This is a genomic window from Candidatus Omnitrophota bacterium (assembly GCA_028693815.1).
Taxonomy (GTDB): Bacteria; Omnitrophota; Gorgyraeia; order Zapsychrales; family Aceulaceae; genus Aceula.
Map to the genome: position 1 here is coordinate 1 of JAQUUP010000002.1, position 115343 is coordinate 115343.

At 37.2% G+C, this 115343-nt stretch carries 101 protein-coding genes and 4 tRNA genes (1 of these 105 running past the window's edge); 99 read left to right on the forward strand and 6 right to left on the reverse strand.

Features of this window, described 5'->3' with window-relative positions; translation table 11 throughout:
* The 24 genes from PHY73_00680 to PHY73_00795 form a co-directional block, all read left to right on the forward strand.
* Positions 1–3468 (forward strand): hypothetical protein (locus PHY73_00680; GenBank protein ID MDD3374224.1); only part of this gene is annotated, 3468 nt, incomplete at its 5' end.
* A gap of 257 nt (positions 3469–3725) precedes the next feature.
* Complete coding sequence (locus PHY73_00685) at positions 3726–3926, forward strand: hypothetical protein (protein MDD3374225.1); 201 nt, start codon at positions 3726–3728, stop codon at positions 3924–3926.
* 65 nt (positions 3927–3991) lie between these two features.
* Positions 3992–4540 (forward strand): bifunctional pyr operon transcriptional regulator/uracil phosphoribosyltransferase PyrR, encoded by a 549-nt coding sequence (pyrR, locus tag PHY73_00690; GenBank protein MDD3374226.1) that lies wholly within the window; start codon positions 3992–3994, stop codon positions 4538–4540.
* Positions 4537–5466 carry an aspartate carbamoyltransferase catalytic subunit gene (locus tag PHY73_00695; protein MDD3374227.1) on the forward strand — a complete coding sequence of 310 codons (930 nt, stop codon included), beginning with the start codon at positions 4537–4539 and terminating at the stop codon, positions 5464–5466. Before pyrR ends, PHY73_00695 begins: the two co-directional genes overlap by 4 nt.
* Before the next feature lie 16 nt (positions 5467–5482).
* Entirely contained in the window at positions 5483–6760 is a 1278-nt protein-coding gene (locus PHY73_00700) for a dihydroorotase (protein MDD3374228.1), read from the forward strand.
* 44 nt (positions 6761–6804) lie between these two features.
* Complete coding sequence (locus PHY73_00705; protein MDD3374229.1) at positions 6805–7275, forward strand: TIGR00725 family protein; 471 nt, start codon at positions 6805–6807, stop codon at positions 7273–7275.
* Positions 7276–7280: 5 nt separating this feature from the next.
* Positions 7281–7967, forward strand: coding sequence for an isoprenylcysteine carboxylmethyltransferase family protein (locus tag PHY73_00710; protein ID MDD3374230.1), 687 nt, complete (start codon positions 7281–7283; stop codon positions 7965–7967).
* A 55-nt stretch (positions 7968–8022) separates the two neighbouring features.
* Positions 8023–8793 (forward strand): dihydroorotate dehydrogenase electron transfer subunit, encoded by a 771-nt coding sequence (locus tag PHY73_00715; protein MDD3374231.1) that lies wholly within the window; start codon positions 8023–8025, stop codon positions 8791–8793.
* A 10-nt stretch (positions 8794–8803) separates the two neighbouring features.
* Positions 8804–9163 (forward strand): sulfite exporter TauE/SafE family protein, encoded by a 360-nt coding sequence (locus PHY73_00720; protein ID MDD3374232.1) that lies wholly within the window; start codon positions 8804–8806, stop codon positions 9161–9163.
* Positions 9163–10074, forward strand: coding sequence for a dihydroorotate dehydrogenase (locus PHY73_00725; GenBank protein ID MDD3374233.1), 912 nt, complete (start codon positions 9163–9165; stop codon positions 10072–10074). The genes PHY73_00720 and PHY73_00725 overlap by 1 nt, the downstream gene beginning before the upstream one ends.
* 1 nt (position 10075) lies before the next feature.
* Positions 10076–10816 (forward strand): orotidine-5'-phosphate decarboxylase, encoded by a 741-nt coding sequence (gene pyrF / locus PHY73_00730; protein ID MDD3374234.1) that lies wholly within the window; start codon positions 10076–10078, stop codon positions 10814–10816.
* Between the two features lie 166 nt (positions 10817–10982).
* Positions 10983–11594, forward strand: coding sequence for a hypothetical protein (locus PHY73_00735; protein ID MDD3374235.1), 612 nt, complete (start codon positions 10983–10985; stop codon positions 11592–11594).
* A 6-nt stretch (positions 11595–11600) separates the two neighbouring features.
* On the forward strand, positions 11601–12149 hold the full coding sequence (locus tag PHY73_00740; protein MDD3374236.1) for a DUF2764 family protein: 549 nt from the start codon (positions 11601–11603) through the stop codon (positions 12147–12149).
* Positions 12150–12256: 107 nt separating this feature from the next.
* Positions 12257–14002: a V-type ATP synthase subunit A gene (locus PHY73_00745; protein MDD3374237.1), complete on the forward strand. Its 1746-nt coding sequence runs from the start codon at positions 12257–12259 to the stop codon at positions 14000–14002.
* Positions 13995–15290: a V-type ATP synthase subunit B gene (locus PHY73_00750; protein MDD3374238.1), complete on the forward strand. Its 1296-nt coding sequence runs from the start codon at positions 13995–13997 to the stop codon at positions 15288–15290. Before PHY73_00745 ends, PHY73_00750 begins: the two co-directional genes overlap by 8 nt.
* Before the next feature lie 90 nt (positions 15291–15380).
* Positions 15381–15998, forward strand: coding sequence for a V-type ATP synthase subunit D (locus tag PHY73_00755; protein ID MDD3374239.1), 618 nt, complete (start codon positions 15381–15383; stop codon positions 15996–15998).
* Positions 15995–17761 (forward strand): hypothetical protein, encoded by a 1767-nt coding sequence (locus PHY73_00760; GenBank protein MDD3374240.1) that lies wholly within the window; start codon positions 15995–15997, stop codon positions 17759–17761. The genes PHY73_00755 and PHY73_00760 overlap by 4 nt, the downstream gene beginning before the upstream one ends.
* An 18-nt stretch (positions 17762–17779) precedes the next feature.
* Complete coding sequence (locus PHY73_00765) at positions 17780–18235, forward strand: V-type ATP synthase subunit K (GenBank protein MDD3374241.1); 456 nt, start codon at positions 17780–17782, stop codon at positions 18233–18235.
* Positions 18236–18313: 78 nt separating this feature from the next.
* A tRNA-Val gene (locus tag PHY73_00770) sits at positions 18314–18390 on the forward strand.
* A gap of 25 nt (positions 18391–18415) precedes the next feature.
* A tRNA-Asp gene (locus PHY73_00775) sits at positions 18416–18493 on the forward strand.
* Positions 18494–19112: 619 nt separating this feature from the next.
* Positions 19113–19928: a metallophosphoesterase gene (locus tag PHY73_00780; GenBank protein ID MDD3374242.1), complete on the forward strand. Its 816-nt coding sequence runs from the start codon at positions 19113–19115 to the stop codon at positions 19926–19928.
* Between the two features lie 118 nt (positions 19929–20046).
* A complete protein-coding gene (locus PHY73_00785) occupies positions 20047–20733 on the forward strand; it encodes a hypothetical protein (GenBank protein ID MDD3374243.1) in 687 nt (228 codons plus the stop codon).
* Positions 20734–20830: 97 nt separating this feature from the next.
* A complete protein-coding gene (gene gloA, locus PHY73_00790) occupies positions 20831–21211 on the forward strand; it encodes a lactoylglutathione lyase (GenBank protein MDD3374244.1) in 381 nt (126 codons plus the stop codon).
* Positions 21212–21261: 50 nt separating this feature from the next.
* The gene (locus PHY73_00795; GenBank protein MDD3374245.1) at positions 21262–21474 is read left to right on the forward strand and encodes a hypothetical protein; all 213 of its coding nucleotides are present in this window, start codon (positions 21262–21264) and stop codon (positions 21472–21474) included.
* Between the two features lie 64 nt (positions 21475–21538).
* Here the strand turns inward: PHY73_00795 and PHY73_00800 are convergent, their stop codons facing one another.
* Entirely contained in the window at positions 21539–23167 is a 1629-nt protein-coding gene (locus PHY73_00800) for a hypothetical protein (GenBank protein ID MDD3374246.1), read from the reverse strand.
* A 218-nt stretch (positions 23168–23385) separates the two neighbouring features.
* Between PHY73_00800 and PHY73_00805 the strand changes: the two genes are divergently transcribed.
* From PHY73_00805 to mnmE, 28 genes are all read left to right on the forward strand, one after another.
* The gene (locus PHY73_00805) at positions 23386–23706 is read left to right on the forward strand and encodes a hypothetical protein (GenBank protein MDD3374247.1); all 321 of its coding nucleotides are present in this window, start codon (positions 23386–23388) and stop codon (positions 23704–23706) included.
* Between the two features lie 10 nt (positions 23707–23716).
* Positions 23717–24190 carry a YkgJ family cysteine cluster protein gene (locus tag PHY73_00810; GenBank protein ID MDD3374248.1) on the forward strand — a complete coding sequence of 158 codons (474 nt, stop codon included), beginning with the start codon at positions 23717–23719 and terminating at the stop codon, positions 24188–24190.
* Positions 24187–25083: a phosphatidylglycerol lysyltransferase domain-containing protein gene (locus PHY73_00815; GenBank protein ID MDD3374249.1), complete on the forward strand. Its 897-nt coding sequence runs from the start codon at positions 24187–24189 to the stop codon at positions 25081–25083. The genes PHY73_00810 and PHY73_00815 overlap by 4 nt, the downstream gene beginning before the upstream one ends.
* 3 nt (positions 25084–25086) lie before the next feature.
* Complete coding sequence (locus tag PHY73_00820) at positions 25087–25641, forward strand: 3'-5' exonuclease (GenBank protein MDD3374250.1); 555 nt, start codon at positions 25087–25089, stop codon at positions 25639–25641.
* A gap of 104 nt (positions 25642–25745) precedes the next feature.
* Positions 25746–27158, forward strand: a complete 1413-nt coding sequence (locus PHY73_00825) for an anthranilate synthase component I family protein (protein ID MDD3374251.1) — start codon at positions 25746–25748, stop codon at positions 27156–27158.
* A gap of 3 nt (positions 27159–27161) precedes the next feature.
* Positions 27162–28004: an aminotransferase class IV gene (locus PHY73_00830; protein MDD3374252.1), complete on the forward strand. Its 843-nt coding sequence runs from the start codon at positions 27162–27164 to the stop codon at positions 28002–28004.
* A gap of 80 nt (positions 28005–28084) precedes the next feature.
* Entirely contained in the window at positions 28085–29395 is a 1311-nt protein-coding gene (locus tag PHY73_00835; GenBank protein ID MDD3374253.1) for a hypothetical protein, read from the forward strand.
* 194 nt (positions 29396–29589) lie between these two features.
* Positions 29590–30075, forward strand: a complete 486-nt coding sequence (locus PHY73_00840) for an Lrp/AsnC family transcriptional regulator (GenBank protein MDD3374254.1) — start codon at positions 29590–29592, stop codon at positions 30073–30075.
* Positions 30076–30092: 17 nt separating this feature from the next.
* Positions 30093–31241 (forward strand): aminotransferase class I/II-fold pyridoxal phosphate-dependent enzyme, encoded by a 1149-nt coding sequence (locus tag PHY73_00845; GenBank protein ID MDD3374255.1) that lies wholly within the window; start codon positions 30093–30095, stop codon positions 31239–31241.
* 43 nt (positions 31242–31284) lie between these two features.
* Positions 31285–33672: a DUF3857 domain-containing protein gene (locus PHY73_00850; GenBank protein MDD3374256.1), complete on the forward strand. Its 2388-nt coding sequence runs from the start codon at positions 31285–31287 to the stop codon at positions 33670–33672.
* A gap of 1 nt (position 33673) precedes the next feature.
* Entirely contained in the window at positions 33674–34069 is a 396-nt protein-coding gene (locus tag PHY73_00855; protein MDD3374257.1) for a hypothetical protein, read from the forward strand.
* Between the two features lie 45 nt (positions 34070–34114).
* Positions 34115–34531 carry a secondary thiamine-phosphate synthase enzyme YjbQ gene (locus PHY73_00860; GenBank protein ID MDD3374258.1) on the forward strand — a complete coding sequence of 139 codons (417 nt, stop codon included), beginning with the start codon at positions 34115–34117 and terminating at the stop codon, positions 34529–34531.
* A 184-nt stretch (positions 34532–34715) separates the two neighbouring features.
* Positions 34716–35621: a PfkB family carbohydrate kinase gene (locus tag PHY73_00865; protein MDD3374259.1), complete on the forward strand. Its 906-nt coding sequence runs from the start codon at positions 34716–34718 to the stop codon at positions 35619–35621.
* 4 nt (positions 35622–35625) lie between these two features.
* Positions 35626–36594 carry a DHH family phosphoesterase gene (locus PHY73_00870; GenBank protein MDD3374260.1) on the forward strand — a complete coding sequence of 323 codons (969 nt, stop codon included), beginning with the start codon at positions 35626–35628 and terminating at the stop codon, positions 36592–36594.
* Positions 36595–36603: 9 nt separating this feature from the next.
* Entirely contained in the window at positions 36604–36876 is a 273-nt protein-coding gene (locus PHY73_00875) for a hypothetical protein (protein MDD3374261.1), read from the forward strand.
* Entirely contained in the window at positions 36873–37796 is a 924-nt protein-coding gene (era, locus tag PHY73_00880; protein MDD3374262.1) for a GTPase Era, read from the forward strand. The genes PHY73_00875 and era overlap by 4 nt, the downstream gene beginning before the upstream one ends.
* Positions 37797–37863: 67 nt before the next feature.
* The gene (locus tag PHY73_00885) at positions 37864–38553 is read left to right on the forward strand and encodes an NAD(P)H-hydrate epimerase (GenBank protein ID MDD3374263.1); all 690 of its coding nucleotides are present in this window, start codon (positions 37864–37866) and stop codon (positions 38551–38553) included.
* Positions 38534–39202 carry an endonuclease III gene (locus tag PHY73_00890; protein MDD3374264.1) on the forward strand — a complete coding sequence of 223 codons (669 nt, stop codon included), beginning with the start codon at positions 38534–38536 and terminating at the stop codon, positions 39200–39202. Before PHY73_00885 ends, PHY73_00890 begins: the two co-directional genes overlap by 20 nt.
* A 217-nt stretch (positions 39203–39419) precedes the next feature.
* Entirely contained in the window at positions 39420–40706 is a 1287-nt protein-coding gene (locus tag PHY73_00895) for a CBS domain-containing protein (GenBank protein ID MDD3374265.1), read from the forward strand.
* Complete coding sequence (locus tag PHY73_00900; protein MDD3374266.1) at positions 40706–41974, forward strand: Nramp family divalent metal transporter; 1269 nt, start codon at positions 40706–40708, stop codon at positions 41972–41974. Before PHY73_00895 ends, PHY73_00900 begins: the two co-directional genes overlap by 1 nt.
* Positions 41975–42117: 143 nt before the next feature.
* Positions 42118–42243, forward strand: a complete 126-nt coding sequence (locus tag PHY73_00905) for a hypothetical protein (GenBank protein ID MDD3374267.1) — start codon at positions 42118–42120, stop codon at positions 42241–42243.
* Positions 42244–42336: 93 nt separating this feature from the next.
* Positions 42337–43344, forward strand: a complete 1008-nt coding sequence (locus PHY73_00910) for an ATP-grasp domain-containing protein (GenBank protein MDD3374268.1) — start codon at positions 42337–42339, stop codon at positions 43342–43344.
* Entirely contained in the window at positions 43341–44522 is a 1182-nt protein-coding gene (locus tag PHY73_00915) for a KamA family radical SAM protein (GenBank protein MDD3374269.1), read from the forward strand. The genes PHY73_00910 and PHY73_00915 overlap by 4 nt, the downstream gene beginning before the upstream one ends.
* Before the next feature lie 212 nt (positions 44523–44734).
* Complete coding sequence (locus PHY73_00920; GenBank protein MDD3374270.1) at positions 44735–49297, forward strand: hypothetical protein; 4563 nt, start codon at positions 44735–44737, stop codon at positions 49295–49297.
* Positions 49298–49557: 260 nt separating this feature from the next.
* Positions 49558–49758 (forward strand): 30S ribosomal protein S21, encoded by a 201-nt coding sequence (gene rpsU / locus PHY73_00925; protein ID MDD3374271.1) that lies wholly within the window; start codon positions 49558–49560, stop codon positions 49756–49758.
* A 69-nt stretch (positions 49759–49827) separates the two neighbouring features.
* The gene (gene purH / locus PHY73_00930; GenBank protein ID MDD3374272.1) at positions 49828–51384 is read left to right on the forward strand and encodes a bifunctional phosphoribosylaminoimidazolecarboxamide formyltransferase/IMP cyclohydrolase; all 1557 of its coding nucleotides are present in this window, start codon (positions 49828–49830) and stop codon (positions 51382–51384) included.
* A gap of 6 nt (positions 51385–51390) precedes the next feature.
* Complete coding sequence (locus PHY73_00935; protein MDD3374273.1) at positions 51391–52851, forward strand: bifunctional folylpolyglutamate synthase/dihydrofolate synthase; 1461 nt, start codon at positions 51391–51393, stop codon at positions 52849–52851.
* Positions 52852–52943: 92 nt separating this feature from the next.
* Positions 52944–54341 (forward strand): tRNA uridine-5-carboxymethylaminomethyl(34) synthesis GTPase MnmE, encoded by a 1398-nt coding sequence (gene mnmE / locus PHY73_00940; protein MDD3374274.1) that lies wholly within the window; start codon positions 52944–52946, stop codon positions 54339–54341.
* A 6-nt stretch (positions 54342–54347) separates the two neighbouring features.
* Here mnmE and PHY73_00945 read toward each other — a convergent pair whose 3' ends face one another.
* Positions 54348–55103: a hypothetical protein gene (locus PHY73_00945; protein ID MDD3374275.1), complete on the reverse strand. Its 756-nt coding sequence runs from the start codon at positions 55101–55103 to the stop codon at positions 54348–54350.
* Positions 55104–55187: 84 nt separating this feature from the next.
* On the opposite strand from PHY73_00945, the gene PHY73_00950 reads away from it, so the two are divergent.
* Positions 55188–55565 (forward strand): hypothetical protein, encoded by a 378-nt coding sequence (locus tag PHY73_00950; GenBank protein MDD3374276.1) that lies wholly within the window; start codon positions 55188–55190, stop codon positions 55563–55565.
* 5 nt (positions 55566–55570) lie between these two features.
* On the opposite strand, the gene PHY73_00955 is transcribed toward PHY73_00950, so the two are convergent.
* Positions 55571–55810: a hypothetical protein gene (locus PHY73_00955; protein ID MDD3374277.1), complete on the reverse strand. Its 240-nt coding sequence runs from the start codon at positions 55808–55810 to the stop codon at positions 55571–55573.
* Positions 55811–56014: 204 nt separating this feature from the next.
* Between PHY73_00955 and PHY73_00960 the strand changes: the two genes are divergently transcribed.
* The 3 genes from PHY73_00960 to PHY73_00970 all read left to right on the forward strand — a co-directional run bounded on the left by PHY73_00960 (position 56015) and on the right by PHY73_00970 (position 59256).
* The gene (locus PHY73_00960) at positions 56015–56329 is read left to right on the forward strand and encodes a PilZ domain-containing protein (GenBank protein ID MDD3374278.1); all 315 of its coding nucleotides are present in this window, start codon (positions 56015–56017) and stop codon (positions 56327–56329) included.
* Positions 56330–56376: 47 nt separating this feature from the next.
* Positions 56377–56706, forward strand: a complete 330-nt coding sequence (locus PHY73_00965) for a PilZ domain-containing protein (protein ID MDD3374279.1) — start codon at positions 56377–56379, stop codon at positions 56704–56706.
* Between the two features lie 129 nt (positions 56707–56835).
* A complete protein-coding gene (locus PHY73_00970; GenBank protein MDD3374280.1) occupies positions 56836–59256 on the forward strand; it encodes a hypothetical protein in 2421 nt (806 codons plus the stop codon).
* Between the two features lie 32 nt (positions 59257–59288).
* On the opposite strand, the gene PHY73_00975 is transcribed toward PHY73_00970, so the two are convergent.
* On the reverse strand, positions 59289–62321 hold the full coding sequence (locus PHY73_00975) for a hypothetical protein (GenBank protein ID MDD3374281.1): 3033 nt from the start codon (positions 62319–62321) through the stop codon (positions 59289–59291).
* Positions 62322–62577: 256 nt separating this feature from the next.
* Here PHY73_00975 and PHY73_00980 point away from each other — a divergent pair, with 256 nt between their 5' ends.
* The 22 genes from PHY73_00980 (at position 62578) to PHY73_01085 (ending at position 92523) form a co-directional block, all read left to right on the forward strand.
* On the forward strand, positions 62578–63873 hold the full coding sequence (locus PHY73_00980) for an extracellular solute-binding protein (GenBank protein ID MDD3374282.1): 1296 nt from the start codon (positions 62578–62580) through the stop codon (positions 63871–63873).
* Positions 63870–64793 (forward strand): sugar ABC transporter permease, encoded by a 924-nt coding sequence (locus PHY73_00985; GenBank protein MDD3374283.1) that lies wholly within the window; start codon positions 63870–63872, stop codon positions 64791–64793. Before PHY73_00980 ends, PHY73_00985 begins: the two co-directional genes overlap by 4 nt.
* Positions 64794–64811: 18 nt before the next feature.
* Positions 64812–65657, forward strand: coding sequence for a carbohydrate ABC transporter permease (locus tag PHY73_00990; GenBank protein ID MDD3374284.1), 846 nt, complete (start codon positions 64812–64814; stop codon positions 65655–65657).
* The gene (locus tag PHY73_00995) at positions 65654–67984 is read left to right on the forward strand and encodes a glycoside hydrolase family 2 TIM barrel-domain containing protein (protein MDD3374285.1); all 2331 of its coding nucleotides are present in this window, start codon (positions 65654–65656) and stop codon (positions 67982–67984) included. Before PHY73_00990 ends, PHY73_00995 begins: the two co-directional genes overlap by 4 nt.
* A 98-nt stretch (positions 67985–68082) precedes the next feature.
* Positions 68083–68937: a tetratricopeptide repeat protein gene (locus PHY73_01000; GenBank protein MDD3374286.1), complete on the forward strand. Its 855-nt coding sequence runs from the start codon at positions 68083–68085 to the stop codon at positions 68935–68937.
* A gap of 68 nt (positions 68938–69005) precedes the next feature.
* The gene (locus tag PHY73_01005; protein MDD3374287.1) at positions 69006–69641 is read left to right on the forward strand and encodes a hypothetical protein; all 636 of its coding nucleotides are present in this window, start codon (positions 69006–69008) and stop codon (positions 69639–69641) included.
* A 309-nt stretch (positions 69642–69950) separates the two neighbouring features.
* Positions 69951–71222 carry a hypothetical protein gene (locus PHY73_01010; protein ID MDD3374288.1) on the forward strand — a complete coding sequence of 424 codons (1272 nt, stop codon included), beginning with the start codon at positions 69951–69953 and terminating at the stop codon, positions 71220–71222.
* Positions 71223–71234: 12 nt separating this feature from the next.
* A complete protein-coding gene (locus PHY73_01015) occupies positions 71235–72239 on the forward strand; it encodes a LacI family DNA-binding transcriptional regulator (protein MDD3374289.1) in 1005 nt (334 codons plus the stop codon).
* Between the two features lie 104 nt (positions 72240–72343).
* Entirely contained in the window at positions 72344–72511 is a 168-nt protein-coding gene (locus PHY73_01020; protein MDD3374290.1) for a hypothetical protein, read from the forward strand.
* 11 nt (positions 72512–72522) lie between these two features.
* Positions 72523–74409 carry a tRNA uridine-5-carboxymethylaminomethyl(34) synthesis enzyme MnmG gene (mnmG, locus tag PHY73_01025; protein ID MDD3374291.1) on the forward strand — a complete coding sequence of 629 codons (1887 nt, stop codon included), beginning with the start codon at positions 72523–72525 and terminating at the stop codon, positions 74407–74409.
* Between the two features lie 70 nt (positions 74410–74479).
* A complete protein-coding gene (locus tag PHY73_01030; GenBank protein MDD3374292.1) occupies positions 74480–74683 on the forward strand; it encodes a zinc-ribbon domain-containing protein in 204 nt (67 codons plus the stop codon).
* A 323-nt stretch (positions 74684–75006) separates the two neighbouring features.
* On the forward strand, positions 75007–81201 hold the full coding sequence (locus PHY73_01035; protein MDD3374293.1) for an MAP7 domain-containing protein: 6195 nt from the start codon (positions 75007–75009) through the stop codon (positions 81199–81201).
* Positions 81202–81236: 35 nt separating this feature from the next.
* The gene (locus PHY73_01040; protein MDD3374294.1) at positions 81237–82715 is read left to right on the forward strand and encodes a methyltransferase domain-containing protein; all 1479 of its coding nucleotides are present in this window, start codon (positions 81237–81239) and stop codon (positions 82713–82715) included.
* Positions 82716–82836: 121 nt separating this feature from the next.
* The gene (locus PHY73_01045) at positions 82837–83307 is read left to right on the forward strand and encodes an S-adenosylmethionine decarboxylase (protein MDD3374295.1); all 471 of its coding nucleotides are present in this window, start codon (positions 82837–82839) and stop codon (positions 83305–83307) included.
* 179 nt (positions 83308–83486) lie between these two features.
* Entirely contained in the window at positions 83487–84551 is a 1065-nt protein-coding gene (corA, locus tag PHY73_01050; GenBank protein MDD3374296.1) for a magnesium/cobalt transporter CorA, read from the forward strand.
* A gap of 66 nt (positions 84552–84617) precedes the next feature.
* A complete protein-coding gene (leuS, locus tag PHY73_01055) occupies positions 84618–87095 on the forward strand; it encodes a leucine--tRNA ligase (GenBank protein ID MDD3374297.1) in 2478 nt (825 codons plus the stop codon).
* Positions 87096–87130: 35 nt separating this feature from the next.
* Positions 87131–88420, forward strand: coding sequence for an endonuclease Q family protein (locus PHY73_01060; protein MDD3374298.1), 1290 nt, complete (start codon positions 87131–87133; stop codon positions 88418–88420).
* 41 nt (positions 88421–88461) lie between these two features.
* On the forward strand, positions 88462–88800 hold the full coding sequence (locus tag PHY73_01065) for a helix-hairpin-helix domain-containing protein (GenBank protein MDD3374299.1): 339 nt from the start codon (positions 88462–88464) through the stop codon (positions 88798–88800).
* A 2-nt stretch (positions 88801–88802) separates the two neighbouring features.
* Positions 88803–90362 carry a ComEC/Rec2 family competence protein gene (locus PHY73_01070; GenBank protein MDD3374300.1) on the forward strand — a complete coding sequence of 520 codons (1560 nt, stop codon included), beginning with the start codon at positions 88803–88805 and terminating at the stop codon, positions 90360–90362.
* Between the two features lie 13 nt (positions 90363–90375).
* Positions 90376–91323: an outer membrane protein assembly factor BamD gene (gene bamD, locus PHY73_01075; GenBank protein MDD3374301.1), complete on the forward strand. Its 948-nt coding sequence runs from the start codon at positions 90376–90378 to the stop codon at positions 91321–91323.
* A gap of 2 nt (positions 91324–91325) precedes the next feature.
* Positions 91326–91865, forward strand: coding sequence for an LptE family protein (locus tag PHY73_01080; protein ID MDD3374302.1), 540 nt, complete (start codon positions 91326–91328; stop codon positions 91863–91865).
* 19 nt (positions 91866–91884) lie between these two features.
* The gene (locus PHY73_01085; GenBank protein ID MDD3374303.1) at positions 91885–92523 is read left to right on the forward strand and encodes a hypothetical protein; all 639 of its coding nucleotides are present in this window, start codon (positions 91885–91887) and stop codon (positions 92521–92523) included.
* On the opposite strand, the gene rpsT is transcribed toward PHY73_01085, so the two are convergent.
* The gene (gene rpsT, locus PHY73_01090; protein MDD3374304.1) at positions 92507–92770 is read right to left on the reverse strand and encodes a 30S ribosomal protein S20; all 264 of its coding nucleotides are present in this window, start codon (positions 92768–92770) and stop codon (positions 92507–92509) included. The genes PHY73_01085 and rpsT overlap by 17 nt on opposite strands.
* Positions 92771–92819: 49 nt before the next feature.
* Between rpsT and murJ the strand changes: the two genes are divergently transcribed.
* From murJ to secA, 6 genes are all read left to right on the forward strand, one after another.
* Positions 92820–94391: a murein biosynthesis integral membrane protein MurJ gene (gene murJ / locus PHY73_01095; protein MDD3374305.1), complete on the forward strand. Its 1572-nt coding sequence runs from the start codon at positions 92820–92822 to the stop codon at positions 94389–94391.
* Entirely contained in the window at positions 94370–95617 is a 1248-nt protein-coding gene (locus tag PHY73_01100; GenBank protein MDD3374306.1) for an excinuclease ABC subunit UvrC, read from the forward strand. The genes murJ and PHY73_01100 overlap by 22 nt, the downstream gene beginning before the upstream one ends.
* 76 nt (positions 95618–95693) lie before the next feature.
* Entirely contained in the window at positions 95694–95915 is a 222-nt protein-coding gene (locus PHY73_01105; protein ID MDD3374307.1) for an MGMT family protein, read from the forward strand.
* Positions 95916–96006: 91 nt separating this feature from the next.
* Complete coding sequence (locus PHY73_01110; GenBank protein MDD3374308.1) at positions 96007–97080, forward strand: PilT/PilU family type 4a pilus ATPase; 1074 nt, start codon at positions 96007–96009, stop codon at positions 97078–97080.
* A gap of 109 nt (positions 97081–97189) precedes the next feature.
* Entirely contained in the window at positions 97190–98278 is a 1089-nt protein-coding gene (gene prfB / locus PHY73_01115; GenBank protein ID MDD3374309.1) for a peptide chain release factor 2, read from the forward strand.
* A gap of 204 nt (positions 98279–98482) precedes the next feature.
* Positions 98483–101440, forward strand: coding sequence for a preprotein translocase subunit SecA (gene secA, locus PHY73_01120; GenBank protein MDD3374310.1), 2958 nt, complete (start codon positions 98483–98485; stop codon positions 101438–101440).
* Here secA and PHY73_01125 read toward each other — a convergent pair.
* On the reverse strand, positions 101437–101667 hold the full coding sequence (locus tag PHY73_01125) for a hypothetical protein (protein MDD3374311.1): 231 nt from the start codon (positions 101665–101667) through the stop codon (positions 101437–101439). The genes secA and PHY73_01125 overlap by 4 nt on opposite strands.
* On the opposite strand from PHY73_01125, the gene lnt reads away from it, so the two are divergent.
* The 15 genes from lnt to purN all read left to right on the forward strand — a co-directional run.
* On the forward strand, positions 101555–102988 hold the full coding sequence (gene lnt, locus PHY73_01130; GenBank protein ID MDD3374312.1) for an apolipoprotein N-acyltransferase: 1434 nt from the start codon (positions 101555–101557) through the stop codon (positions 102986–102988). The two genes, PHY73_01125 and lnt, sit on opposite strands and share 113 nt — an antisense overlap.
* A gap of 253 nt (positions 102989–103241) precedes the next feature.
* Positions 103242–103619 (forward strand): response regulator, encoded by a 378-nt coding sequence (locus PHY73_01135; GenBank protein MDD3374313.1) that lies wholly within the window; start codon positions 103242–103244, stop codon positions 103617–103619.
* A gap of 24 nt (positions 103620–103643) precedes the next feature.
* Entirely contained in the window at positions 103644–104126 is a 483-nt protein-coding gene (locus PHY73_01140) for an adenosine-specific kinase (protein MDD3374314.1), read from the forward strand.
* A 13-nt stretch (positions 104127–104139) separates the two neighbouring features.
* Entirely contained in the window at positions 104140–105042 is a 903-nt protein-coding gene (locus tag PHY73_01145; protein ID MDD3374315.1) for a lysophospholipid acyltransferase family protein, read from the forward strand.
* Between the two features lie 121 nt (positions 105043–105163).
* The gene (locus PHY73_01150; protein MDD3374316.1) at positions 105164–105325 is read left to right on the forward strand and encodes a hypothetical protein; all 162 of its coding nucleotides are present in this window, start codon (positions 105164–105166) and stop codon (positions 105323–105325) included.
* 1 nt (position 105326) lies between these two features.
* Complete coding sequence (locus PHY73_01155; GenBank protein MDD3374317.1) at positions 105327–106328, forward strand: hypothetical protein; 1002 nt, start codon at positions 105327–105329, stop codon at positions 106326–106328.
* Positions 106329–106365: 37 nt separating this feature from the next.
* Positions 106366–106971: a DUF502 domain-containing protein gene (locus PHY73_01160; GenBank protein ID MDD3374318.1), complete on the forward strand. Its 606-nt coding sequence runs from the start codon at positions 106366–106368 to the stop codon at positions 106969–106971.
* A gap of 118 nt (positions 106972–107089) precedes the next feature.
* Positions 107090–109189, forward strand: a complete 2100-nt coding sequence (locus tag PHY73_01165; GenBank protein ID MDD3374319.1) for a sodium-translocating pyrophosphatase — start codon at positions 107090–107092, stop codon at positions 109187–109189.
* Positions 109190–109267: 78 nt separating this feature from the next.
* Positions 109268–110803 carry a sodium-dependent transporter gene (locus PHY73_01170; GenBank protein MDD3374320.1) on the forward strand — a complete coding sequence of 512 codons (1536 nt, stop codon included), beginning with the start codon at positions 109268–109270 and terminating at the stop codon, positions 110801–110803.
* Positions 110804–110830: 27 nt separating this feature from the next.
* Complete coding sequence (locus tag PHY73_01175) at positions 110831–111229, forward strand: hypothetical protein (protein ID MDD3374321.1); 399 nt, start codon at positions 110831–110833, stop codon at positions 111227–111229.
* A 101-nt stretch (positions 111230–111330) separates the two neighbouring features.
* Positions 111331–111403, forward strand: a tRNA-Phe gene (locus tag PHY73_01180).
* A gap of 267 nt (positions 111404–111670) precedes the next feature.
* Positions 111671–111743 (forward strand) — tRNA-Thr (locus PHY73_01185).
* 324 nt (positions 111744–112067) lie between these two features.
* Complete coding sequence (locus PHY73_01190; GenBank protein MDD3374322.1) at positions 112068–113708, forward strand: tetratricopeptide repeat protein; 1641 nt, start codon at positions 112068–112070, stop codon at positions 113706–113708.
* Positions 113709–113806: 98 nt separating this feature from the next.
* Positions 113807–115069: an MFS transporter gene (locus tag PHY73_01195; GenBank protein ID MDD3374323.1), complete on the forward strand. Its 1263-nt coding sequence runs from the start codon at positions 113807–113809 to the stop codon at positions 115067–115069.
* Positions 115070–115086: 17 nt separating this feature from the next.
* Positions 115087–115343, forward strand: the beginning of a protein-coding gene (gene purN, locus PHY73_01200; protein MDD3374324.1) for a phosphoribosylglycinamide formyltransferase. 343 nt of this gene lie beyond the right edge of the window; only the first 257 of its 600 coding nucleotides appear in the window; its start codon is at positions 115087–115089; its stop codon lies off the right edge, out of view.

Below are 115343 nucleotides of genomic sequence, written 5' to 3' on the forward strand. Positions count from 1 at the left end.
GATGTTCAACTCATCTATAATCAATATGTTGAATCTTTCAAGAAAGGTGTGTGTGATTTTATCAAGGTTGAATACGACGAGTATGCTCATAAGAATGTCCCACGAAAGTATTTTTCGGGAGGTCTATTCCTAGGCTTTGGCCAAGGAGCAGCAAGCGCGATTACTATGACCAAAAGCCAAAAGGCTGGAAGTTCCATTGGAAAGATCTTAAAGAATGCCGCTTTAGTTCTTCTGATTTCAATAGGATTGACTGCTCTTGCATTGGGCAGCCCTGATCTTAATATGGTCGAAATACTAAATATTACTAATCCTGATTCGTTGAATTTTTCTGATCTTTCGAACAAGTATGGATTACCTGAAAAAAGCCTTGAAGCAACAAAAAAACTTTCTGACATGGGATTCCCTATTTTTAGAGGTATTAATGCGTATGTAAATAATATTCCGACTTGGCAAATAATAGCTCTTTCAAAAGAACCAGGAGTTGTAGATGCAATATTACAAAAAGACTTTAAAGTATTTTACCAAAGTGTTAATGACACTTTATTTGAGGGAAAGGGTCCTTCGAGTGCAGCGGACTTATTTGGAGTCTGCGTTTTGTACAATCATTTAAATAAGAATTCTGAAGATAAAAAACTCTTGTATTCTCCTCAGTTTCAAGAAACTCTTGATTTTTTGCGGACAGAATTTCCTGATAATATAAAATTTTCTTCTGAATTTGCTATTCATGTTCTTAATTTTGCAAGAAATTTCGATAGGAATGAAATTGAAGAAATTATTGATAAGTTTGAAGGTTCACAAGTCGGACAAAAGATTTTTATAAACGATTTGATTATTTTGAATTATTGCAGAACAAATCCTCGTTTTTACCGTCTTCTTTTTAATCGAGAAGAGCTTGAGAATGAAGTTTTATCGACAATTTATAATGATTCTGCCGTAGAGCGAGATCCCGATAAGCGATCGTACGAAAAAGAAAGGCTTTTTCCTGAGGAAGTTAGCAAGTATCCAACCTTATTTCTTTTGCGTTCGCTTTTAGTCTATGAAGCGTTAAAAAATGATGCGGAGTTTCGTGATCAAATTGCTAAAATTTATTACGAGGATGAGCGCGACAAAACCACGGAATATGGCGGTTACTTATTAATTAAAGAAGGAAAGGTTTCTTTTAGTCTAGAAGCCGGCTATTCAAATAGTGATAGCTCTTTTCGTCAGAGAAGTTTGTGGATACCAGTTCTTGCAGATTTTCATTTTCACCCAATTAACGAAGGCTATGCAGGGCCGAGCTCACCTGATTTCAGGATGACTGCTTATAATGCTAATCGAGTAACTCAAGGTTTTGTTTTCTCCGCTGTGCCTGGCAGGGAGAGTAGAATTGCGATAAATGTCGATACCTACGTCCGTGATTTTTCTTTTAATTCCTTGCCTGCTGATTTTCTTTATAATCTTAATCTTGATCTTGGTGTTGCTATAATTCCTGCAAATAAAGATTCTTTGCCAAGCATACCAATATATAAATCTGAGGAACTTGAAGAAACCAGAGAAATTCTAAGAAAATTTATTAAGGAAGAGATAGAAAGAAAAAGGAATCCGCCCTCGTTGTCAGAAGGTGAAAAAAATATCAAAAATGAGGAGCTTTTGGATCTTGAGTCCTATAATTCTTATATTTTAGCCAAGAATATAGAAGAAAATCCTGATAAATATTTAGAAGAAATTATTGTATATGGCGATGAGGTTATTCGTTTTTTTAAAGACATAAATAGATTTCGGGAAATCCTAAAGATCGCTATAGAGCAATTTCCTGATTTAGCACTAAAAAATTGGGCGTGCAGTTTTTTTGACTCTGACCAGAGATCAGAAATACTGCTAACCATTATTGAAAAATCTCCAGAATTCGGATTTCAAAACTTTGGGAAAGAGTTTTCTTCTCTTAGAGAACGAAAATTTAAACAGGAATTTGTTAAAGGATTATTCCCTCTTTTTGAGAATAATCCCGAGATTGTTCTTAAACACGCTGATAATATTGTAAAAAGAAATTTAGATTTCTTTTTAGATAAAGAATCTAAGTTTAGCAAAAAAACTAAAAAGATGACAAAATCTAAACAGATAGCCGTTCTAACATTTGCCCTACAAAGACTCGCAGGCACAAAAGCACCTTTTGATCAAAAACATATCGATGAAGCGATTAATCTTGCTTTAGATTTAAACATCGGATCCAAAAATGATGACGCCAACAGCTCATCAGAAGGTGGGATGGAAACAGGATCCATAATAAAGCCAATGCAATTTGGAAAATTAAATATGAAAATTCTAAAACAAGGAAACATTCTTGGAGCTAGACAGGGAGATACTTTTCTTCCTTCTGCTTTTTATGATATGCAGTCGATGGTAATTGGCTCTGTGCTTAGAAATGAGGATTTGTCAGTCCTTGTTGAAGGAAAGGGCGATCAGCTCTTAGTTGAGCATGTTAATCAAGACAAAACATCTTCTTCGAATATTTTACAAAAATCTATTGCTGACTTAGAAAACCATCCGAATTGGAAAAAAGAATACAAAGAAAACTTGAAGCAGTTTATAGATTTAATTGAGAAAAAATATATCATTAAAGCTTATGAAAAAACTCCTGATAAATATCTTTATGCCGTAATTCGGATTCTTGATGATTGGCCTGCATACAGTAAGATAATTAAGAATCTGCAGGCAACTTTCGATAATTCTACTGTTGGTATTAGTTTTTCAAATAATACTGCAGGGTTTCTATCTGCTACAAGAGGCATGTCTAGAGTCCTTCAGCGAGGTCAAAAAATTTACGAAAATAGGTATTTAAATACAATTCAAGACTTAAAAAATAGCTTTCCTGAGAGAAATCTGACTTTTAAAAAGAGTTTTGAAAATAATCCGGGAGCATTTATTAAGGGCATCGAAGCACTATCGCAAAGAGATGTAACTAAAAAAAGCTGGCAGACCCACAAGGAAATTATTAGAGATTTATTGGATAAAGTTTTTGCGGGCGATTCTGCTGAACAAGCGTTGATAAATTATTTTTATTTCTTTTCTTTATTAGTTCGACGAATTTCTAAAAATAATCAAGAATTTTGGCAAATTGTCAGCAATGAAGGAACTAAAAAAGTCGTTAACGATTTCCTTTTTTCCCCAAGCGATTTTCTAAAGAATTTGAAATTAAACATAAAAGCTGGTTTGCAAGATAGCGCAAAAACTACCGGCGGTATCGACCCCGCCGAAACTGCATCGTTGGATATGAAGGGTGGAATTGATTTCAACGCTGAAAATATGAACGTGACCACCAAAGGCGATGAGATTGATTTTAATATTCCTTTGGATATGCAAAATATCACCTCTAGCAGTATCGAAGGTTTTGTGCCGATTATCATTAATATTACACCTGTGACAGATTTTATGGGATTGCTGGGACTAAAAAAAGATGATTTAAAAGAGAAAAAAGAAGTTAGAAGCTAGAGGTTAGGGGAACCGTTTCGCACCCCAGTGGTGTGAAACGGTTATTAATCAGGTACGTGTTTTCGGAACTTCGGAACTCTTTCTAACATCTATTTTCTATCTTCTGATTAGAATAATTTTTTATTTACTCGGTTTTCCCTGCTTGACAACTGTGTTTTTCAGTGCTATATTTTGTTTAATGTTAACCTTGAACCAGGACAAGTTCGATTCAGGGTAAACCTTTAAGCTGATTCTGTGAGATCGGCAAGGAGTTAAAAATGAATATAAGAAGACTATATCCACTTTCTGATTTCTGGGGAAAGTGGTTTTATTTTAATGAGCGCATGTTTTACGGAAGCAAGGCTGACGTAAAATATAAGCGCGAATTAACCCCGTGTCCGAAGGGCATCGGGGCTAATGAGAATTTAGTGTTAATGACCCCGAACACAAAATGTGTCGGGGTATTTTTTTTGTATTAAGGAAGTCCCGACTTGGCTGTTTTGTAGTCTCGCGGGGTAAACTGGGCGTATATAGGAGTTCATTTATGTCTGCTAATTCAAAAATTATGGATCAAGAAACAATCCGAAGAGCATTGATGAGGATTGCTCATGAGATTTTAGAGAAGAATAAGGGCAACCAAGATCTTTGCCTTGTGGGTATTCGCACTCGAGGAGCAATTCTGGCTGAGCGTATACAAAAATATATCAAGCAAATTGAAGATTGCGATATTCCTCTAGGGATTTTAGATATTACGCTTTATCGAGACGATCTAACGCTTGTGGATACGCAGCCGATTTTAAGAGAAACATTGATTGATTTTGATTTGGCAGGTAAGAAAATCATTTTAGTTGATGATGTTCTTTTTACGGGGCGCACGATTCGCGCCGCCTTAGATGCTTTGATTGATTTTGGTCGGCCTTCGAATATTCAGCTGGCTGTTTTAATTGATCGAGGTCACAGGGAGTTTCCTATTCGCGCTGATTATGCTGGAAAGAATATTCCGACTTCCATTGATGAAGACGTTCAGGTTGTTTTAAAAGAAATTGATGACAAGGAAGATCAGGTCGTTGTTAAGAAGAGGGGGAAGAAATGAGCGGGTGGAAAACAGGCGATCTTTTGGATTTAAGAGATTTGACGCGCGAAGATATTTATTCGATTCTAGAAACTGCAAAATCGTTTAAGGAAGTTTCGACTCGTGATGTCAAAAAAGTTCCGGCCCTTCGAGGAAAAACTGTTGTGATGCTTTTTTCTGAACCGTCGACACGGACACGTGTTTCTTTTGAGCTGGCGGCCAAAAGACTTTCTGCCGACACTTTGAATGTCAATGTTAGCGCAAGCTCGTTGTCTAAGGGTGAATCGATATTGGACATGGCTAAGAACATCGAAGCGATGAATGTGGACATGATTGTGGTTCGTCATAAAAGCTCGGGTGTTCCAAAAGTTTTAGCAGACGCCCTAACGCCGGGCATTATTAATGCTGGCGATGGTTGTCGGGCACATCCAACGCAGGCCCTTTTAGATATGTTTACGATTAAAGAAAAGCTGGGGAAGATTGAAGGGTTAAAGATTGCCATTGTTGGCGACATTTTACACTCACGAGTTGCAAGATCAAATATTTGTGGTTTAATTAAGCTTGGAGCAAAAGTGACTTTGTGTGGTCCCTCGACATTGATTCCAGTTGGCATTGAGGATCAGGGCGTTAAGGTGACGTATTGTTTAGAAGATGTTTTAGGCGATTCTGATGTGTTAATGTTTTTGCGTTTGCAGAGAGAAAGACAAGACGAAAAATATCTTCCATCCGTTCGAGAATATGTTCAGAAATTTGGCCTTAATAAAGAAAAATTGAAAATGGCCAAGAAAAATGTTGTGATTATGCATCCAGGCCCAGTGAACAGAGGCATTGAACTATCTGCTGATGTTTCTGACGGAGAGAATTCTGTTATTTTAGAGCAGGTGACCAATGGTGTTGCAGTACGTATGGCTGTTTTATATTTATTGTTAGGAAAAAAGGAAAAGTAGAGAAAGGCAAAAGAATATGGCGTTGCTTATAAAAAATGCAAATATCGTAAGCGCAAAAGGAATTGCAAAAGAGTGCCAAGATATTTTGATTGAAAAAGGGATCATTGAAAAGATTGCATCCAAGATTCCTGCAGGTGATCATAAAGTCATTGATGCGACCGGCAAGCTTGTTTTGCCAGGATTGATTGATCTTCATTGTCATTTGAGAGAGCCAGGTCAAGAGCACAAGGAAACCATTGAGACAGGTTCAAAATCCGCAGCCAAAGGTGGATTTACAACTATTTTTTGTATGCCGAACACAAGGCCACCTATTGATAACGCAAAAATTATAGAAGGAATTTTAAAGGAAGTTAGGCGGGTTGGACTTGTGAATATTATCCCTGTTGGGGCTGTGACCAAAGGACAAAACGGCGAAGAGTTGACAGATATTTTTGAATTAAAAGAAGCGGGATGTTTGGCTATTTCTGACGATGGGAAATCGGTTTCGAATAGTCAGCTGATACGTCATGCTCTTGAATATGCGAAAATGGCTAATATCCTTTTGATGGAACATTGTGAAGATCCAACATTTAGCCATGGCGTGATGAACGAAGGAAGCTGCTCAACTCTGTTAGGTTTAAAAGGGATTCCGGACATTTCAGAGAGTATTATTGTGTCGCGAGATATTGAGCTTGTGCGTTATCTAAAAACAAAAATTCATTTTTCTCATATTAGTTCAGCGCGCTCTGTTGAGCTTATTCGTGTTGCGAAATCGCAAGGCATTGAAGTTACGGCAGAAGCATGCCCACATCATTTTTCACTTACAGAGAATGATGTAGAATCATTTAACACAAATACAAAGGTCAATCCTCCTTTGAAAGCAAGGGCTGATATTGATGCGATCAAGCAAGGTCTTAAAGACGGCACCATTGATTGTATTTCAACTGATCATGCACCGCATACGGCTGAAGATAAAGAGCTTGAGTTTGATTGTGCACCTTTTGGAATGATTGGTTTTGAAACAGCCTTAGGCTTGGCCATTAAAGAACTTGTTGAAACAAAAGTTTTAACATGGGGCAAATTAGTTGAGCGCATGGCTGTGATGCCAGCGAAGATTTCTGGGCTAACAACTAAGGGTGAGATTTCTGAAGGTAAAGATGCGGATATTGTTATTATTGATCCTGACAAAGAGTGGGTCTTTGAAGAAAGTGAAATTGTTTCAAAATCAAAGAATTCTCCGTTTATAGGAAAAAAACTCAAAGGATGCGTAGAAACAACAATCTGTGGTGGGAAAATATCGTATCAAGTTAAATAACCCAATGTCCACCTCGAGGGTGGAAGAGGTTGAGGTAGGTGGGTATGAAAGTTACAATATCAGTCATCGGAAGCCATGATCTTACACATGGGGTGGAGCAATTAGCCCATGAAATAGGCAAGTTTATAGCTGAAATGGGTGCAATACTAGTTTGCGGAGGTCTCGGGGGAGTAATGGAGGCGTCTTCGAAAGGGGCAAAAGAGGCTGGAGGAACAACAATTGGTCTTTTGCCAGGCAAGGAAAAAAAGGATGCTAATCCGTATATAGATATTGCGCTTCCAACATCAATTGGATTTGCCAGAAATGCTATGGTGGCATGTTCGGCCGATATTATTGTGGCTCTTCCTGGGAGCCATGGGACAAATTGTGAGATTTGCTACGGTCTTGTTTATAAAAGACCTGTGATTGATCTTGGAAATTGGGGAATTGATGGTATGATAAAAGTTGAAAATTTAGAAGAAGCAAAAAATAAGATTAAAGAATATATAGACGAAATCAAGCAAGCAAGGAGTTAGATTTTATGAAAAAACGAGTGCAAGTCGATAGCCTTATTCTATCATCCACCATTATTCTTACGGGAGCGCTCTATTTGTTTCCTGGGTTGTATTCCAAAAATATTTGGTCAGATAATATTTTTGATTATTTGGGATTTTTAGCTCTACTTTTAGGTGTTTATTTACGTATGGCTGCTCGTGGATATAAAAAAGAATTTTCTAGGAAAGGTCACGGGCTTGTGTCCAACGGATTGTATGCGTTTGTTCGAAATCCAATGTATTTGGGAAGTTTTTTGATGGGGTCGGGATTTTTATTGATTGTTTGGCCATGGTGGGCTCTACCTATTTTTGCGCTTGCTTTTTATCGAAGATTTAACAAGCAAATGATCAAAGAAGAGAAGCACCTAGAGACACTTTTTGGTGATGAATATAGAAATTATTGCAAGAAGACACCACGTCTTTTTCCTGAAATTAAGAAAATAAAAAAGTTAAAGTTTTCAGAAGTATTTCCTTGGGACATCACTTGGAGCACAAAAGAAAAACGAGGGCTTTTTTTATGGCCGCTTTTAGGCATTTTGCTTGAAACATTTCAACAGCAAGTTATCTTTCATCAGATTAATGTTGGGCAAACAATTAAGATTGCTGTTTTTGCAGGAATTGTTTTTGCGATCAGTTTAAAAGTGCTATACAGAAACAATAAGAATTTAAAATAGAAAAGTCCTGCCTCTTTTGAAAGTGTTCTTAGGGCAAGATCATGGTTTCATAATTATGCTAAAAAATCAGTATCAGCTAAAAATTGCATCAAACAAAAAGATAACAAAAAATTTGTATCATATGATCTTTTCTGGCAAAGCAATTGGCATGGATGCAAAGCCAGGTCAATTTGTCCATTTGCGCGTTAATGATAAGCTGACACCTTTTTTCCGTCGGCCCTTTGGGGTGTTTCGCCTAAAAGATTCTCTCGAGATTCTTTATGATGTTGTGGGTTTAGGAACAACGATATTATCACAAAAGAAAAAGGGAGACATCTTAGATGTTATTGGTCCTTTGGGTTCATTTTTTTGTATGCCGCCCAAAGGAATAAAAACAGTTGTTTTAATTGCAGGCGGCATTGGCATTGCTCCTTTGCTTTCGCTTTCAGACGCATTGAGAAAAAAGAAATACAAAGTCGTTCTTTTGCAAGGGGGGCGCAACAAAGACCAGATTGTTGCTTCGAGTGAATTTAAGAAAAATGGTTGTGTTGTTCATGTTTCAACTGATGACGGAAGCGTTGGGATAAAGGGGAGAGTGTCAAAATTGTTTTCCAACATAAAAGGAAACTCAGATGAAATTTTTATTTATGCGTGTGGTCCTAAGCTAATGATAAAATCTGTTCAGACATTTGCAAAGAAACAAAATATTTGCGGTCAAGCATCTTTAGAAGAAGTCATGGCTTGCGGAATCGGGACATGTTTAGGCTGCTCGACAAAAACAAAAAATGGATACAAGACGGTTTGTAAAGATGGACCGGTTTTTAGTTTGGATGAGGTTGTAATTTAGGAGGTTTGCTATGCCGTATCTTTTGTACGTTTTAGTTGGATTGGTTGGTGGAATCTTTAGCGGGATTTTTGGAATTGGTGGCGGGGCGATTATGATTCCAGCGCTTGTTTATTTTTTTGGGCTTACGCAACATCAGGCGCAAGGAACATGTTTGGCGATTTTGCTTCCGCCTATTGGTATTTTAGCGGTTCTTCGCTATTATCAAGCAGGACATGTGAATTGGGTGATGGCAGGGTTTATAGCCCTTGGATTTGTTTTTGGAGCCTATTTTGGTGCAGATTGGATTCAGGCGATTCCTGGTCCGCAGCTTAAAAAAGCGTTTGGTTTGTTTTTAATCATCCTTGGTTTAAAAATGTTTTTCTTAAAATAATAATGAAAAATCTCTCTATTAAAATCGGTAATGTCACTTTTAAAAATCCTGTCACGGTTGCTTCCGGAACATTTGGATATGTTGAGAAATATTATAAAATAAGTGATGTTAAAAAGCTTGGTGCAATTGTTCCAAAAACAGTTACTCTTAATTCTAGAGAAGGAAACCCGTCGCCGAGGATTGTTGAAACCGCATATGGCATGATTAATGCGATTGGTATTGAGAATTTAGGCGTTGATTATTTTATCAAAGAAAGAATACCACAACTTTCAAAACTAGGCGTGCCAATTATTGTAAGCATTTCAGCTGGTTCGAATAAAGAATTTGTTATTTTGGCGAAAAAGCTAAATCAAGTTAAGACTATTAAAGCGATTGAGCTTAATTTGTCTTGTCCGAATCTTAAAAGTAAGAAATTAATTGCTCAAGACAAAAAAGCAACTTTTGAAGTTGTGCGTGCCGTTAAAAAAGCAGTTCAAAAACCAATTATTGCTAAGTTATCTCCAAATGTGACAGATATTACAGAGATTGCTATAGCTGCTGAAAAAGGTGGAGTTGATGCTGTCAGTTTAATCAACACGTTAATGGCAACCGCGATTGATATTAAGACACGAAAATTTATCTTAGGAAATAAAACTGGAGGCTTAAGCGGTCCTGCGATTAAGCCGATTGCATTAAAGATGGTTTATGATGTTGCGCAAAAGGTTAAGATTCCGATTATTGCCATGGGCGGCATTATGACAGCTGATGATGCATTAGAGTTTATTGTTGCAGGGGCATCCATGGTTGCCGTTGGCACAGCTAGCTTTGTTGATCCGAATGCGCCTTTGGATATTTTGAAAGGGATTGACGTTTATATGAGAAAAAATAAAATCAAGTCCATAAAACAATTAATAGGGAGTATTAACGAATAACATGAGCAAAGAAAAACCAAAACTTATTGTTGCTCTGGATGTTAGAACTTTTGAAGAAGCTAGAAATCTTATTGAAACGCTGTCTCCTGTTGTTGATATTTTTAAGGTAGGCAGCCAGCTTTTTACTTCTTGTGGCCCTGTTTCGGTTCGATATATTCAGGCTAAGGGCAAAGAGGTTTTTTTAGATTTAAAGTATCATGACATTCCTAACACTGTTGCTAACGCTGTAGAAGCCGCATCTTATTTGCAGCCATCTGGCAGCCCAGAGTTTAACAATAGTAATAAAAGTATTTTAATGTATACATTGCATACCGTAGGTGGTAAAGAAATGCTTCAAAAAGCTGCCCAAATGGCTCAAAAGACTGCCCAAAATTTAGGCTTTCGAAAACCGCTAAGTTTAGGCATAACAGTCTTGACAAGCGAAGAGAATGGGGATAATATACAAAATCTTGTTGTGCAAAGAGCTCTTTTAGCTAAAGAGGCGGGTCTTGATGGTGTTGTTGCTTCTGTTCATGAAGCCGCGCTGATTCGCCAAAAGCTGGGGGAAGATTTTGTTATTGTCACTCCTGGGATTCGTCCCAAGGATTCTGATGTTGGAGATCAGAAGCGCGTGGCAACACCTTCTTTAGCTGTATCAGCCGGGAGTAATTATTTGGTTGTTGGGCGTCCGATTGTTCAATCCAAAGATCCTCTAGAGTCCGCACAAAAGATACTTGAAGAAATTCAAAACGCAAGCAAATAAAGTTATTTGAGAATTCAATACACAATAAACAAATAACAAATAATATACAATTTCCAAGAATCAAAAAATAAACTTATTTGTGCTAAGTTTTTAAAATTTGTGATTTGGAATTTGTTTGGTGCTTATTCTTTGTGATTTATAATTTTTATTCTAAAGGGAGAAAAACATGGGAAGACAAGTTCAAGATTTAATCGATAAAATTAAACAAGAGGGCCTTGAGGCCGCAGAACAAAAATCTCAAGAGCTTGAACTAAAAGCACAGAAGAAAGCTGATGAGATTGTTGCCCAAGCAAAAAAAAAGGCTGCTTCAATCATTGAAAATGCTAAAGCCGAGTCTGATAAACTTGAGGCAAGCGCAAAAACAGCTGTGACTCAAGCGTCTCGCGACATGCTTCTTGATCTTAGAAAGAAAATTCAAGAAATGCTTAATAAAATTATTCTTAAAGAAACAACACAGGCGTTAACGCCAGAGATGATTTGTGAAGTTTTAAAGACAATTATTAAAAACTCTATGGATTCAAAGGCGGATGCCAAGATTGATATTAAGCTAAATCCAAAAGATCTTGATGCTGTTTCAAACGGTGTTGTTGCAAAGCTCAAAGAAGACGTAAGGAAAAATATTGAAATTCATGCCTCTGAAGATATTGACGTGGGATTTACCATCAGTTTTGATGCCGGCAAATCTTCGTTTGAATTTACAAATCAGAGTTTAGCAGAATACTTAAGTATTTATTTAAATCCAAAAGTTGCAGAGCTTTTAAAAGAGTCATCAAAATAAATTTTTATGAACAATCCGTACTATTATCTTATTTCGAGTTTGCCGATGTTAGACTTTGATAAAGAAGCCAATCTTTCTTATCAAGAGTTTTTTGATCTTTGCAAAGAACAGCTAAGCGATAGCGATTTTAGAATTCTAGAGAAAGCCACTTTGGATTATGATGATCCAACGCAGGAAAACCATGTATTAAACGGTTGGGCAAAGTTTAATCGAAGATTTAGAAATGAAATGATTCGTATTCGTGCAAAAAATCAATCAAGAGATTCTTCTGATTATATTCGAGGAGATCGTTACGTAGACGCGTCTTCTATCGAAGTAATAAACCGTGCGTTAAAAGCGGAAAATCCTTTGGAAGCAGAAAAAATGTTGGATCGTTTTAAATGGAAGAGATTAAGCGAATTTATCAAGCGGGATATTTTTCATGTTGAGGCGTTGATTATTTATAGTTTGCATCTCCAAATTTTAGAACGATACAAGACAATCAATTCTTCTCAAGGCAAAGAAAGATTCGAAGAATATAAACAATCAAAAGTACTGCAGTTAGTTTCAAAATAATTCTTAAGGAAACCCCGCGTCGCTTAAAGGCGTTCCTGGGGTAAATTCGCATAGCAACTTGCGAGCACTAACGTTCCGCAAGATTGCGTGCTCATTTAGGAGAAAATATGTCAGATAATTTAAGAAAAGGACAAGTCATTGGTGTCAATGGCAACATGGTATCTGTTGAATTCTTGACGAATGTCATGCAAAACGAAGTGGCGTATATCGTGCAAGGTAGCGATCGATTAAAGTCGGAAGTTATCCGTATTCGCGGAAAGCGTGCTGAGCTTCAGGTTTTTGAGGATACCAATGATATCAAAATTGGTGATTGTGTTGAATTTTCTGGTGAGCTTTTAAGTGTTGAGTTAGGTCCAGGTCTTTTAGGGCAAGTGTTTGATGGGCTTCAAAATCCATTGCCTCGTTTAGCACAGGATCATGGATTTTTCTTAAAACGTGGTGTTTATTTAAGCGCTTTAGAAGATGATCAGCAATGGGAATTTACGCCAACTGTAAAAAAAGGAGATAAGGTTCGATCTGGTTCAAAACTTGGATTTGTCCCAGAAAAGATATTTGAACACAGCATTATGGTTCCATTTCATCTTTCAGGTGAATTGGAAGTTGTTGAAATTGTTGCAAAAGGAAAATATAAAATAAAAGATGTTGTCGCAAAAGTAAAGAGTTTGGATGGAAAAACACACGATGTTTGTATGAAAACTATTTGGCCTGTCAAAATGCCTATTAATGCATATTCAAAAAAACTAAAACCTATAAAACCTCTTGTTTCGAAAATTCGTATTATTGACACGCTTGTCCCTGTTGCTGTGGGTGGAACATTTTGTACTCCGGGACCTTTCGGTGCTGGAAAAACTGTTTTGCAGCATTTGCTTAGTCGACACGCGGAGGTGGATGTTGTTGTCATTGCTGCTTGCGGTGAGCGTGCAGGTGAGGTAGTAGAAGTTTTGAAAACATTTCCAGAGCTTAAAGATCCTCGGACTCAAAAAACATTGATGGATAGAACGATTATTATTTGCAACACAAGTTCTATGCCTGTTGCGGCTCGAGAGTCTAGTGTTTATACGGCTGTAACCATTGCAGAATATTATCGTCAAATGGGATTAAATGTTTTCTTGTTGGCAGATTCAACTTCCCGATGGGCGCAAGCTATGCGCGAGATGTCGGGCCGTTTAGAAGAAATTCCAGGAGAAGAAGCTTTTCCAGCGTATCTTGAGACACGTATTGCTTCTTTTTATGAGCGTGCGGGTATTGTTCAGCTAAGAGACGGAAAAACAGGTTCTGTCACTATCGGTGGTGCGGTTAGTCCGGCTGGTGGAAACTTTGAAGAGCCGGTAACGCAGGCGACTTTAAAAGTTGTTGGCGCCTTTCATGGACTTTCGCGAGATCGTGCTAATGCACGAAAATATCCGGCGATAGATCCTTTGCAAAGTTGGAGCAAATACGAAAGCTTTATTGAATTTGAAAAAGTAGAAAAAGGTATCCGCATTTTAAAAAGAAGTGATCAGATTGATCAGATGATGAAGGTTGTTGGGGAAGAAGGCACAACGTTGGATGATTTTGTGGAGTATCTTAAAGGTGATTTTTTTGATTCTGTTTATTTGCAACAAAATGCCTTTGATGAAGTGGACGAGGCAACGATTGCCGATAGACAAAAATATATTTTTGATATTATTGTTGAGATCATTGATAAAAAGTTTGATTTTAAAGGAAAAGAAGACGCTCGAAAGTTTTTCTTAGACTTGCGTCAGAAATTTATCAACTGGAACACAAAAAAATTTAATTCTAGCGAATTTAAGAGTCTTGAAAAAAATGTTTTAGATCAAATACAAGTGACAAAGGTGGAGCAAAATGCATAAAGTTTATAATGAAATTATTCAAATTGCTGGAGATGTTATTACGGTTGAAGCAAAGAATGTTGGTTATAACGAATTAGCTGAAGTTCAAACGCAAGGGAGCATTTCCTTAGCACAAGTTATTCGTCTTGACGGAGATCGTGTGTCTTTGCAGGTTTTATCAGGAAGCCGTGGAATTTCGACAAACGATAAGGTTCGATTTCTAAAGCACCCTATGCAAGTGTCTTTTACGCAAGATCTTTTGGGTAGAATTTTTACCGGAAGTGGTGAGTCTAGAGACAATGGTCCTGCTTTAACAGAAAATATGATTGCTATTGGCGGGCCATCTGTTAATCCAGCTAAACGTATTATCCCGAAAAATATGATTCGAACCGGTATTCCGATGATCGATGTTTTTAATTCTTTGGTTGAATCTCAAAAACTTCCGATTTTTTCTGTGGCTGGCGAACCGTATAATCCGTTGTTGGCCCGCATCGCGATGCAGGCCGAAGTTGACATGATTATTTTAGGCGGTATGGGATTAAAATATGATGATTATTTATTTTTTAAAGACACGCTAGAAAAACAAGGTGCATTATCTCGATCAATTTTATTTGTACACACTGCTTCAGATCCGACGGTCGAATGCTTGCTTGTGCCTGACATGTCTTTAGCGGTTGCTGAACAATTTGCTCTTGAAGGAAAGCGAGTTTTGGTATTGCTTACAGATATGACAAATTTTGCTGATGCTTTAAAAGAAATCGCTATTACCATGGAACAGATTCCTTCAAATCGTGGATATCCGGGTGATCTTTATAGCCAGTTAGCTAAGCGTTATGAAAAAGCAGTTGATTTTGATGGAGCAGGATCAATCACGGTTTTGGCAGTTACTACGATGCCCGGTGATGATGTTACGCATCCGGTTCCGGACAACACAGGATATATTACTGAGGGACAATTTTATTTAAAAGGTGGAAGGATTGAACCTTTTGGATCTTTAAGTCGATTAAAGCAACAGGTTAATGGAGATACTCGTGACGACCATCGTACGATTATGGATCGTATGATTCAATTTTATGCGGACTATAGAGAAACTTTAGAAAAGAAATCTATGGGTTTTCAGATGAGTGGTTGGGATAATAAGCTTTTAAAATATGGGGATCGATTTGAAAAAGAATTAATGGCTTTGTCTGTTAACATTCCTTTAGAAAAGGCTTTGGATTTAGGATGGGAAATTTTATCAAGCACATTTGACAAATCCGAAACCGGCATCAAAGATGCTTTGATTGAAAAATATTGGCCTAAAAAATAAATTAGGGAAAGCCCGCGTCGCTTAAAACCGCTTCTGCTGCTTCGTTTTGCAAGCAAAAGCGAAGCAAAGCGACAGGGGCTCATTTAAATTATGGCAAAGATTAAATTAACAAAAAGCGAACTTAAAAAACAGCGGGATAGTCTCGATCAGTTCTCGCATTATTTGCCGACGCTGCAGCTTAAGAAGCAGCAATTGCAAATTAAGGTTTTTGAGATTCGAAAATCTTTAGCAGAAAAGCAAGCAATGCTCGATTCTCTTAAAGTCAGTATTGATTCATGGATCGGTCTTTTGTCGGATCCAGGCGTTGATATTGAAGAATGGATTATTCCTCAAAACGTTTCTTTGGCGACCCACAACATTGCTGGCGCGGATATTCCTGTTTTTGAAAAGGTAGAGTTTAAAAACGTGGATTATGATCTTTATGTTATGCCTTTTTGGGTTGACGAGGGAATTGAGATTATAAAGAAGTTTTTTTCTTTTCTACTTGAAATAGAAATTATCAAGAAACAAATTGTAATTTTACAAAAAGAGCTGATGACGACAACGCAGCGTGTTAATTTGTTTGAAAAAGTAAAAATTCCAGAGTGCCTTGAAAATATCCGAAAAATAAGAATTTATTTAGGTGATCAACAGGCAAGTGCGGTGGGGGTGAGCAAGGTCGCAAAGAAAAAAATTGAGCAAGCAGTCCTTGCGGAGATGGGCGTATGATTATTTCAATGAAGAAAATTTCTATTGTTGTTCAGAAAAAAGATGCTCAAGAAGCTTTGATGCGTTTAAGAGATATTGGTGTTGTGCATGTTCAGCATGAAAACATTCCCGAGAACGTAAGCATTTCTGAGACTAAAGAAGAAATTCAAAAGCTTCAAGACGCGATTAATTTTCTTGAAGGCCAAGGTGCCGCCCATGTGCCTCAGAGTTCAGGCCAAAAAGAAATGATCGATCGTATCATAGAGTGCATTCATCAGATTCGTCAAATTGAAGACGATATGGCCAAGCGAAATTCTCTAATTAATCAATGGGAGCTGTGGGGAGATTTTAATCCGCAGGAATTAGAAAAATTTTCTCATCATGGATTTTGCGCTGGGCTTTTTAAGATTCCAGTTAAAGAAGTAGAAAGTCTTCCCAAAGATGTTGTTTGCGAAAAAATCTTTGTTAAAGAAAAAATCGCGCATTGTTTTGTTTTGTGTAAAGAAAAAAAATCTTTAGGGTTTCAGCAAGTTCATCTGCCTTCGCTAGGTTTATCTGAAATGAAGGATGTTCAAGCAAAAGACGCGCAGAAAATCCAAAACATAAAAAACGAGCTTAAGCGGTATTATCCATGTTTAAGTAGCTTTAAGCATTTTCTAGGGGAAAAACAATCAGATTTTCGTCTTAAGGAAGCGCTGGCAGGCATGGGACAAGATCAAGAGCTTTCATATCTTGTTGGGTTTTGTCCAGCCAATGTTTGCATTGAGCTTCAAAACGCTTCTCGAAAAGAAAAATGGGGCCTTGTCATCGAAGACCCATCAGATGACGATAAGATCCCAACACTTTTAAGAAATCCAAAATGGGTCAATATGATCAAGCCTGTTTTTTCGATGATGAATATTTTGCCAGGATATAAAGAATTTGATATTAGTGTATTTTTCTTAGTGTTTTTATCTGTCTTCTTTGGCATTTTAATCGGCGATGCTGGTTATGGTGCGATTTTCTTTTTAGCCACATTGATTGCGCATATTAAGTTAAACAAAAAAATGAAAGACAAAGCACCGCTATTCTTAATGTACACATTAAGCGCGTGCGCGATTGTTTGGGGACTTTTGACAGGCACGATATTTGGTCAGGAGTGGATTAAGGGAATCTTTGATCCACTTTTGCCTTGGTTGACAGATACAGAAAATATGCAGATGTTGTGTTTTTTAATTGGAGCGATTCATCTAAGTATCGCGCATATTTGGCGAGCGATTTTAAAAATGCCATCTTTTTCGGCTCTTTCAGAGGTGGGCTGGATTTCGATTTTGTGGGGAATGTTTTTTGTCGCTAAAATGCTTATCTTAAGCGATCCTTTGCCAGAGGTCGGTAAGCTTGCTTTGTTGGTTGGTTCCGGATTGGTTGTGTTTTTTAGTCAGCCAAAAAGAAATATTTTTAAAACAGTTGGCCTGGGGTTAGGCGAGCTTTTAATGAGCATTGTTAATATGTTTACGGACATTGTTTCGTATATTCGACTTTTTGCTGTTGGTCTTGCAACCGTAGCTGTGGCTGATGCATTTAATCAAATGGCTTTAGGTATCGGGTTTAATAGTTTCTTTGCAGGACTTGCTACGGCGATGATTTTGGTTTTGGGGCATGTTTTAAATATTGCTTTAGGCGCTATGGCGATTTTGGTTCACGGAATACGTTTAAATGTTTTGGAATTTTCTAGCCATCTAAATATGGAATGGGCGGGCATTGCCTATAATCCGTTTCGAAAAGTAGAAGAGATTAAAAATTAATTAAGAGGAGGGATTGTTATGGAAACCGGAGTATTAATGCAATTTCAGGAATTAGGGGCTGTGGCTGCTTTGGCATTGGCGGCTATTGGCTCAGCCTTAGGAACAGGTGCTGCTGGCATGGCTGCGGTTGGTGCGTGGAAGAAATGTTTTGCGCAAAGCAAGGCTGCGCCTTTTATTTTAACAGTTTTTGTTGGTGCGCCTCTTTCGCAGACGATTTATGGAATGATTGTTATGAATTATATTGTGACAGCTGTCGCCAAGGGAAATTATTTGTGGAGCGCAGGTGTTTTAGGCGGGATTGCTATGGGCATGTCTGCTTGGATGCAGGGAAAAGCAGGAGCTGCTGCGGCAGATGCTATGGCCGAAACTGGCAAAGGATTTGGAAATTATTTAATTGTTTTAGGCGTTATTGAAACTGTTGCTCTTTTTGTAATGGTTTTTATTATGATGGGTGCAGGAAAATTGGTCGGTTAAGACGTTTTTTGGTGAGCATAAGGGAAAAATAAGGCAGTTGACATAAATTTAATTTTATTGTAATATACGTTTTCTATCGGGCGATTAGCTCAGTTGGTTAGAGCATCTGACTTACATTCAGAGGGTCGGGGGTTCGAGTCCTCCATTGCCCACCATATTTTCTTTTTTTTAAAAATGCTTGGACCCGTGGTGTAGCTTGGTTAACATGTCAGATTGTCGATCTGAAGATCGCGAGTTCAAATCTCGTCGGGTCCGCCATATAAAGAAAGCACTTGTCCCATTTGGGGCAAGTGCTTTCTTATTCGACGGTCTGACAGCTTTGAGGGTGCAAGCGAAGCTAACGAGTGACCGAGCGCAAGCGAGGGTGTCAAATCTTGAACCCTCCTTGATTTGAACTTTTTAAAGGAGATCCCAATTTTTCGCTTTGCGAAAAATGGGATAAATTTGCACGGATGACTTACGAACGCTTACGCTCCGCAAATCATGTGCTCATTTAAGCGAAGGTATATAGTGCTTGAGCGAAGTGAAAGCATCAAATCTCAGACTGTCAGTGAGACAAGTTCGTAGTGATGACCCTTAGGTCATTAGCTTGAAGGTCGGGTAAAAATTTCCAGAAAATGTATCAACCTCACCATACATCTTTTAAATTTTTAGATTCATTTCGACAATTATAATAATCTTTCAAACTTTTCTTGTTGCCGTGTTAAAATGCTTGAACAAAGAAAAAGGAAGGAAAAAGAGAAAGAAGGGGTATCACCTTTTTCTTTGGAAAGATTGATCTAGGGTTGTTCTATTATAGGATATAAAGAGCTTATTATTAAGCTTATAAAACAATCACATCAGAAGTAGTCCGCTTAACAAGTTTCTGGATTTAATTATGAAGAAAATTATTCATATGAGTGATTTGCATATTGGTTTCGAAGGTCTCGGCGAACGATTCCAGCGAATAATTAATAATTTGATATCTAAAAAAGGCGATAATGCTGGTGAATATGTTATTGTCATTACCGGAGATCTTGTGGATAACGCTCATCATCAGGAGAGTTATGTAGAGGTTAAATCAGGTCTAGATGTTCTAAGGCGGGCTGGTTTTGAGAATATCCTTCTTATTCCGGGGAATCATGATTATGGAACGGGAAGCTATGGTGATAAAAAATTCGTTAACCTCTTTCAGCAAACTATTTTTGGAGATCTTACGGGTTATCCGAGAAGAAATATTATTGAAGACGTTGCGTTTATTGGATTGGATTCTACCGCGGAGGAGTTACAATGGTATGATGCCATCTGGTCTGAAGGAGAACTTGGGATAAGCCAATTAAATCGGTTAAGCGCCATGTTGGAGGACGATGAAGTTTGCGCTTGTAAAAAGAGAGTCGTTTATTTGCACCATCATCCTTTTGCTGCAAGGCCTTTTCATCAACTTAAAGATTCCAAAAAGCTAGAAAAGATTTTAAGGGCAGCTTTTGATAAGGGCATATCGATTGATGTCCTTCTTTATGGCCATAATCACGAAGGGAAGGCTCATAATGGAAAATGGGGAGTTGCTCGCTGTTATGACGCGGGTTCGGCCACTAATAAGCCTCGGCCTAAGGAAGTTGAGGGCATGGCTTGGTTTCAGGTTAGATCCGCTATCCGGGTAATTGATTTTGAAAAAGAAGACGTTGGTTGTGATTATGTGCTTTCGCTTCTTTAAATTAATGTAACAAAAGAGCTGTGGTCTTTTGACAAACTCGGCAGACGGAAGAAAAGTGACAGCCACCAACCAGGGGGCAGTCTTTGTCAATATTGGCATTAAGGATAAGGGGTTTTGAATGAAGAGAATAAAGTTTGGAAATATAATAAAAATAGTATTATTGATAGTTTTTGTTTTCTTGGGTTTTCATGGGTATTCTTTTTTTCAAAGAGCTATTTTGCGAGAACAGGCATTGAGGAAAGTTATCTCTAGATTAAATGCGGATTCTAGAATAGCAGAAGTGCTAGTTACTGGTGTTAATTTTGATGAAAAATCTAATAAGGTGCTTACGACTATTAAATTTCTAGAATATGACTCAAAAGCAAGGCCTCTTGAGCCAAAGTATTTTACATTTTCAGGGAATATTATTCAGTTCCAATCTTTGGTTATTAGGTTTGATGATAAATTTGTTGAAGCTAAGGATAGCTTAAAAGGAAAAAGCATTTTTCTTTTTTGGAAAGTTTTTATGTTAGATGGCAAGGATACGCAAGAGTATGAAATAACAAAAATGAATGAAGTTCCTCGAGGATACAAGTTAGATGACAATATAGATAGTTTTGAAGAAAAAATATGGGAGAAATTCTGGGAATATGCGCTTAATAAAGATAAATCGAGCAAAATGGGCATAAAGAATGCTCAAATAGAGGCTCCAGGCACTATGTTTATGCCTGGCAATATATACACTCTAAAGATAGAGCATGACGGTGGAATAAGAATAGATGTGCTCTCCATTCCTAAGGTGCTTCAAGGAGAGAAGATATTGTAGAAAAAAGAAAAAGGGGACAGTTTTTTATCTTTTCGTTAAAATGGTTACAGAAAAGTTTTGGTTATTTTTTAATAATGTGTTTTAAAGGAGGTTAGCAGTGAGAGTACTTCATGTAATGTTTCGAGTTTCTGATTTAGAGAAATCGCTAAGTTTTTATATGGATGTTTTGAAGATGAAGCTTTTAAGAAAACAGGATTTTCCAGAAGGTAAATTTACGTTGGCCTTTTTAGGTTACGGCGATGAATCCGAGTCAACGGTTTTAGAGCTGACCCATAATTGGGATACGAACAAATATGACCTAGGCAATGCGTATGGGCATTTGGCTATTGGTGTTGATGATGTTTATAAGGCCTGTGAGGATATTAAGAAAAACGGAGGCAAAATAACACGTGAAGCAGGTCCGATGAAACACGGAACAACCGTCTTGGCTTTTGTCCAAGATCCTGATGGATATAAGATTGAGTTGTTGCAGGATTAATATTGTCTTTGCACCCATGATACCATGCCCAGCCGGGTGCAACATTCCAGTTGTTTAAACTTTTAGAACTTGTTTATACTTCTTTTAATTTACAATTAAAGATATCGAGAATCATTATTGCGGCAATTAAAATAGCGCAGAGGACAGGAGACAAGCCTTTGCTTAAAAGAACGATTACGCCTGTGGATAAGGCGATTGCAATGCAAAGCTGTAAATCCCATTTTCTGGCAAGAGCTGCACCGCATTTTTCGCATTTTATGTAAGGGTATGCGCGCACGCGTATCCAGAGTCTAAATGGTGATATAGGATTAGAACATCTAGGACATTTCATTTGTTCTCCTTTCGTTTCAAAATTTTTACCGCATGATACCATGCCCACCCGGGCTCATTTCCCCAATTTCCAAATGTTTCAACAGCGGTGAAGTTTTCATCAATATATTTTTTCAAAACAGGGCAATAGGTTTTTCCAAATGTTCCAAGGCCGGCCTCTTTTGAGTCAGAGCGGCTAGACAAAACAATATAGGCAGCATTGTTTTCTTTTAAATCAGAAATAATGGCTCGTTCTTGTTCTTGTGGAATATTAATATAATCAAAAAAGATGAGTTCTCGAGTCGGGCTTTTTTTATTTGTTAGAAAATAATAAAGCGAATCATAAGGGAGTGCAAGAAAGGTTTCATCTTTGTTCACATTTTTCTTGAGATAGTCGACAGAAGAAGTAACCGTATTAATCCAAGAAGGTGGATTTTCAATATAAACTTTTGTTTTGTTGATTTGTAGCAAATGATTATTATTTTTATACAGAGCGACGATTTTATGTTGTTGCACAGCGCTTGTTAAGGCAACAATAAGAAAGATTATATAGATTGAGAATCTAATAACTTTAGATAAATTTTTGATGGCATATTCAATGATGAGAAAAATAAAAAGCATTTGAAAAGGGTTGACCCAGCGCATGCGATAAACGATAGCGCTTGCAAAGAATTCGTGAAGACCAAAAAATATAAATAAAATTAAAGAAATAAGAAACAAAAAGAATTCTTTTGTTTTGTTTTCTTGACTGTTTTTTAGCATTGCTTGAATTGAACGAAAGCCGCAAAGAAAAATAATTATGGCAAAAATACGGTTGGGCAAAGACCACGATGTTATATTCCAGAGGACGACGCGCCATAGTTTTACGAGAGACATCCAAATGCTCGCGTGAGTTGGGTCGTAGGATGGAAGATAAGGAAAACATTGTTTGATAAAATATATTGGCAAGTTTCGTGTAAGTAGCCAATAAATCAAGAACGCCAAGGCTGGAATGCCGAGCAGCGAAAGGATGTAGATTTTCTTATTTTGGATCTTTTTTTCTTTAATGTAGTCAGTTAGAGCAAAAGTTATCAGGGTGGATAACAGAAAGAAAAATCCCATGTTGGCTTTAATCAAGAAAATTGTAGAAATTGATAACAATGTGGCATAAATAAATTTCTTCTGACAAGATTGAATGTAGTGGGCGATAAAAAACATCGTGAGAATAAAGAAAGGAATGGCACCTGTGTGATTGTAGGTATAAAAAAATTCGGGTCGAAAAGCCAAAAACCAAACTGTAGCGGCCATAGCCATCATGGGCGAGGCAAAAAGAGAAATTGTTAGATAAAAAAGAATGCCTGCAATAAGGATGAGAAAGATTTTGGCGATCAAAATGCTTTGAATGCTTATGCCAAGAATTTTATAAGCGCTGGCATAATAATATGGCATAGCTGGTCCATAGACCCACCAGTAGTCTTCATAAGGGGTTGATCCTTCAAGGGTTGAGCGAAAGGCATAAAGATCGCGACCATGATCTCCTTGCGCTAAGATAGGCTGAAAGTTGGCGTAAGGTGCTAGGATGAATATTCCTAGAATGCAAGTAAGGACTAGAAGAAGAATTTTCTGATTTTTAGATAAAAAAGTAGATAAAAGTTGTATTTTTTTCATAGTAAACAAAGGAGTTGTCGAAGCACTGTATTTAATGGTAACATTGGCACATCTGTCATTCAAGTGCTTTTCTAAAGAAAGCCCTTGTGGTAGAATGATTCGTCAAATTTAACTTTAACAGAAAGGCTCCGACACGCTTCGCGTGCGGAGTTAATTCGGGCATGTAACTTATGAGCACTAGCGTTCCATAAGTTACGCCCTTATTAAAGGAGTTTTTTATGATTAATTTTAAAGATTTTCAGAATCTTGAGCTTATTGTCGCTCAAATTGTAGAAGTTAAAGAACATCCTAACGCGGATAAGCTTTATGTGCTTAAAATCAACACAGGCAAAGAAGAAAAACAGATTGTGGCTGGAATTAGAAATGCGTATTCTAAAGAGGCTTTGCTGGGAAGAAAAATTATTGTTGTTAATAACTTAGAGCCTGTTGTACTCAGAGGTGAGGAATCAAATGGAATGCTTTTAGCCGCTTCGGATGACTTTGGCCCATCTGTTTTATCGCCGGATCGTGATGTTAAAATCGGGAGCAGGGTTAAATAAAAGGGTGAGTATGGTTAACTTAAAACAATTTGTTGATCAAGAAACTTGTTTGGCGTGTAGGGGCTGTTGCCGATTTTATGAAGAAAAAAGTTTGTGGCGACCTAAGCTAACAAAACAAGAGGCGGCCTATGTTAGCGAAGAGATTATCGACGAGGATTATCGTGTTAAAAGTGTTGTATCGGGTAGTCAGTATCTTTGCAGCTTTCTTGATGAAAAAACATCTCTTTGCCGAAAATATGTAGAGCGTCCTTTTGAATGCGTGCTTTATCCCTTCGTTTTAGTTAAAGATAATGATAAGGTAATGGTCGCTGTGCATTTAGCCTGTCCGTTTGTTCAAGAAAAAAGAGCGTCAGGTGAGTTTTCGCAATATCGTGAAAATCTAAAGAATTTTTTTAGTAGTGTTGAAGATAAGTCTGATATTAGCGCGTTGGCACAAGCGTATCCAGACGCTAGCCAAGAACTAGACATTTTATTCTCGATATGAGCCAAGACATATTTGCGCAAAGAAAAATTGTTGATCAGTTTTTGCAAAAGACTGGCTTTGAGCTTTCATCGTATTCATTTATTAATATTTTTGCATGGCAAGATTTCTTTGATTTTGAGTTTCAAGTGATAGATGAAAGACTGCTTGTTTTTGCTGGTAATGACTTGGGAAGCTTTCTTTATTTACCTCCTTTAGGGAAAGGCATTTCAAGAGAATGCGTTGACACCTGTTTCAGAATTTTAAATGAGAAAAATAATGGTAAAGGCGTTGGGCGTATTGAGAATGTGGAAGAAAAGGACTTGGGCCTTTTTGGTGAAAAAGATTTTGTTAGATTTGAGAAATCTAGAGAAACGGTTTATTCTCGATGTGATATTGCAAACCTCCAAGGTAATCGATTTAAATCAAAGAGATCGTCTTATAATCATTTTGTTAAAAATTATAAGTTTGAATTTTGCCCGTATCGCGACAGCATGAAAAAGAATTGTTTTTTGCTCTATGATCAATGGACAAAAAAGCGAAAAAAGAGAAATAGTGACGAGATCTATCAACAGATGATCGATGAAAGCGGTGTTGCTTTAAGACGTTGTTTAAATAATTTTCAAAATCTCGGTTTGATTGGATGTGTTGTTTTTGTTGAAGGTAGAATCGTTGGCTACAGTTTTGGGTTTGCTCTTAAGCAGGATGTTTTTTGCATTCTTTTTGAGATTGCTGATCTAGAAATGAAGGGACTTTCGACTTATCTTTTTAGTGAATTTTGTAAAATGAAGGCTGTTGAGTCGTTTAATTTTATAAATGTTATGGATGACTTTTCTCTAGACAATGTTCGGTCAACAAAATTATCGTTTAAACCGGCTAAGCAAATTAAAACGTATACTATTTCACAAAAGGATTAATTGATGCAAGATATTTTAGATAAAGAGTTTGTTATCTTTGACGTAGAAACAACAGGATTGTCGCCGGTAGGGGGAGACCGTATTGTTGAGATTGCAGCGCTGAAAGTAAGAAATTTAGAGCCTGTGGAGCGATTTCATTCTTTGATTAATCCGGATCGTTCTATTTCTCCCGGCGCGTTTGAAGTGAATCGGATTTCAGAGTCGATGCTTATCGATGCTCCAAGAAGCCATGAGATTTTACCAGCATTTCTAGAGTTTCTAGGAGATGCCATTATCGTTGGGCACAACATCAATTTTGATTTAGGTTTTTTACGAAACGAGCTTAATTTAGCAGGTCTTGTGCCTGCAGAATCGTTTAATGCAGTAGACACTATCCGGATTTCGAAGCGTGTGATGCCGCACTTAAAGCGATATCCTTTATGGTTTGTAGCAAGCAGCCTCGGTGTTGAGCGTAAACAATCTCATCGGGCTATGGCGGATGTTGAAATGACATTTGAGGTTTTTTATAAACTTGTTCATCTTGCAAAAGAACAAAATATTTTATCCCAGATTTTGTGAAAGAAATAATGGTAACCGGGATTACCTAACGCTTTTTTGATAAAATACTAGGGAAGGCTAATTTTGAACAATACGCAAAATTTGGGATTAAAGGAGATTTCTTTTTGAAAAAAACGTTTTCGAAAACATATGATTTCTCAGGAAAAAGTGAGGATATTTTCTTGGCTTTTTCAGATGAACCGATGTTGTTTTTTTTAGATAGCAGTTTGAGCCAGCCGAGTCGAGGACGATTTTCTTTTATTGGATTTAAGCCTTTTGATATTGTTTCAGCAAGCGGAAAGAATTCTTTAGAAATGCTTCAAGATAAATTTGATCAACATCAGATTTGTCTCGACAATCAATTAACACCTTTTTCTTCAGGGGCTGTTGGATTTTTAGGTTATGAACTTGGGGGTCAGTGGGAAGATATCCTTTTGCGTGAAAAGCCAGGGATATCTTTGCCAGATTGTTTTTTTGGATTTTATAATGGCGTTATTGCCATTGATCATGTTTTAAATAAGCTACATATTATTACAACGGGAATTCCAGAGAAAAATGATTTGTTGAGAGAAAAGAAAGCCTTGGAAGATTTGCGCTATATTGAGAATCGGCTTAACAAAGAATATAAAGAAGAAAAAAAACAAGTTGTTGATTTTGATTTTTCAGAGGAATATTCGCAGTCTTCTGAGTTTTCAAGTAATTTTACGAAAGAAAAATATTTAGAAGCTGTTGATCGTGCGCTTGAATATATTCGTCAGGGCGATATTTATCAAGTCAATCTATCTCAAAGGTTTTTGCTTAAAAAGGATTTCTCAAATACTAAAGATTTGGCAAGGTTATATGTTTTTTTAAGAGCGATTTCTCCGTCGAGCTTTGGCTCTTATTTTGATGCAGGAGATTTTCAGATTATTAGCAGTTCCCCAGAAGAATTTTTGTGTAAGCGAGGCCAGCACATTGAAACAACGCCAATGAAAGGAACGCGGCCGCGATCACAAAATATTATTGATGATGAGATTTTTAAGCGAGATCTTTTAGAGAGCCCTAAGGAAAAGGCAGAGCTTTTGATGGTGACTGATTTAGAGCGTAACGATTTAGGAAAAGTGTGCTTGCCGGGTTCGGTTCGTGTTCGATCGATGCGAACACTCGAAGAATATAGAACTGTTTTTCAGACAACATCAACCGTCGAGGGTGTGTTGGCAGAGAATAAAAATGTATTTGATATTTTAAGGGCATGTTTTCCATCTGGATCTGTAACGGGATGCCCAAAGATTCGTGCCATGCAAATTATTAATGAGCTTGAGCCTAATAAACGAGAAGCGTATACGGGATCTTTTGGGTATATTGGATTTGATGAGTCGATGGATTTTAATATTCTTATTCGAACTCTTGTTGCGAAAAAAGACAAATTGTCTTTTCATGTGGGTGGTGGTATTGTTGCTGATTCTATCGCGGAGAACGAATATGACGAAACGCTTTTAAAGGCACTTGCTTTGCGAAAAAGTATTTCTAGCATTTTCTTGGAGAAATTAGGAGTTTAATTGATGGAGAAAAAAGTTATTTTTTTAGATGGGTTTATGATTCCGGTAACGCATTCATGGTCTAAGATGTTGTCTCCAGGGATTTTGTCTGGTGCTGGCGTTTTTGAAACGATGCGTTCTTATCAAGGAGAGGTGTTTGCTTTTGAAGAACATTTAAAAAGGCTTTACGATGGGCTCAAGACATTAAAAATGATCGCACCTTGCACAAAAAAGGAGATGATCAAATATCTTAAAGCATCTCTTGAGGCAAACAAATTAAAGAATGCGCGCATTCGTCTCATGGTTTGGAAGGCAAAGGAAAAGACAAGAATTTCAATAGCTGTTTTTCCCTATCATCCTTTTTCAAAAGATAAATATAATCAAGGGCTTAAGGCTATTTTTTCAGATATTCGAAGAGATGAAGAATCAGTTACTTCAAGGATTAAAACAGTTAACTATTTACCGCTTTTAATGGCACAAAGAAAAGCAAAAGCACGCGGCAATGATGAAGCCATTCTTTTGAATCGCAAAGGATTTGTTGTTGAAGGTAGTAAGAGCAATATCTTTTTTGTGAAAGACCAGAAACTTTATACGCCGGCGCTTAAAAGTGGCTGTCTCAATGGGATTACCCGTCAGATTATTATAAAGATTGCGCACAAGATGGATATGGACTGCAAGGAGGTTTTAGTTCTTCCAGATGATTTGATTGAGGCGAAGGAGGCTTTTTTGACTAATTCTTTGATGGAAATTATGCCTTTGACATTTGTGCAAGGGAAAATGATTGGCTCTGGAAAAGCGGGACCGGTTACCAATAAAATTCTTCGTGCTTATCGAAAAGAAATCCGTAGCCGCTTGCATCAGATTTAAAAGCTAGATTTTTTGTTTGCGTTGTTTTTACGACAGTATATAATATATTTATATATTTTCTTATGTATATTAAAAAAAATATGAAAAAATATCTATTTATACTTTTCTTTATATTCTACATTTCTTCTTTGTCTTTCGGCCAAACTATCTCTGACGGCGATATTGATGAGGTTATTTCTTCTGAAGAATCGATGAAGGATATTTATCAGACATTAAAAAAGCAGGCAAGAGCTCTTTTAGAGAAAAATAGAATAATTAGCAGTGAAAATGATTTATACGAAGAGAAAAAGTCCGCATTAGTTGAAGAGCTTAGGGTTTTATCGGACAAAGAGAGCAGGCTTCAAGCAGAGCCTTTGAGAAGAAAGAAGAAGATAGAAAAGCTCAAAGAGCGAGCAAAGGATTTGGCCGCAGAGATAAAAGATACTGAAAATCAGATTGTTTCAATGAACTCGAATAGTTTGAGTGACCAAAAAAAGATTTTTGATGCGGAGAAAAAGAATTCTGATCTTATGAAAACATTGAGCAATATAAGCCAGCAGAAAGATCAGATGTTAGCAGCGCTTCATTCGCAGCCTCGCTTTGATGCTCGGGAGTTTGGTCAGCAGCTTGATCAGCTTAAAAGAGACTTGCTGAAAAGCCAAAATGAGCTCAAGCAAGAGCAAAAGGAGTTTCAGGAAAAACAAGAAGCTTTATCTACGCTCAAAGCTATGATTAGAGATTCACTTAATCAAAATTTATCAGACGAAAGTTTTAAAATATCTTCATTTGATGAAAATCCAGATTTTAAGGAAATTGTTGATCTAAAGAAGGATTTTGATCAGACATCCCAAGATATTACGAGTCTTTTTAAAAAGGCTGAAAAGGAAGGGTTGTTTCTTGATCGGGAAGCAAAAGAGACCAGAAATACAATATCTTTTAGTTATTCGTTGACAGATTTTCGTTATCAAAAACAAAAACTTTTGGCGTCTATTAATGATCTTGAAAGCGAGATTGAAGACTTAAAACAGCGTCCTGAAAGAGAACGTTTTGAAAGAGACCAAAAGATTATAATTCTTCAAAAGGATATAGCAGGACTTAAAGAGCAAATTTTAAAGAAGCAAAATGAACAAGAAGAGATTATTTGCGAACAAGAAGACAAGCTGTTGACTCGTGTAGAAGACTTGAAAGTTATCAATCTTTCTTTAAGCAGTCAAGTATTTGATTTAAATAGGCAAATACAGAAGACGGAAAAACAGAGAGCGACTTTATCTGGATTGTTGAGCACAACAACTGAGGCGTCGCCTCCCTTGAAGCCTAGCGAAAATGATGCATGCAAGGATGTCGAGTGTGACCGGCCGAATAATAGTGTTTTGCCAAAATCGCTTTTTAAGACACCAGAGATTTTAAAATAGATGATGTTCGGAAATTTAAAAGTTAATACTTCGACACGTTTCACGTGCGGAGTAAATTCGCAGTTCTAAGTTATAGGTTTTTTTAGATCTTAGAGTTTAATTGCTCATTAGCCCCGCTTAGCGGGGTAAATTCGCCCAGCAAACTTACGCTCACTAACGCTCGCGTAAGCTTGGGGCTCATTTAAGGAGGAAACATGAATGAAATTCTAGAAATCTTGGCTCAAGATGCGCGTATTCGAGCAGAGGAAATTGCAAAGTTAGTGGGGCAAAGCGTTGCCTCTGTTAAGAAAGCGATCCAAAAGTTTGAAAAAAATGGCGTTATTGTTAAATATAAGACCGTCATCAACAAAGACCTCGTTGAAGAAGAAACTTCTTTTGTTCGCGCTCTTATTGAAGTGAGCATGACACCTAAAAAAGATGTGGGATTCGATTATATTGCAGAGCGTATTTATCGTTTTCCAGAAGTTAAAAGTTGTTATTTGCTTTCTGGATCGTACGATCTTCTTTTGGAAGTTGAAGGAAGCAGCGTTCAGATGGTTGCAAGTTTTGTTGCCTCAAAATTATCTGCCATGCCAGATGTGCGAAGTACAGTGACACATTTTTTGCTGAAGAAATACAAAGAGGACGGGCACGTTCTTAAGAAACAAAAACAGAAACAGAAATTAAATATTTCATATTAAAGTAAGGTATTCATAAAATGGAAATTTCAAAAAAGGTTGAACAATTAAAACCTTCGGGGATACGGGTCTTTTTCGATTTAGTATTAAACATGAAAGAGGTTATTTCTCTGGGCGTTGGTGAGCCGGATTTTGTCACGCCTTGGAGAATTCGAGAAAAAGCTATTTTTTCTCTCGAACAAGGATATACGTCGTACACTTCAAATAAAGGAATGGCCGAGCTTAGAAAGCGTATCGTTGATTTCTTAGATCGACGTTATGGCTTAAAATATGATTTTGATGAGGAGACTTTGATTACGGTCGGTGTTAGTGAGGGTCTTGATTTAGCTGTACGAGCTATTCTAAACCCAGGAGAAACGGTGCTTATTCCAGAGCCTTGTTATGTTTCGTATGGGCCTGTTGTTGATTTGGCTGGTGGCAAACCAGTTTTTCTAAAAACAAGCGTTAAAGATGGGTTTAAAATTTCTTCTGAGCAAATCGAAAAAGCATGTACAAAAAATACTAAAGCGCTACTTCTTAATTATCCGTGTAATCCAACAGGAGCTTCTTATACCAAAAAAGAACTTCAGGATATTGCTCGTGTTGTTAAAAAGAAGAATTTAATTGTTATTAGCGACGAAGTTTACGATGAACTGACATATGATTTTCAGCATATGCCTTTATCAAGTTTATCGGGTATGAAAAATCATGTGATTTATTTGAACGGTTTTTCGAAATCTTATGCAATGACTGGATTTCGTTTAGCATGGGCTTGTGGGCCAGCTAAAATTATTGCTGCGATGACAAAGATCCATCAGTATACAATGCTTTGTGCTCCGATTACAAGTCAGGTCGCTGGTATTGAGGCTTTGAGATTTGGGCTTTCTGACGTCTTAGAGATGAAAAAAGAATATATGCGAAGGCGACGTTTCGTTGTGAGCCGCTTGAATGAAATTGGATTAGATTGCCATATGCCGCAAGGGGCTTTTTATGTTTTTCCTTCCATTAAACGATTTAATAAAAGTTCGTTAGATTTTGCAAACGATTTATTGAAAAAGAAAAAAGTTGCTTTGGTGCCAGGCGTAGCTTTTGGTGATTCTGCCGAAGGCCACGTTAGAATTTCATATGCATCAAGTTACGAAAATCTAAAAGAAGCTTTATTGCGAATAGAGCAATATTTAGGAAAATAATTCCTTCCGCTTCCGAAATATAATAATTAGCAAGAGAGGTAGAATGCTTAAGAAATACACATTGCTCCTTTTAGGGGTTGTTTTAGTTTTTTGTGCGTGCTCTTGTCAGAAGGCTGAGCAGGTAGAAGAAAACAATATATTTAAAGAAAAGGCAAAAGTTTTTGCTGAAAGGTCTAAGAAGTATTATGAGCAGGCTGTTGAAAGTTATAAGAAAGCCCTTGAGTCTGGCGATGACCCTGAGGACATTTATTACAAATTAGGTTCTTTGTATTATGATCATGGTCAATATGAAAAAGCGGCGGATGCGTTGAGGAAAACTAATTCCGATTTTGCGAAGAAATTGTTGGCTATTTGTTTTTATAAAGCAGGAAACAACACAGATGCCTTGTCTATTTTTGAGAAATTTGAACAAGATGATGATAGTGAATATCTTTATTATCATGGTTTGACATGTGAAGAGCATAATTTGCACACAAAGGCTTTAGAGCTATACGAAAGAATTACTGCTGAACCTTTTGCGTCAAAAGCACAGCAGCGTATTAATGATATTAATGCGTTAAAAGAAAAGATAACGCTTGAAGGCCTTGATTCAAAAATTCGTGATTTGATTCTTAGTGCACCGTCACAAGAAGATTTTCCGCAGGCCGGGGCTGTTATTTTGCTTGCTGAAGAAAGTATAGAGGTTCGTGAAGATCACTCTGTTTATTCCGAGGAACATTATTTGATTAAAATTCTTAACGAGCGAGGTAAGCGACTTGGGGAGATTCAAGTTCCGTATGATTCAACTTATGGAAAAGTTGAGATTGAGTTTGCGCGCACTATCAAGCCAGATGGTGAAGTTGTTTCCGTTGGTTCGAAGCATATCCGAGATGTTTCGCGATATCTTAATTTTCCGCTTTATAGCAATGCCCGTGTAAAAATTATTTCTATGCCAGAGGTTACTGTTGGCGCTGTTTTAGAATATAAGGTAAAGACTTTTGAAAACAAAATGGTTGCTAATGACAAGCTTGGTGCATCGTATTTTGTTCAGAGCGCAGAACCGATTCAAAATGCTCAATTCCAGATCAGTTTGCCTAAAGGCCAAGAACTGCAAACACGTATCATTAACCAGGAATTGAATCAACAAAATTTTGATTTTGAGCCTAAAATTACGCAAGGGGAGAAAACAACAACGTATTCTTGGGTTTTTCAAAATGTCGATCAAATTATTCCTGAGCCTTTGATGCCTCCTTTTTCTGAGTCGGCAGCAGCAATTTTGATGACGACATTTAAAAGTTGGGATGAAATTTATACCTGGTGGTGGGATTTGGCAAAAGATAAAATAAAGGCTAATGAAGACATCAAGGAGAAAGTAGCAGAGCTTACAAAAGGGCTTGAGACACCGAAAGAAAAAGCGAAAGCGATCTATACTTTTTGTGCGCGAGATATTCGCTATGTTGGTATTGAATATGGACAGGCCGGATACGAGCCTCATCAGGCAGCAGAAATCTTTTCTAATAAGTATGGAGATTGTAAAGATCAAGCCATTTTGCTTATTGCCATGCTTCGAGAAGCTGGCATTGCCTCTTATCCTGTTTTGATCGGGACGCGAGATGTTCCAAGTTTGGCAGAAGAGTTTCCGTCACTTCTTTTTAATCACTGCATTGCTGTGGCACAAATTGACGGGGAGTATATTTTTCTTGATCCGACGGGAGAAGTTGTTTTGTTTGGGGATCTTCCGCGTGGTGATCAGGGAAGAGACGTTTTTGTTTGTTTCGAAAACGAAGGTCGTATCTTAACTGTTCCAAAGTTTTCCTATTCGCATAATAAAATTGAGAAGTCTATGCGCCTTGTCTTTGATGAAAAAGAAAAAGTATCTGGATCTCGTCGCGTTAATACAACAGGATTTTTTGATCAGATGCAAAGAGGATGGTTACGCTATACGATGCCAATTTTGGTCAAAGAGTCTTTGCAGGAGAAGATTCAGGGAATTGTTCCAGGCTCGGTGCTTATATCTTATGATGTTGAGAATTTAGGTGAGATGAAAAACGATATTATTTTATCTTATCTTTTTTCAGGATCAGATTTCCTTTTGAGAGCAGGAAAATCGATACGCGTTATTCCACAATTAACAAAGATTGATTTAGAGATTGTTTCAAAGCCAAGTCGAGTGTATGCCATTGATCTTATTGTTCCGCAGCAAGAAGAAAATATATTTGAGATTGTTTTGCCGAGCAATTATCGGATTAAATCTCTTCCAGATTCCGTGATTAGCGAAACACCGTGGTATCGTTATGAGAATATTTATCAGAAAGAAAATAATAAGATTATTTTTAAGGAAAGCAATATTGTGAAGATAGATCGTATTGATCCTTCTGATTATGTGTCTTACAAAGAAAGCTTAGAAGATCTTTCGACGAAAGTTCGTCAAAGTATTGTTTTGGAGAAATAATATGGATTGCAAAGAAGTAAAAAACAAAAAGAAAAATGAACAATTTGAAATCCAATTCTTCGAAGGGGTTTTAGAAAAGAGTCCAAATTTTATTGAAGCATTGGTTGCTTTAGGTGATTTGTATACAAAGCACGGATTTTATGAAAAAGGACTTTATGTTGACCAGAAACTTGTTCGACTTAAGCCAGATGATCCGATTATTCTATATAATTTAGCGTGCAGCTATTCACTGTTGGGAAGTCTTGAGAAATCATTTTGTGTTATTCAGATGGCTGTTGCACGCGGATATGATGAATTTGATTTTATGCAAAAAGATAGTGATTTGAAGAATTTGAGGCATTATTTACCTTTTAAAAATTTTTTATGTCAGTTAAAATCCGCTAAGGCAAAAGTTTAAGAATTGATATATTTTAAGTGAAGCCATGATGGATAGGTGATATTTATGAAAAGTTACAAACAAGAGCTTTGGTTTTCAACGGAACAAAGGCGAGAATATATTAATATTACGGATGTTGTTCAAAAGGCAATTGATAAAAGCGGAATCAAAGAAGGGCTGTGTCTTGTCAATGCCATGCATATCACTTCTAGCGTTTTTATTAATGATGATGAGCGTGGCCTTATTCAGGATTTTGATGATTGGCTTGAAAAGCTTGCTCCGCACGAGCCGGTTTCAAGTTATCGGCACAATACAGGAGAAGATAACGCTGATGGTCATATGAAGCGTCAGATTATGGGGCGAGAAGTGGTTGTGGCTGTGACGCAAGGACGTCTTGATTTTGGCCCGTGGGAGCAGATTTTCTATGGGGAATTTGATGGGCGAAGGAAAAAGAGGGCGTTGATAAAAATTATTGGTGAATAATTTAATAAAACAACAATAACCAAGATACAAAAACCAAATAAATTCTAAATACTAAAATTTAACGACTTTTAAATACATAAATTTATGATTTTATTAATGTTTGAGATATTGGATATTTGAATATTGGATATTGTTTGATGTTTGTTTTTTTGGTTATTGGTTATTATTTAAGGAGTCAAAATCGATGAGTTTATTAGTTTCAGGAACAGTTGCGTTAGATAGCATTAAAACACCTTTTGGGCTTCGACCTCGTTTGTTGGGAGGTTCAGCGTCTCATTTTTGCATGAGCGCATCCTTGTTTACAGAAGTTTCTCTTTCGGGAGTGATTGGAAAAGATTTCCCAAAGAAATATTTGAAGCTATTTGAGTCAAAAAAGATTAATTTAGATTCTTTGGTTTATAAGGATGGAAAAACATTTCATTGGAATGGAGAATACAAAAAAGGAGATTTTAATAACGCAGTGACAAATGCAACTGAGCTCGGTGTCTTGGAAGGCTTTATTCCAAATATTGTTTCAGCGCATAGATTGATCCCAAATGTATTTTTAGCCAATGATGACCCTGAGATTCAAAGAAAAGTTTTAGAGTCGATGAAATGCCCAAGATTAGTTGGGCTGGATAGCATGAATTTGTGGATAGAACATAAAAAGAGTTCTTTGTTGAAACTTATTAAAAAAGTTGATCTATTTGTTGCCAACGATGCTGAAGCAAGAGCATTGTCTGGGGAAGACAATTTAATTAAAGCGGCTAAGGCGTTACGAAAATTGGGACCAAAGATGATTATTGTTAAAAAAGGGGAGCATGGTGTTTTGTTTTATAGTGATAATCTTATGTTTTCTTATTCTGCATATCCTATTGAGAAGGTGGTTGATCCGACGGGCGCAGGAGATACTTTTGCCGGTGGGTTGATGGGATATTTGAGTCGGGCCAAAACACTAAACCATCAATCGCTTAAACAAGCGCTTTGTTATGCAACGATATTGTCATCCTTTAATGTTGAAGGTTTTGGAGTCGCTCGGACATCAAAGTTGACAATGGCAGAAGTCAACGAAAGGAAGAAAAAGTTTATAGAATTCATTTCTTACAAGTAATGTTATGAATAAAAAAGAATTTCAGAAAAACTTAAAAGCAACAGTGAAATTGATTCGAAAGAGTCAGAGGATTATTTTGGCTTGCCATATGAATCCGGATGGAGATGCGATCGGGTCTATGATGGGATTAGGTCTTGGCTTGGCTAAGATAAGCAAAAAGGTTATTTTTCTTTGCCCAGATGCTATTCCTGCCCGATACGAAGCGCTTCCTGGCGTTAAGCAGGTAAGGAGCCAATGCAAGGATGTGGGAGATTTGGCGATTACTCTTGATTGCGCAAGTATTACGCAGCTGCCTCGCATTGATCGAATTCTTGAGAAATCAAGATATATCGTTGAGATTGACCATCATATTTACCGTAATCAATTTGGTGATATTCAGTTGATTTCAGAAAACGCTTCTTCGGTTGGAGAAATTGTACTTAAGCTTTTGAATTGTTTGAGAATTAAAATAGATAAAAGAATTGCAGAATGTCTTTTGACATCGGCGATCGTTGAAACATGTTCTTTTAGCGGAGAGAGCGTTAGCAGCGATACTTTTGAGACTTGTGCTAAATTGATTCAAACGGGTGTTGATTTTAATAAAATTTCACAACGCTATTATTGGAAAAAGAATTTACCGGCCATGCATTTAACGGGACTTGCTTATTTAAGGGTTAAGATAGTGAAAAACAGCAATGTAGTCTGGTCGATTATTTATAAGGAAGATTTTAAGAAATTTAATGGAAAGCAAGAAGACGTGGATCCTGTGGCTGACGATATTCTCGTGACGGGTGAAGCAAAGATTTCGTTATTTTTTAGAGAAATAGAAAATAACATGATGCGCGTTAGTCTTCGCTCTAAAGGAATAATTGATGTTGGGCGTCTGGCTACAACTTATGGCGGCGGTGGGCATCAAAATGTATCGAGTTGTCGGATTCATAACACAAAGCGAGCAATTGAGAAATTGATAAAAAAAGCGGCACAACTAACGTAGTAAGAAAATATGGACGAGACATTGATTCAAAAAGTAGGATTGATTGCTGCGATTGCTTTGCCTTTCTGGAACATTCCTTTAGTGATTCGAATTATTAAGAGGAAATCATCTAAGGATATTAGTCTTTTGTGGGTGATTGGGGTTTGGATTTGTTTGATTTTGATGGCCCCATCCGGATTTGCTTCCGAGGATATTGTTTGGAAAGTGTTTAATATTGTTAATTTGGTATTGTTTTCATTAGTTTTTGTTGTTGCACTTATTTATCATAAAGGGAGATCATGAGCGATTCTGTTGATAAAGATTTTAAAGCTGGGTTTGTTTCAATTGTCGGGAGGCCTAATGTTGGAAAATCAACATTGCTCAATGCGATTGTTGGACAAAAAGTTGCGATTGTCTCACGCGTTCCTCAGACAACGCGTAATCAAATTCGGGGTATTTATAATGAGGATAGAGGGCAAATTGTTTTTATTGATACGCCTGGGCTTATGCGAGGAAAAGATCAGCTTGACCAATTTATGAGACAGTCTTCATTTGGATCATTGGGAGATGTTGATTGCGTGATTCATCTTGTGGATGCCAACAAAGCTCTAGGGGAGGGCGAGCAAATGATTATGGAGCGTCTTGCTAAAATGAAAGAGCCTTTGATCTTAGGATTAAATAAAGTTGATTTGAAAGGTAAGAGAGTTCCGGAGTATATTGAGGCATATCAACAAAAGCTAGAGGAAAAGTTTGGTGATTCAAAGAAATTTATTATCCTTCCTCTTTCAGGTGAGACAGGATTTAATATCGATAAGTTGACAGATCTTATATTTGATTTTCTACCCGTTAGCCCGCCGCTTTATCCTCGAGATATGGTTTCGGATGTTCCGCAGAAAATTGCTATTTCAGATATTATTCGAGAAAAATTGCTTGCGCTTATGCGAGATGAGATTCCTTATTCGCTTGCGGTTGATATTGTGCAGATGGAGCGAAGAAAAAATAAACTTTTCTATATTGAGGCTGTTATCTTGGTCTCGGAATCAACGCATAAGGAAATTGTGATCGGTAAAAAAGGACAAAACTTAAAAACGGTTGGAACGCTTGCGCGAGAAGATCTTGAAAAGATTTTGGATAGACGTGTTTTTCTTGATTTAAATGTTAAGGTTCAAAAAAAGTGGAGAGACAATATTTCTGTTTTAACAGATTTGGGTTATGTTAATTAAAGGCATTATTTATGGAACGAAGAGAGATAAGTAGGGCCCCGAAATTATAGCCAAAGGGTATTTAGGAATGAAAGCTTTTGCCACAAAGCAAGTACAGCGTTTAGATAGAATTGCGATTGAAAAATTTGGTATTCCATCGATTGTTTTGATGGAAAATGCAGGACGTTTAACCGCATCTGAAATTATGCAGATGCTTAAAAATCCCAAAGATCATTTTGTTTGTGTTGTTTGTGGTGCGGGTAATAATGGCGGTGATGGATTTGTTGTTGCTCGACATTTGATTAGTTGTGGATATCGCGTAAAGGTATTTTTGATTGGGTCCGCTTACAAGCTTAAGAATGATGCAGCGGTTAATTATAAAATCTTAAAGAAATTAAAATGTTCGATTCAAAGTGTTCGTGGTTTGAATCGCGATATGTTAAAAGATTTTAAGAAAACAACGCTAATTGTGGATGCGATTTTTGGCGTTGGATTAAGCCGAGCGATAAGCAATCCTTTTAAGGACATTATAGAGGCGATTAACATATCAAAAAAACGTGTGATTGCTGTCGACGTTCCTTCTGGATTAGACGCAACGACAGGGCGCACTTGTGGTGCTTGTATCAAAGCATATCGAACTATTACTTTTGCTGTTTTGAAAAAAGGATTATTAGGATTTGATGGTTTGACGCATGCGGGAAAAATTAAGGTTGTTGATATCGGCATCCCAAAGCAAATTGAAAAAGAGATTTTAGGCAATGGTTCAGCTGTCAGATAAAAAACGTATTGATAAGATTGTTTGTTTGCTTCGCAAGGCTGTTAAGAATTTGAGTGAACCGTCTGTGACCCTTGTAGGCAAGAAATGGAATGACCCATTTTTAGTTCTTGTTTCTTGTATTTTAAGTTTACGAACAAAAGACGAGACAACGCTTTTAGCATCTCAAAGGTTGTTCGAATTAGCCATGAATCCTAAGGCGATGTTGACGCTGTCGGTTTTGCAGATTGAAAAGGCCATTTATCCGGTTGGATTTTATAAAACAAAGGCACGCAACATTAAGGGGATGTGTAAGGATATTCTAGAGAAGTTTGGCGGCAGGGTGCCGGATGAAATTGAGGACTTGCTTACCCTCAAAGGAGTCGGAAGAAAAACTGCTAATCTGGTTTTAACGGAAGGGTATGGTAAGCTCGGTATCTGTGTTGATACCCATGTTCACCGAATATCAAATCGACTAGGATATATAAAAACAAAGAATCCAGAGCAGACAGAAATGGCTTTAAGAAAAAAATTGCCAAAAAAGTTTTGGATAGAGTATAATGCGCTGCTTGTCACGTGGGGACAAAATGTGTGTCGGCCAATATCGCCAAGATGTACTGAATGCGCGATTTCAGAATTGTGCTCAAAGAAAAGCGTGACAACGAAAAGATAAATCAACTTATAAGTTTTAAGTTGTAAGTTTTAAGTTTAAAGAAGGCATTTAGGGAATTGTCAGCATTGACAAGGAAAAAGGTCTAGCGGATAATTATTCTTTTTGCGTTTTATTCACAGCGCACCTTTTAGTAAAAACTTGTTTTATTTAGAACCTAACACTTAACACTTAATACTTATAACTTATAACTTAACGCTTACATCTTACAACTTTTATTATGGACCTTTTTATTTTTTTCTCAGAAATTTTAGGCAGGAAAGTTATTGACCAAAACAATGACTGCATAGGGACTTTGTGTGATATTGGGATGAATGTCGGAAAAGAGGTTTATCCTAAGTCTAGCTATCTTGTTGTTAAAAGAGGTTTTTTTGGCAAACGCTTTGCCCAAGTTCCTTGGGAAAAGGTGTATGATCTAAGCAAGGCGTTTAGGGTTTCTGTTGTAAAAAGTGAGATTCAATATCAGAAGCAACGACCTCAATATGAGCTTACGCTTTGCCGGGATGTTTTAGATCAGCAGGTTGTTGATACGGATGATCAAAAAGTTGTGCGTGTCAATGATGTGAGTTTTTTAAAAGTTGATAATTTTCTTTATATGGCGCATATGGATGTTGGGTTGCGCGGACTTGCTCGACGGTTGGGTTGGGCAAAAATGATCGATAATTTCTTAAAATCATTCTTTCCTAACGTTTTATATTTAACAAAAGAAGATTTTATTCCTTGGAAAAATACACAAATTCTAACGCTTGGGCGCACGAAGAATGTTTTGCGTCTTAATATTGCACGAGAAAAATTATCTCAAATTCCTCCAGCTGAATTAGCCGAGATTATGGAGGATTTGGATATTTTTGAGAAATATTCCTTATTTAAATCATTTGAGCCTCTTGTTCAGCAGCGAGTGTTTTCTGATCTGTCCACTTCTGAACAAGAAGAAATTATTGATCAAATGAGTGATGAGGAGGCAGGAAAACTTCTTGAGAGTATTCCGTCTGATGATGCGGTTGATCTTTTGCTGAGTTTGCCAAAAGAGAAGACTTCTGTTTTGATGCGCTTGATGGGAACAAAGAAATCTAAGAAATTGCGTGAACTTCTAGATTTTGAAAGAGATTCGGCGGGCGGCTTGATGACCACAGAATATTTATTTTTGCCGCAAAATGCATTAGTTAAAGACGCGATGAAAAAAATTCAAGACAATGTGCAATCATCGGCAAATATTTATTATATTTATATTGTTGATGAAAAACATCATTTGCTAGGGTTCACATCATTGCGTAATTTTATTAATAAAGATTCGTGGATACCAATATTAGATACGTGTTATCCAAAAAACGTTTTTGTACGCACAGATGATGGCATGGAAGAAATTGCTCTTCTTTTAGAAAAATATAAGTTTTCCGTGATTCCTGTTTTAGATGAAAACGATGTTTTAAAAGGTGTTATTACCATCGACGATGTTTTAGAAGAGCTAATTTCTATTGCATGGGGTAAATATAAGGAAAAATTATAATGAAGATTATTGAGCGGATAAAAAACACAAAAATGGTCAGGAACTTTTTTATATTCTTGGCGATTATGGGGCCAGGAATTATAACGGCAAATGTCGATAATGATGCGGGTGGTATTGCGACTTATTCTTTGGCAGGAGCTCATTTTGGCTATACGCTTTTGTGGTCGCTTATTCCGATTATGATTGCTTTGATTATTATTCAGGAAATGTGTGCGCGCATGGCTGTTGCGACAGGCAAGGGCTTGGCTGATCTTATTCGCGAAAATTTTGGCGTTAAGATTACGTTTCATTTGATGTGGATCTTGCTCGTGGTTAATCTTTTAAACGTTATGGCAGAATTTGCTGGTGTTGCTGCAAGTCTTGAAATTTTTCATGTGAACAAACTTATTTCTGTTCCCTTGGCGGCATTATTTGTTTGGATGCTCGTGGTTAAAGGGACATATAAGTCAGTGGAAAAAATATTTTTGACAGCTTGTTTGTTTTATGTGACATATGTTTTTTCTGGATTCATCGCAAAGCCAGAATGGACCGAAGTTCTTAAGCAAACCATAGCTCCTGAGTTTACATTTGATTTTAAATATTCTGTCATGTTAGTCGGTATTATTGGAACAACGATTGCTCCTTGGATGCAGTTTTATTTGCAATCATCAATTGTTGATAAAGGGGTCAGTGTTGAAGAATACAAGCATGTGCGCATGGATGTTGTTGGAGGAAGCATCATCGCTCCAGTGGTTGCTTTTTTTATTGTGGTAGCGTGTGCAGCGACGTTGTTTAAAGCCGGGATTACGATCGAAAGCGCTAAAGATGCGGCAATGGCTCTTGAGCCGTTGGCAGGACAAAATGCAAAATGGTTGTTTGCTTTTGGTCTTTTTAATGCGTCTATTTTTGCAGCGTCTGTTTTGCCGTTATCAACGGCGTATTGTATTTGTGAAGGAATGGGATGGGACACTGGCGTTGATAAGCGTTTTGAAGAAGCGCCTCAATTCTTCGGTCTTTATACAGCTTTGATTATTATTGGTGCTGGCGTTGTTTTGATTCCTAATTTTCCTTTGCTTAAAATTATGTATTTTTCTCAGGTTGGAAACGGCATCTTGCTTCCATTTATTCTGATTTTCATGTTGCTTTTAATTAATGATAAGAAATTGATGGGAGACTTTATTAATAATCGATTCCTAAATATTATCACGTGGATAACGGTTGTATTGATTATTGTGCTAACAGTATTGATGGTTGTTTTTTCTTTGTTGAATCCTGGTCAGTTGATATAAAAGAGTATAAGTTTTTCAAAAATGAGCATCTTTTCGATATTGGATTCTTGTTTTTTACATGAATGTATTGACAACGGTTCCTCAGTATGTTAAAAAAAATATAAAGAAAGTTAACGTAGGTTCTTAAAATTATGATTTTATTCATGAACAAGTACGAAAATTTAGGTATTTCCTTTTCAAGGATTTTTGTCTTCTTAACAAGGCGGGCAAGTCCTGCTGCTCGAGGTTTGTGGATGGGAACAACGGCTTTAGCGAGTGGGCTTCATTGACATACTATGTCCATCAAATAAGATTTTCAAACGAAAGGATTTCATAAAAGAATTATAACTTAAACTTATAATTCTTTTTTTTTGATCATGACAATGATAATTGGTTTGACATATGATGCAAAAGAAGATTGTCCTGTACGCCAAGGTCAGCCTATTGATTTTAATGCTGAACTAGATCCGCCGGATACGATCAATGGTATTATCGCGGCGCTAGAGTCTGGTGGGCACAAAGTTAAGAAAATAGGAAATTTTAGAAATCTTCTTTCACAGATTGATTGTCTTTGTGTTGACATTGTTTTTAATATTTCTGAAGGGTTGGTTGGAAGAAACAGAGAATCGCAGATTCCAATGTTGCTTGAGCTGTATGATATTCCATATATTGGATCAGATGCGCTAACGCTTGGAATAACGTTGGACAAGATGGTTTCCAAAAAATGCTTTGTTGCTGATAATATTCCAACAGCGCGATCATTGATCGCAAGGTCAGTTGAGGACCTAAAAGATCTTGGAGGCCTTCAGTTTCCTTTGATGGTTAAACCGTGCTATGAAGGAACATCCAAAGGGATTACATCATTATCGCGAGTTGAGAATTCAGAATCACTAGAGACCCAGGTAAGGTTTGTTACCAACCAATATCATCAGCCAGCGATCGTTGAGGAGTTCATCAAAGGAAGAGAGTGCACGGTTGTTGTTTTAGGAAATGATGAGCCTATCCCTATGCCTATTGTGCAATATCAGATTGATGACCAGCTTGATGGAGATGCTTTTTATACTTCTGAGCATGTGCGCAAAGAAAGTGTTAATTATATTTGTCCTGCACAAATAAGCCCAGAGTTGACTTCTCGGCTGCAAGAGCTAGCTGTTAAAGTTTATAAAAGTGTTGGATGCCGCGATTTTGGCCGAGTTGATTTTCGGATTGACGAGAACGACAATCCGTATGTTCTTGAGATTAATCCGTTGCCGTGTTTAGCACGAAAAGATACTTTTTCGTTTGTTGCCAAAGAGATAGGCAAATCGTTTGAAGAAATGATTCTTTGGGTTTTGGACGAAGGACTAAAAAGATTAAAAATGGATAAACAAACAATAGGAACTTGCGCATGAACCCAATTAATGAAACAACTCAACAGGCTCAAGAAAAAGCGATTGCGCTAAGAGTTAGTTTATCTTCTAAAGAGAATCGTTTTATTAATTTCTTTGAGAATGCTACTCCGATTGATTGGGAAGATTGGACTTGGCAAATTAGTCATCGTATTAGGACTAAAGAAACTTTGTCTGAGATGCTTGATTTAACTTCTGAAGAAATTCAAGGCATCGAAGGGTGTGGGCAAAAACTAACTATGGCAATTCCTCCTTATTTTGCTTCGTTAATCGATCCGAACGATTCTAATTGTCCAATTCGAAGGCAATGTATTCCTGTCAAAGATGAGTTGATAAAATCTGCCAATGAGCTAGAAGACCCATGCGCAGAAGATAATCATTCTCCTGTGCCAGGGCTTGTACATCGATATCCGGATCGAGTTTTGTTTTTAGTTAGCGAAATGTGTGCGATGTATTGCCGTCATTGTACGCGTTCGCGCATGGTTGGAGAAGGAAGGCGCAAGAGAAAAACGTCTCATTATGAAGATGCATATAATTATATTCGATCAAATAAAAAAATTCGTGATGTTTTAATTTCTGGCGGAGATCCATTGATGCTAAGCGATGAAACGCTCGAAGACATTATCAAGAACATTAAAGCTATTGCGCATGTGGAGCTTGTCCGCATTGGAACAAGGGTGCCTGTTACGATGCCGCAGCGGATCACTGGCAACTTAGTGGCTATGCTAAAGAAATATAGTCCTCTTTGGATGAGTATTCATTTTAATCATCCTAAAGAAATTACTAAACGTGTGCGTTTTGCTTGTGAGCTTTTATCTGACAATGGTATTCCTTTGGGGAGTCAGACTGTGCTTTTAAAAGGAATTAATGACAAGCCGTATATTATGAAAAAATTAATGCACGAGCTTCTCAAAATTCGCGTTCGTCCATATTATATTTATCAATGTGATCCGATTGTCGGGTCTAGCCATTTTCGCACACCAATTTCAACAGGAATTGGCATTATTGATAAATTGCGGGGGCATACTACCGGGTACGCAGTTCCCAAGTATGTTATTGACGCGCCCGGCGGCGGTGGCAAAATTCCTATCGAACCGAATGCCATTATTTCTCAAGATCAGAATACATATGTTTTGCGGAATTTTGCCGGAGAACAATATACTCATCACGATCCACAATAAAGCATTGTTCTAGAATTAAATTCAATTTTTTAAAATAATTTATTTTTATGCCAAATCACAAGAATACATAAGTTATTATTTCTCAATGACTTGTATTATATATCATGGCCGTAATGAAAGCGCTTGCTTTAGAGGCCTTGGTTTCATTGAAAGATGGTGAAGATATGCTATCTTTTATAAGGTTTTAGGAGAACCATTAAAAGGAGAGTGAAATGAGAAACTTGTCTAAGAAATCAAATACTTTTCGCTATGTCACAATTTTTACTTTGGTGTCTTTCTTTTTTCTTTCTGTCATTCCATCTCAAGCTTTAGCGCAAGGGGTGCTGGGTCTGCCCCAGCCGGGCGCAATGGTTAATTTAAGCCCTTCGTTTCATCCGGCTCTCCTAAGAGGTATTCAAATCCAGCCCAATGATCCTTTGCGCTTTGATTTTATTGTGGATACCGGGGAAACAGGCCTTGAAGGCAAAGCCTTTGAAGTCGAAGCCACCAAGCTCATCAAGTATTTTCTCGCTTCCCTCACCATTCCTGAAGAACAGTTTTGGGTCAACCTGTCTCCTTATGAGAAAGAGCGTATCATTGCCGATTCCTTAGGGGAGACCGAGATGGGCCGTGACCTTTTAGCTCAAGATTATGTTTTAAAGCAATTAACTGCCACCCTTGTGGATCCCAATAGTGATTTAGGCAAGAAGTTCTGGGAGCGTGTTTATAAAAAGGCCTATGAGATGTATGGCACAACCCAGATGCCAGCCAATACCTTTAATAAGATATGGATTATTCCAGATGAGGCTGTTGTTTACGAAGAAGGCAACATCGCATTTGTTGGAGAAAGACATTTAAAGGTGATGCTCGAAGAAGATTATCTTTCCCTTCAAAGCAATGCCAAGCGAGAAGACTTAGGCGTTAGCAAGCTCCAAGACGAAGAAATGAAGAAACTCGCCGCGGTTTCTTCTGGCGTTGTCCGTGATGTCCTTGTTCCTGAAATAGAGAAAGAAGTCAACGGCGGTAAGCTCTTTGCTAATTTGCGACAGATCTTTGATGCCTTGATCTTGGCCACATGGTATAAGAAAACCCTTAAAGATAGTCTTTTAGGCCAGGTCTATGTGGATAAAAACAAGACGAAGGGTGTCGATGTTGATGATAAAACGATTAAAGATCAGATTTATCAGCAATACCTTGAGTCCTTTAAGAAGGGTGTCTTTAACATGATCAAGGTTGAAAAGGATGCTGTCTCTGGTAAGAATATCCCGCGCAAGTACTTTTCAGGTGGTATCACCACGGGTTCATCTGTTCTGAGTATCAAAAAATTGGTTGTCAAGAAAATAAGGTTTTTAGGAAAAGAAGTTAGAAATCTTTTTATGTCATTTGATGAAAAGGGCAGAATGTTCAAAGTCGGCGCAGGTGTTGGGACGAGTCAAGGTTTTCCTCCTAGAGCGCCTACCTTAGGAGAACGACAGGAAGAGAGGTACGAAAATCTTTTGGCTTCTTTGCCGAATGCAACGGGAGAAAATGCTCGTACAATTTTCTTGCAGTTAGCCGGAAGGGTTGTGGAAAATCCCGGAGAATGGTGGCACCGTGTCGCTTTGTATATGAGCAATGAATTATTTCCTTCGGCGGTTGACGCATTGATAATGGAAGCTGACTCTCTTTTAAAAATTAAAAAGGAGTTATCAAGTGTACAAGATTATTCTAGAAAGAATATGCCGTATGTCAATAATCTTACACAGCAAGAAAGAAAATCAGGCAGAGCTATCAATCAATTGCTTATGATTCTGCTGAGATCCATCGACATAAAGACAGTAAGCCTTGTAAGCGATTCTGATCTCGATAAATTAGATCAGTTAAAGAGAAATGCTCCGGGGGAAGGTATTCTTCAAGGTGGAGAGCAGGAATATCTTAGTGGCCTTATCTTTCGTGCGAGAAACATGAATGCTCAGGCAGAGCTTCTTAAATTAAAGGGGCTGGCCGGGACATATAATCGGATCGGAGATTCTCGCCAAGCAGACCCTCAAAAAAGTGCTCCAACATTGAAGGAATTACAAACTCGATTATTGCCTTATTTAGAGGGAATTAACTTAAATTTAGCTGAAGCCCTAGAGTCTTGGGGCGACAGAGATGGGTTTGTATTGATCGAGCTCATGCTCCGCGAGGAAGAAGGAGCTAGAGTTTTCAATCAAGCAGTTGGCAAACAGCCAGCGGAAGAAATTTCTACAATGACAGGTGAAGGGCTGATACGTTTTCTTTATGATCAAGGCTTGAGCGAACATACAAGCAGTGAAGTTCGCAAGGCCGGCTCGGCGATTATCGAGCGAGTAAAAGATATTTTAGAGGAAAACTATCCAACTCTTATGAGCAAAGGTCTTTATTTTAAAGAAGTAGCAACCAACAAGGGGAATGCCCTTTTATTATCATCTTATCATGAAGAAGGATCGTTAATGATATATCAAGATATGTCCAATGAAGTTGATGGCCAGCAAAATGTTGTAATTCAACAAATAGTAAAGCTGCTTGAACTACCAGATGAAGAAGAAATAGGAGGGGTAAGTGGCGTAAAGAGGTATTTTATTAACTCAAGATATAATATACTTTTTGAAAGAAATGTTAACAGAACTACTGATGAAGACATTAAGAATGTTATTGATCTTTTTATTAAGGACAAAGGGAGAGTCGCTTCGTCAGGGGTGAGCGTTACAACTAATAGGGTTTTAAGAGTTTTGAATACTTATGCCTTGCAAAAGAGAGGCATTGAGCGAAAAATTATAAATCTTCTTTCTGGCCCTAAGGCAGTATTTATATTCAGGTCAGGCCAAAGCTCAAAAGAGGGAGGCTTATTCTTTTATGAAGGGAAAAATGGGATTTCTTATATTAAAAGAGGAAGAGCTTATGTTGTTATTCCGGATTTTGTTTCAGATCCCTTAAGCATAATTGCTTCAAGAAAAACTGTAAAGATGAATGTGAGTGATTTAACAGAAGAAAAGATTCGAGAGGTTATTGATGAATTTCTTGCAGAAGATTCACAAAAAGAACAAGAATTTAAGAAATTAAAAGATGAGTTATCTCAAAAAGATAAAGAAAAAATGGATTCTTTAATACGGGGCCTTTTGGTATTTACAGAGCACTGTAAGGAAATTGAAGAAGATTCCGGTCCGCTGCTGGTAAGAACTGCCTTAAGCAAAGAGATTGACAGGATCGATGGCGATCTTTTTACTTTGCATGAAGGATATCAAGGATTTCCGCAGGCTCAACAAAAGATTGATTCCGCTAGAAATATTTTTAAAGAATTTCAAACTGATTTAATCGGGTCTCTCACGCTTTCCAATCCAAAAGATACTGCGTTTGATAGGACCATGCGATCTAAATCGTATGTTTATAATCGAGCTATTTCTAACCTTAGATCTTTGACTGGATCATCATCGCTTACTTTTAATCAAGCAAAGCAATGGGTTTTAAAAATTTTGAAAGAGGATGCCAATAGTCGAAATCCTGTCTTTTTAGAGGGCGAGATTGAGCGAGTTAGTAAAGTTGAAACCATACTAGGTTTACAAGTTGTTAGCCTTAGATTGCTTCGAGATCTTGACAAAATGAACGCTGAAGATGTGCAAAATCCTCTAGGGCTTATCAACGCAAAAGAAGCCTTAGTTGATTTTCGTTATGCAGTCCGAGAAGCACGAAATCAAAAACGGGGGAGTGTGGGCTCTAAACAAGATTATTTTAATAAGAAATATTCTGTCATGACTCGAACTGAAGCACGCGATGAAATCTTAGCTATCATGAACACAATTAAAGAGCGAGATCCTAATAATGCGCTTGCCTGGAGAGAAAATAGAATGGAACAACAAGTAGGAGATTTTCTCACCTTCCATAGTTTATATAATTTTGCCTCTGAATTTTTAGATGACGCTGAGTCTGATTTAAAAGAAAATCCTCCAGAGACTCTTGAAGATGAACATTTAATTTATGAGGTTATTGTTCGCCTAAACAATCTTCTTTATAGTATTGAAGATCAGGCAAGGCAAGAGCTTGGAGACGAGCTAGTGGAGGAAGATGGGTTACAGGGCTTAACTTTTGCTAATGGACGAATAGCAGATAGCGCTGATAAGGCCTCATCAGGCGATATTGATTTAAATGCAGATGGCACCGGCCAAGGTACCGCCGGCTCGGCGATCACGCTGGATCAGGCAAAAAAGATGGTCATGGGAGAAATAGCAAGGCTTAAGCAGCCAGGCAATGAAGGAGAGCGAACGATCTTTCCTGATAAAATACGAAATCAATCGGTCGTGATTAATAAGAATGGCATAGCCATGCTTGCCTTTGGTGGGTTGATAGGCCAGGATCAGGCGCCGAGTACCCAGTATGATTTCTTAGAAATTGCGTCTGATTTGTTGGTGGAACTTTCAGAGAATCTTGAAAATCCAGATAAAATTATAGAGACGTTGGTAAGCGGAAAGGAGATCAAGATTAAGGATTTTGTGGGCAATGCCAAAGAGATCGATATTCAAAGCCTAACTTCAAGACAGCAAGATGTTTTTAGGACTGTTATAGCGGCCAGAGCCGAAAAGCAGACGGTTGGTGGTATTGATTTAGGTCAGGCAAGTTCGGTATTGCAAATCAAGCGTGATGGAAACGGAATGGTGTTACCGCTTAATCAGCAGTCGTTGGAATTTCAGAATATTCAAGGATTTACACCGTTTATTATTAATGTGACAACGTTTAATCCCGCAGCCTTATTAAGTCAGATTGAGTCTGGAGGTAGCGAGGTTGCATCGTTGGATACGTAAACCCCATTAGAGAATAAAGATCTCTAATAGGGCAAGATGAAAAATTTAAAGGTTGGTGATTAAATGGGGCAGTTTCGCCTTTTGGCGAGACTGCCCTTATTGTTTTATCCATCCTTTTTTGGCATTTTTTAGCCGTTTTTTCCCCTTTACATTTTATTAAATTATAATATAATGATGGCTTGAGAATTCCGGGAAATAGATCCCGAGCCTTCCAGGCTTCGAGATGAACCATTAGGAGAGGAGGTCTTGATGTTGTCCCAATGGTTCATAATCAAAAAAGAAAAAGAGGTGATTTACCAATGGCGGAAGTCAAAGTAACTGACAGTTTCGAAAAAGCCATGAGAGTTTTTAAAAAGCAATGCCAACGCGAAGGTTTTTTGATGCAGATCAAAGAAAAGCGTTATTACTCTAAGCCTTCAGAAATTAAAAGACGTAAAAAAGCAAAAAGTAAAAGAGCATAAGGTTTTTTAGAGAGACCTGGCACAATTAAGCGTTTAAATCCAATCACTAAATCTGAATTATATTAAGATATGTTGAAAGTAAAGCGTGCACTGATAAGTGTTTCTGACAAGACTGGTCTTGTTGAATTCGCTAAAGGTCTGTCTGCCCTTGGTATTGAAATCATATCAACCGGCGGGACAGCCAAGCTTTTAAAGAATTCTGGCATTGCCGTCAAAGAGGTTTCGGATTACACTGGTTTTCCAGAAATGCTTGATGGGCGCGTGAAGACGCTGCATCCCAAAATTCACGGAGGGCTTTTAGCTGTTCGTAGCGACCCTTCCCACATGCAACAAATTCAAGAGCATGATATTGGATTGATTGATTTGGTTGTTATCAATCTATATCCTTTTGAAAAAGTAATTGCAAAAAAGAACGTTAGCCTAGAAGAGGCGATTGAGAATATAGATATCGGCGGGCCTTCTATGCTGAGGTCTGGGGCAAAGAACTTTAAAAGCGTTGGCGTTGTTTGTAACCCAAAGCGTTATCAGGAAATTTTAAAAGAATTGGATGCTAATAGCGGTATTTTGCCAGATCGTTTTTTGATCAATCTGGCTGTTGAAGCTTTTGGCACGACAGCGCGCTATGATCGCATTATTTATGATTTTCTGAGTTGCCGCTTTAAGAGTAGTGATTTGTCACCTCTTCCACAAGAGCTAGTTTTTCGATTTTCTAAAGCTCAAGATCTTCGCTACGGAGAAAATCCTCATCAATCGGCTGCTTTCTATCATCAATCTGACGACTTAACTGGTTTAGCAAAGATGCAACAGTTAAGCGGAAAAGAACTTTCGTACAACAACATTCTTGATTTAAACAATGCTATTGATGTGGTCAAAGATTTTAGTTCTCCTGCGGCAACGATCATCAAACACAATAATCCAACAGGTGTGGCAGAGGACAAAGATTTAGCTAAAGCTTATTTGATGGCACACAAGTGCGATCCTCTTTCGGCTTTTGGTGGCATTGTGGGATTAAACCGAAAAGTGGACGCAAAGACAGCAGAATTAATTTTTAAAAGTGGTTTTATGGAATGTGTGGTGGCGCCTGGATATGCAGTGGCTGCTTTGAAGATTTTAAAGAAAAAAAAGAATTTAAGAATTATTGAGCTTGATTTTAAAGATGTTCAGAAGAAAGATTTTGATTTTAAGAAAGTCAAAGGGGGCCTTTTGGTTCAAGATCAGGACGCTCTTAAAGTTGGTTTGAAGGATTTAAAAGTTGTCACAAAACGTAAGCCTACAACAGCACAGTTAGAGTCTTTGCTTTTTGGATGGAATGTTGTCAAGAATATCAAGTCCAACGCAATTGTTTTGGTTAAAGGTAAAAAAACAGTTGGCATCGGATGTGGCCAGACGAGTCGGGTGGGAAGTGTTGCCATTGCTATTGAAAAAGCAGGCAAGAATGCTAAAGGCTCACTTTTGGTTTCGGATGCATTTATTCCAAAAATAGACAATATCCAGATTGCTGCAAAGGCAGGTATCAAAGCCATTATTCAAACCGGCGGTTCTATCGCCGATCAAGACGTCATTAAAGAGGCCGATTACAAGAATATTGTGATGGTCATGACTGGCGTTAGACATTTTAAGCATTAACTTCCTATGGTTTTTAAAAAAACCACCGATTATCTCGATTCCCTTATTAATTATGAACAAAAAGGTCTTCCCTACAAAAGCCGTACGTTTAAACTTTCCCGTGTTAAGAAACTTCTCAAAACTTTAAATCATCCTGAAAAGAATTTTTCTGTTATCCATATTGCCGGCACTAAAGGCAAGGGGTCGACAGCTGCTTTTGCTGCTTATATTTTAAGAGAAGCCGGATTAAAAGTCGGGCTTTATACCTCTCCTCATCTTTTTAGCCGAAGAGAACGTATCCGTATTTTAAAACCAAATGTTTCAAAGAGTAAGCTTTGCAGTGATTTAGAAGGATGTATTTCTGAAAAAAGTTTGAATATAGCGATCTCTGATATTTTGGAGAAGGCAAAAGAAGAAAGCATTATCGCAAAAAAACGTATTAGTTTCTTTGAATTCTTCACCATCTTAGCTTTTTATTATTTTGCACAACAAAAAATAGATGTTGCTGTTGTTGAGGTAGGATTAGGCGGACGATTAGATGCAACCAATGTTTTAGATTCGGATATTTGCGGGATAACGCCAATTGGCCTTGAGCACACTGAACAACTTGGAAATTCTATTTTAGAAATCGCACAAGAAAAAGCTGCTATTATTAAGAATCAAACAAAGATGGTTGTTGTTTCTCCTCAGAAAAAACAAGCCTTGGATGCGATCAAAAAACAAGCCCAGAAAACAAACACTCCTATTTTGGTAGCAGGAAAAGATTTTACTTATAAGCTGTTGGAAGTTGATATTAAAAAACAAACGTTTTGCTTGTCTATGAAAAAGAAGAAGGATATTGTTTTGTGCACGCAGCTTTTAGGGTCGCATCAAATTGTTAATGCGTCTGTTGCGGCAGTCATGGTACAATATTTTTTATCAGAAAGCTTTAAGAATATAGCGGGTGATCTGTCGAAGAATATTTCGTGCTTAAATAGCCGACTAAAGTTGCAAACTCGCGCGGAACATTTATCGATAATTCACTCAACGACTGAAAATTTAGAGAAATATATTGTTGATGGCATAAAAAATACATGTTGGCCTGCGCGTTTCGAAATTCTTTCGAAAAGACCATTTGTTGTCGTTGATAGCGCGCATACAAAAGATTCCGCGCAAAAACTTGTTGAAGCTGTTAGGAGTATTTTTCCTAAACAAAAAGTTATTTTAGTTTTAGGAGCTTCAAGAGATAAAGATGTTAGAGGTATTTGCTCAGAGCTAAAAAGTATTGCTAAAGAAATAATCTTAACAAAATCAAAACACCCAAGAGCATTTTTGTTTTCTCAAGATTTTTCTAAAAAACTTTTTAGTGATAAAGAAATTGTAATTGAGCCGAATGCAAAAACGGCATTGGCTCAAGCGCTAAGCAGGGCTAGAAAAAGAGATGTTGTTTTAGTTGCAGGCTCTGTTTTTCTTGCTGCCGAGATAAGAAGGCAATTGATTAAAGGGTAATGCATACTGATTCTTTGTAATTTGTTTTATAGTTTTAAAGAATTTTATCAAATCAGTATATTCTTAAGGAAATTTTTAATAGTAGAGGAAAAATGTATCAAGAAAGTTTAAACGACACAATTTCAGCAATCTCAACGCCTCAAGGACAAGGGGGAATTGGAATTGTGCGCCTAAGTGGCAAAGAAGCTTTAAAAATTGCGGATAAAATCTTTGTTGCCAAAAATAACAAAAAACCATCCAGTTTCTCTACCTATAGTGTTCATTACGGAAAAGTTATTGATGCTAATGATGATGCACAAGTTATTGACGAGGCATTGATTATTGTGATGAAGGCTCCAAAAAGTTATACGGCTGAAGATGTTGTTGAGATTAGTTGTCATGGTGGGATTGCATCTTTAAAGAAGATTTTGAGTCTGACTCTTGAAAGTGGTGCGCGTTTAGCTCAGCCCGGAGAATTTACAAAAAGAGCTTTTTTAAATGGCCGCATGGATTTAACACAAGCTGAAGCGGTTTTGGATGTTATTCAGGCAAAAACAGAGGCATTCTTAAGAACGAGCGTTAATCAACTTAAGGGGGATTTGACGTTTGAGCTTGAATCAATTCGAGAACTTTTAATGAATGTGTATATCGAAATTGAGGCGATTGTTAATTTTCCAGAAGATGATATTGATACTTTGAGTCGTCAGGGATTGATGGATCGCATTGATTCTGTTATCAAAAGAGTTGATGTGCTGTTACTTTCGAGTGAGCAGGGACGTATTATGAAAGAGGGGGTAAAGGTTGTTATCTGTGGAAAACCTAATGTTGGAAAATCTTCTTTGCTTAATGTCTTATTGCGCACGCCGCGCGCAATTGTAAGTGATGTTAAAGGGACGACACGCGACACGATTGAAGAATTTGCTCAAATTAAAGGAATCCCTTTGCAGCTTGTGGATACGGCAGGGATTTTACATCCGCGTAATTCAATTGAAAGAGAAGCTGTCCGTCGGAGTCATCTTAATATTGATCAGGCAGAGCTTGTTCTTTTTATGGTTGATATTTCTGAGCGCATTTCTAAAGAAGACCAACAGATTATCGATAAAATAAAAGGAAAGAATGTTATTGTTGTTTTAAACAAGAGTGACAAAAAGATGCGTGCGGATGTTGAAACGATCAAGAAACAATTAGAAAGCAGTTTGCAGGTTAAGATTTCTGCTGTAAACAAGCAAGGCATTGATGTCTTAGAAGAAAGCCTTGTTAGAAATATTCTGCATGGAACAGAGTTTCAAGATTCTAGAATTATGATTAGCAATGTTCGCCAGATTGAATCTCTCAAGAAATGCTTATTTTCTATTCAAAATGCCAAACAACATTTTTTTGACCAGTTATCTTTAGAATTTGTATCTGAGGAAATCAAGTTGGCTATTGATTTTTTGGATGAAATAACAGGAAAGAATATCTCCCAAGATCTTTTAGATAAGATCTTCTCTTCATTTTGTATCGGAAAATAATTTGGGTTACTTTTCAAAAAGGTCTTCGGAGTTTTCTTTAAGGATTGTTGAGTATAGTCCCATGATGTTTTGGGTAAAATCTTTGTCTTGAAGAAGTTTTTGAATTTTTGGATCATTGACAAGAGCAGTGATGTCGCGATTTTCGATTTTTTCCTTTAAAGCGGCATCGTTAACGATTTCTTGCAGCGATTCGTTTTGAGAGATATTTTGAAATTCTTTGCTTGCTCGAAAAACTTTTATTTGTTTTTCGCTGATGTTGATAGGAAGATTGTCTATCAGTGAGGTAGAATCATTTTGTGTTCTTTGTTTGATAAATTTTTGAAATAGTGGAATACGATTTGCGATATTCATATATGTAAAAGATTGAAAGATGTTTGTTTTTATTTCTTGAGCTAAGGGAGTGTTAAGCGGAAGAATTAAGATTGAGAAAATGACTATCAGTGCAATCCAGAGTCCCCAGCTTAGTCCAAGAATGCTGCCAAGCACTCGACTTAGAGCGGCGGGTGTTTTTGAGTGGCTAATTTTTTTATTCCAGATTTTTAAAAGAATGGACAATGCCACAGCAAGGCCAATGGATCCAAATATTAAAATAGCAATGCTTTGCAAGATGTTTTGAGTTGCGCTAAAATGATAGAGGGAAAATGCAGCTCCCAAAAACATGGCAATAAATTTAAGAGAAACGCGCACAATGCCTTTTCGCCAGCCTGAGGCAAAAAAGAAGAGGACAAAAATAAAGATAATAATATCGACTGAATTAATCATAGAGTTTTTAGTAATATGTGCTTACTATATCGTAAATTAAAGGTTAACGCAATAATCATGGTTTAAATTTTATAAGGAGAAAATATGCAAGCGGAACAGCTTCACGTTATTGATGCAAATATTTTTAAAGGCAAAAGAAAGATTGTTTTTTTTGTGTGCGTTATCGTTTTGCTGGCGGGATTATTTTTTACGCGAGGAAAGCTATATGTAATTTATTTGTCCTTAAAAGCTTCATCTGCAACTAATGCGGGAAACTTTGAAAAAGCTGAGGCTCTTTATCAGGAAATCATTACCTTAGATCCAAAGGCGGCAGAACCTTATTGGCAGTTAGGTGTTGTTTATATAAGTACAAATAATGAGCTTGGGGTTTCAAGGCAAATTGTAAAATTAAAGCAAATGGGACGTTCTGATTTAGCCGTTTCATTAAGGAAACTATTTCAAGCCAAAGAAGTGAGATATTAGGTCTTTTATTTAGGTGCAGTTGCCAACATAAAAGCAAAATAAGCCATAACGCAGAAAGAGAGAGCAGCAAAAATCAGGCCTATAGAGGTAAAAATTTTGCTGATAAGTTTTTTTTGTTTTTTATTTTTTTGATGTAGCTCGATGTCTTTTTGCCTTTGAGCTTGGTAGTCTTTGAAGTCCACCTGTTCAACATCGGGGAGCAAAGCTTTTTTCTTTTGTTCTTGATTTTCGGTATTTTCAGTCATTGGTATCCTGTTGTGTATAAAGGGGTTATTTCTTTTTGATGGGATTCAATATATCATAGGGAAAAAAGAGAATCAATCTTTTTATTATTTTGATTATTTCATTTCAATCTCTTGATTATCGCTCATAGATATGTTATATTTATCTTAGCCACGAAGCCACGAGAGTAATAAATTCATAATTCTTAATAATGGGATGATAAAAATATGAATAAAAGACTAAATGCTCGCTATGAGTGTCGTGTTCCTTTGTTGGATGAAAAGAGAGAAGTTCTCTCTAGTAGCCAGACTACTGATATTAGCAAGTCTGGTGTTGGTTTCGTTTCTGCTTGTTTTATCCCCGCGAATACTAATATGATGGTTGAACTTTCGCTGACAAGAGACGGCTCGCCTGTCTTGGTTCAGGGAAGAGTAAAATGGGTTGAAAGAATGAAAAATTCTTCGAATTTTCGTGTTGGCATGGTTTTTCCAGACATATCACCGCAAGCGGAGTCCCGTATAGAGAATTGTTTTAAAGATTAGAAGTTTATCACATCGCGTATTAAAGCCACGGAGAAAGAGAGTTTGAGGTGACCAAGGGTTATCAGGATCAACGTCTTTTTGATCGTGTCAATATTCGATTTCCGGTTAGGCTTTCAAGAGAAAATTCTCATGACTGTTGCAATACGGTTGTTCGAGATGTTTCGGCACAAGGAGTTAGGATCTATTCACCTGAAAAACTCTCTATTTTTGATAGACTTTCTTTATCTGTTGATATCCCTGGTTCGTCCGAACCTTTAGGGGTTGATGGGCACGTTGTTTGGGCTTCTGGTGAATCAACAAATTCTTGGCAAGCTGGAGTTAAGTTTGATTACCCGAACTTAATGAAAACAGGAATAATTCTGCACGCCTTCCAGTAGGATCTAAAGCAATACACAATTAATGCAAATAAAAACTTGACCCGCTGATATTTTCCGTGTTAAACTCGTTTTTCTAAAATTGTCATTAAATAATAACACTATTATAGAATTTATAAAATAGGGGAACTTATGAAATACGGTCATTTTTCTAAAGATAATCTCGAATATATTGTTACCGCGCCAGAAACACCATATCCTTGGATTAATTATTTAACCAACGAAACATATTGTTCGATTATTTCACAATGTGCAGGTGGATATAGCTTTTATCGTGATTGCCGCACGAATCGTGTTACGCGTTGGCATCCAGAAGATTATCATCTTGATCGACCTGGAAAATATATTTTTGTTCGTGAAGATAAAAAAGCCTACTCGCTCACATATCAGCCTTTGCGTGCAAAACCATCTTATTATGCTTGTCATCATGGATTAGGCTATACTTCTATCGATGCTGTCAATAGAGGATTAAAATCAAATGTCACTTATTTTGTTCCTGAAAAAGATCATTGTGAGGTCTGGATTGCAACGTTAACAAATCAGACAAAAAAGACAAAGAACTTGGAAGTGTTTCCTTATGTTGAGTTTTTAATTGGTGATTATCACGAAGAGCTGCGTTATCGCAATATTATGAATCTTTATAATCGCGTTTGGTTTGATAAAAAGGAAAAAGCGATTTTTGCAAAAAAAACAGCACAGTGGCAAGGAATGAATATTCAGCCGTTTTCAAGCCAAATCTTTTTTGCTTCATCTTTAAATGTGGTAAGTGTTTGCACGCAAAAAGAAGCTTTTCTCGGTCGTTACAATAATGAAGAAAAACCAGATGCTGTTTTAAAAGAAAATGGATTTAAAGATTTTCCTGTTTGCTCTGGAGAGGATGGCATCGGATCGTTTAAGCATGTGATAAGCTTGAAACCAGGTGAGACAAAAGAATTTACGATTGTTTTAGGTCAGACAGAAAAGATGTCGGATATTAAGAGAATTTTAAAGAATTATAAAAAAGTTTCTTACGCTAAAGCACAATTAAAGAAAACTAAGAAAATATGGCAAGACAGAATCATAGATAATATTGAGATTAAAACACCAGACAAAGATTTTGATACAATGGCCAACGTTTGGTTGAAATATCAAACATATATTTGTAATTTATGGTCAAGATCGCCAAGTTTTTTTCATGAAGGCTCTGGAGGCCGAGGGTATCGTGATTCTTGTCAAGATTCCGAAGCGATTGTTTCGATTAATTCAGAATTGGCTAAAAATAAGATTTTTAAGATTGCTTCTTTAATCCGACGAGACGGCACGTCTGCTCCTGGCTGGTCTGAAACAGACGGGCCACATAAATTTTTGCCTAATAAAGATCATCAGATTTGGCTGACAACAACTGTTTGCGCATATGTTAAAGAAACAGGAGACAAAGCGATTCTTTCGACTAAATTGCCATATCTTAAGGATCGATGGATCAAGGGATGGAAAATTGATACTAGTTGGAAAGGTGGGGCAAAGCAAGATGGTGAAGGAACATTGCTTGAGCATTTAGAGGCAAATTTGACATTTTGTTTTAATGATGTTGGTGTTAAAGGATTCCCAAAGATTGGTCATGCTGATTGGAATGATGCGATTGATGCTGCTGGTATCAAGCATAAAGGCGAGAGCGTTTGGTTGGCACAGGCTTTGGTTCGATCGCTTAGAATATTGGCGGAACTTTGTGATTTTATTGGTGATCAGAATAAGAAAAATAAATACTTAAAGATGGCTGATGTTATGGATGCGCGCGTTAATGAAAAAGGATGGGATGGTCAGTGGTATGTGCGCGGATTTGATGACAATGGCCAAGTTTATGGAACGAAAAAAGATAAAGAAGGAAAGATTTTTTTGAATGCGCAATCTTGGGCGGTTTTGTCGGGTATTGCTAAAAAAGATCGTCTTAAAAAAGTTTTAGATTCTGTCGACAAACATTTAAATGGGCCGCATGGATTGGCTTTATTTGCGCCTGCTTATTCGTTTTGGGTCAAGCGGTTGGGACGCATTAGCATGTTTTCAGAAGGGACAAAAGAAAATGCTGCTGTTTTTTGTCATGCGGCAACATTTATGGCTGTGGCGTATGCAATGAGTGGTTGTGGTGACAAGGCTTATGAAGCGATTAAAAAGATTATGCCAAATAAACAAGAAGATATGGAGCTGTACCGAACAGAGCCATATGTTTTTGCTGAATATTTAGTAGGTCCTCAAAATCCTTATCGATACGGGGAAGGTGCTTTTACTTGGATTACTGGAACAGCTGGATGGAATTTTATGGCTGCCACCGAATGGATCCTTGGTGTCCGACGAGATTTTAATGGACTTCGTATTGATCCGAGCATCCCTTGTTCATGGAAAAAGTGTTTTGTTCGTCGTCCTTTTAGGGGTAGTATTTATGAAATCGAAATTCAAAACCTGAACGGCAAGCAAAGCGGAGTAAAACAAATTACTGTTGATGGAAAAGAAATAGAAGGAAATATTCTTCCTGTTTTCGCCGACAAAAAGACACATAAAGTTATTGTCACGCTCGGCTAAGAAAATTGTTAAAAATAAATAATTTTAGATCGCTAGAATCTTTTTTTGTAGAAAAGACGAAAGATGTTTTGTGTATCGATTGTAGGCGTTGTGCTTCCCATGTATGGCGTTGAAGACGCATAGGCGCTATAAATTGACGGGCCTACACCATAGCTGAAACTTAGCTTACTATCTTCATCAAATAAATACTGTGCTTCAAAAAAGATGTTGTGATGATCTTTCATCACGATGTCTTCACTTCCGTTATAAACAACATCGTTAACATTTTTTAAGCGACTCCAAGTATATTTTGCGAAGAACCCAAGTTTTTTTGTTGCAAGATAAGAAGCCGCAAGGCCAATATGATTCATGTTGTCATCAATTGGGCCTGCGTATTCGTATGGATTGCGGGCAAAGTCTAGATAGATATTCCATTGATCGTTAGGTGTGATTTCAATTCCTGTTCTAAAAATGTGGTGATATTCGTAAGGCGGCAAAGGAAAATTTCCTTGATCATAAAGATATGAATAAGTTCTTCTGTAGATGTTGTCATAGCTTTCGTATGTTGTTGTGCCGATATCGTTTAGAATCCCGCGAGGAAAGTTGTCGACTCCGGCAGCAAAATCATTGGTGTGTTCCCATGCTCCGTTCCAAGAAAGATATTTTGAGAAATCGTATTTTAATCCAATGGAGGTCGTGTATCCGCTTGGGTCGACCCCGTCTTCGATGGCGTCATTTAAAACAGGTTCACCGTTTGCATCTGTAATGTAAGGATCAACCCCTCCGGTTGTTTTTGGCAGATGGTGTCCAATAAGTAAGAGGCGTGTTTCTAACTTATCGGTTGCTTGATATGACCATTCCGTGCGTGCGACGGTTTCGATATACTTATTTGAGCTCGTGGCATGTGCGTTTCGGATATCTGTTAGTCCTTTTAATCTTCCAGACCAGAAAGAAGAATCTGTTCGCCAATTAATCACGTAACGACCATAGTCAATGCTGTTTCCAATACGAAACGGTTCGATGTCATAATAAGAAAGGCCAGGGTAATTCATTGGATCGCGAAATGTGATGTGTCGACTCCAAAATTGATCGTCTTTGGTTTCGCGATAATTTGCTAGGGTTGATTCAAATCCGTTATCCATTCTGGTCATGCGTAATTGTGTTTTAAAAAATGTTTCTTCGTCTTTTTCTGGTTGTATTGCAAGATAGTTAGTGTCTGGAGATTCGATACCGTTAGTGGTGCCAACAATAGAAAGATCGTAAGCGTTGCCATCAGTACGTGTATTGTAATTTTCAAAAGAGCGATCTTGTTCAAGGAAAGAAAAAGCATATTCTGCTTTTATTTGAAGGCCAGGATTAATAAGCCATCCGGCATCGTAGCCACTGACGATATTGTAGGCATCAATATTACCGTTAATAAGGCCGAGATGAATATTTTCAATATTGCCAATATAGAAATTGTCGGAAACATTTTTTTGAATACGGAAACTCCCAGGAATTGCATCAAATTCGTCGTAGTCTTGCCATAGCGTTTTAGGTGAAGCGACAACCATATCAATCTGAGTGTCGTCTGTTGTCGTGTTAAGAGAGAACCCTCGTAGCGCTGTTAAGCGCTTGCCATCACTATCTCGGGTTTGGAATGCTAAGGCATCGTTCCATCGACCTTTTGTAAAATCTTGAGGACTGTTCCATATATTGATGTGTCCAGGAGTCCAGTTAGCCAACCAAGGACTTTCTTCCCACCAGATATGGTTATTCGATAATCCCAAAGGATCATTAGAGCTTAAAGCTTTGTTTTCAAATCCGTAAGGGAAAAATTGAATCTTAGTTTCGTCTGTCGGTTGATAATCAACCCATAATTCTCTTAGAGGCCAGAAATTTTTCTTGACGTGCATGTCTGGATAAGTGAAGAAATTCACATTTTTAGAAGTGAACATTCCTCCGGGGACTGTAGAGTTACTGACTTTAAGTTCGGGAAGCGCGATGATGTCACCGTAATCAAGTGTAAAAAGATTGCTGTTGACTGTGTAGCCCGTATTGCCCCAAGAGAGAAATTGGAGGTCAATGGTATCGACTAAGGCGTATCCTCTCAAAGTAAGCTTGTCAGTTTTTCCGGTAAAACTCCATGGGTCAATAGTGATATTCGCGTGGTAAGAAAGCTTGCTATCTTTTGGATTAACGTCAATATCAAAGCTAAGCCGGTCGTAAATGCCTGGGTCATAAGTATTCATTCTTTTGTTAAGCTGATCTGGTGAAATTAAACGCCAGTTTTTTTCATTTAAATCAAAATTGGCTCTGTTCCAAAGTAGATCATTGTTTTTAGCATCGTATCCAAGCCCAATACGAACTTCACCGCTAACATCTACATCCGCTTCTATTGTTTTATGTATTTTTTTTGAAGCAGCAGGATTGGGCGCTTCTTTAGATTCAGATACAGAAAGTTCTTTGGATTTGGATGAGCTATCAAGAATAGCAGTGGGTTTTGATTCGGTTATTGTTTTATTATTTCTAACACTAGCGGTATTCTTTTCTTCAGGCTTAGATAAATTATTTTTTTTAGGTTCAGATGAGACAACGGGGTCAGAAGTGGTTTTTGATATTTTTTCTGTCTTATTTGTTTTTATTTCATTGTTAGGAGCCGAAGAGCTTTTTGCTTGATATTTTCTTTCAATAGCATCGAGTTCTTTTGCTATTTTTTCTTCGATTGTTTCAATTTTTTTAGGTTTGGCAGGTTCCTTAGGTTTGGTTGCTTGTTCGGGTTTATCAAGTTGCTTTGGCGCATCAGGCTGCTTAAGTTTGTAAGAAGCTTGTTTTACAAAGCCACCTTTTTGTTCCTCAAAATCTTTAGACCATTTAATAAGTTCAACATATGCTCGAGCTTTTTGGCTAGCGGGATTGATTGCCAAGATTCTTTGAAATTCGATTAAAGCCTCATTGTATTGTCCTTTTTCGTAAAGCATGATAGCAAAATCAGTATCTACTGCAGAATCTGAAGCCAAGGTAAGAGAAGGTGAAAAAACAAGAAATACCCACAATGCTATTGCACAGCAAGGCAATAGTATCATGCGCTTATGAAACGTTTTCAAAATAGTCTCCTTGAAAAAGTGAAAGTCATCATTTTTATTAATATATATAATAAAATGATTTGTTGAATAAGTATAGCATATAATTTCTTAGAAAATCAAGGTATCTCAAGTAAATTATTTAAAATAGATAATTTCTTGATTTTTCTTGTGTCGATTCTGATTTTGACAAAATAAAATCACTATGTTATACTGCCATTTCAATTAATTTGCACATTAAATTGACGATTGCTTAAATAATGCAGAGGCAAAAATTTTAATGAGAAAAATTTTTTTATTTCTTTTTTGTGTTGCTTTTTTCTTAGCAGGCTGTTCGCAGAGAAACCAAGCAAATGTTGTTAATGTTTGGCATTGGATGATTGATCGCCAAGAAACCTTCCTAGAGCTTGCTCAACAATATAAAGAACAAACAGGTATTGAAGTTAAGTTTGAACTATATGCTCCATCCGAGACGTATTCAAGAAAAATTATAGCTGCGGCGCAAGCACGTGTATTACCAGACATTTACGGCATTTTAGGTGACAAAAAGAAGCTCGCTTCTTTTATCAATAGTGGATTTGTGGCTGATTTAACCAAAGACTTTGAGGGCAATGGTGGAGCTTGGGAAAAAAGTATTTTTTCAAAAGCGCTAGATTCGAATCGTTTTGAAGAAGGAAATGTTTATAGTGTTAATTCAGGTATTTATGGAGTCCCGATTGATGTTATGAATATCCAAATGCTATACAACAAAGATCTTCTTGCTAAAGCTGGCATTAAGCGATATCCAAAAACTTTTACAGAATTTATGGAAGATATTGCTGCGCTTAACCGCATCGGAATTGAAGGTCTTATTTCTGGATGGGGAGAAACTTGGATGGTTGACTGTTTTGCGTCTAACTATGCGTTTAATATTATGGGTGAAGAAAAAGTGATGGCAACATACAAAGGGGACGTTCCTTATACGGACGAAGATTGGATTAAAGTATTTACATTATTTAAAGATTTAAGAGAAAATAATGCTTTGGCTCAGGGTATTGTAACTAAAGGTAATAAGTATGCTGAGCAAGATTTTGCTTTAGGGCGTAGTGCATTTGCTTTTAATGGATCTTGGTGTGTCAATGTTTATAATGAGATGGATCAAAATTTAAATTATGGCGTGATGTTACCGCCTGTAGTTAACGAAGAAAGGCCGATGCAGATTTGGGGTGGAGCAGGGTCTTCTTTTGTTGTGAATGATAGCTCTAAGAATAAACAGCAAGCTATTAATTTTCTAAAATGGCTTACGGCTAAAGAGCAGCAGGCTTTTTTATCTAAAAAAACAAAAAATTTACCAGCTAATCGTTATGCGTTATCATCGATTCCAGAAATTCTTTCGCAATTTGCAAGTGCAATGGACAAAACCACGCATCCTTCTATTTGGAAGTATAATGAGGACGCGATGGTTCAAGAGACGTTTGATAGAGGGATTCAGTCAATTATTATTGGCGAAAAAACGCCTGAAGAAGTGGCCCAAGCTGTTCAAGCGATGAAAGTTCGCGAGATGGAAAAAGCTCAAAAGAGAATGAAGAGGCAATGAAAAATAAGACGTTTGATAAGTTTTCATTTTTAAAGTTTAAAGATGCTACTGAAAACTATTTTTTTATTTTTCCTGCGCTTGCGATTTTTGCGGTTTTTTATATTTATCCATTTTTTGAGATTTTTAACTTATCTTTGCATGAGTGGAATGGAATTAGTTTAACACGTGATTTTATTGGCATAAGCAATTTTAAAGAAATTATGCAAGACAAAGTGTGGTGGTCATCGATGTGGCATGCAGGATACATCACGCTTATTGCATTAACGCTTCAAAATATGTTGGCTTTTGCCCTTGCTTTGTCATGTGATCGCGATATTCGTATGCGCAAGTTTTATCGTGTTGTTTTTTATTTGCCACCTGTTTTGTCTGAGATCGTTGTTGGTTTAATTTGGCAATGGATTTTAAATTCTGGCATGCAATCTGGTCAGCCGATTGGTCTTTTGAATTATTTCTTAACTAAGGTTCATCTGAATCATCTTGTTCATCATTGGCTTTCTGATCCTAAGACAGCCTTGACATGTATTGCTGTTGTTCATAGTTGGAAAGGATTTGGTTGGGGTTTTATTATTTTATTAGCAGGTTTGCAAACAATTGACCGCCAGCTTTATGAAGCCGCTTATGTTGATGGGGCAGGCGCATTCAGCACGTTTAAAAATATTACAGTTCCGATGATGATTCCAGTTTTTGTGATGGTTATGATTCTGACGATTTTAGGGTCGATGCAGGTTTTTGTTTTGGTGCTTTCGATGGTTGGTCAGGGACTAGTGTATCACACAGAGGTCCCGGTTACCCGCATTTTAAGTTCGATGACAGGGGCGAGTCGTTTTGGATATGCTTGTGCGCAGGGTATTGTTTTTGGTTTGATTTTAATGATGAGTGCGTTTATACTCAATAAGATATCAAAGAAAGCTAAGCAATAATAAAAAAGAGGGTTTAGTTTGATTATTAATCGTTACAAGGCAATTAAAGTTATTGGTTCAATCTTTACGCATACATTTTTAATGGCTGTGGCCATGACTTGCTTGTTTCCTCTTTTTTGGATGTTTCGTTCGGCGTTAATGACAAATCAGACCATATTTGTCGATAAAGGACTTATTCCAAGTTCTGTTCATTTTCAAAATTTTTATTTAGCTTGGACTAAAGGCGGCTTTGGAATGTATTTTGTGAACAGCGTTATTTATACTGTGTGTGTTGTCTTTGGCATTGTTCTTGTTTCATCTTTAGCAGCTTATGCATTTTCACGGCTAAAATTTCCGGGAAAAAATTTCTTTTTTTATATGTTTTTAGCTGCTATGATGATTCCCTTACCTGGAAGCTTTGTTCCGCTGTATGTTTTAATGAATAAACTTCATTTGGCGAATACGCGTATTGGGTATATTTTATGCATGATTAACGTCGGGCTTTCGTTAAGCATTTATCTGCTCAAAACGTTTTTTGATAAAATGCCATCGGATTTAGAAGATGCTGCGCGTATGGATGGATGCTCAAAGCTTGGCATATGGCTGCACGTGGCTTTGCCTTTGGCACGTCCAGCAATTGCTGTTATTGTTATTTTTAACACGCTCAATGTTTGGAATGAGTACGTTCTAGCCATGTTGCTTTTAAATGATAAATCGCTTATGCCTTTGCAACGTGGTTTGATGGTTTTTCAAGGGACGCATAGTGTAGATTATCCGCTTTTGATGGCAGGCTTGACGATTACGGTTGCGCCTGTTATTTTAGTGTATCTCTTTATGCAAAAACATATTATAAAAGGTCTATCGTCAGGAGCAATTGTCGGATGAAAAAAATATTATTTTCAAATCGTTTGTCTATCATTTTTCAAGTATTCGTTTTTTTTATTTTTTGTTTAATTTCTACGCATAGTTTGGCGCAGATAGTAAGTTCTCAAGATTATGTTTTAAAAGCATGGGAAGCTTCTTCGAGTGGAAATTTTGAAGAAATTGAGCGACTTGCCACCGAATGTATTCAAGTGTATAGAGAGGAGGCAAAACAGCAGCAAGCGATATTGAAAACTTTTCCTTTAAAAGGAACGGAAGAAGAATATAGCGTGCTTAATGGTGTAGCCACATGCTTGTTTATTTACGCAGAAGCTTTGATGAACAAAGGCGAGACTGAAAAAGCAATGGATCTTTTTAGGCAAGTAATTTCTGAATATTCTTGGGCGCAATCTTGGGATCCTAGAGGTTGGTATTGGTCAGTTGCTGAAAAAAGTCAAGCAAGTTTAGATAAGCTGGAAGGGAAAGAACAAGAAAAAGAAGAAATTGTAATTGATCGTGGTCCTGAAACAATGCCAACGATTGCTTTTCCTGGCACTGAGGATGTAATTGATTATGAGAAGTATGGTCATTTTGAGGATATTGGAACAAAAGAATATCGGTATGTTGCGGATGATCCTGCCGGATTGATGAAAGCTATTGGCGAAGGAATTTATCCAAATACCAGTGGTGTTTTAAAGGATCCGACGTATCAAGAATTTCAAAAAGAGGGTGCCCTTTCTAGAAGTCATTGGGATTATGTTCAAACCGATGATCTTCAAAAAGCTTTTTATAAGTGGGCGACTGCATCTGAGCCACAGGGTGTTAAGCTTTTTTATTTAGGTCTTGTTTTTGAAAAAGCTGGCATGATATATGAAGCGCTTAAAGCATATCGTGCGATTCAAATTCATTTTCCAGCTTCCATAGGAAAAACGTATTGGAACACTCCTTGGTATCCAGGTCAAACCGCTATTGCAAAAATTCGGCATATTATTAAAATACATCCAGAGTTAGATTTAAAATATGAGGGCGCAAAGATTCAAGTTATTAACGGATTTGATAATGATATCGCCAATGATGTTGTTTTGACTTGGCCTGGAGTTTTACAAAAGAAAACATTTTGGGATAAAATGATCGAAAGAATTAAATCATTTCTTCCTTCTCTGATGAACAAATATCGAATTAAGGATATTAAGAAAACAATTGGCGGGCCAAAAGTTCGACTTGTTCAATCTGATGAGACCGAACATTGGCAACTTCTTGTTGATGATAAGCCATTTATGATTCAAGCGGTTACTTATCAAGCCACGAAAGTTGGGCAAAGTCCTGATAAAGGGACATTGGCTGATTGGGCCGTAGAAGATACTAATAATAATGGCCTCGCGGATGGTCCATACGATTCTTGGGTGGATAAGAATTTAAATAATGTACAAGATGAAGACGAGCCTGTTGTTGGTGATTTTCAGCTTATGAAAGATATGGGTGTTAATACGATTCGTGTGTACAAACAACCTTATAATCCTAACAAAGAGCTTCTTCGAAAAATGTATGAAGATTATGGCATTATGGTGATTATGGGGGATTTTTTAGGAAAATATGCTCTGGGTTCTGGCGCGACATGGTTTGAAGGAACAGATTATGAAAATCCAGAACATAAGAAGAATATGATGGCATCTGTTCGCAAGATGGTTGAAGAATTTAAAGATGAGCCATATGTTTTAATGTGGCTTTTAGGTAATGAAAATAATTATGGTTTAGGCTGTAACGCTGATAAAAAACCGTATGCGTATTATGAGTTTATTGAAGAAGTTGCACAAATGATTAAGAGCATTGATAGGAGTCATCCGGTTGCAATATCAAATGGAGATACGCTTTATTTAGATATTTTTGCAGAAAATTGCCCATCAATTGATGCATTTGCTGCCAATGCTTATCGAGGTGATTATGGATTTGGTTCTTTTTGGGAGCAAGTTTTTGGTGCTTCTGGAAAGGCTGCTTTTATTACCGAATATGGATGTCCGGCTTATGCCAATCATTTAACTCGTGAACAAGCAGAGCAAGCCCAAGCCGATTATCATCAAGGAGCTTGGAGTGATATTATGTTGAATTCAGCAGGAACAAAAGAGGGCGCGGGTAATGCTATTGGGGGAGTTGTTTTTCAATGGATAGATGAGTGGTGGAAGAATTATGAGCCATCGGTTCATGATAAAACGGCAGGGGCTATTGGTCCTTTTCCAGATGGATATATGTATGAAGAATGGTTTGGCTTAACAGGGCAAGGAGATGGCAAAAATAGCCCATTTTTGCGCCATTTGCGTAAATCATACGATTATTATAAAAGTGTCTGGAATTGATGAAATTTTCGGCAAAACCGAAAAAAGTATGCTATACTTCATTTAAATTGGTTGAGCATAGTCATATTAAACTATAAAGTAAAAAGGGAGGATAAGTTATGAGAAAAATTTTAATTTGTGCCTTGTTAGTTCTGGGCCTTGGGTTTGTTAGCCCTGCGATTTCATCGGCCTATAATTATGGTGATTATCGATCAGTCACACTAGCAACAAAGGCTTGGGATGCACTTTCAAAAGGGGATATTGAAGCTGTTTTGGCATACACAAATAAGTGCGTTGAGCTTTATGGGGCGCAAGCTAGTAAAATGCAAGCATCGTTAAGCGGTTATGTTGAAGGTCCAAAGGAAGAGATTTTTAAGAAATGGGCTTTAAATGATGTTGCAGTATGTCTTTTTGTTCAAGCAGAAGCTTATCGTAAAGCAAATATGATGGATGAGGCTAAAGAAGCATATCGAAAAATTATTGATAATTTTTCTTATGGTCAATGTTGGGATAATGGTGGATGGTTCTGGAAGCCGGCTGAAGCTGCGCAAGAAAAATTAGATGCAATCGAATCTGGCTTGGATGCAGATTTTAGCGATTCGACGTCTTCAGGTCTTACAGGTAAAGCTTGGGAAGCCTATGCAAACGATGATCTAGAAACTGTTTTGTTCTATACAAATAAATGTATGAAATTGTATGGGGAAAAAGCAAAGGAGATGCAGGCTTCTTTGACAGAATTTCCATGGGAAACAAACGAAGAAATTTTTTCATATTGGGCTCTTAATGATGTTGGCGCTTGTCTTTTTATTCAGGGAGAAGCTTATAAAAAAGCCGGAATGCTTGAAGAGGCTAAAGCAGCGTTTAATGAGTTGATTAAAGATTATTATTTTGCACAATGCTGGGATCCACAAGGATGGTTTTGGAAGCCGGCTGAAGCTGCAGAGCAAAGACTTCTTGAAATTGAAGAAATGTAATTATTGTTTTAGAGTAATCGAAGCAAATTCCATGGCAAAGATGTAAAAAGTTTTTTGAAAGGGGACGTATGAGCAAAATACTCAAGGTCCTTTTTCTGCTTATGTTTGTTGTTGTCGCCGGATGTAGTCAGTCAGGCGCTCCTGTAGCAGAAAAAGAAACGCAAATACCTCAGGCTAATAATTCTTTTAATCCGTTTCCGATTTATACCAACATTGGATCTCGGGACAATCATTTTGTTCCCTCTGGTTTTATGCCAGATGGGGCATGCATTGAATTTTCTGATCGATGGATAGAAAATTGTCATTCTGAAAAAACGTGTATTCGAGCGGATTATGATGTTGAATGCTCAAGACAAGGTGAGCGGTGGGTTGGTGTTTATTGGCAAAATCCAGCTAACAATTGGGGCAATCGAAAAGGTGGTTTTGATTTAAGCGGGGCAACAAAATTAACGTTTTGGGCTAAAGGAGAAAACGGTGGGGAGCGCATCGAAGAGTTCAAAATGGGTGGCATTACCGGAGATTATCCAGACACAGATACAGCATTTATTGGTCCTGTCGTTTTGACGCCAGAATGGAAACAGTACACTATTGATTTGCGAGGAAAAGACCTTTCATATGTTAGCGGAGGTTTTTCCTGGTCAACTAATGTTGACGTTAATCCTGAGAATTGTACATTTTATTTAGATGACATTCGATACGAATAAGTTTTTAGAAAACAATATTTAAAAAAAGGGGCAACAAATGTTGCCCCTTTTTATTTTGTATTTTGTGAGAGAAATTTTCTATAAAAATTTCTCTCATTAATTTTAAAAAAGAATAGAAATAGACCAGAAACATTTTATTTTTTATATCTATTTTTAATTAATTTTTTAGTTTTTATTTAAAGATGAATAAAAAAAACATACTTTCCCTTGTTTTCTATTTAATAGTTTGATATATTACAATTAATAATATAAGTGTTCTTATAATGTAATTTTTAATATTATCTAACTTTTAATACGAAGAGGGGAATTATGTCCAAAGCAGCAAAACAAGTTATTTTTATTTTATGTTTGCTTTTAGCCGTAAGCGTTTTTGTCGCTCTGTCGACATTTAATCAGAAATCTGCTTTTGAAGAAGAAAATGCTCAGTTGCAAGGACAGGTCGTCGAGAATAAGAAAAAAGCAGCAGATTATGAGCAAAAACATAAAGCGGCTTTAGACGAGTCGGCTGAGCTTAAAAGAAAAGCTGATGCACTTTTAGCTCAGAAAAAAGATTTAGAAGATGAGATCGATGCTTTTTCTGGTCGGATGGAAGACCTAAAGTCACGCGTTGAAGAGGCTACTCAAGAAAAAGAAGAATGGCGTTCTCGCTATCAAGCAGTGCAAAGAGAGCGAGATGATGCGATTGCGAAATTGCAAGTAGTGCAAAAACAACAAGCTGCTGCTGCAACAAGAGAGCCCGTCGTTGTTCGTGGTCCTGAGGTTGGCTCTATGAATGAAAAAGACACTGAGCAGCATTGGGCAAATATTTTAAAAGAAAGAACAGAGCTTGAAATTCGAATCGGTAAACTCGAGTCTGAGCTAGATCAAAGTGCCTTAGACATTGAAGAACTCCGGAAAAAGAATTCTGATTTAGATCTTGAAATTGGACATCTGAACAATTCACGAGAGGAAGCAGAAAGAAAATTAACATATAATAATGAAATTATTGATAACTTGTCGATTGCTCTTGTTCGCGAAAAGAACGATAAGAAATATATTAACGAACGATTAGAAGCAATTAAAGAGGAAAACTTGATGTTGCGCGCACAAGTGAAACAGCTTAGCAACGTTAAGATTGCACTTGAAAAAAGTGTGTCAAAAGTTCAAGAGGAAAAGGCGAAAGTTGAAAAAAGACTGGCTGAAACTGAAATTATTGTTCAGGATCGTATCGATGAAGTCATGGATATTAAGATGAATATTGATGAAAGATTGCGTAAAGATACGTTTTTAGATGATAAGAATGAAATTATGTTGCCACCAATTATTGTTAATGGTTCTTCCTCATCGAATAATGAAGAGTCTTCAGAGGCTCCATTTGTTTTGATGTCGTCTGGGGAAATTATTAGTGTGAATGATGATAATAATTTTGTTATTATTGATCTTGGTGAAGAGACCGGCATTAAGATTGGTGATCAGCTAACTGTGTATCGTGATGATGAATACATCGGCGAGCTAGAAGTTATTCAAGTTCGAAAAGATATTTCTGCTGCGGATATCATCAAGATATCTGTACCGCTTAAGGCGGGAGATATTGTTAAATAAAGTATTGCTACCGTGACTAAAAAAACAATTAGTATCGAAGATGTTGCAGCACGAGCAGGGGTTTCAATTACCACGGTTTCTCGTGTTATCAATAATGTTTCAACCGTTTCTAAAAGAAATCGTGTCAAAGTTGAAGAAGCGGTTGCCCACCTTAACTTTAAGCCTAATGTTAGCGCACAGCGTTTAGCGAAGGGCTTAAATACTGCTGTTGGTCTTGTTATGCCAGGATATCCTGGCATTTTTCATTCGTTTTATGCAATCGAAATTATTCGAGGCATTGGACATGCTTGTGAAACTTTAAAACTTGATTTGATTTTTCATATTACTAATGGATATAATCCGCTTAATACTAATAATGTTGGTGGTGTTATCTTTGCTGATATTATTGAAAATCGTAAACAAATTGAAGCTACCCTTGCCGAAGGCATTCCTTGCATGGTCATTAACAATATGGTTGAGGATTTAGATATTAACTTTATTGCGGTTGATAATGTTAAGGGCGCTCAATCCGCAATTGAATATCTTGTGAGCCTTGGTCATCAAAAGATTGCAACTGTTGCAGGAAGTCTTCAAACTCAAAGCGGATTGCATCGACTTCAGGGTTATAAGAATGCTTTAAAGAAAAAGAATATTGCTATTAATGAAGATTATATTTATGAAGGCGATTATTCTCGAAGAAGCGCTCGGCTAGGTCTTGAACATCTTCTTTCTTTAAAGGAGAAGCCGACGGCTATCTTTGCCGCTAGTGATGATATGGCGCTTGAAATTATTAATGTGGCTATTGAAAAAGGGCTTAAAGTCCCAGAAGACTTGTCGGTTGTTGGGTTTGATGATAATCCAAACGGTCTCTATGGTTCAGTTGGTCTTACAACAATGCGTCAGCCGTTATTTAAGATGGCAGAAGATGCTGTCCGTCATTTGAATTCTATCGTTGGCGGCCGCAGGCATACGCCTATTAAAAGCTTGCTTGATCCCGAGCTTATTATTCGTGAATCTTGCACATCTCCAAAAGTTTAAACTTCTCTAAGAAATAATTATAGTTTTTCCTTGGCTCTGTTGACAAAACAACATGAAAAAGGTATTCTTATAGGCAGTAAAATTAAGAAATATTTGGAGGCAAAATGAGCAAACTGATCATAATTATGATGTACGCTTTGTGGACGATAACATTAATTGGCATTTTAGCCATTACATTTACGAGTTTTCGGTATACAGATTTAAATATCATTGTTCTTGTTTTGGCTACGCTGACCTTAATCAATACATACATCACAATAAAAACAAAATAAAGAAATAAAAAATGAATGCACCAAATAAAACATATGACTGCATTGTCATAGGTTCGGGCCATTCTGGCGTTGAAGCAGCATTGGTCTGCGCTCGGATGGGTTGCGATACTTTGATGATTAATCTTTCATTTGATACGATTGGACAGATGAGTTGTAATCCTGCTATCGGGGGTGTTGGCAAAGGACAACTGGTCAAAGAAATTGATGCTCTCGGAGGAGAGATGGGAAAAGCGGCAGATAAAACCGGCATTCAGTTTCGCCAGCTTAATGCATCTAAAGGGCCGGCTGTTCGTTCTTCACGATGTCAGTCTGATCGAAAACAATATCGAGCGTATATGCAAAATATGATCCGTAGTCAAAAGAATTTATTCTTTTTAGAGGGAAAAGTTTTCGATATTTTAACAAAAGAAAATTCTGTTTGTGGCGTTCGCTTGGAAACGGGTCAAGAAATTTATGCGAAAACACTTGTCTTAACGCCGGGGACATTTTTAAATGGTAAGATTCATGTCGGCAAAAAGACTGTATCTGCAGGGCGTATTAACGAGTCTTCGTCTGATAAGCTTGCTGATAGTTTGAAGAGTTTAGGTTTCGAATTGTTAAGTTTTAAAACAGGGACGCCTCCTCGTCTCGATGGAAAAACCATTGATTTCTCTCAAATGGTTCGTCAAGATTCTGATGAGATTCCGATGCCGTTTTCTTTTTCTACATCAGAAATTCCAGAAACACAAAAACTTTTACCATGTTATATTACAGCTACGAATTTAAAGACACATAAAATTATTAAAGATAATATTCATTTGTCTCCGATGTATTCTGGAAAGATAAAATCAACAGGTGTGAGGTATTGTCCTTCGATCGAAGATAAATTGGTTAAATTCTCAGCTAAAGAAAAGCATCAAATCTTTTTAGAGCCTGAAGGAGCCGAGGAAGATGTGTATTATCCTAATGGAATTTCTACAGGTTTGCCTGAGGATGTGCAGGAAAAAATGGTTCATTCAATTAAAGGTCTTGAAAATGCACGCATTGTGCGTTATGGATATTCTATCGAGCATGGTGTTATTTCATCTACAGAGTTAAAGGCTTCCCTTGAATCAAAAAGAATTAGTGGTCTTTTTTGTGCTGGACAAATTAATGGAACCACAGGATATGAGGAGGCTGCGGCTCAAGGGCTTGTGGCTGGAATTAATGCGGCATTGAAAGTTAAGAATCAGCAACCTTTTATCCTCAGGCGTGATGAATCGTATATTGGTGTTTTAATTGATGATTTAGTCACTAAAGGAACAGAAGAGCCGTATCGTATGTTTACTTCACGGGTTGAATATCGTTTGATTGTGCGTGAGGATAACGCCGATAAACGTATGTGCGAGCACGCTTATCGTTTAGGTCTTATTGACAAAGAGCGTTATGATTCTATAAATGAGAAGTATGATTTGATTACAAAAAAGATTGAACACTTAAGGCAAGTACGTGTTGATCCGGGTGAAGAAATGAATAAAGTTTTATCGCGAAATCATAGCGCCGCTCTGAGAAACACGACACGATTGGCCGAAATTCTAAAGCGTCCAGGAATTTCTTATAAAATGATTGCATCGTTTGATGATCAGTTTAAGAAGTGTTCAAAATTAATTATTGATCAAGTGGAGTATGAAATAAAATATCAAGGTTTTATTGCGAGACAGCAGAAAGATATCGAGCGTTTTAAACATCTTGAATATATTAAGATTCCAGAGGGATTTGATTATTCGGTTATTTCGGGATTGTCTATTGAGATTCAGCAGAAGTTAAAACATTTTGCTCCGCAAACTTTGGGCCAGGCGCACCGCATTTCTGGTGTGACGCCTGCGGCAATATCAATTTTGATGATTTATTTAAAAAAACAAAGTTTTGTTAAGAATTAATTTTTAGATTTCTTTTTCATTTTTTGGCTTATTAATATATTTATCAGAGGATTAAAATCGAGGAGGACTAATGGGTGAATATGATTGTCCACATTGCGGAATGATGATCATTGATGATGATGCGCTTTTGTGCCATCATTGCGGGCAGAGCCTTGAGCGCGCAGGACATGGTTTTTTGGGAAGAGTTCGATATTCCAATCGTAAGGTCGCGTTCTTTTTTGTCATATTTATTATTTTGTTAGCTTTTGCAGCTTTGATGGTTATTTATAATTAGAAGAAGTTTTTTTGTATTTATTTCAAAATTGTTATAAATTATAATGTTTTGGCGTAAATAATGCAATGTTAGCTAAAATTTCCTATAATATTTTGTAAATGATGTAAGTTATTCTCATTTATGCGTTTAAGCCAGCTTTATTTAAAGCTGGCTTTTTATCGTCACCTTGTTTTTCCAAGCCCAGATGTTATACTTTCAAGAGTACACTCAAGTAAACATATATATACTAATACTTTATGTTCCAGATAAAAAAGAAATATAAATCACGTCTTTTTTTTAGGGCCATTTGTCTATTTGTCCTTATAGCCTTTGGGGAAAATACTGTGTTCGCGCCGTATATTCCTAAAGCTAGAGCACAGAGCGTTCTGGCGCTTCCTACGGCTGGCACCATGGTGTCTTTGAGCCCAGCATTTACGCCGACCATTCTTCGTGGAATAAGAGTTTATCCTGATAATCCCCTAAAATTTGATTTCATTGTTGACGCGGGAGATGAAATAATTGAAAACGAGGAAGCTTCGACTCGCCTTGCTGGGCCGCAAGGCTCACGGAGTAAATTCGCGCAGGCTGACTTGACGAAAGCTGAAGGCTTTCGTAAGTCAGGCGCTCATTTAAAAGCCGAATCAGAGAAGTTAATCAAATACTTTTTAGCTGCTCTAACGATTCCTGAAGACAATCTCTGGGTTAACTTGTCTCCTCATGAACAAGATCGAATCATTCCTGATAGTCTTGGTTCTACAGATATGGGCACAGACATGCTCGCTCAAGACTATATCTTAAAGCAAATCACAGCATCTCTGATATACCCAGAAGATGAACTTGGCAAACAGTTCTGGCAAGAAATCTATAAGAAAGCCTATGAAGAATATGGAACCACCAATATCCCAGTGGATACCTTTAATAAAGTTTGGATTATGCCTCAAAAGGCAGAAGTGTATGTGAAAGAAGATAGGGCTTTTGTGGTGGAATCAAGGTTGAAGGTTATGCTGGAGGAAGACTACGTTGCATTAACACGCGCAAGTGAAACGTTAAGCGTGAAACGTGAAACGCAAGACTCTTCACAAGATACGCTTCACTCTTCACAGAATAAATTAGCTTCTGATGTTGTCCGTGAAATTATCATCCCAGCCCTCGAAAAAGAAGTTAACACAGGAAAAAACTTTGCTCAACTTTGTCAAATTTACAATTCTCTCATCCTAGCCTATTGGTTTAAGAACAATCTAAAAGAGTCGATTGTAAACAAAGTCTATTCTGACCAAAGCAAGATTAAGGGAGTGGACACCAAAGATGTCTCACAAGATATTTATGATCAGTATGTTGATTCTTTTAAAAAAGGCGTCTGTGACTTTATCAAGGTGGAATATGACGAATATGATCATAAGAATATTCCACGAAAATATTTTTCTGGGGGAGAAACATTCAGTAAGTTCTACATGAAAGAAGCTGTTAAGTTTACCGATGGCGATACCCCCGACGGAAAAAGAGCTGGGAGTGCGATCGGAACAGCTATTAAGAAATCAGCTTTAGTTGCTCTAGTCACATTTCAGATGCTTGGTCTTAGGCAAGATTCGAGTAGATTTGTCCTAATGACTCCGGAGCACAAATGGATGAAAGAACATTTACCTGTCCCGCTTTATAATTATTCAACTTTAAAAGATTTTATCCCAGGAAAACAATGGTTTGAATGGGTTAAAGAATATCCATCTGTAGCTCTTGATTATTACCCGGAATTAAAGGATTTTGCTTTCAAAAGACAATGGGTTAAATGGATGAAAGAATACCCGTATATAGCTCTTGATAATTATCAAGAATTAAAGGATTTTGTTTCAGAAAAACAATGGATTGAGTGGGCAAAAGAATATCCATACGCAGCTCTTGATAATCATAGAGACCTTCAAGAGCTTGATTCTTCTGATAAGTTTTTTGATGGTTTAGCCGAACAGAACCCTATTGAGGCTTTTCAAACAAGATATAAGGCGTATGTAAATTTAACAGAAAAAGAGCTGCAGGATGAATGTAGAAAAGCTGTAGCTAGAGATTTTTTAGATTTCTTTAAGCTTCCTAATAATGAAAACAATCTTGAGCGTGCAGTAAATCTTGTTATTCATTTAGAAGATCATGTTGCTGATACAATTGTTTTTGGTCGAGGCATAAAAGTTATTAATTTAGCAAATATTGAATCTCAATTTAGCTTGGAAGAAATGGAAGCTTTTGAGATTAGCGCCAATGTTGATTCGTCAGATATAAAATCATTTAAAGGCGGAACAGAAGAAATTATTAATCGTCTGATAGAGCGAATAGAAAAGACTCCGATTGGAGCGCTTAGAATCTTTTATAGAGGACATGCAAACAAAAAAAATTTGGGGCCAGGTAATTTTACGTATCTTCAATATAAAAGACTTGGTGATGCTCTCATAGCTCGTGGAGACGTAGAGCATGTTATGTTTTTAAATTTTAGTTGTTTTTCTTTTAATTTTATTGAAAATCTCGCAAGTTATTTACGTTCTCAAGGAGTAGCTTCTCAGGCAATGTTTTCAGATGCTGATGAAAACAGAAAAAGTTTTGGCCGTGAATCTGACTTTTTTCAATCGCTTGTACGTCACCATAAGCCCGGAACGCCTGTAAGAATGCGTGTTTTCTGGGAAGCTCGAGAGTTAAATGTTCTTAAAAAACAAAAACCAGCAATTTTCTATTCTTTTGATACAAAATATCTTAAAGAAGTAATTCCTTTGTATTTTCCAAAAGTTGATGTTGAAAAGCTTGATTTCCCATATACGAAACCAATAGGAGACCTGCTTAAAAAACCGAATATTCAAAATTCTAATAATTTTAGGATATTAGATCAAAGCTATTATGCAATTCTCAATGGCGCAATTGCGCCTATAAAATTACACTTTAACGGCTTTGGAATGGAGAATACTTATTATGCAACAAATTTTGATGATCCAAGAGCTTATAAAACTAAGAGTCAAGAACAAATTGATGAAGAGCAAGATTTTGCTCAAGTGCAGATAGAAAAGCGAAAACAGAAAAGCGAGAAATATGCAAGTCAGAGAAATCAATCGATTTTTAAAAACCAAATTTCTTCATCAGCGCTGGAAACACAAACCAAGGCAGCAAGCTCAACAATAATACCTCAGGATAGAAAATCTCAGCAAAAAAATAATTTTCCAAAACCTATTTTTGGGGCTGTGCAGAAATTAGAGGATGATAAGTGGGTCGAATGGATTCCTTCACCTTCTCAAATTTCTGCTGAAAATACATTTTTTGTCGAGGGGTTGTCTTTTGAGCAAGTAAAAGAAAGAATTCAAGAACTTTATAAATCGGATATTTCTAAACCGATTCTTATTGAAGGAGCTAAGGAAGGTTTGGCTTTAGGAGGAAAATTAAAAAGTTTTATTGTTAATCTTGGTGGGGTTAAGCCTTTGAGGCGCAATGTTGCCCATGGTTTTGGTGAGAATGTGCGGGATCTTGATATTATGCTTGTTCCAGGTGGAAATGGGAATCCTAAAAAGATCGTTTTGATCGGAAGAGATGAAAAAGGTGAAATGGTAGGGCTTCCGAGAATTTTTGATCAAGAAGCCAAGCGAACTTTAAGTTTAGTTGAATCTGTATACGACTCTTTTGAGCAGGGAGATTTCTTTGTTCATACTGGATTATTTTATTCGATGATGTCTGGAAAGATTTCTCCGGGTACTCCAATGCCAGAAAAGAAAGAGGATGGAAAATATAAGACTTTAAAAAAAGATACTTTTCATTCATTTGGATCTGGGCTTGATGGGTTGGGTATTAAAATTAAAAAGAGTCAAGGAGGGGCAGTTGAATCTGTTGATTTTATTGAAGAAACAAAAAAAATGTATGGTCAAACAGCTAAGCTTGATTTTGAGAGCTTAAGAATTCTTAGCTTAAGGGATCAGAAAATATCGGAAATAGAAAAGATTATTACTGGAGTCGATAACGGAACTTTTATTATTGAAGCTGACTTGGTGATGGGATCACGGGGAAGGCCTTCCGAAAATCTTTTGAAAATGATAAAAAAAGCAGAAAAAGGCAGTGGGAATTTTAATAATGATCGTTTTGGGTTATCAGATCTTGCAGTCTTTTTAGATCTTAAAATTATTAAAGAAAAAGGAAAACAAGCAAGATATTTCTTTATTGGATATGATGCGAAAGGAAAAGAGATCACGAATTATGAGCTAGATCTTGAGGCCGGAGAGCTTAAAAGGCCTAAGAGAGATCTTAAAAAGGAGATTGATCAGAAAATTATTGATATTATTGTTAATGCTAAACCAGGAACTTATGTTGTTGAGACAGGAAGTCGCTATATAGGTGCTAGAGATACGGTTGTTCCTTCTTTGCCAATGGCAATTAAGAATTCGCGCGATTATAAGAAATTAGAGAATGAAAAGTCGCATCATTTTAAGTCTTTAGTTTCTTTGAGAATTGAGATTGTCATCGGCAAAAAGGGTGTTATTGAATATGCTATTATTGGATACGATTCCAATGGAAAAAAGCTCGGGCGCCATATTTGGGATTGGGAAGATGAGATATTTTCTGGAGGAAAAGTAAATTCTTCTGAGCAGATTGTACGCTTGATCATTCCCCATCTTAAGAAAAATCCTCTCACGATTCAGCAAGTTAAGGAAATTTCGACAACAAGGATAGAAAGAAGAATGCTTTATGACAAAGAAACGCAGATGTGGACTTTATACAGAAATGATCCCAGAGGATATGGGAGGGCAGTAAGAGGCCTTGTTAAAGAAGAAATAGAATTTAAACAGAAGCTTTCTAAGAAAATTCTTTCCAAGCTTCCATCTAATTCGTTTACGTATAGTCAAGAGCGTATTGAGCAAGTTGTTGAAACATTACTTTTGCTTAATGGTGGTTCTTTAAGATTCCTAGTTGAAAAAGGAGTTTTGACAGAGCAAAATGTTCAAGGAATAGAGTCTTTGAGTATGAACAAAATTGGTTTTTCAAAAGAACATGGAATTCATGTTGGCCTTCAGAAATTATTAGAAGGATACAACACTAATCTAAACAAAAAATTTGTTAAGGATGTTGGAGGCAAGAAAAAAATCATAGATCGGCTTATTGAAACGCACCTTTTCCCCGCAGACTATGTTTTAGAGCTTCACAAACGTTTTGGCAGGCTCGTCACACCGAAGGTGTTTTATGAGTCGTTTTTAAAATCAGAACCTGAGAAATGGCTTGAAGAGCAGTCCCGATTAGAGGAAGAAAAAAGGGTAAGGCAAAAAGAGGAGCAAAGGAAGTTAAAGGAAGCAGAAAGAGCAAGGAAGGCAGAGGAAGCAGAGGAGCAAAAGAAGCTAAGGGAAGCAGAAAGAGCAAGGAAGGCAGAGGAAGCAGAGGAGCAAAAGAAGCTAAGGGAAGCAGAAAGAGCAAGGAAGGCAGAGGAGCAAAGGAAACTTAAGGAAGGAGCGAGGGCAAAGAGGGTAAACCGTGCGCAGAGAGTTTTTAGAAAAATAATAATAAAGATTTTGCAGAAATTAGAAAAAGAAGTATCCGGGAAGCCTCGCTATGAATTTAAAGAGTTATGGCAGCTTTTTGATTTTGTTCAAAGCATAGAAGAGAATCTTGAGCTTTCAGGTAATGAAGATACTCGAAACATATTTTTAAATAAAGCTCTTGGATATATTCCAAGTGAGAAAGATGACAGAATTGAACCACATAATTTTTATAATTCAGATTATTTTGCAGAAGAACCATTTATGAGATCGATCGTAGAATATGCCATTAATGAATCTCCTTTTTTAATTGTTGATCAGGTTGATAGTGATCAAATGGATGTTTTGACCCAAGAAGTTGTTCAGCAGTATACAGGTTTCAGCAAGAGAGCCTTGGTTGTTTTGCCTGATGGAGAAGGCGCGATATTAAATGGTAATTCTGGTGTCTTAAAAGTTCGCAAAAGTCAAATGTATGAAGATATTGAGAGTTATTTGTCGAGAGCAGATATTGGCAACAATGGCAAAGGTTTTGATTTGATTATCATTCCTGAGGCAGAAAATATGAGCTTAGAGGAAGTATTATTTTTATCTCAGTTTTTTAAGAAAAATGGAAATGGCAATGGTAACGGTATAAGAAAAATTATTTTTATGACTAAGGACATAGCGGCTGAGAATGCAAGCGGTGAAAAAAGCGGGGTAGAATTTTTTAGGGAATATGGTATTTCTGGCAATATTGTAAAAAGAAGTTCTTCTTCTTTATCCAAGGAGGTAAAACAGCAAATTGGTATTCTTTTGCTTGAGTATGCAAGTACATGGCGCGGTACAGCAATTGTTGGAAAAACAGGATTTCTTTCTTTTCTAAAAGAGAAATGGGGTTGTGATTACGATCAGTTTTCAGAAATATTGGGCATTACTAAAAAACAGGCGAAGTCTTTTATTGAAAAAAAGGGTTCAGTTGGGATGAGTCCTAAAAATAGATATATTTTCTTAGAACGGTTTGGTTTTGTGGAAGATTTCGAAGATTATTTGTTAACCTCGCAAAGCCCAAAAAAGAAATAAAGCCTTTGAGCGAGGATGCCTTTAATCTCTCGATTGTGGAAAAAATAGAAATGCCAAAAGTTCTGTATAGTCAGACGGAGGATTATCCGGGAAAAGAAGACTTTTTTATGATTAACCAATCTGGACCCGATACGTATCTGCCGATCAGAGAAAGCCTCCTTTTGATTAGTCCTCAGCAAGAGACGAGTTCGTCGATATTCTTGACAGAAAAAAAGATCAATGCGCTTAGAAAGATTTTATCTAAAGAGGATTACGGCCGCTATGGAAGAATGAAATATTTCGAAGAGAGAATTTTGCCTGATTTAGAAGATATTTTTTCTGAGGTTTCTTTGTCAAAACCTGTTTTTATGGCTATTGAAAAAAAATTAACTGAACTTGCGAGAAATAATTTTTATCGGTTTGATTGGTTGATTTATGAATTACGAGAAGAAAGAAACAGATTAAAGAATATTTCTGAAAGCGAAGTTCAAAGTTTAATGGAATTGATTTTGAGCCGGACGCCTGATCCTTCTAGCGAAAAAGATTGTTATGGTCCGAAGTATTACGGGGAAGGCCCGAATGATGATTTATATATTTGGTATAGCGGCTCAACTCAAGAGGCTGTTGATCAACTCAAGAATCTTGAATATTCTTGGAATGGAAAAAGCGTTTTAGAGATTGCGCCTGGACAAGATGGAGAATTTATTAATTGGGTTAAAAGTCAAGGTGCTGATGCTATGGCATCTGATAAAAGTTTTCGCGGAACACGCTGGGCGCGTCAAAAATATGGTGTTGAGTCAAAAAGAGCGGATATTCTCAATCTTTCATTGTTAGGTGATAAAAAGTTTGATGTTATTTTTGCCGCTTCTGTTTTAAATTACGTCCTTGGAGATAATTATTTAGAAAAAGGATCAAAAGAAAAAGCAGATCAACTTATTAAAAGTTTACGGAGCGTGCTTGCCTCTGGCGGACTTTTATGTTTTGCATTTTCTGATAGAGAAGAAATGGATCAAAGGCGCTATGACAATCGTATGCCTAAGCATATTGTTGAGAGTTTTACGCAGGCAGGTTTTGAAATCATTTCGGAGTATAAAGGTGGAGAAGTTATTATTTTGAAGGATATTGGCTCTGTTGCCGATTCTATGCAGAGTGAAAAGATTTTTTCGCTGACTGCGGATGCTGTGCAGGAAAGGCCTGACGGCCAGTCACAAGCCACAAGTCGTCAGTTACAAGATACGAATGACGATATGCCAAATGCGAATGACGAACTAAAAGGTGGCATTGATTTTAATGCCCAAAGTTTTGATATTAAAACTCAGGGTGATGAGATTGATTTTGATGTTCCATTAGAGCTTCAAAATATTGATTTTAATAATATTCAAGGATTTGTGCCGGTGATTATTGATATTGTGCCGATTACAAATATATTTTTTGTTTTAGGATTAAATGAAGAAGATTTTGAGAATGATAAAACCCGTTGGTCTGAGCGCCAGGATATTGATTACGATAAGCCGAAAGAAGAAAGTTTGATTTAGAGCATAAGAAAAAAAGAAGGCGTTTGAAGAAAAAAGGTTTTTTCCCTTGCTTTTACCAACGTATTCATAGTATAAATATAATTAGTTATAATACATTTGATTTTGAAAGGGCAATATGAAGATGACAGATCAAGTATTCGGATATCAGCTACTTTTAGATTTGTATGGGTGTAAAGAAGGGGTTTGCGACGATCTTTCTTTGTGCTATCAGTTTTTAGATGATATTGTGGGAGCTTTAGGTATGGAAAAACAAGCTCCACCAAATATATTTCGAAGTGATGCTACCCGTTTTCCAGATAAGGCTGGCCTTTCAGGTTGGGCGCCTTTGATTGAAAGCTCGATTGTGATTCATACCTTGACTCCTAAGAATTATATTTCTGTTGATGTTTATTGTTGTAAATCTTTTAGTCGTCAAACGGCAATAGATATGTGTAATAAGTTCTTTGTTCCAAAAAAGATCGATGAGCAGTATATCGAGAGGGGGCTGGATTATTTTAAAACAGATACGAATTATCACACGATTACTGTTGATAAGGAGGGTGAATTTCCAAAAGTTGTTATTGAGCGAAAAGATTTAGAGGTAGGGGTTTAAAAAATTTTTTATTAATAGTTGGGGCTTTGTTCTAAGAACAAAGCCCCGTTTGTTTTTTAAAGCAAGAACATGTTAATGCGATTAAATAATTATAACGAAACTTTTTGAATGTGATATTATAATGCATTGTTAAAGCTATTAGATTTTAAAAAGGTTCCAATTAATAAAGAGATAACGCGATGACAGAATTATTTGAAAAACAATCACAGACCGCTGGTCTTCCTCCCGGCACACTAATCCACGTTGGAGAAAAGCATCACAAAAAAACAAGAATTACAGTTATTGATTATGATTCTCATAATTTAGAAGAAAAACAATTAAACTCTATTGAAGAAAGCTTTGCGTTTCGAGATAAACCCAGCATTACCTGGATCAATATTGATGGGCTTGAAGATTTATCTGTTATTGAAAAGATTGATGATCATTTTGGTATTCATCCGCTTGTTTTAGAAGATATTGTCAATACGACTCAGCGACCTAAAGTTGATGATTATGAAGATTATCTTTTTATTGTTGCTAAGATGATTTATTTTGATGAGAAAAACAAAGACCTTATTGACGAACAAGTTAGTTTTATTTTAGGCTCAAATTCTGTGATTTCTTTTCAGGAGAAGCAGGGCGATGTTTTTGATTTTATTCGTGAACGACTGCGTGCTAACAAGGGGCGTGTGCGTAAGCTAGGGTCTGATTATTTGGTATATTTGCTTTTAGATGCGTTGGTCGATCATTATTTTCTTGTTCTTGAGAAGCTTGGCGATAAAATAGAATTACTTGAAGATCGCATTTTAGAAAAACCAGATGTTCATACTCCGCAAGAGATACACCAGCTCAAAAGAAAAATTATATTCCTGCGTAAGCAAATTTGGCCTATGCGAGAAGTTTTAAGCAATCTTCAGCGCAAGGATTCAAAGCTGATTAAGAAAACTAGCTTTGTTTATCTGCGAGATGTTTATGATCATACGATTCAGGTTATTGATACAATCGAGTCTTTTCGCGATATGCTTTCTGGCCTTCATGATATTTATCTTTCTACGATTAGCAACAAAATGAATGAAATCATGAAAGTTCTTACTATTTTTGCTGCTATTTTTATTCCGCTTACTTTTATTGCTGGGATTTATGGAATGAATTTTGAATTTATGCCTGAGCTTAAATGGCCATTTGGCTATGCTTACGCGCTGGGTCTTATGCTTGTTGTGGCGCTTTCATTGTTGACTTATTTTAAACGAAATAAGTGGATTTAGACTGAAATTCCTATCCTTCTAATTTTTTCCTTTTAAAATATTAATATTAGTATAAAATAGATTTCTATGAGTTATGATATTGAGACTATAAGACACCTTGAATCAAAGTGGCAGAAATTTTGGAAAGACAACAAAGTCTTTGAAGTTAAACAAGATACAAAAAAACCAAAATATTATGTTCTTGAGATGTTTCCGTATCCATCGGGCAAAATCCATATGGGCCATGTTAGAAACTACACCATTGCTGATGTGATTGCCCGCATGAAAAAGATGCAAGGCTACAATGTGCTTCATCCAATTGGCTACGATGCTTTTGGTCAACCTGCCGAAAATGCTGCCATAAAACATAAAACTGACCCTTCCAAATGGACCTATCGTTGCATTCATGAAATGCATCAAGGTTTTGAAAAGATGGGATTTTCTTACGATTGGTCGCGTGAACTTGCTACTTGTAATCAGGATTATTATAAATGGAATCAGTGGATTTTTCTAAAGATGATGGAAAAAGGTCTTGCCTACAAAAAGGCTTCATCCGTCAATTGGTGCCCAAGTTGCGAGACAACCTTGGCTAATGAAGAGGTTATTCAGGGGCAGTGTTGGCGATGCAAGTCAGAAGTTACACAAAAAGATTTAAATCAGTGGTATTTAAAAATTACAGATTATTCTGAAAGGCTTTTAAAGGATCTTGATACGCTAAAACAATGGCCAGAGCGTGTTGTTGCCATGCAAAAGAATTGGATTGGCAAAAGCTATGGTGTTGAGATTTATTTTAAGGTTGAAAAGACAAATGAGGTTTTGCCCGTTTTTACCACGCGTCAAGATACGATTTTTGGTGCAACGTATGTTGTTTTAGCGCCTGAGCATCCGCTTGTTTCTAAGCTTATTAAAGGGATGCCACAAGAAAAAGAAGTTTTAGCGTTTTGTGAAAAAATAGCAAAGGTGAGTAAAACGGATCGCATTTCTGGCGGCCTTAAAAAAGAAGGAATTTTTACAGGGATCTATGCGATTAATCCTGTGAATAATGAAAAGGTTCCAATTTGGATTGCGGATTATGTTTTAATGGAATACGGAACTGGTGCGATTATGGCTGTGCCGACGCATGACCAGAGAGATTTTTTGTTTGCTAAAGAACATGATTTGCCAATGCGTATTGTTATTGAAGATCCGAAGCGAAAAGGTATTTTAGCCGATGAGCTGACTGAGGCGTACGAAGCCGAAGGTGTTTTGGTGAATTCTGAGCAATTCAATGGTATTAGCAATGTCGTGAGTTTAAAGAAAATTTCAGATTGGATGCAAGAAGAGAAAATTGGAAAGTCTGTTGTGCATTGGCGTTTGCGTGATTGGTTGATTTCTCGTCAGCGATATTGGGGCACACCGATTCCTGTTGTCTATTGCGAGAGCTGTGGTGTTGTGCCTGTGCCTGAAAAAGATCTTCCCGTTGTACTTCCTGAAGATATTAAAATTACAGGTGAAGGAGGAAGTCCTTTGGCTAAGAGGGATGATTTTGTAAATGTTAAGTGTCCTAAGTGTGGCAAGCCGGCTCAGCGTGAAACAGATACCATGGCTACATTTTTTGATTCGTCTTGGTACTATCTTCGTTATTGTTCAGCGCATGATGAAAATCAAGTTTTTGATAAAAATGACGCTGATTACTGGATGCCAGTTGATCAATACATTGGTGGCATTGAGCATGCGATTTTACATCTTTTGTATTCACGGTTTTTTACTAAATTCTTTAAAGATTTAGGTCTGGTAAAATTTGATGAACCTTTTACGCGTCTTCTAACACAAGGTATGGTTTTAAAAGATGGCGAGGTGATGTCTAAGTCTAAAGGAAACACGGTTGATCCTGATTCGGTGATTGAGAAATATGGAACAGATGCGTTAAGGCTTTCGATTTTATTTGCTGCTCCGCCGGAAGATCAATTGGAATGGAATGATGGCGCGATGGAAGGATCTTGGCGATTTTTGTCTCGTATCTGGAATTTAGTAGAAACAAAGTACGATTCGGTTGCAAAAGAGCAAGCGTTTAATGATAGCGATAAAGATTTAGAACGAGAACGTAATAGTGTGATTAAGAAATTTACTGAAGACATTGAAAAAGGTTTTAAATTTAATACATCAATTAGCAGCATCATGATTTTACTTAATAAAATTGATCAGCACGTTAAGGGTAAAAAAGGGGCGGATGTTGTTCAGCCTGCTGTTTTAAACAAGTCTATCGAAACAGTTGTTTTGTTATTATCTCCGATTACGCCGCATTTGTGTGAAGAGCTTTGGAATAAAATTGGCAAGAAAGATAAAACGATTAGTGAGATTGATTGGCCGACACATGATGAAAAAGCGCTTATTGTCGACGAAGTTTTGGTTGTTGCTCAGGTTAATGGTAAGTTGCGAGGAAAATTTCAAGTGCCTGTGGATGCTGATGAGGCAACCTTGAGAGACATTATTTTATCTGATGAAAAAATCAAAGAGTTTATCGCTGATAAGCCGATTAAGCGTTTTATTGTTGTTCCAAATAAAATTGTAAATATTGTAGTATAAAAGTTACAAGCGTCTTGTTACGCGTGACCTTAGTTATGTCAAAATTCTACGCTGACCTTCATATTCATTCTAAATATTCCCGTGCAACCAGCAAATCATTAGACTTTGAGGCTCTCTATCTTTGGGCGCAACTAAAAGGCCTCCAGGTTGTTGGCAGCGGAGATTTCTTGCATCCGGCGTGGTTTAAGGAAATCACAACAAAACTTGAAGAAGCTGAGCCAGGGTTTTTTAAATTAAAAGAAAAGTATGCCAAAGAAATTGATAAAGACGTTCCAAAGTCTTGTCGAGGCAAGGTGCGGTTTGTTCTTTCAGTTGAAATCTCAAGCATTTATAAAAAAATGGATAAGGTGCGAAAAATCCACAACGTGGTTCTTGCGCCTCATTTAAAATCTGCAGAAAAGATTCAAAAGAAGCTTGGGGCCATTGGAAATATTTGTTCAGATGGCCGTCCGATTCTGGGTTTAGATTCGCGCGATTTGTTAGAAATAACTTTGGAAGCTGACGACAAGGCTTTTTTAGTTCCAGCGCACATTTGGACGCCGTGGTTTGCGCTGTTAGGTTCTAAAAGTGGATTTGATCGAGTTGAAGATTGTTTTGGTGATTTGACTAAGCATGTTTTTGCTCTTGAGACAGGTTTGTCGTCTGATCCTTTGATGAATTGGCGGTTAAGCCGGCTGGATGATTATGTTTTGATTTCTAATTCAGATGCGCATTCGGCATCAAAGCTTGCGCGCGAGTCGAATATTTTTGATACAGAATTTTCTTATAATGGGATGTATAAAGCGCTTAAAGATCCAAAAGACAAAGGATTTTTAGGGACGATTGAATTTTTTCCGGAAGAAGGGAAATATCATTATGACGGACATCGGGATTGCAAGATATGTTTAACACCTAAAAAGACTATAAAAAATAAAGGATTATGTCCTGTTTGCGGAAAATCTGTGACAGTCGGTGTTATGGCGCGGGTTGAAGAACTTGCCGACCGGAAACAAGGAGAAAAAAGCAAGCGATGGCGCCCTTATCATAGTTTGATTCCGCTTGTCGAGGTTGTTGCTGAGGCTAGAGGCATGGGGCCAAATTCAAAAGCTGTTCAGAAAATCTTTCATGCGATGCTTAATGCTCTTGGCGGAGAAATTTCGATTTTGTGGGATAAACCAATTAAAGATATTCAAGTTTGTGCTGGTGATGTGGTTGCTGAAGGTGTCAGCCGTATGCGTCAAGGAAAAGTAAATATTGCACCCGGCTATGATGGAGAATATGGTGTTGTTAAGCTTTTCTCTGATGCTGAGAGAGCTAAGTTAGCCAAACAACCATCTTTGTTCTAATTTTATTCTTGTTTGATAAGATTTAATTGATCAGGTAGCGTATGTTTCATCTAACAAAAGAAGAGCGACTTGTTGTTATTTATTTTGGGGCGACCCTTATTTTGGGGAGCCTTTTTTATTATGTGTTTAAGCAAAATCCAAACCTTTGGAATTTGATTAATGTGGTCGATAGCCAGAAAATTTATCCAAAGGTAGATATTAATCGAGCCGACCGCGATCAGTTGATCAAGATTCCGCAAATTGGCCCTGCCACAGCTGATCAGATTTTGGAGCATCGCAAAAACAAGACATTTGAAACGTTAGAAGAGCTTAAAGAAATAAAAGGTATCAGCGGTTCAAAGTATAAAACTATTATTCGGTATTTAAAACCACCGCCCTGACTATGAACCCTCGTCGACCATTCTTAAGTATGGTTATTTTCCTCAGTTTCGGTATTCTTGTCGGAGAATACATAAATATTTCATTTTATATTCTAAGCTTCTTTTGTTTGATTGGATTTTCTTTAAGTTATATTTTTCTTAAACAAACAAAAGTTTCGCTTATTTTTATTTTTGCTTCATTGTTTTTGCTTGGAGCAGCACTTGTTCAAAGTGCAAAAAGCATTGGACCCGACGACATTTCAAGTATTGTTCGATTTTATCGAAAAGATTCTGTGACGATTGAGGGTATTGTTGTTTCTGATGTTCAAGAAAAAGATTTTCATGCGACAAAAAAACTTTCATTTGAGCTTGATGTTAAACGTATCAAAAGTCCTTGGGGCTGGAAAAAGAAAAGCGGAAGAATTTTAGTCCATGTGTTCGGAGAAAGAGACATTGCTTTTGGTGATTATCTTAAAATGGAAGGAAAGATTTATCCAGCATTTAATTTTAAGACAGAGAATCGATTTTCATACAAAGAATATCTTCTGAGAAAGAAGATTCGGTGTATTTTAAGTGTAAAGAAAGCGTTGCCGGTTGATGTGATCAGAAGAAATCAAGGCAATTTTTTAAAAGCATTTTCTCTTCGCTTGAAGAAGAAGTTGTCGGGTATCTTGGATGCGAACTTTACATCGAATCAATCTGGTATTATGCACGCGATTCTTTTGGGGGATCGTCAGAATATTCCTGTACATATCCGCGAGCTTTTTATTCAGACAGGAACAGCGCATATTTTAGCGATTAGCGGTCTTCATATTGGTATTGTGGCTTTCTTGATTTTTCTTGCACTTAAAATTATTCCTTTAAAAAGAAAATGGCGATATATTTTAACAGCGGCTTTTCTTATTTTTTATTGCTTTTTGATTGGGTCTCGGCCATCAGTTGTGCGAGCAACAATTATGGCGAGTATTTTTTTGTTTAGTTTTGTTTCTGAGAGGGAATCGGATCCTATCAATGCACTGTGCTTAGCGGGTTTTGCGATATTGATTATGAATCCTCTTTATTTGTTTGATGCTGGATTTCAGTTATCTTTTGTGAGTGTTTTTTCGATTTTATGCTTGTATCCGGTTTTTTCAAAGAGTTCATGGATGTTAGAGAAATTGAGCAAGCGAAGGGTGGCAAAGTTTTTTGTTGAGTCACTGTTTGTTTCCTTAATTGTTTGGATAGGGGTTTTCGGGCTCGTTGGATATTATTTCGAAATCGTTACGCCTATTACGATTTTGGCTAATTTATTTGTAATTCCGTGTATTTCTGTTGTTATTGCTCTGGGCTTAAGTTTAATGTTTACAGGGGTTTTTGTCCCAGGTTTAAATATTTTCTTTGCGTATTGCATCAAAGTTGTTTTAAGCGTAATGGTGGCAGGCATTTATCTTATGTCACAAATCCCGGGAGCTTATTTTGAACACTTTTCTTTTTCGTTTGGCGTGGTTGTAGCGTATTATATGGTATTTTTTGGACTTTGTTTCTTTAGAATTTTAAGAGAAAATAAGCATCCTCGCAAGATTGACAAAATTATTCAACTATGATAAAGTGGACGACATGAAAAGAATAATAATTATAACTATTACTATTATTAGTATTTGTGCTGGAAATTGTTCTGCTTTTTGGCTTTGGACGCCAGAGACGAATAAATGGGTTAATCCAAAATATTCCGTTAAAGAAACCCCAAAAGAACAGCTAGATTACGGCTTAGAATTTCTAAATGCACAGGAATTTAAGAAGGCCATTAATGAATTTGAGAAGCTGATTAAACATTATCCGCGGGCAACGGAAGCACCAAAAGCACAATGGTATATTGGTGAATGTTTTGAAAAGTTAGATGATCCTTATAAGGCATTCCAAGAGTATCAGAAGATTATTGATATGTATCCTTTTAGTGATCTCGCTCCTGAAGTTGTTGAGCGTCAATACAAGATCGGTGAGAAAATGCTTTTGACTCCATCCAAAAATCGATTTATTTCTACTTTGACTGGCGGGGAATACGATGTGATTGATGTTTTTCGAACGGTTATTAAAAATGCGCCATATGGCAATTATGCGCCTATTGCGCAATATAAGATTGGTTTATATTTGGCTGAAAAAAAGATGTATTCTGAAGCACGTGATGAGCTTGAGAAGGTGATTAACGATTATCCAGATAATGAATGGGTTAAGCCTGCTCGATATCAGATTGCTGTTGTTGATTCTGCGCGATCGCCAGGCGCTGCTTATGATCAAAGAGTGACGCAAGCGGCAGCTGAAGGATTTGAAGATTTTATTAAAACATATCCAGATGCTCAATTGTCTGAGAAAGCTCGTTCTGAAATTTCCGAGTTGCGCGAGAAAGAAGCCGAAAATAATTTTTTGACGGCTAAATTTTATCAAAAACAAAAAGATTATGAAGCTGCAAAGATCTATTATTTGTCAATTATTGACGAGTTTTCCGGAAATCAGTGGGCGATTAAGGCTTTAGAACAAATTAAAATTATTGAAGAAAAGACTAAATAGAAATGAAAAGCTTTATAAAAATTTTTGTTATTCTTTTTGTTCCTATTTATTTTACTGGGTGTGGTTATGCTACACGGTCGTTATCTCCAATTTTATCAGATATTCATACGATTTATATCGAACCGTTTGCGAATAATGTTGATTATGGAGCATCGCGTGGAAGTAAGAATTTGTATATTCCAATGTTGGAAGTTAAAGTAACCAACCAAACGATTAATCAATTTGTTTATGATGGCAATCTTAAGGTTTCGAAAGAAGACCAAGCCGATGTTATTCTCAAGAGCGAACTTATTAATTATACTCGAGATGCTTTAAGGTATGATGATGATGACAACGCTGAGGAATATCGCATAACGATTATTGTTTCTTTGGTGCTTTGGGATGTTGCGAGCAGTGAGCCTCTTTGGGTTGAGCCAAGGTTTTCAGGAGATGCAACATTCTTTGAATCAGGACCGGCTGCTCAATCTGAGAGCACAGCCGTTGATGAGGCCGTTAAAGATCTCGCAAAGAGAATTGTTGAACGAACTGTTGAAGACTGGTAGCCGGAGTTGGTGCTAAACAATGATTTATCTTCTTGTTGGTCAGAGTCCATCTAAAGAAAACAAAATTTCCGAAATAAAAACTAGCGTACTTACTTCTAAAGAATCTTTGTCTTTTGATTACGAGATATTGCATGGGCATAAGCTGAATGATGAAATTTTGAAAAAATCTCTTATCTCACTTCCTAGTGTTTCTAAAAAAAGAGTAGTACTCCTTCGTCAAGCACATGAATTAAATGCCAGAGCTAAGAAAATTATTCTTTCTTGTCAAAAGGATTGTGATAAGACAGTAGATCTTATTTTAGATGCGGATGAATGGAGCACAAAGGATAGCTTTTTAAGAACATTAGGTAAAGCAATCACAGTTGTTAATTTTGAGCAAAAGAAAAAAGCAGATGTTTTTGAAATGACAAGGGCGATTATTTCTAATCGAAAAATTGACGCTTTAAAGTTGTTAACTCAGCTTATTGAAGAGGGAAACCATCCTCTCAAAATTATGGCACCTATCGTTTGGTCTTGGAAGAATTCAAGAAATCGAATCTCAAAAGAAAGGTTTCGCCGAGGACTTATGATGATTCAAGATGCAGACTTTTGCATTAAGCGAAGTCGTCTTAGCTCAGAATATGCTTTAGAAGTCTTAGTTGTTAAGTTGTGCTCTTAAGCAGTTTGCTAAATTGAGATTTTCTTCGGGCAGCTGTATTTTCTTGGATTAGATTGCGCTTGACAGACTTATCAATCTTTTTAAATACAGTGCTAAGAAGAGCTTTCGCTTCACTGACATTTTTGGACTCAACAGCCGTGCGAAAACGTTTGATGGTTTTCTTAAGGTCGGTTTTGACGTCTAAATTGTGCAAATGCTTCTTTTTAGTTAAACGTAATTCTTGGATGCCGGATCGTCTTTGTGGCATAAATAATCGCTCCTTTCTTTAGGCGCCAATATAGCAGAGAGATAAACGCATGTCAACTAATAAATATTCACATCACGACACCAGCAGAGGTATCCTTAAGTCAACATCGATTTTATCCTTAGGGACTTTTGGGTCGAGAGTTTTGGGGTTTGTCCGTGATGTAATTTTGGCTCGATTCCTTGGAACTGGTTTTCAGGCAGATGCTTTTTTTGTGGCATTTCGTATTCCTAATTTATTTCGAGACGTGGTTGGTGAAGGTGGAATTAATTCTTCGGTTGTTCCTGTAATTTCGGAATATGCAGAGAAAAAAGAAAAAGAAGAATTATTGAAGTTTTTAAGCGTTGTTTTTGTGTTGGCAGCGATTGTTTTGAGCGTCATTACGATTTCAGGAATTGTTTTTGCCCCTATTATTGTGCGTGCGATTGCGCCTGGATTTGTGGTTGACAGTGAAAAGCTTAATTTAACGATTAAGTTGACGCGATTGATGTTTCCTTATTTAATTTTTATTAGCTTAACAGCGTATGGAGCAGGCATTCTTTATACATTAAGGTCTTTTGCTGTGCCGGCGTTTAGTCCGTGTCTTCTAAATATCTCAATTATAATCAGTGTTTTTGTTTCACTTAAAACAAAGATTGACCCTGTTTTGTGCTTAGCGTTTGGTGTTTTAGTCGGTGGGATTTTGCAGCTTGCAGTGCAAGGGATTCCAATTTTTAAAAAGGGTATTCGTTTTAAGTGGCCTCGAACATTGCAGCATCCTGGCGCTAAAAAGATTGGAAAATTACTTTTACCGCGGTTATTGGGATCAGCCGTTTATCAATTAACGGTTTTTATTGATACTTTTTGTGCGTCTTTGGCGATGATCGTTGGGGCTGGCGGAATTTCCGCGATTTATTATTCTAATCGTATTTTACAATTTCCTATGGGTCTTTTCGGTATTGCACTTGCCTCTGCTCTTTTGCCTTCGATGTCAGGGTTTGCTGCGCGTAATGATTTTAAAGAGTTTAAACGGACATTCAATTTTGCCTTAAAAAGCATTTTATTTGTGATGTTGCCGATCAGCATATTCTTAATGTTTTTTTCTGTTCCGATCATCCGTCTGCTTTTTCAAAGGGGAGAGTTTGATATTTATTCAACAACGATTACTTCCTCGGCGTTGCTGTTTTATTCGATCGGACTTTTTTGTTTTGCTGGAGTTAAGATTTTGGTGACATCTTTTTATTCGATTCAGGACACTAAGACGCCGGCAAAGACGGCGGGGTTCTGTTTGGTGATTAATGCGATGTTGAATTTTCTTTTGATGGGGCCTTTAAAGATTGGGGGGATTGCCCTGGCAAGCTCAATTGCAGCAACGATTAATTTTTCTATTTTGTTCTTTATTTTAAATAAACGCTTAAAGCATATTGGAGAAGGTTTCCTTGATTACGGGCTTAAAGTTCTTTTGGCGTCTATGGTGATGGGATCATTGTCATTATGGCTTTGGAATCTGGCAGATCGTATTCCAGAGATGATTCGTTTTTTTCTTGTTAGCTTCGTAAGTATTTTTGTTTTTTTCCAATCGTGCTATTTTCTAAAAATTTATCAAGCACAAAAAATAATCCAATGGATATTAAAAAAACCATAGCACAAATTCCTCTTTCGAGCGGCGTGTACTTAATGAAATCGAAAAGAGGAGCAATCATCTATATTGGAAAAGCGGTTTGTTTACGTAAGCGCGTGCAGTCATATTTTCGAAAGAAAACGGATTCTCTTAAAACAGAAGCACTTGTTTCGGAAATTAATGACATTGATTATATTTTGACGTTAAGCGAAGCGGAAGCTTTGATTTTGGAAGCGAGCCTCGTAAAGAAATATAAGCCAAAATATAACATTGATTTAAAAGATGATAAAAGCTATCCGTTTATTCAGATGACGGATGAAGATTTCTCAAGAGTTTCGATTGTGCGCCCGCGCCCTAAAGATGTTGGTAGAAAAATGTTTAAGATGTTTGGCCCGTACGTTAATGCTAAGTTGATTCGTGAGGCTTTGGGTGTGATCCGAAAGATTTTTCATTTTCGTACGTGTGCACATCTTCCCAAAAAAGCTTGCCTTGATTATCATATTGGCTTGTGTGATGCTCCGTGCATTAAAAATATTACAAAAACAGAATATCAAAAAATAATTCGGAATGTTTGTTTAATCTTAGAAGGAAAAAAGGAAAGCTTGTATCGTTTTCTTCGAAAAGAAATGGAGCAGGCTTCTCAAAATAAAGATTTTGAAAAAGCAGGAAAAATTCGTGATCAAATAAGAGCTATGGGCGCTTTGTATTCTGGCACGAAAGATATTAATTGCTTTAAAGAGGCAGAGCAACTTAAGCGCGTGCTTAATCTTTCTCGACGATTAGAACGTATTGAAGCATTTGATATTTCGAACACAATGGGTCAGCAGTCTGTTGGATCGATGGTATCTTTTTTAAATGGAGTACCGGACAAAAAGAATTATCGGCGTTTTCGTATTCGTGAAACACAAGGCATTGATGATTTTAAGATGATTGCAGAAGTTGTTGGTAGGCGGTATCAGCGATTAAAAAAAGAGGCAGCTCTTTTTCCAGATTTGATTTTGATCGATGGAGGCAAAGGACAACTCTCGGCAGCTAAAGAAAAACTTGTGGAGTTGGATTTAAATATTCCTGTAATTTCTATTGCGAAAAGAAACGAAGAAATTTTTGTACCATACAAAAGAAATCCTGTGGTTCTTTCAAAGGATGCATTGGGTTTAAAGTTAATTCAGCGTATTCGAGATGAAGCGCATCGCTTTGCTGTTAATTATCATCGTTTGTTGCGATCTAAGAAGGTATTTAGTGAGAAATAATTTAACCGATTTTCAGTGGAGTGTTTTGCGGATGGTTCAAACAATACCTTTTGGCCAGACGCGGTCTTATTAGTGGGTGGCTGAAAAAATAGGAAAACCAAAAGCTGCCCGTGCTGTTGGTCAAGCTTTGAATAAGAATCCATATGCCCCGACGATTCCTTGCCACCGTGTTGTGTGCCTTGATGGGTCTTTGGGTGGATATGCAGGAGGAGCAAACCTGAAGAAATTCTTGCTGAATATGGAAAAAGAAACTCTTAATCAATCTTTTGAAGAACAGAGTCTATTGAAGTCAGAATAGTCATTTTTGAAAGAAATAGATTTTGGCTGCAAATGTTTTAAGGTATAATATTATATTCAATATTAACGATATAAAAAATTAAGGAAATATTATGAAATTGCAAAAGTTTTTTAAGCAGATGGTTGAACAAGAAGCTTCAGATCTATTCTTAAGGTCTGCGGCTTTGCCGAGAGCGCGCATTAACGGTAAAGTGCAGCAGTTAGACGACAAACCTGTTTCTGACATGGATATGAGTGAGTTACTCGCAACTCTTCTTGATGATAGAAGAAAAAGAGATATTTTAGAGCAAAATAAGGACATCGATTTTATTTACAATGATCCTGATTGTGGACGTTTTCGTGTGAACGTGTTTTATCAGAGAACCATTCCAGCGTTGGTTGCGCGTTATGTTAAGAATCAGACCAAGAGTTTTGAAGAATTAAAGCTACCAACAGAGATTTGTGAAATATTTTCTAAAGAAACAAGGGGTCTTATATTAGCTTGTGGTCCGGCAGGTGTTGGCAAAACAACGACGATTGCAAGTATGCTTGATTATATTAATGCGAATCAAGAAAAACATATTGTTACGCTAGAAGATCCGATTGAGTTTTTATTTAAAGATAAAAAAAGTATGGTGAACCAAAGAGAGATGGGTCTTGATTTTTATTCGTATCCTATGGCTTTACGTCATGTGACGCAGCAAAGCCCTGATGTTATCTTTATTGGGACGATTCGTGATGAAGAGACTATGCGCGCAGCACTTTCTGCAGCTGAGCTGGGAGCGCTTGTTTTAGGGACTTTTCATACAAATAATGCAGTTCAAACACTTGAACGTATTATTAATTTTTTTCCACCACATCTTCATGCAGAAATGAGCCTTCAGCTTTCTATGCTTTTAAAGGGGGTTTTGTCTTTGCGGCTTTTGCCTTGCAAAGATGGGAGTGGCCGTGTTCCTGCCTATGAATCAATGTTCACAACGCCTACGATTGCGCGTCTTATTCGCGAGCAAAGCGTTCGGGAAATCCAGTCGTTTATTAACGATGGAAAATTGTTTGGCATGAAATCCTTTAAGCAGACTTTAGCGCAGCTTGTTCGCAATGGAATAGTTGAAGAAGAAGATGCAAGAAGTGCTTCTGATAGTAGAGATGAATTTGATTTAGAGCTAAGTGGCTTAAGAAGACTTTAAAATATGATCCAGTTTCTTCTATTTTTGACTTCCAAATTCAAAATTGTATTCTAAAAAAGATGTGATATAATACGTTTCAATTGTTTTATTAATATACATATAGATATATATGCTAGAAGAAATTAAGAAAAGAATTAAAGAGCTTGAGAAGAAATTAGAAAGTTTAAGAGGACTTTTAGATCTTTCAGGGAAGAATCAGCAAATTGTATCTATTCAGGATCAGATGGCGCAGCCAAATTTCTGGGATGATAGCAATGCCTCTAACAAATTGATGAAAGATTTAAAGGTTTTAAAATCTGTTGTGGATCCTTTTGAAGATTCTCTTAGTCGGCTTTCAGATCTCAAAGAGTTCAGCGAGCTTGCTGAGGAAGACGCCTCGCTTATAGAGCAGATTCAGCTTGATTTAGAAGACCTTTCCAAAAATATCGATCAAGTTGAAATTCAAACGATTCTTGGTGGTGAATTTGACCGAAACAATGCACTTTTAAGCATTAATGCTGGCGCAGGCGGAACTGAATCTTGTGATTGGGCTAGTATGCTTTTGCGCATGTACACGCGATGGGCTGAGAACAAGAAACATAAAGTGGAAGTTTTGGATATTTTGGCTGGGGAAGAGGCCGGCATTAAGAGCGCGACGCTGCGCATTAGTGGCGTAATGGCGTATGGATTTCTAAAGGCAGAAAAAGGGGTGCATCGATTAGTGCGGATCTCACCTTTTGATTCGAATAAAAGAAGGCATACTTCTTTTGCTTCTATTGATGTGATTCCGGAAGTCGAAGGGGATATTGAAATTGATATTAACATGGATGATTTGCGCATTGATATTTTTCGTTCATCTGGCCCAGGAGGGCAAAGTGTTAATACCACAGATTCGGCTGTGCGCTTGACTCATATACCAACAGGTATTGTGGTGCAGTGTCAAAATGAACGTTCACAGCTGCAAAACAAAGAATCGGCAATGCGTGTTTTAAAAGCTAGACTGTATCAACTGAGACAAAAAGAGCAAGATGAGAAAATGGCTACTGAGTATGGAGAGAAGCAAAGAATTGAATGGGGCAGCCAGATCCGATCGTATGTTTTTCAGCCGTATTGTATGGTTAAAGATCATCGTACGAGTTGTGAAGTTGGAAATGTTCAAAAAGTCATGGATGGCGATTTGGATGTATTCATAGAAGCTTATTTAAAAAGGGAAAAGTAAAGTTATAAGTCCTGCAGCCGCTAATGATTTTAAGGAATCCAGAAAATATTAAAATATTTTCTGGATTAATTCGCACAGGCTAACTTTTGTTCGCTGTGCTTTAAAGGATAAATATTCATTTTCCTGACGCGTCTTTGACGCGCAGGATAAATTCACTAACAAACTTACGTCGCCTAAAGGGCTCCGTAAGATTGGAGTTCATTTATGTTTGATTTTTTAATTAGAAAAAGCGTTATTAAAAATGCGCAAAAGTTTATTGATCGGTTAGAGCCAAAGGTAAACATTCATCTTCCGATGGAATTGCCTTTGCCATCTGTAGGGATTATTAAAAAGATGACTGCTGTGGCATCAAAAGTTAACAGCCTTGAGTCGGAAATAAAAACAAAAACAGATGACCAGCTGCGGGCTAAAACGCAAGAATTCCGCCTAAAAATTCAACAAGCGGTTTGTTCTTATGAGCAACAATTAGCAGATATCGAGAAGCAATATTCCGAGGAATCAGATCACGAGACTCGCGATAGTTTTTTAAATGATATCGATAGGATCAAGCAACAGCTTATCAAAAAGAGAGAAGAGGTTTTAGACGCGATCTTGCCAGAGGCGTTTGCTGTTGTGAGAGAAGCTGCTTGGCGAACTTTAAAGATGAGACATTTTGATGTTCAGCTGGTTGGAGGCATGATTTTGCACAAAGGCAACATCGTAGAAATGGCAACTGGTGAAGGAAAAACACTTGTGGCGACTCTTCCGACATATTTAAATGCCTTAGCTGGTAAGGGAGCGCATGTTATTACAGTGAATGATTATTTGGCCAAACGCGATAAGGAGTGGATGGCACCTGTTTATGAATTTCTAGGATTAACAGTTGGCGTTATTCAACATGACCATACTCCGCCTGAGAGAAAAAAAGAATATGGGTGTGACATTACTTATGGAACGAATAATGAGTTTGGCTTTGATTATTTGCGCGATAACATGGTGAGCTTTAAAGAAGAGATGGTACAACGTTCTCATCATTTTGCTGTGGCTGATGAGGTTGATAGTATTCTGATCGACGAGGCGAGAACACCTTTAATTATTTCTGGCCCCGCAGAAGAATCAACAGATAAATATTATAGAGCGAATCAAATTGCATTGCAGCTAAAAGGTCGACGGATTACAGAAAAAGAAGAAATTGATGCGAAGCATAAAGGCGAGGATCTGTCTACTGGCTTTGATTATGCCGCAGATGAAAAAGCTCGATCAATTTCAATGACGGAGCAAGGCGAGAAAAAAGCAGCGCAAATGTTTGGGATTGATAATCTTCATGACATGGAAACCATTGAATATCGTCATCATATTCTACAAGCACTTAAAGCAAGAGAATTTTTTAGAGTTGATGTGGATTACGTTATTCGAGATGGCCAAGTTATTATTGTTGACGAATTTACTGGACGCATGATGCCGGGTCGACGCTGGTCTGATGGTCTTCACCAGGCGGTTGAAGCCAAGGAAGGCATTAAGATTGAACGAGAAAACCAGACGTTGGCAACGGTTACTTTTCAAAATTATTTTCGCATGTATGAAAAACTTTCTGGTATGACGGGTACCGCTTACACTGAGGCCAGCGAGTTTAAACAAATCTATAAAGTGGACTGCATTGTTCTTCCGACGAATCGTATTTTGCAGAGAAAGAATCATCCAGATTGTATTTATAAAACGGAACGAGAAAAATTTAAGGCGACGGCTGATGAAATTGCAGAGCTTCATGCGCAAGGCCGCCCGATTTTGGTAGGAACTATTTCGATTGAAAAATCAGAACTTTTATCGTCGATGCTAAAACAACGTGGTATTGAGCATCAGGTTTTAAATGCTAAATATCATGATTTAGAAGCGCATATTGTTGCGCAAGCAGGTCGTTATAAAGCTGTGACTATTGCCACGAATATGGCGGGACGGGGAACTGATATTGTTTTAGGCGGCAATGCTGAGCATTTAGCAAAAAGCTTATTAGAGAGTCATGCGAGAGAAGCTTCTGAAGGCGCTCAGCCGTCAGAGGAGATGTACCAGAAGTTTTTGGCTCAGTTTAAAAAAGAAGTTGAAAAAGAGCATGCTCAAGTTATTGAGGCTGGCGGCTTGCATGTGCTGGGAACAGAGCGCCATGAGTCTCGACGTATTGATAATCAGCTACGTGGTCGCAGCGGAAGACAAGGAGACCCAGGGTCATCTCGATTCTTTGTTTCGCTGGAAGATGATTTGATGCGATTGTTTGGATCGGATCGGATTATGGGCATGATGAATACCCTTGGCATGGAAGAAGGGCAAGTGATTGAGCATCCTTTGGTTAGCCGTGCGATTGAAATTGCGCAAAAACGAGTTGAGACGCATAACTTTGAAATCCGAAAACAACTTTTAGAATACGACAATGTGATGAACCGTCAGCGTGAAGTTATTTATCAGCTTAGGCGTTCGATTTTAGAAGGCGAAAAGACGAAAGAACGCATTTTTGATGGTATTCATAATACAATTTGTTCCATGGTGCCTCAATATCTGTTTTCAGGTGAGGAAGAAGTTCAATGGGATATTGAAGGATTGATGATCGCACTTAAAACAACATTTAGACTTGATATCAAGCCGATTCAAAAAGATTTGGTGGAAATGACGCAAAAGCAAATCGAAGATTTTCTTTCTGAAAAAGTAATTGATATTTATGAGCAGAAAGAAAAGGATATCGGCAGTGATCAAATGCGGCATCTTGAACGCATTATTTTGCTTCAGACAATTGATAGCAAGTGGAAAGATCATCTGTATGCGATGGATCAGCTTAAGGAAGGTATAGGGCTGCGTGCTTTTGCGCACAAAGATCCTTTGGTGGAATATCAGCATGAGGCCTTTTCTATGTTTGAAATGATGTATGATTCGATTATGCAGGATGTTGTTGAGGTCGTTTTTAAAGTTGAGCCAGCTAAACAAGAAGCAAAATTCAAGAGCGTTTTTAATTCCTTGCCACAAGAGCTTGTGCACACAGAGTTTTCGAGCTTGGATAAAAGGCCGTCATCTGCGTCGGGACAGCCAACGGCTGATCCTGCGCGTGAATCACAAGTTCGTTCTGGAGAGAAAGTAGGACGCAATGATCCTTGTCCTTGCGGGAGCGGAAAGAAATACAAGAAATGTTGTGGGACTTAAGAGCGGATGATGTCTTTTGTAAAAAATAAAATGATAGTGCGTTTTTTTAAAAAAACACCGGTTCTGTGTTTTTCTTCAGCGTTTTTATTAGCATTAGCATTCCCAAAGATAAATATTTCTTTTCTTTCTTTTGTTGCTCTTGTGCCACTTTTTTTTGCATTGGACAATAAAACGCTGGCATCGACATTTCGAACAGGGTATTTTTTCGGAATTTTATTTTTTGGCATGATATTTTATTGGTTTTTGTTTGTTTCTGGCATTGGGATGTTGCTTCTTGTTTGTGCTTTGGCTGTTTATATGGGGATATTTGCTGTCGGGTATCATGTTTTTTCTAAAGAAAAAGCAATTGTAAAGATATTTGTTTTGCCAAGTCTTTGGGTGTGCATAGAATTTTTACGGGCACATCTTTTTAGCGGGTTTGGATGGGCGTCGATTGGGCATTCCCAATATCAGAACATAGCTTTGATTCAGATTGCAGATATTGTAGGTGTTTATGGTGTTTCGTTTATTGTGGTGATGGTCAATGTTGCTATTAAAGAAATGTTGACTGATTTTCAAGAAACAAAAAAACAAAAAATAAAGATGTGGCTTGTTGTTAGCATTCTTTTTTGTTTGTGCATTGGCTATGGTCATTATCGCATTAAGAATATGACATACACCGATAGCGTTAAAGTTGCTGTTGTTCAGGGAAGTGTGCCGCAATCTAGAAAATGGTACCCAAAAGAATGGCCGGCTATTCTTAATGATTATTTTAAACTGACACAAGAGGCCGCAAGCACAAATCCTGCTCTGATTATTTGGCCAGAGACGGCGTATCCAGGCTATGTTTGGGAAGATCCTAAGCAATTTGTTGATGTTCAGAATTTTGTTAAAACAATGAAGATTCCGCTTCTCGTTGGGATTGTTACCAAAGAACAAGAGTCGTATTATAATTCAGCGGTTTTGATTGATCTTAACGGCAATCTTGTCAAGAAACACAACAAGCTTCATTTGGTACCATTCGGAGAGTATGTTCCGCTACGTGATTCACTTCCTTGGCTTGTTGATATTCTAGGAATAGAGGATTTTAGCACAGGAACAGAATATACACTGTTTTCTGAGTACGAAAGAAATGACCAAAAGAATTCTTTTGGCGTTTTAATTTGTTTTGAAGACACGGTTCCAGAATTGTCGCGTGCATTTGTTTCTAAAGGGGCAAATTTCTTAGTTAATATTACGAATGACGGGTGGTTCGAGGATACGAAAGCGCCGTTTTTGCATATGCAAGCTGCTGTTTTTAGAACTGTTGAAAACAGAGTTCCTCTAGTTCGGTCGGCTAATACAGGAGTGAGTTGCTTTATTAATGTCTTAGGTCAAATTAAAGAAACAGTGCAAGATTCAGCCGGGAAAATGACTTATGTCCCGGGAGTTAAGACTGCTGAAGTAAAATTGACCAAGAAAAAAGCTCTCTATACAAAGTTTGGAGATGTTTTTACATACATTTGTTTTGGTATTATACTAATATATTGCTTCATTAATGGTCGTGCTATTTTTTTAGCCAAACATTAATTATTGCAATATATTGTGCCTTATATTATAAGTACAGTAGTTCATGAAAGCGGTGCTAACGGGAGCAATTGCTCTTATTTGGAAAAAAATAAGATTTTTAAAATAAACAAAACTTAAGGAAGTCCTGATTCGCCTCGCTAGGATGCAGGGCTCACAGGATAAATTCGGACTTATGGTTTATGTTGCTGAAAGTTCCACGCGTGCTTAGGCGTAGCGTAAGTATAAACCATGTCCTCATTTAACGGAGGAAACAATGGCGCAAACAATTTTAATTATCGATGATGATAGGGGCATGGTTAAACTTTTGGAAAGTGGTTTGGCACAGGTTGGTTATCAGGTGCTTTCTGCAAACACAGGTGAAGGAGGACTTCAGATTGCTGAAAATAAGGAGATTGATCTGATTTTGCTTGATGTTATTTTGCCTGGCATGAAAGGCCGAGAAGTATGCAAAAAGTTAAAGGAAAATGAGAAAACAAAGCTTATTCCGGTTATTTTTCTTACCGCTAAAGATTCTGAAGATGATGTTAAAGCTGAGATGGATGTCGGAGGCATTGCTCATATTACTAAGCCGATTGATTTAAATGGTCTTATTCCAAAGGTTATGGAAATTTTGCCACGTAAAATTATTTAAAAGAATGTTGAAGGAGTAGGGCTGATGGAAATTAAAGCGATAAAAATTGAAAAACCTGAAGATGTTAATATTATTATTGGACAGGCTCATTTTATTAAGACGGTCGAAGATTTGTATGAAACTGTTGTTGCAGCAGCACCTGTAATGAAATTTGGCATTGCTTTTTGCGAGGCATCGGGGGCATGTAAGATTCGCGTTGAAGGAAATGATGAAGCATTGAAAAAGATTGCAGTGGACAATGCGTTGAGAATATCAGCAGGGCATATGTTTATTATTACGCTTCGAGAAGGTTTTCCGATTAATATTCTTAATCAAATTAAAGGTATCCAAGAAGTTTGCTCAATTTTTGCTGCAACGGCTAATCCTGTGGAAGTGATTGTTGCTGAGAATACGGAGGGCTGTGGCGTCTTAGGTGTTATTGATGGGTTTAAGCCTAAAGGTGTAGAAAACGATGAAGATGTTGCTTGGCGCAAAGATCTTTTGCGCAAGTTCGGATATAAAAGGTAAAAGAAAATTTATCATGTCAACTTCTAGAATCAAGAGATTTCAACGTGCTGTCGCACGCTATATGCTTTATGCAGTAGGATTTGTTTTAACTCATTTGCCTTATTCGGTTGTATGTTTTTTGTCGCGGATACTGATTACTCTTGGATTTACGTTGCTTGTTCGAAAAAAACGCATTGCCATGGAAAGTCTTAAGGTTGCTTTTGGCAAAGAAAAAAGTACGACTGAAATTAAAAAAATACTTAAGGATTGTTTTCTGAGTTTTGGTAAAGGAATTATTGAGATTATTTATTTCATGGCGCACCCTAAAATGATCAAAGAACGGGTGGTTATTGAAAACAAGCATTATTTAGATGAAGCGTTAAGTTGTAGACGGGGCGTTGTTGCTGTGAGTGCTCATTTTGGAAATTTTCCATTGATGTTGCTTCATCTCGCTCAAGAAGGTTATCCTGTTAATGCGATTATGCGTTCTGCTCGAGATGAAAAAATTGAAGAGTATTTTAAGGAGTTTCGATTGCGACTTGGTCTGAAGGCAATTTATAGTCATCCTCGCTCGAAGTGTGTGAGGGACTCGATTCGAGTGCTTCGAAATAATGAATTTTTATTTATTCCTCTAGATCAGCACTCTGGAAGTGGTGGGTCGGTTTTTGTTGATTTCTTTGGTGAAAAAGCTGCTACAGCGACAGGTCCAGTTGTTTTTGCGATGCGCACCAAGTCCCCGATTTTACCTATTTTTATCGTGCGTCAGAAAGATGATACGCATAAAATTATTATTGATAAGCCGTTTGAGCTTGAAGAGCGTGAGGATGAGAAAGAAATGATTCACGTTAATGTTTCTAAGATTACAAACTTAATAGAACAATATATCCGTCGATATCCGCAAGAATGGAGTTGGATGCATCGTCGTTGGAAAAAATGACAAGGAAACCCCTTTGTCGCCCGAAAGCAAGGTAACCGCGGGCTCTTGGGGTAAATTCGCACCTATGGCGTATGTTCGCTTTGCTCCATAAGCCATGTGCTCATTTAAAGAAAGAATAGATATGAAAAAAATAATATTATTTTTATTGGGTTTATGTGTCTTGATTGCAGGCGTTAGTTGTGTATTGTTGTTCTGGAAAGATGTGGTGATTCTTTTTAAAGGGTTAATTGGCGGAATTTTGGCTGTTGGGGGCCTTGCGATGATGTCGGTCGCGCGGGATTGATATGGAAAATTTAATTATTTGGTTAAAGTTTTCTATGAGTGCAGGGCTTGTCATTTTTTCTGGGATCAAGCTAACAAAATGTGCTGACATCCTAAGTGATCGGTTTTCTATTAATAAAGCTTGGATGGGGATGATTCTTTTGGGAGCGATTACCTCACTTCCAGAGGCAACGGCAAGTATTGCATCAGCGGCAGTGATTCGTGCGCCAAACCTAGCGATTGGGAATATTGCTGGTAGTGTTAATTTTAACTTAATGATTGTTGTTTTGATGGATTTTATGTATCATAGGGGTTCTGTTACTGGACAAATTCAAGTAAAACGAACATATGAATGGTCTGCGGTATTTTATGGAATTCTTTCTTCTATTGTTGTTATTGAAATATTCTTATCACCAAAGACAAATTTAATTACGTTTGGTCCAGTAAGCTTGGGAAGTATTTTGATTGTGATTTTTTATTTTCTAGGATCAAAATTTATTTTTAAGAAAAAAGTTAAAGACACCGACTCTCGTATTAAGCACGTAGTAAGCGTTCAAGACAAGATATTGATTTTTAAAATGGTTGCTGGAGCGTTAGTTGTTATTTTTAGCGGTATTTGGCTTTCGGGCATATGTGATCAAATTTCTAGCATTACAGGGTTGGGTCAGACTTTTGTAGGAACAACATTTTTAGGTTTTGTGACATCGTTGCCTGAGATTGTGGTTTCTCTTTCAGCTTTAAGAATGGGCGCATTTGATTTGGCGTTTGGTAATATTTTTGGCAGCAATATGGTTAATCTTCTGATTTTAGCAGTATCTGATTTATTTTATATTAAAGGTCCCATTTTTGCCGACGTGTCTCAAACGCATATTTTAATGATGACGTTAAGCGTTGTTTTGACAACGATTTTAATTGTTGGGATTCGAAAGGGCGTAAAAAAGACATTTTTTGGATTTGGGTTTGATACAATATTAATGATGATTTGTTTTGCAGTTGGCATGAAATTTTTGTATGATTTGAGATAAATTTTTTAAGATATTTTAAGTGACGGGAGAAGATTAGATGAGAAAGAAGTTGAGAGGATACTTTGTTTCAGGGTTGATTATATTCTTGCCATTATCGCTAACGATTTATTTATTGATTTTTACCTTTAGCATAGCTGATAATTTTTTAGGTAAATATATTCAACCGTATTTTGCGCGTGAATTTGGTTTTTATATTCAGGGCATTAGCATTTTAGTGTGTTTTCTTTTTATCCTTCTTATTGGATTTCTTATGACAAATTTCTTAAGTCGTAAAATTTATCCAGTTTTAGAGGGATGGCTGGTAAGACTTCCTTTCTTTAAGCAGGTTTATCCGGCGTTTAAACAAATGGCGATTTTTTTATTTTCGCCTGAGAAAATGGCTTTTCGTCAAGTAGTGTTGATAGAATATCCTCGCAAGGGTGTGTATTCGTATGGATTCTTAACTAATAAAGCATCTGAAAAAGTAATGGAAAAAATACAACAAGATGTTTGTCATGTATTTATTCCAAGCGCCCCTGGTCCGTTGACAGGTTTTGTTCTTTTGGTTCCTCGTAAAGATTTGATTTATGTTGATATTAGTGTTGAGGAAGCTGTTCGGACGATTGTTTCAGGTGGTGTTGTTAATTCTATGGAAAGGAGATAGTGATGGGAAAAAGACAAAGACGTGGCAAATTAAGCTGGCGTGGCAAAAAAGCGCGACATGGAAAAAGTCCGAACAAGGGACATTAAGTTTTTGAAAATCTAATTTAAGGAGGAAATAAATGTCAGAAAATATTTTGTTATTAGTTCCTATTTGCGGATGTTTCGCTTTGGGTGTTTCTATCTTTTTGTTTTTTTCGATTATGAAAAAAGATGAAGGAACAGATCGCATGAAAGAGATTGCATCAGCTGTGCGTGAGGGGGCAAGTGCTTATTTGAGTCGACAATATAAAGCTGTTGGTATCTTTTTTGCAGTTGTTTTTGCTATCTTGCTTCTTTTAGCCTCAAGAGGGTATTTGGTTATTTTTGTTCCATTTGCATTTTTAACAGGTGGATTTTTATCAGGACTATCGGGTTTTTGTGGAATGAAGGTTGCAACATTGGCATCTGCTCGAACAGCCAATGCATGCCGCACTTCGTTAAATGGAGGTCTTCGCGTTGCATTTTCTTCAGGATGTGTTATGGGGTTTTCTGTTGTTGGATTTGGACTTTTGAATTTAACCGCATGGTATTTTTTCCTTAAATGGTATTATTCAACACATATGTTGCCAGTAGGAATTCCTGATGTTCCAACTGCAATTACAAGTGTTATGCTAACTGTTGGTTTGGGTGCAAGCTTTTTGGCATTATTTTCCCGTGTCGGTGGAGGTATTTTTACAAAAGCAGCTGACGTTGGTGCTGATCTTGTTGGTAAGGTTGAAGTAGGCATTCCAGAAGATGATCCAAGAAATCCTGCGGTTATTGCAGATAATGTGGGCGATAATGTCGGTGATGTTGCGGGTATGGGTGCTGATCTTTTTGAATCGTATATTGGATCTATTGTCGCAGCAGCAGCATTAGGCGTTGCCGCTGGGTTAGGCTTTAAAGGAATGATTACGCCTTTGGTTATTGCGGCAATTGGGATTGTATCATCTATTATTGGGATGTTTTTTGTTCGCACAGGTGAAGACGCGTCACAAAAAGTTCTTCTTAAAGCATTGCATGCAGGTGTTAATGTGGCGTCTGCTTTAGTTTTCATATTGTCTGTTGGATTTGTTTATTTATTTTTAGGAAAAGAAAATATTGGTGTTGCAGGCGCTGTTGTGACAGGTCTTGTGGCTGGTATTTTGATTGGTCATGTGACTGAATATTTCACGTCTTCTCATTTTGCTCCAACAAAAAGAATTGCCAAAGCATCTGAGACAGGACCTGCGACTGTTATTATTGAAGGGTTGTCTGTTGGAATGATCTCAACTGCTATTCCTGTTGTGATTGTGTCAGTGGGCATTCTTTTAAGTTATTATTTGGCTGGTCTTTATGGCATTGGAATTGCTGCTGTCGGCATGCTTAGTACACTGGGGATTACACTTGCGACAGATGCGTATGGTCCAGTTGCAGATAATGCTGGCGGAAACGCAGAAATGGCAGGATTAGACCCTGAAGTCAGAAAGAGAACAGATGCACTTGATTCTCTTGGAAATACAACGGCAGCAACTGGAAAAGGTTTTGCCATCGGATCTGCCGCTTTAACAGCGCTTGCTTTGATCGCAACATTTAAGGAAAAAGCTGTTGTAGAAGCAGGGGCTTTGAGCATGCCAGATTTTGGATTGAATTTAGATTTGATGGATCCAAAAGTATTGGTTGGTGTTTTTATAGGGGTTACGATGCCGTATATTTTTTCAGCATTAACCATGAGCGCTGTTGGTCGTGCGGCAGGACAAGTTGTTGTTGAAGTTCGACGCCAATTTAAAGAAATTGTAGGTATTATGGAAGGAACTGGAAAACCAGATTATGCAAGTTGTGTAGATATCGTAACAACATCAGCTTTAAAGGAAATGGTTTTGCCAGCGATGCTCGCGATTTTAACCCCGATTGTTCTTGGTCTTTTGTTGGGAGTTAATAGTTTGGGCGGGCTTCTAATGGGCGCAACAGCATCTGGATTTGTTTTAGCTGTTATGATGGCAAATTCTGGAGGTGCTTGGGATAATGCTAAGAAATATATTGAAGAAGGTAATTTTGGTGGAAAAGGATCAGCTTGTCATAAGGCAACGGTTACAGGAGACACGGTCGGTGATCCTTTTAAGGATACATCTGGACCAAGTATTAATATTCTTATTAAATTGATGTCTATGGTTTCGATTGTACTTGTTGCTTTTATTATTCAAAATACACTTTGTAAATAAAGATATCATTTTGTTTTTTGTGATAATATAAATGATAAAATAGGTAATTGAAGGAAGTTTTTTCTTTGTTTTTATATTATGATTAATAAAGAAAATCAATTGAGTCAACCTCATCATCCGCGTCCGCAGTGGCGGACGCGGATGGGATTTATTCTAGCGGCGCTGGGATCTGCTGTTGGTCTTGGAAATATTTGGCGGTTTTCGTATCTTTGTTATAAGAATGGAGGAGGCGCATTTTTAATTCCTTATGTGATTGCGCTTTTTGTTGTTGGTATTCCTTTGATGATTCTAGAGCTTGGGTTGGGTCACAAAATGCGCGGCTCAACGCCGATGTGTTTTGCTAAAGTAGATCGTCATTGGGAGTGGGCTGGCTGGTGGGCTGCGAATTGTGCGATGTTTGGCATTATGGTGTATTATGCGGTTATTATTGCTTGGTGTGTTAGCTATGTCTTTTTTTCTTTTCATTTGTCTTGGGGTGCAGACCCGAATGATTTCTTTTTTAATCAATATTTGCAGGTGAGTCAAAGTCCTGGAAGTATTGGGGATATTCGAACGCCGATTCTTTTTTCCTTGAGTGCGGTTTGGTTTTTAAGCTGGGGCATTGTATTCTTTGGTGTTCAAAAAGGGGTGGAGCGCGCCAATAAAATTTTTATGCCGTTGTTGTTTGCTCTTATTTTGATTTTGGTGGCTTGGAGCGTAAATTTAAAGGGAGCGGCGATTGGAATTGAGAAATATTTAAAACCAGATTTTTCTCTTTTATCTAAGCCTCAGATTTGGATTGATGCTTTTTCTCAGATATTTTTTACTTTGTCTTTGGGTTTTGGTATTATGATGACATATGCGTCGTATTTGCCGCGCAAGGCAAATATTATTAAAGATGCGCTTATTATTAGCGTTGGCAATTGCTTGTTTTCATTTATTTCTGGATTTGCCGTTTTTGGTGTTTTAGGTTATATGTCATTTAAGACAGGGCTTCCTGTTGGTGAAGTGGTCAAGGAATCGATTGGGCTTGCGTTTGTGACTTATCCTCAGGCCATTAGTTTGATGCCGGGATTTGCTAATATCTTTGGTGTTTTGTTTTTTGGGATGTTGGTCGTCGCTGGGCTATCGAGTGCGATTTCTTTAGTTGAGGCATTTACATCGGCAGTTATTGATAAATTTCATTATCCGCGTAAAGTAATTGTGTCGGTTGTGTGTACGGTGGGATTCTTCGGAAGTATGATTTTTTCAACTAAGGCAGGGATTTATTGGGTCGATATTGTTGATCATTTTATTACACATTATGGGCTTGTTGTAATTGGCATTATTGAATGTCTTTTAGTGGGATGGATCTTAAAATCACAGAAATTACGTGACCATATTAATCATGTGACACAAAAAAGCTTAAGCCCGACTTGGGATGTGTGCGTGCGTTTTGTTACGCCTTTGGTGTTGGGAATTTTGTTGATTAATGATTTAGTCAAAGAAGTTGCTCAGCCTTATGGTGGATATTCGTGGATGGCGATCATTTTAATTGGGCGTGACTGGCTTTTGGCGGCACTGATTGTATCTTTGTTTGTGGCGGCAAGGTCTTGGAAGCGAGATTTTGAAGTGGCTGAAAATATTGAGAAATAAGATTAATTTTAAATGGGGGGGGATGGCATGTTTTATTTGCGGCAAAGAAAATCTTTATGGGTCGTGCTTGTGCTTATTTTTTCGTTGACAGCAGGCGGTTGTGTTTATGCCGTCGTCGGTGGGCTCGGGGCGTTGGGCGGTTATGCGATTAGCCCAGATACTGTCGAAGGAGATTCTGAGCTTGATTATGATACGATTTGGGATTCGGCTGTTGAGATTGTTGGCGTTATGGGCCTTATTCAGACTAAGGATTATAAACTTGGAACGATTAAAGCAATAGTGAATGGGGCAGCGGTTACGATTGATATTGCACAAATTTCTTCATTAGAAGTTCGTTTACGTGTTAAGGCTCGAAAAAATATGCTTCCTAATATTGGAATTGCTCAGGATGTTTTTGTGAAGATTAAAAATCGTGCAAGGCAATAAAAGTTGGCTAAGAAGATATCAGATGATATACGTTGAAACCCGTTGACAACTCGAATAACTTTGATACAATGGGATTTTTAAATATAAAAAAATTGATTTATGCCGAGATAGCTCAGTTGGTAGAGCGAAGGCCTGAAAAGCCTTGCGTCGACGGTTCAATTCCGCCTCTCGGCACTTTTTATTTTATAGCCACTCGAAACATCGTAAAAAATTCCGTTATTCTATTTTCTGTTTTTAAGTATTTTTTTTGGAGTTTCTATTTTAGAAAGCCAAGATATTGGTGCTTTTGCTAGTTTTCCTAAGGGGACTAGCACTTTTTCTTGATTGGGATTTTAAGGAAAGTGAGTGTGGCGCAAGTTTTTCTCAAAAAAGCATTAAGGTAAACTTGCTGGCGCCCCTAAAGGGACTGGCAATTTTGCTTGATTTGATATTAAGGTAATTGCCGACGTAGCTCAGTTGGTAGAGCAACGCATTCGTAATGCGTGGGTCACCAGTTCGACTCTGGTCGTCGGCTCTTCTTGTTTTCTTTCTTTAAAATTTTTTAAGTGAAAGAAAAAAGAAGACCCTCGAACAGCTTTTAAAAATGTTTGAGCGATTCGGGGGCGAGAAGGAAGCTGAGCTTTTTGTCTAGGCTAAAGAAAAAAGAAGACCCTCGAACAGTTTGTCAAAATATTTAAGCGATTCGGGGGAAAAAGAAATCAAGGCTCTTGCCTGCGATTGGAAAGAGGGTCTTTTAGAAAGTTAAATGATAAGAAGACAATATTTTTCTCATTTTTTCTCCCGTACACCTGTTCAAATCTTTATCCTTCTTAGTTTTGGTTTTTTTCTTTACTCATTTATGCTGTCTGCTCCATTTAAGGTGTTGGACGATCAGATTTCTATTTTAGACAACACTCAAATTCAAAGTTTAAGAAATATCCCGGCTATCTTTAAAACTTCTTTCTTTGGCGCTAATCGATATTATCGCCCTCTTGTTACCCTTAGTTTTGCTCTTAATTATCGCTGGTTTGGATTTAATCCATTCTTTTTTAATTTAACAAATTTATTCCTGCATTTGTTGGTTTCTTTGCTTGTCTTTAAATCTGTTAGTCTTATTCTGAAAAACAAGGTTTTAGGGTTTTTGACAGCGCTTCTTTTTGTCATTCATCCGATCAACGCCGAGGCTGTATCGTACATCGCAGGCCGATCAATTTTATTATGTGCTTTTTTTGAATGGTCGAGTTTTATTTTGTATTGTCTTTTTAGAGAAAAGAAAAAGATTGTGTATTATGCTTTATCTTTGTTTTGTTTTTGTTTAGCTCTTTTGAGCAAGGAATCTTCTGTGATGTTGCCATTTGTTTTGTTGGCATATGAGTTTTTTATAAAGAATTTCGTTCGAAGAGATATTTTAAAATTGGTTAAAAATATTTCTCCATTTTTTGTTCTACTAGTAACTTATGCCATTATTAGGAAAATTCTTGGCATAGTAGCAATTCCACACGGATTTATGCTTAAAGATATTCTTTTAGGAATAGCAACATTTTTAACATCTATTTTTGGGTATCTTCGTATTTTTATTTTTCCGTACGATTTGTATTTTGATCGAATTTTTCCTTTGGAAAAAAGTTTTTTTAGTGGTTCTATTTTAGGAGTTGTCCTTATCGCTTGTGTGTGCTTGTTTATTCTAATCAAGTTGCGTAAGCACATTAAAAAAGAAATGTTGTTTTTTTTAGTTTTTTTGGTGTTTACACTTTTTCCTGTTTCACAAATTATTCCTCTTCGCTTGCAACCAGGATATATTATTTTTCCGAATCACTTTTGGTATGTTCCTTCTGTTGGAATTTTTGCACTCTTTGTAATTGTAAGTGTTTTCGTATACAAAAGAATCTCACCGATTATTTTTAGAATAATGATCATTCTTTGGTTTGTTCTTTTGTCAGTGACCACAATTCAAGAAAATATTTATGCGACAAATGAAGAAGCTGTTATTGGTAAAATTCTTTTTTATCAGCCTTCTCATGTGCGGGCTCATACGATTATGGGTCTAAAAAGGGCAGAAGAAGAAAATTTTAAGGAGGCCGAGTATCATTTTGAAGAAGCGCTTAAAGCTGATCCTTTTAATGCAAGAGCGCGTATAAGCCTTGGAAAAGCGTTGGTTGATCAAGGTCAATATTGGCAAGGGATTAGCCAGTATGATCAGGTTGTTGGTGCAGAGAATTTAGAGAAGACGCTCAACGAAAACAAAACTAAAGTCTATGAAATTTTGCAAAATAAATATGAGCAGATGCTTAAAAGTGATCCAGAAAATCCATCTATTTATTATAGCCTTGGGGTTGTGTATTCTGAAAAAGAAGAGTTTTTAAAGGCTATTTCGCTTTATCAAAAAACACTTTTGCTTGATCCTAGTTTTGATAATGCTCGACAGAATTTATGCTATGGTTATCATATGTTGGGAGAAGGAAAAAAAGCACAAGAATGTCTGGAAGGCAAGCTTCCTTAAAAGAAGAGCTGAAAGGTTTGTTTAAGCGAAAACTAATGTTATAATAAGCTGATTTTTAACGCTAAAAAAGCAATAAGTGATATTGATAAAACAAGAATATGATTGAGAATTTTAAAAATAAAAACTTTCTTTTTCTTTGGTTAGGACAAATCATTTCTCAGTTTGGAGATCGGATTAACCAAATGGCCTTGATTGGTCTTGTTGCTGGACGCATGCCTGGATCAACATTTGAGTTGGCGAAGTTGTTGTCCTTTACAATTATCCCTGTTTTTGTGGTTGGTCCAATTGCTGGCGTTTATGTTGATCGATGGGACAGGCGTACAACGCTTTTTGTTTGTGATTTTGTTCGAGGACTTCTTGTCTTAACGATTCCAACTATTCTTATTTTTCAGAGTTCAATGGTTCCTATTTATTTTGTTGTTTTTCTCATTTTTTGTTTAAGCCGTTTTTATGTTCCAGCTAAGATGTCAATTGTTCCTGATTTGGTTGCTAAAAAAACATTATTGTCTGCTAATTCGCTTGTTTCGATTACAGGCATGATTGCTTTTGTCTTAGGGTGTGCGTTTGGTGGATATTTAGTCGAGAAAACAGGAGCAAGAGGGGGTTTCTTTTGGGATGCGGCAACATTTTTTACATCGGGCACTCTCGTTTTTCTCATTAATACAAAAATGAATATTCATCTTGATCGAAGAAAAATTATTGATACGTCTAAAGAAATGATTAGCAAGATTAAAAAATCTGTTTTTGCTGATATTAAAGAAGGTTTTGTCTATCTTGTTAATCATAAAGAAATTCGTTTTGTGGTTAATATGATGTTTATTCTGATGGCAGCAGCTGGTGCGGTTTATGTGGTCATTATTGTTTTTGTTCAAGAGGCTTTTCAGAGTATTACTAAAGATCTTGGGTTTTTGGCGGTTATTTTAGGTGTTGGATTATTTTGTGGATCAGTTTTGTATGGGCGATTTGGGAAAAAGTTTTCGCGTTTTAAGGTCATTTTTACGTGTTTGATTCTTGGTGGCTTAATGATGACGGTTTTTGCTCTGGTTGTTCAAAAAATTCCTGTATTGTTTCTTGGCTCTGCTTTAGCTTTTTTGCTTGGATTAATTGTTGGCCCAATCTTTATTGCCTCGAATACTATTGTTCATGACTTAAGTAAGGATGAGATGAGAGGGAGGGTGTTTAGTTCACTCGAGTTTGTTATGCATTTAGGATTTTTGTTAGCTATGTTCATAAGTTCTTGGCTGTCTGACAAGATGAACGTTGCCAATTATAAAATTTTAATGGGGGTTGGCATTATCTTTTCTTTAGTCGGGGTTATTAGCTTAATATATTATAATCGTAATAAGAGTAGGATTGCATAAGGAGGCGTAAAATTAGTATGAAAAACTTTGCAGTCTTAGTAAGTGGTAATGGTTCGAATCTTCAAGCGATTATTGATGCGTTAGGCAAGAAAAAGATTAATGCAAAGCTTAATGTTGTTGTTTCGGATAATAGAAATGCCTTTGCGCTAAAGCGTGCACTTAAGGCAGGGATCGCAACAGTTGTTGTCGATCCAAAGGCTTTTAAAAACCGAAAAGAAATGGACAAGGCTATTATAAAAGAGCTTAAAAGTTTTGGTGTTGATTTTGTTGTTTT

Excerpts from the sequence above, each read along its gene's own strand:
- PHY73_00685 (MDD3374225.1), top strand. The coding sequence starts at position 3,726 with ATGAATATAAGAAGACTATATCCACTTTCTGATTTCTGGGGAAAGTGG.
- pyrR (MDD3374226.1), top strand. The coding sequence starts at position 3,992 with ATGTCTGCTAATTCAAAAATTATGGATCAAGAAACAATCCGAAGAGCA.
- PHY73_00695 (MDD3374227.1), top strand. The coding sequence starts at position 4,537 with ATGAGCGGGTGGAAAACAGGCGATCTTTTGGATTTAAGAGATTTGACG.
- PHY73_00700 (MDD3374228.1), top strand. The coding sequence starts at position 5,483 with ATGGCGTTGCTTATAAAAAATGCAAATATCGTAAGCGCAAAAGGAATT.
- PHY73_00705 (MDD3374229.1), top strand. The coding sequence starts at position 6,805 with ATGAAAGTTACAATATCAGTCATCGGAAGCCATGATCTTACACATGGG.
- PHY73_00710 (MDD3374230.1), top strand. The coding sequence starts at position 7,281 with ATGAAAAAACGAGTGCAAGTCGATAGCCTTATTCTATCATCCACCATT.
- PHY73_00715 (MDD3374231.1), top strand. The coding sequence starts at position 8,023 with ATGCTAAAAAATCAGTATCAGCTAAAAATTGCATCAAACAAAAAGATA.
- PHY73_00720 (MDD3374232.1), top strand. The coding sequence starts at position 8,804 with ATGCCGTATCTTTTGTACGTTTTAGTTGGATTGGTTGGTGGAATCTTT.
- pyrF (MDD3374234.1), top strand. The coding sequence starts at position 10,076 with ATGAGCAAAGAAAAACCAAAACTTATTGTTGCTCTGGATGTTAGAACT.
- PHY73_00735 (MDD3374235.1), top strand. The coding sequence starts at position 10,983 with ATGGGAAGACAAGTTCAAGATTTAATCGATAAAATTAAACAAGAGGGC.
- PHY73_00740 (MDD3374236.1), top strand. The coding sequence starts at position 11,601 with ATGAACAATCCGTACTATTATCTTATTTCGAGTTTGCCGATGTTAGAC.
- PHY73_00745 (MDD3374237.1), top strand. The coding sequence starts at position 12,257 with ATGTCAGATAATTTAAGAAAAGGACAAGTCATTGGTGTCAATGGCAAC.
- PHY73_00750 (MDD3374238.1), top strand. The coding sequence starts at position 13,995 with ATGCATAAAGTTTATAATGAAATTATTCAAATTGCTGGAGATGTTATT.
- PHY73_00755 (MDD3374239.1), top strand. The coding sequence starts at position 15,381 with ATGGCAAAGATTAAATTAACAAAAAGCGAACTTAAAAAACAGCGGGAT.
- PHY73_00760 (MDD3374240.1), top strand. The coding sequence starts at position 15,995 with ATGATTATTTCAATGAAGAAAATTTCTATTGTTGTTCAGAAAAAAGAT.
- PHY73_00765 (MDD3374241.1), top strand. The coding sequence starts at position 17,780 with ATGGAAACCGGAGTATTAATGCAATTTCAGGAATTAGGGGCTGTGGCT.
- PHY73_00780 (MDD3374242.1), top strand. The coding sequence starts at position 19,113 with ATGAAGAAAATTATTCATATGAGTGATTTGCATATTGGTTTCGAAGGT.
- PHY73_00785 (MDD3374243.1), top strand. The coding sequence starts at position 20,047 with ATGAAGAGAATAAAGTTTGGAAATATAATAAAAATAGTATTATTGATA.
- PHY73_00800 (MDD3374246.1), bottom strand. The coding sequence starts at position 23,167 with ATGAAAAAAATACAACTTTTATCTACTTTTTTATCTAAAAATCAGAAA.
- PHY73_00805 (MDD3374247.1), top strand. The coding sequence starts at position 23,386 with ATGATTAATTTTAAAGATTTTCAGAATCTTGAGCTTATTGTCGCTCAA.
- PHY73_00810 (MDD3374248.1), top strand. The coding sequence starts at position 23,717 with ATGGTTAACTTAAAACAATTTGTTGATCAAGAAACTTGTTTGGCGTGT.
- PHY73_00815 (MDD3374249.1), top strand. The coding sequence starts at position 24,187 with ATGAGCCAAGACATATTTGCGCAAAGAAAAATTGTTGATCAGTTTTTG.
- PHY73_00820 (MDD3374250.1), top strand. The coding sequence starts at position 25,087 with ATGCAAGATATTTTAGATAAAGAGTTTGTTATCTTTGACGTAGAAACA.
- PHY73_00830 (MDD3374252.1), top strand. The coding sequence starts at position 27,162 with ATGGAGAAAAAAGTTATTTTTTTAGATGGGTTTATGATTCCGGTAACG.
- PHY73_00835 (MDD3374253.1), top strand. The coding sequence starts at position 28,085 with ATGAAAAAATATCTATTTATACTTTTCTTTATATTCTACATTTCTTCT.
- PHY73_00840 (MDD3374254.1), top strand. The coding sequence starts at position 29,590 with ATGAATGAAATTCTAGAAATCTTGGCTCAAGATGCGCGTATTCGAGCA.
- PHY73_00845 (MDD3374255.1), top strand. The coding sequence starts at position 30,093 with ATGGAAATTTCAAAAAAGGTTGAACAATTAAAACCTTCGGGGATACGG.
- PHY73_00850 (MDD3374256.1), top strand. The coding sequence starts at position 31,285 with ATGCTTAAGAAATACACATTGCTCCTTTTAGGGGTTGTTTTAGTTTTT.
- PHY73_00855 (MDD3374257.1), top strand. The coding sequence starts at position 33,674 with ATGGATTGCAAAGAAGTAAAAAACAAAAAGAAAAATGAACAATTTGAA.
- PHY73_00860 (MDD3374258.1), top strand. The coding sequence starts at position 34,115 with ATGAAAAGTTACAAACAAGAGCTTTGGTTTTCAACGGAACAAAGGCGA.
- PHY73_00865 (MDD3374259.1), top strand. The coding sequence starts at position 34,716 with ATGAGTTTATTAGTTTCAGGAACAGTTGCGTTAGATAGCATTAAAACA.
- PHY73_00870 (MDD3374260.1), top strand. The coding sequence starts at position 35,626 with ATGAATAAAAAAGAATTTCAGAAAAACTTAAAAGCAACAGTGAAATTG.
- PHY73_00875 (MDD3374261.1), top strand. The coding sequence starts at position 36,604 with ATGGACGAGACATTGATTCAAAAAGTAGGATTGATTGCTGCGATTGCT.
- era (MDD3374262.1), top strand. The coding sequence starts at position 36,873 with ATGAGCGATTCTGTTGATAAAGATTTTAAAGCTGGGTTTGTTTCAATT.
- PHY73_00885 (MDD3374263.1), top strand. The coding sequence starts at position 37,864 with ATGAAAGCTTTTGCCACAAAGCAAGTACAGCGTTTAGATAGAATTGCG.
- PHY73_00890 (MDD3374264.1), top strand. The coding sequence starts at position 38,534 with ATGGTTCAGCTGTCAGATAAAAAACGTATTGATAAGATTGTTTGTTTG.
- PHY73_00895 (MDD3374265.1), top strand. The coding sequence starts at position 39,420 with ATGGACCTTTTTATTTTTTTCTCAGAAATTTTAGGCAGGAAAGTTATT.
- PHY73_00900 (MDD3374266.1), top strand. The coding sequence starts at position 40,706 with ATGAAGATTATTGAGCGGATAAAAAACACAAAAATGGTCAGGAACTTT.
- PHY73_00905 (MDD3374267.1), top strand. The coding sequence starts at position 42,118 with ATGAACAAGTACGAAAATTTAGGTATTTCCTTTTCAAGGATTTTTGTC.
- PHY73_00910 (MDD3374268.1), top strand. The coding sequence starts at position 42,337 with ATGATAATTGGTTTGACATATGATGCAAAAGAAGATTGTCCTGTACGC.
- PHY73_00915 (MDD3374269.1), top strand. The coding sequence starts at position 43,341 with ATGAACCCAATTAATGAAACAACTCAACAGGCTCAAGAAAAAGCGATT.
- PHY73_00920 (MDD3374270.1), top strand. The coding sequence starts at position 44,735 with ATGAGAAACTTGTCTAAGAAATCAAATACTTTTCGCTATGTCACAATT.
- rpsU (MDD3374271.1), top strand. The coding sequence starts at position 49,558 with ATGGTTCATAATCAAAAAAGAAAAAGAGGTGATTTACCAATGGCGGAA.
- purH (MDD3374272.1), top strand. The coding sequence starts at position 49,828 with ATGTTGAAAGTAAAGCGTGCACTGATAAGTGTTTCTGACAAGACTGGT.
- PHY73_00935 (MDD3374273.1), top strand. The coding sequence starts at position 51,391 with ATGGTTTTTAAAAAAACCACCGATTATCTCGATTCCCTTATTAATTAT.
- mnmE (MDD3374274.1), top strand. The coding sequence starts at position 52,944 with ATGTATCAAGAAAGTTTAAACGACACAATTTCAGCAATCTCAACGCCT.
- PHY73_00945 (MDD3374275.1), bottom strand. The coding sequence starts at position 55,103 with ATGATTAATTCAGTCGATATTATTATCTTTATTTTTGTCCTCTTCTTT.
- PHY73_00950 (MDD3374276.1), top strand. The coding sequence starts at position 55,188 with ATGCAAGCGGAACAGCTTCACGTTATTGATGCAAATATTTTTAAAGGC.
- PHY73_00955 (MDD3374277.1), bottom strand. The coding sequence starts at position 55,810 with ATGACTGAAAATACCGAAAATCAAGAACAAAAGAAAAAAGCTTTGCTC.
- PHY73_00960 (MDD3374278.1), top strand. The coding sequence starts at position 56,015 with ATGAATAAAAGACTAAATGCTCGCTATGAGTGTCGTGTTCCTTTGTTG.
- PHY73_00970 (MDD3374280.1), top strand. The coding sequence starts at position 56,836 with ATGAAATACGGTCATTTTTCTAAAGATAATCTCGAATATATTGTTACC.
- PHY73_00980 (MDD3374282.1), top strand. The coding sequence starts at position 62,578 with ATGAGAAAAATTTTTTTATTTCTTTTTTGTGTTGCTTTTTTCTTAGCA.
- PHY73_00985 (MDD3374283.1), top strand. The coding sequence starts at position 63,870 with ATGAAAAATAAGACGTTTGATAAGTTTTCATTTTTAAAGTTTAAAGAT.
- PHY73_00995 (MDD3374285.1), top strand. The coding sequence starts at position 65,654 with ATGAAAAAAATATTATTTTCAAATCGTTTGTCTATCATTTTTCAAGTA.
- PHY73_01000 (MDD3374286.1), top strand. The coding sequence starts at position 68,083 with ATGAGAAAAATTTTAATTTGTGCCTTGTTAGTTCTGGGCCTTGGGTTT.
- PHY73_01005 (MDD3374287.1), top strand. The coding sequence starts at position 69,006 with ATGAGCAAAATACTCAAGGTCCTTTTTCTGCTTATGTTTGTTGTTGTC.
- PHY73_01010 (MDD3374288.1), top strand. The coding sequence starts at position 69,951 with ATGTCCAAAGCAGCAAAACAAGTTATTTTTATTTTATGTTTGCTTTTA.
- PHY73_01020 (MDD3374290.1), top strand. The coding sequence starts at position 72,344 with ATGAGCAAACTGATCATAATTATGATGTACGCTTTGTGGACGATAACA.
- mnmG (MDD3374291.1), top strand. The coding sequence starts at position 72,523 with ATGAATGCACCAAATAAAACATATGACTGCATTGTCATAGGTTCGGGC.
- PHY73_01030 (MDD3374292.1), top strand. The coding sequence starts at position 74,480 with ATGGGTGAATATGATTGTCCACATTGCGGAATGATGATCATTGATGAT.
- PHY73_01045 (MDD3374295.1), top strand. The coding sequence starts at position 82,837 with ATGACAGATCAAGTATTCGGATATCAGCTACTTTTAGATTTGTATGGG.
- corA (MDD3374296.1), top strand. The coding sequence starts at position 83,487 with ATGACAGAATTATTTGAAAAACAATCACAGACCGCTGGTCTTCCTCCC.
- leuS (MDD3374297.1), top strand. The coding sequence starts at position 84,618 with ATGAGTTATGATATTGAGACTATAAGACACCTTGAATCAAAGTGGCAG.
- PHY73_01060 (MDD3374298.1), top strand. The coding sequence starts at position 87,131 with ATGTCAAAATTCTACGCTGACCTTCATATTCATTCTAAATATTCCCGT.
- PHY73_01065 (MDD3374299.1), top strand. The coding sequence starts at position 88,462 with ATGTTTCATCTAACAAAAGAAGAGCGACTTGTTGTTATTTATTTTGGG.
- PHY73_01070 (MDD3374300.1), top strand. The coding sequence starts at position 88,803 with ATGAACCCTCGTCGACCATTCTTAAGTATGGTTATTTTCCTCAGTTTC.
- bamD (MDD3374301.1), top strand. The coding sequence starts at position 90,376 with ATGAAAAGAATAATAATTATAACTATTACTATTATTAGTATTTGTGCT.
- PHY73_01080 (MDD3374302.1), top strand. The coding sequence starts at position 91,326 with ATGAAAAGCTTTATAAAAATTTTTGTTATTCTTTTTGTTCCTATTTAT.
- PHY73_01085 (MDD3374303.1), top strand. The coding sequence starts at position 91,885 with ATGATTTATCTTCTTGTTGGTCAGAGTCCATCTAAAGAAAACAAAATT.
- rpsT (MDD3374304.1), bottom strand. The coding sequence starts at position 92,770 with ATGCCACAAAGACGATCCGGCATCCAAGAATTACGTTTAACTAAAAAG.
- murJ (MDD3374305.1), top strand. The coding sequence starts at position 92,820 with ATGTCAACTAATAAATATTCACATCACGACACCAGCAGAGGTATCCTT.
- PHY73_01100 (MDD3374306.1), top strand. The coding sequence starts at position 94,370 with ATGGATATTAAAAAAACCATAGCACAAATTCCTCTTTCGAGCGGCGTG.
- PHY73_01110 (MDD3374308.1), top strand. The coding sequence starts at position 96,007 with ATGAAATTGCAAAAGTTTTTTAAGCAGATGGTTGAACAAGAAGCTTCA.
- prfB (MDD3374309.1), top strand. The coding sequence starts at position 97,190 with ATGCTAGAAGAAATTAAGAAAAGAATTAAAGAGCTTGAGAAGAAATTA.
- secA (MDD3374310.1), top strand. The coding sequence starts at position 98,483 with ATGTTTGATTTTTTAATTAGAAAAAGCGTTATTAAAAATGCGCAAAAG.
- PHY73_01125 (MDD3374311.1), bottom strand. The coding sequence starts at position 101,667 with ATGCCAAAAAATAAAATTCCGAAAAAATACCCTGTTCGAAATGTCGAT.
- PHY73_01135 (MDD3374313.1), top strand. The coding sequence starts at position 103,242 with ATGGCGCAAACAATTTTAATTATCGATGATGATAGGGGCATGGTTAAA.
- PHY73_01140 (MDD3374314.1), top strand. The coding sequence starts at position 103,644 with ATGGAAATTAAAGCGATAAAAATTGAAAAACCTGAAGATGTTAATATT.
- PHY73_01145 (MDD3374315.1), top strand. The coding sequence starts at position 104,140 with ATGTCAACTTCTAGAATCAAGAGATTTCAACGTGCTGTCGCACGCTAT.
- PHY73_01150 (MDD3374316.1), top strand. The coding sequence starts at position 105,164 with ATGAAAAAAATAATATTATTTTTATTGGGTTTATGTGTCTTGATTGCA.
- PHY73_01155 (MDD3374317.1), top strand. The coding sequence starts at position 105,327 with ATGGAAAATTTAATTATTTGGTTAAAGTTTTCTATGAGTGCAGGGCTT.
- PHY73_01160 (MDD3374318.1), top strand. The coding sequence starts at position 106,366 with ATGAGAAAGAAGTTGAGAGGATACTTTGTTTCAGGGTTGATTATATTC.
- PHY73_01165 (MDD3374319.1), top strand. The coding sequence starts at position 107,090 with ATGTCAGAAAATATTTTGTTATTAGTTCCTATTTGCGGATGTTTCGCT.
- PHY73_01170 (MDD3374320.1), top strand. The coding sequence starts at position 109,268 with ATGATTAATAAAGAAAATCAATTGAGTCAACCTCATCATCCGCGTCCG.
- PHY73_01175 (MDD3374321.1), top strand. The coding sequence starts at position 110,831 with ATGTTTTATTTGCGGCAAAGAAAATCTTTATGGGTCGTGCTTGTGCTT.
- PHY73_01190 (MDD3374322.1), top strand. The coding sequence starts at position 112,068 with ATGCTGTCTGCTCCATTTAAGGTGTTGGACGATCAGATTTCTATTTTA.
- PHY73_01195 (MDD3374323.1), top strand. The coding sequence starts at position 113,807 with ATGATTGAGAATTTTAAAAATAAAAACTTTCTTTTTCTTTGGTTAGGA.